The 115343-nt window shown below is 64.9% G+C and carries 77 protein-coding genes and 1 pseudogene (2 of these 78 only partly in view); 28 read left to right on the forward strand and 50 right to left on the reverse strand.

Annotated features, from left to right (window positions below):
- A protein-coding gene (locus AC1L6K_RS16555; protein ID WP_480949930.1) for an endo-alpha-N-acetylgalactosaminidase family protein crosses the window boundary here: on the forward strand, positions 1-4223 show its 3' portion. It extends 388 nt beyond the left edge of the window; only the last 4223 of its 4611 coding nucleotides appear in the window; its start codon lies beyond the left edge, outside the window; the stop codon is at positions 4221-4223.
- A 336-nt stretch (positions 4224-4559) separates the two neighbouring features.
- On the opposite strand, the gene AC1L6K_RS16560 is transcribed toward AC1L6K_RS16555, so the two are convergent.
- Entirely contained in the window at positions 4560-5783 is a 1224-nt protein-coding gene (locus AC1L6K_RS16560; RefSeq protein WP_480949931.1) for an amidohydrolase family protein, read from the reverse strand.
- 242 nt (positions 5784-6025) lie between these two features.
- On the opposite strand from AC1L6K_RS16560, the gene AC1L6K_RS16565 reads away from it, so the two are divergent.
- Positions 6026-6670, forward strand: a complete 645-nt coding sequence (locus tag AC1L6K_RS16565; protein ID WP_480949932.1) for a LysE family translocator — start codon at positions 6026-6028, stop codon at positions 6668-6670.
- Here the strand turns inward: AC1L6K_RS16565 and AC1L6K_RS16570 are convergent.
- Positions 6653-7783: an NAD(P)/FAD-dependent oxidoreductase gene (locus AC1L6K_RS16570; protein ID WP_480949933.1), complete on the reverse strand. Its 1131-nt coding sequence runs from the start codon at positions 7781-7783 to the stop codon at positions 6653-6655. The two genes, AC1L6K_RS16565 and AC1L6K_RS16570, sit on opposite strands and share 18 nt — an antisense overlap.
- Positions 7784-7960: 177 nt before the next feature.
- On the opposite strand from AC1L6K_RS16570, the gene AC1L6K_RS16575 reads away from it, so the two are divergent.
- Positions 7961-8974 carry a formylglycine-generating enzyme family protein gene (locus tag AC1L6K_RS16575; protein WP_480949934.1) on the forward strand — a complete coding sequence of 338 codons (1014 nt, stop codon included), beginning with the start codon at positions 7961-7963 and terminating at the stop codon, positions 8972-8974.
- A gap of 46 nt (positions 8975-9020) precedes the next feature.
- On the opposite strand, the gene AC1L6K_RS16580 is transcribed toward AC1L6K_RS16575, so the two are convergent.
- The 4 genes from AC1L6K_RS16580 to tdh form a co-directional block, all read right to left on the reverse strand.
- A complete protein-coding gene (locus AC1L6K_RS16580) occupies positions 9021-9953 on the reverse strand; it encodes a phosphotransferase family protein (RefSeq protein WP_480949935.1) in 933 nt (310 codons plus the stop codon).
- A gap of 4 nt (positions 9954-9957) precedes the next feature.
- The gene (locus tag AC1L6K_RS16585) at positions 9958-10737 is read right to left on the reverse strand and encodes a hypothetical protein (RefSeq protein ID WP_480949936.1); all 780 of its coding nucleotides are present in this window, start codon (positions 10735-10737) and stop codon (positions 9958-9960) included.
- Positions 10738-10841: 104 nt separating this feature from the next.
- On the reverse strand, positions 10842-12047 hold the full coding sequence (locus AC1L6K_RS16590; RefSeq protein ID WP_480949937.1) for a glycine C-acetyltransferase: 1206 nt from the start codon (positions 12045-12047) through the stop codon (positions 10842-10844).
- Positions 12048-12097: 50 nt separating this feature from the next.
- A complete protein-coding gene (gene tdh / locus AC1L6K_RS16595; protein ID WP_480949938.1) occupies positions 12098-13147 on the reverse strand; it encodes an L-threonine 3-dehydrogenase in 1050 nt (349 codons plus the stop codon).
- A 118-nt stretch (positions 13148-13265) separates the two neighbouring features.
- Between tdh and AC1L6K_RS16600 the strand changes: the two genes are divergently transcribed.
- Positions 13266-14228, forward strand: coding sequence for a LysR family transcriptional regulator (locus AC1L6K_RS16600; RefSeq protein ID WP_480949939.1), 963 nt, complete (start codon positions 13266-13268; stop codon positions 14226-14228).
- Positions 14229-14272: 44 nt separating this feature from the next.
- Here the strand turns inward: AC1L6K_RS16600 and AC1L6K_RS16605 are convergent, their stop codons facing one another.
- The 30 genes and pseudogenes from AC1L6K_RS16605 to AC1L6K_RS16750 all read right to left on the reverse strand — a co-directional run bounded on the left by AC1L6K_RS16605 (position 14273) and on the right by AC1L6K_RS16750 (position 67470).
- Positions 14273-15439, reverse strand: a complete 1167-nt coding sequence (locus AC1L6K_RS16605; RefSeq protein WP_480952804.1) for a Gfo/Idh/MocA family protein — start codon at positions 15437-15439, stop codon at positions 14273-14275.
- A 92-nt stretch (positions 15440-15531) separates the two neighbouring features.
- Positions 15532-16530 carry a LacI family DNA-binding transcriptional regulator gene (locus tag AC1L6K_RS16610; RefSeq protein WP_480949940.1) on the reverse strand — a complete coding sequence of 333 codons (999 nt, stop codon included), beginning with the start codon at positions 16528-16530 and terminating at the stop codon, positions 15532-15534.
- Positions 16531-16669: 139 nt separating this feature from the next.
- Entirely contained in the window at positions 16670-18355 is a 1686-nt protein-coding gene (locus AC1L6K_RS16615) for a type 2 periplasmic-binding domain-containing protein (protein ID WP_480949941.1), read from the reverse strand.
- Positions 18356-18415: 60 nt separating this feature from the next.
- Positions 18416-19354: a carbohydrate ABC transporter permease gene (locus tag AC1L6K_RS16620; RefSeq protein ID WP_480949942.1), complete on the reverse strand. Its 939-nt coding sequence runs from the start codon at positions 19352-19354 to the stop codon at positions 18416-18418.
- A gap of 38 nt (positions 19355-19392) precedes the next feature.
- A complete protein-coding gene (locus tag AC1L6K_RS16625) occupies positions 19393-20274 on the reverse strand; it encodes an ABC transporter permease (RefSeq protein ID WP_480952805.1) in 882 nt (293 codons plus the stop codon).
- Between the two features lie 458 nt (positions 20275-20732).
- Positions 20733-20924, reverse strand: a complete 192-nt coding sequence (locus tag AC1L6K_RS16630) for a hypothetical protein (protein WP_480949943.1) — start codon at positions 20922-20924, stop codon at positions 20733-20735.
- A gap of 212 nt (positions 20925-21136) precedes the next feature.
- Positions 21137-22330 carry a hypothetical protein gene (locus AC1L6K_RS16635; protein WP_480949944.1) on the reverse strand — a complete coding sequence of 398 codons (1194 nt, stop codon included), beginning with the start codon at positions 22328-22330 and terminating at the stop codon, positions 21137-21139.
- Between the two features lie 194 nt (positions 22331-22524).
- Positions 22525-24033 carry an Asp-tRNA(Asn)/Glu-tRNA(Gln) amidotransferase subunit GatB gene (gatB, locus tag AC1L6K_RS16640; protein ID WP_480949945.1) on the reverse strand — a complete coding sequence of 503 codons (1509 nt, stop codon included), beginning with the start codon at positions 24031-24033 and terminating at the stop codon, positions 22525-22527.
- Positions 24033-25577, reverse strand: coding sequence for an Asp-tRNA(Asn)/Glu-tRNA(Gln) amidotransferase subunit GatA (gatA, locus tag AC1L6K_RS16645; protein WP_480949946.1), 1545 nt, complete (start codon positions 25575-25577; stop codon positions 24033-24035). The genes gatB and gatA overlap by 1 nt, the downstream gene beginning before the upstream one ends.
- A gap of 3 nt (positions 25578-25580) precedes the next feature.
- Positions 25581-25877 carry an Asp-tRNA(Asn)/Glu-tRNA(Gln) amidotransferase subunit GatC gene (gene gatC / locus AC1L6K_RS16650; RefSeq protein ID WP_480949947.1) on the reverse strand — a complete coding sequence of 99 codons (297 nt, stop codon included), beginning with the start codon at positions 25875-25877 and terminating at the stop codon, positions 25581-25583.
- A gap of 181 nt (positions 25878-26058) precedes the next feature.
- Positions 26059-27468 carry an LssY C-terminal domain-containing protein gene (locus AC1L6K_RS16655; RefSeq protein ID WP_480949948.1) on the reverse strand — a complete coding sequence of 470 codons (1410 nt, stop codon included), beginning with the start codon at positions 27466-27468 and terminating at the stop codon, positions 26059-26061.
- A gap of 146 nt (positions 27469-27614) precedes the next feature.
- Positions 27615-28112, reverse strand: coding sequence for a GNAT family N-acetyltransferase (locus tag AC1L6K_RS16660; protein ID WP_480949949.1), 498 nt, complete (start codon positions 28110-28112; stop codon positions 27615-27617).
- A 220-nt stretch (positions 28113-28332) separates the two neighbouring features.
- A complete protein-coding gene (locus AC1L6K_RS16665; protein ID WP_480949950.1) occupies positions 28333-29694 on the reverse strand; it encodes a CoA transferase in 1362 nt (453 codons plus the stop codon).
- Between the two features lie 46 nt (positions 29695-29740).
- Positions 29741-30583, reverse strand: coding sequence for an inositol monophosphatase family protein (locus AC1L6K_RS16670; RefSeq protein WP_480949951.1), 843 nt, complete (start codon positions 30581-30583; stop codon positions 29741-29743).
- Positions 30584-30618: 35 nt separating this feature from the next.
- Positions 30619-33027: an NAD-dependent DNA ligase LigA gene (gene ligA, locus AC1L6K_RS16675; RefSeq protein ID WP_480949952.1), complete on the reverse strand. Its 2409-nt coding sequence runs from the start codon at positions 33025-33027 to the stop codon at positions 30619-30621.
- Between the two features lie 88 nt (positions 33028-33115).
- Positions 33116-33382 (reverse strand): hypothetical protein, encoded by a 267-nt coding sequence (locus AC1L6K_RS16680; RefSeq protein WP_480949953.1) that lies wholly within the window; start codon positions 33380-33382, stop codon positions 33116-33118.
- A gap of 194 nt (positions 33383-33576) precedes the next feature.
- Entirely contained in the window at positions 33577-38013 is a 4437-nt protein-coding gene (locus AC1L6K_RS16685; protein WP_480949954.1) for an FtsK/SpoIIIE domain-containing protein, read from the reverse strand.
- The gene (locus AC1L6K_RS16690; protein WP_480949955.1) at positions 38010-38714 is read right to left on the reverse strand and encodes an FHA domain-containing protein; all 705 of its coding nucleotides are present in this window, start codon (positions 38712-38714) and stop codon (positions 38010-38012) included. Before AC1L6K_RS16690 ends, AC1L6K_RS16685 begins: the two co-directional genes overlap by 4 nt.
- A 55-nt stretch (positions 38715-38769) precedes the next feature.
- On the reverse strand, positions 38770-40689 hold the full coding sequence (locus tag AC1L6K_RS16695) for a serine/threonine-protein kinase (RefSeq protein ID WP_480949956.1): 1920 nt from the start codon (positions 40687-40689) through the stop codon (positions 38770-38772).
- On the reverse strand, positions 40686-43211 hold the full coding sequence (locus tag AC1L6K_RS16700; RefSeq protein ID WP_480949957.1) for an FHA domain-containing protein: 2526 nt from the start codon (positions 43209-43211) through the stop codon (positions 40686-40688). Before AC1L6K_RS16700 ends, AC1L6K_RS16695 begins: the two co-directional genes overlap by 4 nt.
- Positions 43204-44223, reverse strand: coding sequence for a PP2C family protein-serine/threonine phosphatase (locus AC1L6K_RS16705; RefSeq protein WP_480949958.1), 1020 nt, complete (start codon positions 44221-44223; stop codon positions 43204-43206). The genes AC1L6K_RS16700 and AC1L6K_RS16705 overlap by 8 nt, the downstream gene beginning before the upstream one ends.
- Positions 44220-46163, reverse strand: a complete 1944-nt coding sequence (locus AC1L6K_RS16710) for an RDD family protein (RefSeq protein WP_480952806.1) — start codon at positions 46161-46163, stop codon at positions 44220-44222. Before AC1L6K_RS16710 ends, AC1L6K_RS16705 begins: the two co-directional genes overlap by 4 nt.
- Positions 46164-46166: 3 nt before the next feature.
- Positions 46167-46250 (reverse strand): annotated as a pseudogene (locus AC1L6K_RS16715) (zinc-ribbon domain-containing protein); the annotation flags it as partial.
- Between the two features lie 16 nt (positions 46251-46266).
- Positions 46267-48828, reverse strand: coding sequence for a transglutaminaseTgpA domain-containing protein (locus tag AC1L6K_RS16720; RefSeq protein WP_480949959.1), 2562 nt, complete (start codon positions 48826-48828; stop codon positions 46267-46269).
- Positions 48825-50156, reverse strand: coding sequence for a DUF58 domain-containing protein (locus tag AC1L6K_RS16725; protein WP_480949960.1), 1332 nt, complete (start codon positions 50154-50156; stop codon positions 48825-48827). The genes AC1L6K_RS16720 and AC1L6K_RS16725 overlap by 4 nt, the downstream gene beginning before the upstream one ends.
- 55 nt (positions 50157-50211) lie before the next feature.
- A complete protein-coding gene (locus AC1L6K_RS16730; protein ID WP_480949961.1) occupies positions 50212-51183 on the reverse strand; it encodes an AAA family ATPase in 972 nt (323 codons plus the stop codon).
- 605 nt (positions 51184-51788) lie between these two features.
- Positions 51789-54518 (reverse strand): HNH endonuclease signature motif containing protein, encoded by a 2730-nt coding sequence (locus AC1L6K_RS16735; RefSeq protein ID WP_480949962.1) that lies wholly within the window; start codon positions 54516-54518, stop codon positions 51789-51791.
- A gap of 20 nt (positions 54519-54538) precedes the next feature.
- Positions 54539-60652, reverse strand: coding sequence for an Ig-like domain-containing protein (locus tag AC1L6K_RS16740; protein WP_480949963.1), 6114 nt, complete (start codon positions 60650-60652; stop codon positions 54539-54541).
- Between the two features lie 149 nt (positions 60653-60801).
- The gene (locus tag AC1L6K_RS16745; protein WP_480949964.1) at positions 60802-67029 is read right to left on the reverse strand and encodes an Ig-like domain-containing protein; all 6228 of its coding nucleotides are present in this window, start codon (positions 67027-67029) and stop codon (positions 60802-60804) included.
- Positions 67030-67233: 204 nt separating this feature from the next.
- The gene (locus AC1L6K_RS16750; RefSeq protein WP_480949965.1) at positions 67234-67470 is read right to left on the reverse strand and encodes a hypothetical protein; all 237 of its coding nucleotides are present in this window, start codon (positions 67468-67470) and stop codon (positions 67234-67236) included.
- Positions 67471-67628: 158 nt separating this feature from the next.
- Here AC1L6K_RS16750 and AC1L6K_RS16755 point away from each other — a divergent pair, with 158 nt between their 5' ends.
- Entirely contained in the window at positions 67629-70535 is a 2907-nt protein-coding gene (locus tag AC1L6K_RS16755; protein ID WP_480949966.1) for a helix-turn-helix transcriptional regulator, read from the forward strand.
- A 58-nt stretch (positions 70536-70593) separates the two neighbouring features.
- Here AC1L6K_RS16755 and AC1L6K_RS16760 read toward each other — a convergent pair whose 3' ends face one another.
- The 4 genes from AC1L6K_RS16760 to AC1L6K_RS16775 form a co-directional block, all read right to left on the reverse strand.
- A complete protein-coding gene (locus AC1L6K_RS16760) occupies positions 70594-71991 on the reverse strand; it encodes a pyridoxal phosphate-dependent decarboxylase family protein (RefSeq protein WP_480949967.1) in 1398 nt (465 codons plus the stop codon).
- A 120-nt stretch (positions 71992-72111) separates the two neighbouring features.
- The gene (locus AC1L6K_RS16765; RefSeq protein ID WP_480952807.1) at positions 72112-73185 is read right to left on the reverse strand and encodes an adenylate/guanylate cyclase domain-containing protein; all 1074 of its coding nucleotides are present in this window, start codon (positions 73183-73185) and stop codon (positions 72112-72114) included.
- 13 nt (positions 73186-73198) lie between these two features.
- Entirely contained in the window at positions 73199-73798 is a 600-nt protein-coding gene (locus AC1L6K_RS16770; RefSeq protein ID WP_480949968.1) for a PH domain-containing protein, read from the reverse strand.
- Positions 73791-74858 carry a biotin--[acetyl-CoA-carboxylase] ligase gene (locus AC1L6K_RS16775; protein ID WP_480949969.1) on the reverse strand — a complete coding sequence of 356 codons (1068 nt, stop codon included), beginning with the start codon at positions 74856-74858 and terminating at the stop codon, positions 73791-73793. Before AC1L6K_RS16775 ends, AC1L6K_RS16770 begins: the two co-directional genes overlap by 8 nt.
- 211 nt (positions 74859-75069) lie before the next feature.
- On the opposite strand from AC1L6K_RS16775, the gene AC1L6K_RS16780 reads away from it, so the two are divergent.
- From AC1L6K_RS16780 to AC1L6K_RS16820, 9 genes are all read left to right on the forward strand, one after another.
- Positions 75070-76653 (forward strand): acyl-CoA carboxylase subunit beta, encoded by a 1584-nt coding sequence (locus AC1L6K_RS16780; protein ID WP_480949970.1) that lies wholly within the window; start codon positions 75070-75072, stop codon positions 76651-76653.
- The gene (locus AC1L6K_RS16785; RefSeq protein WP_480949971.1) at positions 76650-76886 is read left to right on the forward strand and encodes an acyl-CoA carboxylase subunit epsilon; all 237 of its coding nucleotides are present in this window, start codon (positions 76650-76652) and stop codon (positions 76884-76886) included. Before AC1L6K_RS16780 ends, AC1L6K_RS16785 begins: the two co-directional genes overlap by 4 nt.
- 71 nt (positions 76887-76957) lie before the next feature.
- Positions 76958-78685, forward strand: a complete 1728-nt coding sequence (locus tag AC1L6K_RS16790; RefSeq protein ID WP_480949972.1) for a DUF885 domain-containing protein — start codon at positions 76958-76960, stop codon at positions 78683-78685.
- Between the two features lie 127 nt (positions 78686-78812).
- The gene (locus tag AC1L6K_RS16795; RefSeq protein ID WP_480949973.1) at positions 78813-80258 is read left to right on the forward strand and encodes a dicarboxylate/amino acid:cation symporter; all 1446 of its coding nucleotides are present in this window, start codon (positions 78813-78815) and stop codon (positions 80256-80258) included.
- A 210-nt stretch (positions 80259-80468) separates the two neighbouring features.
- The gene (locus AC1L6K_RS16800; RefSeq protein ID WP_480949974.1) at positions 80469-82094 is read left to right on the forward strand and encodes an IS1182 family transposase; all 1626 of its coding nucleotides are present in this window, start codon (positions 80469-80471) and stop codon (positions 82092-82094) included.
- A gap of 257 nt (positions 82095-82351) precedes the next feature.
- On the forward strand, positions 82352-82732 hold the full coding sequence (locus AC1L6K_RS16805) for a YbjQ family protein (RefSeq protein WP_480949975.1): 381 nt from the start codon (positions 82352-82354) through the stop codon (positions 82730-82732).
- Between the two features lie 116 nt (positions 82733-82848).
- The gene (locus AC1L6K_RS16810; RefSeq protein WP_480949976.1) at positions 82849-83538 is read left to right on the forward strand and encodes a TetR/AcrR family transcriptional regulator; all 690 of its coding nucleotides are present in this window, start codon (positions 82849-82851) and stop codon (positions 83536-83538) included.
- A 53-nt stretch (positions 83539-83591) separates the two neighbouring features.
- The gene (locus tag AC1L6K_RS16815) at positions 83592-86258 is read left to right on the forward strand and encodes an MMPL family transporter (RefSeq protein WP_480949977.1); all 2667 of its coding nucleotides are present in this window, start codon (positions 83592-83594) and stop codon (positions 86256-86258) included.
- A 202-nt stretch (positions 86259-86460) separates the two neighbouring features.
- The gene (locus AC1L6K_RS16820) at positions 86461-87684 is read left to right on the forward strand and encodes a helix-turn-helix domain-containing protein (RefSeq protein WP_480949978.1); all 1224 of its coding nucleotides are present in this window, start codon (positions 86461-86463) and stop codon (positions 87682-87684) included.
- Between the two features lie 56 nt (positions 87685-87740).
- On the opposite strand, the gene AC1L6K_RS16825 is transcribed toward AC1L6K_RS16820, so the two are convergent.
- The gene (locus AC1L6K_RS16825; RefSeq protein ID WP_480949979.1) at positions 87741-88373 is read right to left on the reverse strand and encodes a hypothetical protein; all 633 of its coding nucleotides are present in this window, start codon (positions 88371-88373) and stop codon (positions 87741-87743) included.
- A gap of 766 nt (positions 88374-89139) precedes the next feature.
- Here AC1L6K_RS16825 and AC1L6K_RS16830 point away from each other — a divergent pair.
- Positions 89140-90084 carry a phosphotransferase gene (locus AC1L6K_RS16830; RefSeq protein ID WP_480949980.1) on the forward strand — a complete coding sequence of 315 codons (945 nt, stop codon included), beginning with the start codon at positions 89140-89142 and terminating at the stop codon, positions 90082-90084.
- A 71-nt stretch (positions 90085-90155) separates the two neighbouring features.
- Here the strand turns inward: AC1L6K_RS16830 and AC1L6K_RS16835 are convergent, their stop codons facing one another.
- Positions 90156-90524, reverse strand: coding sequence for a hypothetical protein (locus AC1L6K_RS16835; protein WP_480949981.1), 369 nt, complete (start codon positions 90522-90524; stop codon positions 90156-90158).
- A 160-nt stretch (positions 90525-90684) separates the two neighbouring features.
- On the opposite strand from AC1L6K_RS16835, the gene exaC reads away from it, so the two are divergent.
- The 3 genes from exaC (at position 90685) to AC1L6K_RS16850 (ending at position 93971) form a co-directional block, all read left to right on the forward strand.
- On the forward strand, positions 90685-92208 hold the full coding sequence (gene exaC, locus AC1L6K_RS16840) for an acetaldehyde dehydrogenase ExaC (protein WP_480949982.1): 1524 nt from the start codon (positions 90685-90687) through the stop codon (positions 92206-92208).
- 137 nt (positions 92209-92345) lie between these two features.
- Entirely contained in the window at positions 92346-93356 is a 1011-nt protein-coding gene (adhP, locus tag AC1L6K_RS16845; RefSeq protein WP_480952808.1) for an alcohol dehydrogenase AdhP, read from the forward strand.
- 198 nt (positions 93357-93554) lie between these two features.
- The gene (locus AC1L6K_RS16850; protein ID WP_480949983.1) at positions 93555-93971 is read left to right on the forward strand and encodes a DUF779 domain-containing protein; all 417 of its coding nucleotides are present in this window, start codon (positions 93555-93557) and stop codon (positions 93969-93971) included.
- 215 nt (positions 93972-94186) lie between these two features.
- Here AC1L6K_RS16850 and AC1L6K_RS16855 read toward each other — a convergent pair whose 3' ends face one another.
- From AC1L6K_RS16855 to AC1L6K_RS16865, 3 genes are all read right to left on the reverse strand, one after another.
- Entirely contained in the window at positions 94187-94324 is a 138-nt protein-coding gene (locus AC1L6K_RS16855; protein ID WP_480949984.1) for a hypothetical protein, read from the reverse strand.
- A gap of 349 nt (positions 94325-94673) precedes the next feature.
- Complete coding sequence (locus tag AC1L6K_RS16860; protein WP_480949985.1) at positions 94674-95225, reverse strand: TetR/AcrR family transcriptional regulator; 552 nt, start codon at positions 95223-95225, stop codon at positions 94674-94676.
- Positions 95225-97378, reverse strand: coding sequence for an MFS transporter (locus tag AC1L6K_RS16865; protein ID WP_480949986.1), 2154 nt, complete (start codon positions 97376-97378; stop codon positions 95225-95227). Before AC1L6K_RS16865 ends, AC1L6K_RS16860 begins: the two co-directional genes overlap by 1 nt.
- A gap of 137 nt (positions 97379-97515) precedes the next feature.
- Between AC1L6K_RS16865 and AC1L6K_RS16870 the strand changes: the two genes are divergently transcribed.
- From AC1L6K_RS16870 to AC1L6K_RS16885, 4 genes are all read left to right on the forward strand, one after another.
- A complete protein-coding gene (locus AC1L6K_RS16870; protein ID WP_480949987.1) occupies positions 97516-98139 on the forward strand; it encodes a Maf family protein in 624 nt (207 codons plus the stop codon).
- A 276-nt stretch (positions 98140-98415) separates the two neighbouring features.
- The gene (locus tag AC1L6K_RS16875; protein ID WP_480949988.1) at positions 98416-98859 is read left to right on the forward strand and encodes a hypothetical protein; all 444 of its coding nucleotides are present in this window, start codon (positions 98416-98418) and stop codon (positions 98857-98859) included.
- Entirely contained in the window at positions 98856-99215 is a 360-nt protein-coding gene (locus AC1L6K_RS16880; protein WP_480949989.1) for a winged helix-turn-helix domain-containing protein, read from the forward strand. The genes AC1L6K_RS16875 and AC1L6K_RS16880 overlap by 4 nt, the downstream gene beginning before the upstream one ends.
- Before the next feature lie 122 nt (positions 99216-99337).
- On the forward strand, positions 99338-101140 hold the full coding sequence (locus AC1L6K_RS16885; RefSeq protein ID WP_480949990.1) for an acetyl/propionyl/methylcrotonyl-CoA carboxylase subunit alpha: 1803 nt from the start codon (positions 99338-99340) through the stop codon (positions 101138-101140).
- A gap of 99 nt (positions 101141-101239) precedes the next feature.
- On the opposite strand, the gene AC1L6K_RS16890 is transcribed toward AC1L6K_RS16885, so the two are convergent.
- The gene (locus AC1L6K_RS16890) at positions 101240-102649 is read right to left on the reverse strand and encodes an MFS transporter (RefSeq protein ID WP_480949991.1); all 1410 of its coding nucleotides are present in this window, start codon (positions 102647-102649) and stop codon (positions 101240-101242) included.
- Positions 102650-103044: 395 nt separating this feature from the next.
- On the opposite strand from AC1L6K_RS16890, the gene AC1L6K_RS16895 reads away from it, so the two are divergent.
- The 3 genes from AC1L6K_RS16895 to AC1L6K_RS16905 are packed head-to-tail and all read left to right on the forward strand — an operon-like array spanning position 103045 to position 108190.
- The gene (locus tag AC1L6K_RS16895; RefSeq protein WP_480949992.1) at positions 103045-104457 is read left to right on the forward strand and encodes an MFS transporter; all 1413 of its coding nucleotides are present in this window, start codon (positions 103045-103047) and stop codon (positions 104455-104457) included.
- Entirely contained in the window at positions 104457-106655 is a 2199-nt protein-coding gene (locus AC1L6K_RS16900; protein ID WP_480949993.1) for a molybdopterin oxidoreductase family protein, read from the forward strand. The genes AC1L6K_RS16895 and AC1L6K_RS16900 overlap by 1 nt, the downstream gene beginning before the upstream one ends.
- Positions 106652-108190, forward strand: coding sequence for an FAD-dependent oxidoreductase (locus AC1L6K_RS16905; protein ID WP_480949994.1), 1539 nt, complete (start codon positions 106652-106654; stop codon positions 108188-108190). Before AC1L6K_RS16900 ends, AC1L6K_RS16905 begins: the two co-directional genes overlap by 4 nt.
- A gap of 143 nt (positions 108191-108333) precedes the next feature.
- Here the strand turns inward: AC1L6K_RS16905 and AC1L6K_RS16910 are convergent, their stop codons facing one another.
- From AC1L6K_RS16910 to AC1L6K_RS16920, 3 genes are all read right to left on the reverse strand, one after another.
- A complete protein-coding gene (locus AC1L6K_RS16910) occupies positions 108334-108477 on the reverse strand; it encodes a methionine/alanine import family NSS transporter small subunit (RefSeq protein WP_480949995.1) in 144 nt (47 codons plus the stop codon).
- Positions 108474-110078, reverse strand: coding sequence for a sodium-dependent transporter (locus AC1L6K_RS16915; RefSeq protein ID WP_480949996.1), 1605 nt, complete (start codon positions 110076-110078; stop codon positions 108474-108476). The genes AC1L6K_RS16910 and AC1L6K_RS16915 overlap by 4 nt, the downstream gene beginning before the upstream one ends.
- A 297-nt stretch (positions 110079-110375) precedes the next feature.
- The gene (locus AC1L6K_RS16920) at positions 110376-111716 is read right to left on the reverse strand and encodes an NAD(P)H-quinone dehydrogenase (protein WP_480952809.1); all 1341 of its coding nucleotides are present in this window, start codon (positions 111714-111716) and stop codon (positions 110376-110378) included.
- A 207-nt stretch (positions 111717-111923) separates the two neighbouring features.
- Between AC1L6K_RS16920 and AC1L6K_RS16925 the strand changes: the two genes are divergently transcribed.
- Both AC1L6K_RS16925 and AC1L6K_RS16930 read left to right on the forward strand, forming a co-directional pair.
- Positions 111924-112745, forward strand: coding sequence for a purine-nucleoside phosphorylase (locus AC1L6K_RS16925; RefSeq protein ID WP_480949997.1), 822 nt, complete (start codon positions 111924-111926; stop codon positions 112743-112745).
- 44 nt (positions 112746-112789) lie between these two features.
- On the forward strand, positions 112790-114649 hold the full coding sequence (locus AC1L6K_RS16930) for a phospho-sugar mutase (RefSeq protein WP_480949998.1): 1860 nt from the start codon (positions 112790-112792) through the stop codon (positions 114647-114649).
- On the opposite strand, the gene nirD is transcribed toward AC1L6K_RS16930, so the two are convergent.
- Positions 114646-115047 (reverse strand): nitrite reductase small subunit NirD, encoded by a 402-nt coding sequence (nirD, locus tag AC1L6K_RS16935; RefSeq protein ID WP_480949999.1) that lies wholly within the window; start codon positions 115045-115047, stop codon positions 114646-114648. The two genes, AC1L6K_RS16930 and nirD, sit on opposite strands and share 4 nt — an antisense overlap.
- A 290-nt stretch (positions 115048-115337) precedes the next feature.
- On the opposite strand from nirD, the gene nirB reads away from it, so the two are divergent.
- Positions 115338-115343, forward strand: partial view of a nitrite reductase large subunit NirB gene (nirB, locus tag AC1L6K_RS16940; protein ID WP_480950000.1) — the 5' portion only. 2703 nt of this gene lie beyond the right edge of the window; 6 of the gene's 2709 nt are visible here — the first part of the coding sequence; its start codon is at positions 115338-115340; the stop codon falls past the right edge of the window.

Below are 115343 nucleotides of genomic sequence, written 5' to 3' on the forward strand. Positions count from 1 at the left end.
CTGAGATCACGGAAACCGGCGAAGCCCGCGTCAACCGCATCCAGATCATGGACCAGGACCTGGTGACGGTGTCTTCGGCGGAGGCAGGTGCGAGCGTGGCCACGGCAGTGGTTTCCACCGACCGCGCCATCTCCGGGGACACCATCACCCCTGTCACGGCGGACACGGCGCCCGACGACGCGGCGAAGACGTCCATGGTGGCCATCGCCACCACGGACGAGCTGGCTGCGGGCTTTGAAAGCAACTCGCTCTACGACGGCGCCTACGGTGCCCCGGACAACGGCCTTGCCGCCAGCGAGCGCGGCCGCTTCTGGCGCCAGGTCAAGGACGACGGCGCCAACAAGACTGTGGGCATCTCCTCCGGTGCGTGGCTGTACCGGGCCAAGGACGCCAACGAAACGGAGCCGCTCCCCGAGGCCAAGGTCATCATCACCGCGGACGCCAACGCCGATGGCACAGTGAACTGGCAGGACGGCGCCATCGCCTCCCGCGAGGTGCAATACAAGCCCAAGGGCTGGGAAGACGTGAAGAACCGGGTGGTCCAGGACATCCCGTTCAACTTCGCCAGCCAGGCCACCAACCCGTTTCTGCGCACCCTGGACGACGTCAAGCACATCGCCCTGGCCACCGACGGGCTGGGCCAGTTCTCCCTCCTGAAGGGCTTCACCTCCGAGGGGCACGACTCGGCCAACACCGACTTCAGCGGCAACTGGAACGAACGTGCCGGCGGCATCAAGGACATGAACTCACTGCTGTCCCAGGCCAAGGACTACGGCGCGACCTTCAGCGTCCACATGAACAACACCGAGGCCTACCCCGAATCCAAGGCCTTCAGCGATGAGTTCATCAAGCAGCCTCCCGCCAAGGGCTGGAACTGGCTGGAACAGTCCTACTACATCGACCAGCGCCGTGATGTCCTCTCCGGGGACCAAAACACCCGCATCAAGGGCCTGGACGAGGCCGCTGACGACAATCTGACCACCAACTACATCGATGTGTATTACGAGTCCGGCTGGGTCGGCGAGCGCCTGCAGCGCAACATCATGGACAACGGCTTCTCCGTTTCCTCCGAGTTCGCCAACTCCATGGTCCGGAACAACACCTGGTCCCACTGGGCCGTTGACGAAAATTACGGCGGCAGCACACTCAAGGGCTGGAACTCGGAGATCCTCCGCTTCGCCCAAAACTCCCAGCGTGACATCTGGAATCCGGACCCCCGCCTTGGCACCGAGCACATCATTGAGTGGCAGGGCTGGACCGGCCAGAACGACTACAACAAGTTCCTGCAGAACGTGTGGGACAACAATGTAGCCGTGAAATTCCTGCAACAGCAGGAGATCCAGACCTGGACACCCGAGGCCATCACGCTGGAAGACAATCTGCGCGTCACCGGCTCCTCGTTGGAGGACCGCATCATCACCCAGGACGGCGTCAAGGTCCTGGAAGGCCACAACTACCTGCTGCCGTGGGCCGGTGCACCCGTTGAGTTTGGTGAAACCGCAGCAGACAACACGGACAAGCAAAGCAAGCTGTACAACTACAGCCTGGCCGGCGGCGCCCAGACCTGGACCCTGACCCCGGAATTTGCCAACCAGGCCGCGCTGCAGCTGTACGAGCTCACGGCCCAGGGCCGAAGCCTCGTCGGTGACGTGGCCGTCACGGACGGCCAGATCAATCTGAACCCGAAGGCGAACACGGCCTACGTGCTGGTGCCGACAACACCGCTGGCCACCGACCTTCCGCTCTCGGCCGTTGACACTGTGCCCGCCAACGCTGACACCGACTGGGGCCAGGGCACCGGGATCAAGGACCCCGGCTTCAACTCCGGTTCCCTGGCCGCGTGGAACCCCACGGGTGACGCGACAGTGGAAACCTCGGCCAAGGGCCTCACGAGCGCCAAGTTTGGCGAAGCCGCCTCCAGCATCTCCCAGAAACTGGCGCCGCTGGATGCGGGCACCTATTCCGTGAGCGCCTGGGCCGAGATTGACCCCACGGCCGACTCCACGGAGACGTTCCCGCGCGCCAAGCGTGAGACCACACTCTCCGCCACGGTCTCCGGAACCCCCGCGGTCACCAACACCACCAACGCCTCGGCACTGTTCAACACGGTTGCCGCGGACCAAAAGAACCGCACCTTCACCCAGCGCGTGCGCGTGCTGATCGATGTGAAGAACGACGGCGATGCGCCGACGGTGACGTTCTCGGCACCTGCCGGGGCAGCCGCTGTCCTTGTCGACGACTTCCGCGTCGTCAAAACCGAGCGCGTCTCAGCCGCCGATGTCATCGAAGGCGAGCAGTCCGGCGTCGTGCTTGCCGAGGACTTTGAGAATGTGGACCAGGGCTGGGCCCCGTTCGTCAAGGGCGACGCCGGCGGCGTCACCGACCCGCGCACGCATCTGGCCCCCATCCACGCACCGTTCACCCAGAAGGGCTGGAACGGCAAGGTCATGGATGACGTGCTGGACGGCAGCTTCTCGCTGCACGCCCACGAGGAGAACGCCGGCCTGGTCTACCGGACCACCCCGGCCACCATGGCGTTCACGCCGGGCCACGACTACGAGGTTTCCTTCAACTACCAGTCCACCAAGGCCAACGAATACGCCTGGGTGGGCGGCTATGACGGCACCGCGGGCGCGGTCCAGACCCAATCCACACCGTTCCCCGAGATGCATGACACCACGCGCTGGACGCAGAACTTCACGGCCCCGGCCTGCGGCGACAGCTATGTGGGCCTGCTGCGCACCGGTTCGACGGCGGCGGATTTGTCCCTGGACAACCTGTTGGTCCGCGACCTCGGCCCTTCCACGAACACCCCGGCGTGTGCACAGCTCTCGCTGTCGCAGACCGGGCCGATCATTGAGCAGGGCGCAGACAACGAGTTCACCACCACCCTGGTCTCGAACGAACCCGCCCCTGTCACGGACGCGTCGGTCTCTCTTGCCCTGCCCGAGGGCTGGACGGCGACGGCCAAGACTCCGGCAACGGCGGCAACACTGGCACCGGGCGCCAAGCTCGCGACCACCTGGAACGTGGTGGCCCCGGCCTCGGCCGACGGCAACTACAACATCTCGGCCAACTCCGTGTACACCACCACTGTGGACCCGATCGGTGAACGCAAGGCCGAGTCCACGCTGGGCGTCTACACCATGCCGCATCCGCCGGTGAAGGACACCTATGCGTCCGACATGCAGTGGATCGGCACCCCGGCCAATGGCTGGGGGCCCGCCGAGAAGGATCTGTCCAACGGTGAGCAGGGAGAGAAGGACGGCCCGGCCATCATGCTGGACGGCAAGGCCTATGCAAAGGGCCTGGGCGTGCATGCAGCCTCCAGCGTCAAGTACTTTGCCGGAGCACAGTGCACCGCCTTCACGGCCGTGATCGGCATTGACGATTTCCAGGCCACCCGCGGCTCGGTCATCTTCAAGGTGCTGGGCGACGGTGTTGAACTGTTCAACTCCGGCGTGCTGACAGGTTCCTCACCGGCGCTGCCCATCAACGTCGACCTCAAGGGTGCCAAGTACGTTGAACTCGTGGTTGACCCCAACGGCAGCAACGGCAACGACTGGGCAGACTGGGCCGATGCCATGTTCCGGTGCTCCGACGCAACGCCGGCCCTGGTGCTGGCGCCAGTGGTTGAGGGCGGCAACGCCGTTGAACAGGGGTCAACCCACACGGTGACGGTTGCGGACCTGCAGGCTGATTCGCCAGCGACCTTGCAGCTGGCCGACGGCGGGGAACTCACCGCCGCTGCCAACGCGGAAGGCGTGGCAACATTCACACTGGTCGTCCCCGAGGACGCAGTGGTGGGTGCAGCTTCCCTGACCGCCACGGGCACTGACAAGGCCGGCAAGGCCGCCACCGGCACCACCGCCGTCACGGTGACGGCCAAGCCGGTTGCACCTTCCGAGCCGGACTTCACACCCGTTGCACCCGATACCAAGGCGCTGAAGAAGGACACCCGGATAGACCTTGGCCTGGCTTCCGAGAAGTTCCCGCGCGGCCCCTCCGAGGTGACCTTGAAGACTCTTGGTGCCGGGGAGTGGTTCTACGTCTATCTCAACGGGGACGGACTCGGCTGGCACCAGGTCTTCGAGGACGGCACCATCCAGGTGAACACTCCGGAAAGCACCAGCCCCGGCGACAACAAGCTCGTACTGTTCAATGAGGCCGGCAGCCTCCACGGCTGGACAGCACTGAAAGTCACCGGTCCGCCGGTGAAGTAACACCCGCAGTTCCAAGAAGCTGGCCCCACCCTTCACGGGTGGGGCCAGCTTTGTGTGGCACGCCGCCAGGAACACTACCCGGGGCGGGTCTGCCACGCCGGGGAAGGTCCGGCTTCACGCCGGCGTCGTGTTGTCCCGCCTTCACGAATCACCGTCGAGACTGCCCCCAACTCGCGTTGTTCTGCGGCCGTTTTACCGAGAATGACCCCAACCCGCGAAATGCCGTCAAAGTTGCACGCATCTCGCGGGCCGGGTGCATTTTCGCTGAATGACGCTGCCGAACCAGCTCCCGGGAGGAACCCACGCCTCAGGCCAGGCACACTGCCCGGGGTAGCGCTACACCGCCCGCACGCCCGCACGCCACACCGCGGCCGTCAGCGGGATCCCCGGCCGGTACGCCAGATGCGTGGCCGACGGTGCCTTGAGCATGTGCAGATCGGCCCTGTGCCCCACGGCGATGGAGCCAACGGCCCGTTTGCCGTCTGCATCCAGTCCCGATTCGCGGCCCAGCGCCAGTGCTCCCCCAAACGTCGCGGCCCGCACCGCCTGGTCAACGCTGAGACCCATCTGCAGCACGGCCGTCGTCACGCAAAAAGCCATCGAGGACGTGTACGACGTGCCTGGATTACAGTTGGAGGCAATGGCGATCTGCACCCCTGCCTCGAGAAGCTGCTTCGCAGGCGCCAATTGCACCCGGGTCGACAGGTCACAGGCGGGAAGCACAGTGGCGACCGTCCCGCGCTCGCCGGCCCCGCGCCCCGCATTGGCGGTCCCGTCCCAAGCCGACCATGACTGCGCCAGCAGGGACACGTCGTCGTCGGTCAGGAAATTCACGTGGTCAACACTGGCCGCGGCAAACTCAACGGCCAGCCTCACGCCGTCGCCTGTCCCGAGCTGATTTCCATGGACGCGCAGGCCCAGCCCGGCGTCGCGGCAGGCGGTGAGCACCTTGCGGGACTGCTCGGCAGTGAAGGCGCCGCGCTCGCAAAAAACGTCGGCCCACTTCACGTACGGGCGGACGGCGTCGAGCATCTCGGTGCAGACGAGCTCGGTGTACTCGTCGGCGTCCATGCCGGCCGGGACCAGATGGGCGCCCAGATAGGTGACCTCGTCCGCGACAGTGGAGGCGATGCGGGCGCTGCGGGCCTCGTTGTCCACGTCGAGGCCGTAACCAGTTTTGGTCTCCAGGTAGGTGGTCCCCTGCGAAACAGCCTCCGCCACGCGCCCCATGCCCAGGCGCGTGAGCTCGTAGTCGCCGGCCGACCGGGTCGCCTCAACCGACACGGCAATGCCGCCCGCGCTGTAGCTTTCCCCGGCCATGCGCGCCTCAAACTCGGCGGTGCGGTCCCCGGCAAAGATCAGGTGCGTGTGCGAATCCACCCACCCCGGCAGCACCGCCCGGCCCTGCGCGTCGGTGCGGGTGTCCGCGGCCGGGGCCCCGGCGCTCGGGCCGATCCATGCGATCCGCTCCCCCTCGAGCACCACGGCCGCGTCACGCATCGTGCCGTGGTCGCCGTCCTGGGTCATCAATTCGCCAATGTTGCTGATCAGTTCACTCATGCCTTTAGCGTACGACGCCGGACAGCCGGCCTGGGTGCCGCACGGCCGGTCCGCGTCTGGCATGGCAGACGCGTGACGGTGCTGCCGACCAGTCCCTGCCGCGGCTGGCCCCGTCGATGCGCCCCACACTGAATGGTGCAGGGGCCGCCGATGCACCCCCACACAGCAGGCTGTCTGGCATGACGGACACCACCTGCTCTCCTGTGTTGCACAGCCCGTCCCCAGCCCGGACAATTGAGCCCATGACCTTTGTTTCCCTTGTGGGCTTTGCCGGGCTGTGCGTGATGCTGGCACTTATCCCCGGCCCCGACACGTTCCTGGTCCTGCGCATCGCCATGAACAAGGTGACGGCAGGCATTTCCGCTGCCGCCGGCAGCGCGACCGGCGCAGTGATGTGGGGTGCCTTGGTGGGCTTTGGTCTGGCAGCCGTTTTGGAGCAGTCGGCCGAAGTGTTCAGGTGGCTGAAAATTGCCGGCGGCCTGTACCTGATGTATCTGGGGGTTTCGGCACTGCTCAAGGCCCGGAAGGCCCGCAAGGCCGGAGCCGTTGCAGGCGCCGCCAAGCAAACGCCCATCTCCCACAGCCACCGCGGCGCCTATGCTGCCGGGACTGTCTCGACCCTGCTCAACCCCAAGGTCGGCTTGTTTTACCTGGCAGTGGTGCCGCAGTTCATCCCGCATGGCGGAAACACCCTCGGCACGGCGCTGATCCTCGGCCTGATACTGGCCACCATCGGCTTCCTGTATCTGGTCACGATTGCCCTGGTTGCCTACAAGACCATGAAATGGCTCAAGAAGCCCAAGGTCAACACCATCGTCGAACGCGTCAGCAGCTCCATCTTGGCCGTCCTGGGTGCCGGCGTAATCGCCTCAGGCGCCACGAGCTGAACCGGCCCGCAGTTCCCCGGACAGCTGGAGCCCGGCCCGCTGCGGGCTGAGCTCCGCGGCCAGCCCGGCGTCCTCCGCGGGAAGCTCCCGCGCCAGCATCCCGGCGGCAAGAGTTCCGAGTGCGGCCGACGTTTGGATTCCATAGCCGCCCTGCCCTGCCAGCCAAAAGAAGTTCGGCGCCTCCCCGTCAAAGCCCACCACCGGCAGCCCGTCTGCCGTCTGTGTCCGCAGCCCCGTCCAGGACCGTTCGACGCCGGACACCCCCAGTGTTGTCACCGCGTCAATGCGGCGGATGACTGTGGCGATTTCAGCGTCAACCACCTGCGCATCACCTGGTTCCGCCGGAACCGCTTCGCAGGCGGAGATGAGGAGGTGCCCGCCGTCGGGCCGGTAATAAAACGACTCGTCAACCGGTTCCACCATGGGTCCGGCGGGGTCGGCCGGGATCCTGGTGGACACGATCGCCACGCTGCGCCTGTGCGGCACCAGCCCCCGGCCGCGCACACCAAAGATTTCTGCGACAGCGTCAGCCCAGGCGCCGGCGGCGTTCACCACAGTGCCTGCCCTCATCCGGTGCTCCCCCACCACGACCTCAAACCCGCCGCCGCTGAGGGGGACGGCCGAGGTCACCGCCGAGCCGGTCAACACCACGGCACCGGCGGAGACGGCCTGGCTGCGGTAGTACTCCACCAAGGCCGGAACATTGACCTCCATGGCCGAGTCATCAAGGGCGGCAGCCTCGAACACGCCGGGCCACAGGTCAGGGCAGCGGCGCATCGTCTCGGCATGGTCCAGCGGCACAAGGTTTCCGTTCGCGGCCACCAATTGCGCCACCTCGGCTTTTGTCCCCAGCGTGAGCATGGGGCGCGGCTGTAGAATCGGGGCGCCCAGGGCCGAAGCAATTCCCGCCACTGTGGAGATGCTGCGCCGCGTCAACTCCTGAATGGGCCCCGGACCGTAGTTGGGCTGCATCTGCCGGGCCGACCGCGAGGAGGAATGGTAGGCCAACGACTCCTCAGCCTCGACAACCACCACCGGCAGGGACGGCGCCAGCCGCCAGGCCAACGACAGTCCTGCTATCCCGCCACCAATGATCAATACGCGCTCTTCCATTGCGCCATGGTGACACAACAACAGCTTCCCGCGCCAACGCGGGGCTAAAATCCAGGCGCCGTGGCGGCCAGCCGGCCGTGCGGGACCGCCTCGAGTGGAAGTGCATTGTGGGGAACTGCATAGTGTGGGAGTGCATAGACTGGTGGGAATCCGCCGTCCCCGTTTCAAGGTGAGCCCATGTCCAGTTGTTGCAGCCCAAGCGGCCGATCCGGCCACGGCGGCCATGCCCCCGCAGCCCCGCAGGCTTTCACGCTGGGTGTCCCTTCCCGCCGGCCCGCTTCCCCGCATACAGCCACGGAACTGCACCCCGCCGGCCATCAACAACAGGCACTGGTCCCGGCGGGCGAATTTTTCATGGGCGACCCCTTTGGTGAAGGCTATGCCGGTGACGGCGAAACCCCCGTCCACCAGGTGGCACTGTCGGCGTTCAGCATCGACACCCTGGCCGTGGACAACGCCGCCTTTGCCGGGTTCATCGACGCCACCGGCTACCGCACCGAATCGGAGTTGTACGGCACCTCGGCCGTGTTCCACCTCGCCGTGCAGGCTGATGCGCCGGATATTTTGGGCACCGCCGCCGGCACGCCGTGGTGGTTGAATGTGCGCGGCGCCGACTGGGCCCACCCCGCCGGGCCGCTTTCCCGCTGGCAGGACATTCCCGACCATCCCGTCACCCAGGTTTCCCACAGCGATGCCCTGGCGTACTGCGCGTGGGCCGGCCGCGCCCTGCCCACCGAAGCCCAGTGGGAGCATGCCGCGCGCGGTGGCCTGGCACAGTCCCGCTATCCGTGGGGCAACGAGTTGCACGGCGTGGATGCCGACGGCGGGCAGATCCACCGCTGCAACATTTGGCAGGGCACCTTCCCCACCGAAAACACCGTCGACGACGGATTCCTCACCACCGCCCCCGTCGACAGCTTCGAACCGAACGGCTACGGCTTGCATCAAACCAGCGGCAACGTCTGGGAATGGTGCGCCGACTGGTTCCTGCCCAAGTACTACAAAAGCTGCCTCGCCCAGGGAACGGTTGCCGATCCGCCCGGACCCACGATCGGCCGCGGCAGGGTCATGCGCGGCGGCTCGTACCTGTGCCACGATTCCTATTGCAACCGCTACCGGCTGGCCGCCCGCAGCTCCAACTCACCCGAATCGGCCAGCGGCAACCTCGGCTTCAGGACCGTCTCGGCGTAACCAGTCCATAATTGCCTCCCTGACCATAAAGGACGGCGCAAGGGGTTCAGCTGGGCAGCCGCCCCTTCAGCCAGGCGATCAGGACGTCTCCCTGCTTCCGCTGGAATGCGCGCAGCGTTGGGATTCCTGGCGGTGCCGGGCGCCGGGACATGTCAAGGAAGTACCCGGCTAAGCCGGCCAGAACGGCCGACACCGCATCGTGTGTGGCACCGGCGAACGCGGGATGCCTGGCCAGCCACTGCTCCGCATTGGCTGCCGGGTCCAGCGTTTTCACGTTCAACAGCACGCCGAGCGCATCAACCCAGGGCGCACCCCTCGCGGCCCACGGCCAGTCAAGCAAAACCGTCCCGCCCGCTGTCAGCAGGATGTTGTCGGTGCGCAGGTCTCCATGCACCAGCGCACTTCCCGCGAGTGCACCAACCCCGTCGAGGGCCAACTGCGCCAACAGTTCCAACCGCTCCCCCGCCCACGGATCCAAACCGTCCGTCGGCCGTTTTCGCAGCTTCTCCCAGCCCATGAAGGCACCCCGGAGCGAGTCCTCATAGGGAGGCACGTCCAGATCTGCAGGCAGCGGCAACCGACCCACATCCACCAGCGCATCCAGCACCTGCCTCAGCTCGGCATCCACCCACGGCTCCTGCGGATGCCGGCCCGCAACATCGGCGAGGACCAGCGCCACCCAGGTGCCGTCGTCGTACTTCCCCAGAAATTTGGGCGCGGAAACACCTGCCGGCAGGGCTGCGGTGACGGCGGCCTCGCGGCGGTGGAGTTCCACGGACGACGCGTTGACCCCCGCGCTGACGGCCTTCACAAACGCGCGGCGGCCGGAGCTCAGCACGACCCTGTCGGCCGAGCCCGGGGAGAAGCCGCCCTGCTGCGACACCGCTTCCACCACCGCCGCGCCCAGGATTTTCTCGACCCCGGCGCGGACCTCCGGCGGCAGCTGCGCCCACGTGATGCGCTGGTTTGATTGCGGCATCGCGTCACCGAACCCGCGGGGCCAGGGTGAGAATCGTGGCGTCGTCGGCCACCTCCCTAATCTCCGCCTGCTTCAGGCGCAGTTCATGGAGCAACCCCAGCGCGTCGACGGTGGTGGCCGTGCGGGCCAGAAACTCTTCCGGTCCGCTGACTATGCCAAGGTCGACGGCGCGCCAGGCCCCGTCGCTTGCCATCACCATGAGCCCGGGCCGGCCAAGCTGCACGACATGGGCGTGGTCGGCGGCCTCGGGTTCCCGCCGGGCCACCCACAGCCGGCCCGGGGTGTTGCGCAACTCGCGGTCGCGCTTGAGCTGCTCCAACCGTTCGGCAGGGTCCACGGCGGCGACCCTTGCGTCAGCGTCGCCTGCGCGCACGAGGTGGGTGGCGCCGTCGTCCGTCCTGACAACGACTGTGCAGTCGGCCAGGCTGGCGATCTCCACACCCTTGTCGTTGAGGCTGGCCACGGAGATGGCGGCGCTGGGAAACCGGATGCGCTCGGCACCCACGAGGGGCACGGCGGCGTCGTCGACGGCGGCCAGTGCCCCGGCCAGGACCGGCCGGACACCGTCGCGTCCCGGGTCGGCGGGCGCCTGGGCCAGGACCATGTTGAGCTGCTGGGCCAGCCACTGCGGATTCGACGCGGCCGGCAGGTCCAGGGGTGCCAGGAGCGTGGTGGCCCCGTCGATGATCCAGGCGTTGGGCCCGTTGAAGCCGCAGCTGTCCTCCTGGACGTGGGCGTCGCCCTCAAACTGCACGCGTGCACGGATGTCCCAGGCAAAAGTCATGATCTCATCCTGCCACGGGAAATTCGGCGCACAGTTGGTGGTGAACTTGGCGCGGGGTGACACCCGGCGTCAAGTTCACCACCAACTCTGCGTAGAAGGAACCACTAGGCGGCGCGGGCGGCCACAAAGGCGCGCACGCACGCCTCGACGTCGTCCGTGCTGTGCGCGGCGGAGAGCTGGACCCGGATGCGGGCTGCGCCGCGCGGCACAACGGGGAAGCTGAACGCCGTAACGAACACGCCGTGGGCCAGCATCGAATCAGCCACCCGGGCAGCCTCCACGGCGTCGCCGAACATGACCGGAACAATGGCGTGCTCGCCTGGGAGCAGCTCGAAGCCTTCCTCGCCCATGCGGCGGCGGAACAGGGCGGCATTCTCAAACAGGCGGGTGCGCAGTTCGGCCGAGCCGGCCACGAGCTCAAGCGCCTTGAGCGTGGCGGCGACAATGGCGGGGGCGAGCGAGTTGGAGAACAGGTAGGGACGTGCCTTTTGGCGCAGCATCGCCACGATTTCGCTCCGGCCGGAGACGTAGCCGCCCGACGCGCCGCCCAGCGCCTTGCCGAAGGTGCCCGTGTATATGTCAACGCGCTCCGAGACGCCGGCGTGCTCGGGGGTGCCGGCACCCGTGGCTCCCATGAAGCCCACCGCGTGGGAATCGTCCACCATGACGAGGGCACCGTACCGCTCGGCCAGGTCGCAGATGGCCTCAAGCGGGGCAAGGAAGCCGTCCATGGAGAAGACACCGTCGGTGACGATGATGGTCCGCCGGGCGCCCGCGCCGTCGCGCAGCGCGGCGGCGGACTGCAGCTGGAGTTCCAAATCCTTCATGTCCTGGTTGGCGTAGCGGAAGCGCGCGGCCTTGGACAGGCGGATGCCGTCGATGATGGACGCGTGGTTCAGGGAGTCGGAGATGATGGCGTCCTCCGCGCCGAACAGCGACTCAAACACCCCTCCGTTGGCGTCGAAGCAGGAGGAGAACAAGATGGTGTCCCCCGTGCCAAGGAATGTCGAGACGGCCGCTTCCAGTTCCAGGTGCAGGTCCTGGGTGCCGCAGATGAAGCGGACGCTGGCCATGCCGAAGCCGTGGCTGTCCATGGCGGCCTTGGCGGCGCCGATGATGTCCGGGTGGTCGGCCAGTCCCAGGTAGTTGTTGGCGCAGAAGTTCAGCACGGTGGCGGTGGCGCCGTCCAGCGGTCCGGCCGTGACGTGGCTGGACTGCGCGGAGGTGATCTGCCGTTCGGTCTTGAACAGGCCGTCGGCACGGATTTCGGCCAGTTCGGCGGTGAGCTGGTCCTTCATGGTGGTGTACACGGGTGGTTCCTTTGCTGAAGCGGGGCTTGGGCGGGTGAAGCGGGGCTGGCTTAGCCGAAGACGGTCCAGTCAAGGACCACTTTGCCACCCCGGCCGGAGCGGGCGATCTCGAAGGCCTGCTCCCATTCGGTGGCGGGCAGGGTGTCCGTGACCACGGAGGCGACGGCGGCGCGCAGGACGGGGTTGGAGGAGAGCATGGCACTCATGGCGTACCAGGTTTCAAACATTTCACGCCCGTAGATGCCCTTGAGGGTGAGCATGTGGGTGACGACCTTGCCCCAGTTGATGTCGATGGCTTCGCTGGGCAGTCCGAGCATGGCGATGCGGCCGCCGTGGTTCATGTTGTCGATCATTTCCGGCAGGGCTGTGGGGTGGCCCGACATTTCCAGGCCGATGTCGAAGCCCTCGCACAGGCCCAGCTGCAGCTGCGCATCCTTCAGGCGCGTGGTGGCGACGTTGACGGCGAGGTCGGCACCCATCGCGGCGGCCATGGCCAGGCGCGGTTCGGAAACGTCGGTGATGGCGATCTTGCGGGCCCCGGCGTGGCGGGCCACGGCAACCGCCATCAATCCGATGGGTCCGGCGCCTGTGACCAGCACGTCCTCCCCCACCAGTCCGAAGCTCAGTGCCGTGTGGACGGCGTTGCCCAGCGGGTCGAAGATGGCGCCGAGCTCCGGCGTGATGGACGGATCCTTGTGCACCCAGACGTTGGATTCGGGGATGACGACGTATTCGGCAAACGCGCCGTCGCGCTGGACGCCCACGGAGATCGTGTTGATGCACATGTGGCGGCGGCCGGCGCGGCAGTTGCGGCACATGCCGCACACGACGTGCCCCTCGCCGGAGACCTTGTCGCCCACCTTGACGTCGCGGACGTCTGCGCCCACCTCCACCACCTCGCCGTAAAATTCGTGCCCGGCGATGAGCGGGGCGTTGATGGTTTCGGCAGCCCACGCGTCCCAGGCCTGGATGTGCAGGTCGGTGCCGCACAGGCCGGTGGTGTGCACCTTGATCTTGACGTCCCGCACGCCCGTTTCAGGTTCGGGGCGGTCGACGAGTTCGAAGCCCGCGTGCGGACCGGATTTGTACAGTGCTTTCATGGGCGTTGTTCCTCATCGTGGTGGTGTGCTGTGTCCATTACAGCCGCCCAAACCGTTTAGCACAATCGATATTTACTCCATCATCAATTAAGTAAATGCTAAATGGTAGGCTGGCGGCGTGGAACTTCATCAACTTCAGATGCTGCGCGAGCTCGGAGAGCTCGGCAGTGTCAAGGCCGTCGCGGACACGCTCTCCGTCACCCCGTCGGCCGTCTCCCAGCAAATCTCGCTGCTGCAGCGCCAGGTGGACACGCCGTTGACGCGCAAGGATGGCCGGAATCTGGTCCTGACGGAGGCCGGGAAAGTGCTGGCCGACGCCGGCGCCGAGGTCATCAACGCCATGGCGGCGGCAAAGGCAGCCATCGGCGCCTACCAGCACGACGTCGGCGGCACCGTCACGATCAGCGGTTTCCACAGCGCCGGGCAGGCCCTGTTTGCCCCGCTGGTGCGCCGGCTGGCCGTCCTGCGCGCGGCCGCGTCTGAGTCTGCTGCATCCGAGTCGGCTGTGCCGCGGGTCAGGTTCTCGGACGAGGACGTGGCCCAGCACGATTTCCCGGCATTGACAGCCCGGTACGATCTGGTGTTGGCGCACCGCATGGACCACAGCCCGGCGTGGCCGGACGCCCGGGTGCGCGTGATTCCGCTGGCCCACGAGCCGCTGGACATCGCCGTGGCCGCCGACCATCCGCTGGCAGCGCTGGCCGAATTGTCGCCGGAGGATGTGGTGGCCCATCCGTGGGTGGCGAGCCGCAGCGGCTACTCCCCCGCCGATGTGTTGACGGCCATCGGCGCCGTGGCCAGCCGACCCGTGGAGGTGGTGCACCGCATCAACGACTATTCTGCTGCGGCGGCCCTGGTGTCGACCGGCGAGGTCATCGGCCTGCTGCCCCGCTACACCTCAAGCCCCGCGCTCAACCACGGTGCGGCACTGAATCCCGGTGTGGTGCTGCGACCGCTGACAGGCATCAGCACCCGGCGCCGGATCGACCTGCTGGCCCGCCCGGAGAACCTGAAACGCGCCTCGGTCATGCTCGTGGCCCAAGCCCTCCAGGACGTCATGACGGAACTGACCGGGGACTGACACGCCCAACCCCCCAACGCTCGCTCAGCTGCAGGAGCGTTGAGTCAGCGCGGCGGCTGGCCGGCGTTGAAGTACTCGACCCATTCCGGGGGCAGCGCCGGAATGTCCAGTGCCCCACCTCCGCTGCGCAGCGACTGCGCCGCCACAACGCCTGCGGCCACGGCTTCACGCGCAGCAATGGGTGAGGTCTCGGTGACTCCGCCCTCACGGGCAAAGCGGAGGAACTCGGCTATCAGCAGCGGATCGGCGCCGCCGTGGCCGCCGTCGCCGTCGCGAATTTCAATGTCCTGATCCGGCTTCACAAAGCCGTCCTGGGAGCGGCTGGTCCATACCTTGATGGTGTCACCTGGTCCGTCACCAAAGTTTTCCATCCGGCCCTTGGTGCCGATGACCGTGTAGTTGCGCCAATAATCGGGCGTGAAATGGCATTGCTGGTAGGAGGCCAGGGCTCCGTTGTCCAGCACCATCTGCATCATCGAGATGTCTTCGACGTCAATGACGGGGTTGAGGTCCGTCTGCTCCGCGGGCGGCCAGTTCCCCAGCGAAAACCAGTCCCCCATGCGGCGGTCCGAATTGTCGCGCCGGCTGGCTACGTCGCCGTAGACCGCCAAGGCCCCTATGGCGGAAACCTTCTTGGTGTACCCGTCAGCCAGCCAGTGGATCACGTCGATGTCGTGGGCGCCCTTTTGCAACAGCAGGCTCGTGGTGTTGGCCCGCTCGGCGTGCCAATCCTTGAAGTAGTAATCTCCGCCGTTGCCGACAAAGTGACGGCACCAGATGGCCTTGACCTCGCCGATGGTTCCGGCCTGGATCAGCTCGCGCATCTGGACCACCACGGGCATGTGGCGCATGTTGTGTCCAACATAGAGCCTGGTTCCCGTCTCAAACGCCGCACCCAGGATCGAATCGGCTGCTTCAACGGTGACGTCCAGGGGCTTCTCACAGAACGTGGGAATCCCGGCCCGCAACGTCTGCACGGCAATCTCCGCGTGCCGGTTGTCTGGTGTCAGCACCAGTACGGCGTCCAGCCCGGCACCCAACAATTCATCGAGGCTGGAGGTGACAACCGCCGTCGGAATTTTCGCGGCAGCGTCGGCCCGGCCACGCTCGGAGGTGTCACAGACCATCACCACCTCGGAGCCCTCTCCGGGTTTGTGGACGTGACGCCACAACGAGGCCCGCAGGCCAAATCCAACCAGTCCTACGCGCATGTCTTTGGTGTCCGGAGCATTGTCCGGGCGTGCTTCCAATAAATCTGTCACAGTATTTCCTTCCTCTGTATGTTCTCGAAAAATTGCGGAATCTAAGGTGCTGCCGGCGCGGAATCGCGCACGAAAAGCTGCCAGGGAAACTCCAGCACCCGGTGTGGCAGGGAGTCGTCCCTTGCCCGGTCAACCAGGAAGCCGGCCAGGCGATTAAAAAAGTCAACGGGTCCAATGCTGCTCAACGAGGGCATCATCGACTCCCCTTGGAGCGTGTTGCCCACACCCATCACTGCCACGTCGTCAGGAACCGCCATCCGCAGCCGCTGTGCGGCGTTGACCGCGGCTATTGCAACAAAGTCGGAGGTGGCAAAGATGGCCGACGGCGGATCGGGCTGCTCCAGCAGGTTGACGGCGGCTTCGTAGGCGCTCACTTCATCGCCGTCAAACGTGGCCACATAGCTGTCCCGAAACTCGAGACCCGCCCGCCTGAGCCCGCTCAGGTACGCGCCGTACCTGACCGGGTTCGGGGAACGCAGGCTGTTTCGGGAGGTCAGGCAGGCCACTTTTGCATGGGTCTGCGTCAAATGGTCCATGGCGGCATCCATGGTGGTGCCGGCCACGGAGCGGATCACGTCAAAACCGTTGGGTTCCAGTGTTTCGCTGAACACCACGAGGTTGTTGTTCCGGGACAGTTCGGCCAGCAGTTCAGCATCCCCGTCCTGCTCCGCGGCGTCGATGAAGATGACGTCGGCGCCCTGGCGCTTGATCGCCGTGCGCCAATCGGTGTCGGCAAGGATCATGGGGGTGATCCCGGCCGTGGCAACGGCGGCCCCCACGGCCTTGCTGACCGAGAGCGACCACGGGTCCGAAAGCATTGTCAGCGACAGCATCATCAGGTTCGATTTGCCGGTTCGAATGGTTCGGGCCGCCTGGTTGGGCCGGTAACCGATTTTCGTTGCCGCGGCGTGGACGCGTTCGGCGGTGGCCGGCGAAATTCCGGAACCGTTGGCCCGGGTGCGTCCGGCCAGGACATAGGAAACTGTTGCCGTGGAAACTCCCGCTTCAGCTGCCACTGTCTTTATGGTGGGCCGAATCATGCTGCTGCGCTCCTGGTCTGGTGACATCTGCTGCCGACTATTTGTTGTTTCTTCTAACTTATTGCCACAGTTGCGGCGGAGGGCAGTGGCTGCCGGCACGTTACGACGGCGTGTCGGCAACCAGGTGCATGGCTGCCGGCTACTTGGCGACGCTCTGGAGCTTGAACACGGGCGCGTCCGGGTTCAAGCCGGCCTGGTATTCCTCGCGGATCTTGTCGCCGCCTTCGGACTTCCAACGCTTGAGCGCGTCGGCAAAATCCGAGATCTTGGCGCGGCCGGTGACGATGTCCACCACCTTGTCAGCCAGCGGCTTGGCGATTTTCGGCCCGACCTTGGCGCTGGTGTCGGAATAAGTACCATTGGTCGGATTGCGCCAGGCAAATTCAAGCAATTTCTTCTCCGTCTCGTACACGTAGTTCGTCACCTGCGGGTAGCCCGGGTTGAAGTTCACCCGCTCCGGTGCCGTCATGATGTTCAGCGCGCTGACAACACCCGGCAGGTTCTTCAAACCGTCGGCATTCAGGATGGGGTTGCCATCCGGGTCAAGGTCAAAGTCCTTGCCCTCGACACCGTAGTTCTTGAGCAGGTATTCCTCTGTGCCGAAGGGCGCCGAGAGCCAGTTGACCAGGGCCAGCTGTTCCTTGATGCGTTTCTCGTCGGCCTTCTTGAAGGCCGTGTAGCCCACAGTGCCATAGCCCATGTTGTACGTCGGCTTGATGGTCCCGTCGAAGCTGAAGGGGACAAGAATTTCCATGTCCGCGTCGGGGTCCAGGGCACGGAAAGTGCCCACGTCACGGGGCCCGGAGACAACCATGGCGCCCAGGGAGCCGTTCACGATCCGGGCCTTGGTATTGGTCATGTTGACATCCGGATAGAACGCGCCGGCATTGAAAAGCTTGACGACATATTCCAGGCCGGCCAAATATGCGTCGGTTTCATACAGGTGGGTCAGGGTGCGGTCTGCATTCACGGCCCAGCCGTTCGGGGCCCCGAGGCACTGGGTGATGATGTTCAGCACGTTGGCGTAGGCCGGCTCCAGCGCGTATTGCTTCGCGGCGGGGTTGCTGAGCTCCTTGACCTTGTCCAGGAATTCGTCGGCGTCCTTGGCGACCAGCCCGCCCACCTTGGCCCAGGTGGCCTTGTTGCCCAGCATGACCTGGCCAAAGGGGGTGCTGGGGATGGGCGCGCCCCAGATTTTTCCATTGACGACGGCGGTGCGCCAGGAATCGGGCTTGAGTGCGGCAAGGTTGGGGTACTCAAGGACGGCGTCGCCGGAGAGGTACTGGGTCAGGTCCGCAAACTTGGCCTCAAGCATGGGCCCGACATTCGGCAGGCCCTGGTTCGGCGGAATCCACATCAGGTCCGGAAGCGTGTCGCCGGCGAGGATGGTGGCGAATTTGGCCGGGTAGCCATCGCCGGTGTCCTCCACGATCTGCATTTTAAACTCGCCGCCCAGCCCCGAGTTCAACCGCTGCCAGAAGGGGTTGTCGGGCATGGCCGGGGCCATCACCTCAAAGGTCTCGGACAGCACGCTGACAGGTCCGGTGAGGGGCTTGGCCGCGGTGGAGGCGACCGGCTTGGGCATGTTGATGAAGCCCGCTTCCAAGCCCTCGGCGTTTCCGGGAAGGTCCGCAACCACGGCGGTGAATTCCTTGTAGGTCGGCAGGGTGACCGATTTGGAGGCCTGGGCGCCGCCGTCGTTCGCTCCGGCACCGCCCCCGCAGGCCGACAGTGTTCCGCTCAGTGCCACGGCGGCGACTGAAATGCCGGCCAGACCCAGGAAGTTGCGTCGGGAAATCCCTGCAGTATCGATGGAACGCTTCATGCTAGTCCTCTTTCTCTTTCTTGGTGGCGCAAAATTTGTGGTGGAAATCGGTTGATCCGGCTAGCCCTTGATGGCTCCGGTGATGACACCCTTCGTGAAGTGTTTTTGCAGGAACGGATAGACAATCAGGATGGGCAGCAGGGCAACGACCACGATGGCCATTTGCATTGACTGCGGCGGCGGCGTGGATGTCACCCCGATGGCCTCGGCCATGGAGCCGCCCTGGACAACGTAGTTGCGCAGCACGAGCTGGACCGGATACAGGGTTTGGTCGTTGATGTAGAGCATGGCGTTGAAAAATGCGTTCCAGAATCCCACCGCATAAAACAGGCCGACCACTGCAACAACGGCCTTTGACAGCGGCAGGACCACCTTGCGCAGGATCATGAAGTCGCTGGCACCGTCAATGCGGGCAGCCTCAATCAATTCGGCGGGGATGTTCATGAAGAAGGACCGCATCACCACAAAGTTGAAGGCGGCGAAGGTGCCCGGCAGGATCAGCGACCAGATCGTGTTCAGCAGGCCCAGTTGCTTGACCATCAGGAACATCGGGATCAGGCCGGGCGCGAACAGGAGGGTGAACAAGACCAGCAGCAACACGGGGCGGCCAAACAGGACCGGCCTGCTGGTGGCATACGCCATGGTGATGGTGATGAACAACGCCAGGAAGGTGCCCACGGCCGTGATGAATGCGCTGACACCCAGTGCCCGGAACATGAAATCGCCGCTGAAGATCGCCTCATAGGCTGCAAAGGTGGGGTGGGTCGGCCACAGCACGAATCCGCCGGCCGCTATCAATTGCTCATCGCCGGCCAATGAGGTGGAGACCACCAGGAGCAGCGGAATGACGATCGAGAGGCTGATGCCGACGATGACCACAGCCTTGATGGCACTGTAGATCGGCGACGCCGGTTCCTTCCAGGCGGGACGTCCCGGATTGAAGGTCAGCTGCTTGGTGGCGCTTTTGGCGGCGCGCCGGACGCGAAGTGTTGCAGTCATGTTTTTCCCTTTCTGTGGGGTCATCCTTGTCTGGGTGCTCATGAGCCCGCCTTCTTCTGGAAGATGCCGGGTTCACCCATTCGGTGAGCCACCTTGTTGGCCGCGTAGATCAGCAGGGCGCCCACAACACCCTTGGCGAGACCGGCGGCGGCACCCATGCTCCAACCACCACCGACCACTCCGGCAAAGTAGGTGAACGTGTCCAAAACCTCGGACGCCCCGGCACCAACGGCGTCGTGCTGAAGCAGGAATTGCTCAAAGCCGACACTGAGAATGTCGCCAATGCGCAGGATCAGCAGCAGGACAATGATGGAACGGAGCCCCGGCAGCGTGATGTGCCACATGCGGCGCCAACGCCCTGCCCCGTCCGCGGCGGCAGCCTCGTACAGCGACCCGTCGATGCTTGCCAGCGATGCCAGAAAGATGATCATGGCCCAGCCGGCGTCCTTCCATACGAGTTGGACGGTGGCCAGCAGCGGGAAGGTGTCCGGGTTCGTCATGAACGGGACGGTGTCCAGGCCCAGATCCCGCAAGGTGTTGTTGACCAGTCCGGCACCACCGAGAACCTGCTGGAACAAGGCGATGACCAAGACCCAGGACAGGAAGTGCGGCAGGTACACCAGCGACTGGAACCAGCGGCGCAGATTATTGCTGATCAGCGAATCCACAATCAGGGCCAGTCCCAGCGGAACGGGGAAGAACAAGGCCAGCTGCCAGACGGCCAGGACGATTGTGTTGCGCAGTGCCACCCAAAAGTCCGGGTTGAAGTACAGATCGACAAAGTTTTGCAGGCCCACCCAGTCGCTGCCCGAGATGCCAAGGAACGGCTGGTAGTCCTGAAAGGCAATGACGTTGCCAAGGATCGGAATGTAAAAGAACAAGGCCAGGAATGCAACACCCGGAATCATCATCAGGAGCATCTGGCGGTCCCTGCGCAAACGGGTCCGCCACGAGACCTTGCGCAGCGGGACGCCGTCGTGCGGCTGCCGGCCCCGGGCCGGCTTCTTTCCCCGCGTGCCCCTGGGTTCAGGGGCGGCCCCGGGAAGTTCAACGGAGACGGCAAGTTCCTCCGCCGACTCCTGTTGCATCTGGCTCATAGCTACTCCTGATCGTCATTGGACGGCACATTCCCGCATTCAAGGACCGGGTTGGTGGCTCCGGCGGGAATTGGTTAACCGATTAACAACAATAAGTGGGTTGAGTCACATATGCAAGAAGCTGGACAATATTCTTTTCAACGCGTCATAAACGATCATTTGCCGTCATGGGGAAGGCGCACAGCGGCGCTCGTCGGCAGCCAGGTCATGGGCAGCAAGGTCCGGGGCACGACCGATCGCGGCCGGGCAGTCAGCTGCCCGGCAGTTTTATGTCTGTTGTTTTACCTGCCGCTGATTGGCCTGTTGCCGCCGGCAGTGCCCACCTGGCCCGTGGGGCGGCGTGGCAGCGCCAACATCATCAGCACTTCGTCGCGGTCGCCTCCGGCGAACCGCAGGGCCCCGGGCCGGCGCCCGATTTCCTGCCATCCACACGACTGGTAGAAGCCGCCCAGGCCCATGCCTGACCGCAGCATTGACCTGCTCCTCAGACACTGGTGTGAAGGGGAACCCCACGGCACCTCCCGCATTGGCCACTTCCTGCCAGCAGCCAGGAAGTTGCTGACGCAACTGCGGCCCAACCACCGCAGGATCCAGCAGCCACCGCAGCTGAAGGTCATTACTCACTTTCACAGTCTCCCGGAAGACTCCGGCAGCAAGGGGACCCGTGGCGTCCACCGGGACAACGTCAAGGCTTGGGGCACTCGATCTTGGTCGTTGAGTCGACATTGTTTTCCAACCAGTCCCCGCCGGAATTGAGCTCCTTCATGGCTTTGCACATGGCGGCCTCGTCAGCCTTCATGGTGCGGTACACAGCATAAATGGAGTTGCCGAAGCTGTTGGAAGTTGACGGGTTGCGGAAGTTGTCGCAGGAAAGGTCCGTGCGCAGGTATTCCGCGCCTGGATACTTGTCCAGGGCCGCCTGGATGTCGGCAATGTTGTTGGGCGGATCAAAGAAGGTCTGCAGCACAAGCACGCCCGTGCCGTCGCAGGACGGGAAGGAAATGGGTTTCGACAGGCCCAAATCTCCCGGCAACTTCAGCTCCGGCGCGCCCGGAGTCCACCATGAAAGCATCTTCTGTTCGGCAATCACTGTGCTGCCCTCCAGGACGCGGAAGGAATCTGGGTCCAGCGAGTATGTGAACTGGTCCTTGGTGGCCTGAACCGAATTGTCGCCGATGACGGCCGGCAGCCTGGTTGTCAGGCCGGTCTTCTTGTCCATCCCCATATAGGTGCTCTGGCCGTCGATGTCACAAATGGCTGCCCTGAACTGCTCCGATGCGGCCACATAGCGCACTGTCCCGGACCATTTGCAATACGCCTTGTCGGCGTTGGAATAGTTCTTGGGATTTGCGTCGTTCGCCGGCACCCCGAAGGTTGGCGCGGGCTTGGCAGAGGTGGTTGGTTTGGCAGGCTCGGTTGTCCTGTCCGTCCGAGGCGGGCGGGTGGACGGGGTTTTCGCAGTTGGCGTGGATGAGCTGCCTGCAGTGGTTTCGGGAACCGGATTGCCTGCGACGGGTTCGTTGCCGGACTGAAGTTCGTGGTTGCCGGCTTCGGTTGAATCACCCCAGAGCACATTGCCCATCATGGAATTGGCGGCAATCAAGCCGCCCGCCAGCAGCGCGCACAACAAGACACCGCCGGCCACTGACCAGGCCACGACCTTGCGGCGCCCAGCGGATTTTGGGTTCTCCGCCGGCGCGGGCGGATTTGGTGCGGCCAAGGCTGCTGGTGCGGCTGCTGGCGCCGGCGGTGGTGCGCTCGGCGCGGGTGTTGCCGGCGCTGGTGCCAGCCCCGGTGCCGGCCCCGACGGGTCAGACGGCGGTGGTGGCGGTCCGGGAATGTTTTCATCCGGTCCCGGCCATGGCTGTGGTCCACTCATTGATTGGCCCCCTCAAGTCAATAAAAGATCCCGAGCAGGACCAACTCCCAGATTACACCCAGGGACAGACACCGTTGGACCGCAGGCCGCACCGTGGCCAACCCGCCTGAGACGCCAAGAGCCGTGACCTCGAATGGGATCACGGCTCTCGGGGTTCAGGGCGGGCGGCTGGCCCGACCCCGGACAGTCGAGCTCTAGCCTTCGACGCCGAGCGTCTTGAGGATCAGTTCGCGCACGCGGCCGGCGTCGGCCTGTCCGCGGGTGACCTTCATGACGCCGCCGACAATGGCGCCAACGGCCTGCACCTTGCCGCCACGGATCTTCTCGGCAACGTCGGGCTGGGCCGCCAATGCCTCGTCGATCGCGGTCTGGAGGGCGCCGTCGTCGGACACCACGGCGAGACCGCGCTTGGCCACAACCTCGGTGGGCGTCCCTTCGCCCTCAAGGACGCCGTCGAGCACCTTGCGGGCCAACTTGTCATTGATGGCGCCGGACGCGATGAGCTTTTCAATCTCAACCACGACGGCGGGAGTGACACCCAGCGCGGCGGGGTCGACGTCGGCCAGCTTGGCACGGCGTGCGATCTCACCCATCCACCACTTGCGGGCGGCAGCTGCGGAGGCACCGGCTGCAACGGTTTCCTCAATCTCATCCATGAGCCCGGCGTTGACGACGTCACGGAATTCCAAATCCGTGTAGCCCCAGTCGGCCTGCAGGCGCTTGCGGCGCTCGGCCGGCGGCTCGGGCAGGGTTGCACGGAGCTCTTCAACCCACTCCGCGGAGGTGACGATGGGCACCAGGTCCGGTTCCGGGAAGTAGCGGTAATCGTCGGCGTCGGACTTGGGACGGCCCGACGTCGTCGACTTCGTGTCCTCGTGCCAGTGGCGGGTTTCCTGCGTGATCAAAACACCGGAATCGAGCACGGCAGCGTGGCGCTGGATCTCGAACTTCACGGCATTTTCGACGGCGCGAAGGGAGTTCACGTTCTTCGTCTCGGTGCGGGTGCCGAGCTTCTCCTGCCCGTGCGGGCGCAGTGAGACGTTGGCGTCGCAACGGACGTTGCCGTGCTCCATCTTGGCCTCGGAAACGCCAAGGTTCTTCACGATTTCACGGATGGCCGCAACGTAGGCCTTGGCCAGTTCGGGGGCCCGTGAACCGGCGCCCTCAATGGTCTTGGTGACGATTTCCACCAGCGGCACGCCGGAGCGGTTGTAGTCCACCAACGAGTAGTCGGCACCCTGGATGCGGCCCGTGGAGCCACCCATGTGGGTCAGCTTGCCGGCGTCCTCTTCCATGTGGGCGCGCTCGATCTCCACGTGGAAGACCGTGCCGTCGTCGAGCTCGATGTCGATCCAGCCGTCGTAGCAGATCGGGTCATCGTACTGGGAGGTCTGGAAGTTCTTCGGAGTGTCCGGGTAGAAGTACTGCTTGCGCGCAAAGGTGCTGTGCGGGGCAATCTTGCAGTTCAGCGCCAGGCCGATCAGGATCGACGACTCAACAGCCTTCTTGTTCACAACCGGCAGCACGCCGGGCAGTCCCAGGCACACCTCGTTGACGTTCGAGTTGGGCTCGTCGCCAAAGACGTTCGGGGCGGAGGAGAACATCTTGGTCTTGGTGTTCAGCTCAACATGAACCTCGAAGCCGAGGACGGGTTCGTACTTTTCCATGGCTTCTTCGAAGCTGAGAATGGTGTCAACGCTCATTAGTTGGCCTCCTTGGCTGCGATTGCTGTGTTGGCGAGTTCCGGGGCCTGGTTCAGCATGGGGCCGCCCCACTTGGCCTCAAGCAGGGTCTCCAGCACGGCACCCACACGGTAGACGCGGGCGTCCTCGCGCGCCGGGGCCAGCAGCTGAATGCCGACGGGCAGGCCGTCTTCATCAGCGAGGCCGCCAGGCAGTGTCAGGCCGGGGATGCCGGCCAGGTTTGCCGGGATCGTTGCAACGTCCTGCAGGTACATTGACAGCGGATCGTCCAGCTTCTCGCCCAGCTTGAATGCCGTGGTGGGCGTTGTTGGGGAGATCAACACGTCAACCTGGGCAAAAGCTGCCTCAAAGTCGCGCTGCACCAGGGTGCGCACCTTCTGGGCGGAGCCGTAATAAGCGTCGTAGTAGCCGGCGCTCAGGGCGTAGGTGCCCAGGATGATGCGGCGCTTGACCTCCGGGCCAAAACCAGCCGAGCGGGTGGCAGCCATGACGCGCTCAATGGTGAGCGGGCCTTCGGTGGGCAAAGTGCGCATGCCAAACCTGACGCCGTCGAACTTGGCAAGGTTGGAGGACGCCTCGCTGGGCATGATCAGGTAGTAGGCGCCCAGGGCGTAACCGAAGTTGGGGCAGGAGACCTCAACGATCTCGGCACCGGCTTCGCGCAACAGCTCCAGGGATTCGTTGAAACGGTTTTCAACGCCGGCCTGGAATCCTTCGCCGTGCAATTCCCTGATGACGCCGATCTTCATGCCCTTGACGTTGCCCATGCGGGCAGCGGCAACGAGGCCTGTCGAAGGATCCGTCAGGGAGGTGGAGTCCTGGGGGTCGTGGCCGCCGATGACTTCCTGGAGCAGTGCCGAGTCAAGAACCGTGCGTGACACCGGGCCGATCTGATCCAGCGAAGACGCCATGGCGATGGCACCGTAGCGCGAAACAGCGCCGTAGGTGGGCTTGACGCCGACGGTGCCCGTGACGGAACCGGGCTGGCGGATGGAACCACCTGTGTCGGTGCCCAGAGCCAGCGGCGCTTCGAAGGACGCCACGGCAGCAGCCGAGCCGCCGCCTGAGCCGCCGGGGATCCGGTCAAGGTCCCAGGGATTGCGGGTGGGGCCGTAGGCGGAGTGCTCGGTGGAGGATCCCATGGCGAACTCGTCCAGGTTCGTCTTGCCCAGCATCGGCATGCGGGCTGCACGGATCTTCTTGATGACGGTTGCATCGTAGGGGCTCATCCAGCCCTCGAGGATCTTGGAGGCTGCCGTGGTGGGCTGGCCCTTCGTGACGATCAAGTCCTTGACGGCGATCGGCACACCGGCCAGCTCGTGCAGTTCTTCGCCGGCGGCGCGGCGGGCGTCGACGTCCGCAGCGACTGCGAGCGCTTCCTCGGCGTTGACATGCAGGAACGCGTTGATTCCCCGGTCGCCGCCGTCGATCTCGGCAATGCGGTCAAGGTGGGCCTGGACCAGCGCAACGGAGGTAATTTCCCCGGACGCCAGCTTGGCGGCCATTGCGGACGCGCTGGATCGGATCAGTTCATTTGCACTCATGGATTAGCTCTCCTCCAGAATTGCTGGAACCTTGAAGCGTCCATCAGCAGAGTCGGGCGCCCCGGACAGGGCTTCCTCGACGGTCAATACGTGGCCAACCACGTCTTCGCGCATGACATTTGTCAGTGGAATTGGATGCGAGGTGGCGGGAACATCCGCTCCTGCAGCCTCGCTGACGCTTTTCACTGAATCCACAATCACAGCCAATTCCTTGGCCATGCGGTCCAGTTCGTCGTCGCTCATCTCGATGTGAGCCAGTTGCGCCAAATGCGCCACGTCGTCACGGTTGATCGCAGCCATGGATCTCCCCTACAAAAAAGAAAAAGTTATCCCCACCAGCTTATCGCTCCGACACAGGATGATTTCCCCGGTGCTGTGAGATGCCTGTCTCCGTCCGGCCCCACGTCCGCCTGGGCCACTACTTTGGGCGCCTTGCTGGCCTGCCTGCCTAGCTTGCCTGCTTGCCTGCTTGCCTGCACCCCTACTCTGCGTCCGCGCCTGCCAGCTCGCGCGAGCCTGCCGCTCGCTTGCGTGACCCTGCACGCTTGCGTGGATTGGGCCGCCGCGCCCAGAGCCGGGAGCTTCGTGCCGAGAGGGCCAACAGCACCAGGATGTCCAGGGGCAGGCCGAACAGGTTCGTGCCCAGGGTGATGTGCTGCCCGCCAAGAATGGAAACGGCGGAAATCACCACCAGCAGCCCGCTGTAAGCCATGGAAGCAATCCTGGCCCAATTGCTGCCCCTGAAGCCCAGGACGGCCAAGACCGAATACAGGACAACGCCGAATGCGGCAACGATGACAACCACAAGCAGGAAAACATCCAAGAACTGCGCTTCGTCGGCACTCATGCTGGCAACCGCCCTCCTTGAGACCTCCTGCCAGTCCCCCAATATCAGCAAAACACTCACTGCCCCCACCACAACCCGAACCACCATCAACAGCACCCCGAGGGCGGTGGACGCCGGACGCCGCTGGGCGCGGAACTCCCGGCGCGCATCGAGCCCCTCCCCCAGGGCGTTGCCGTCCAGGGGAACGGCCACCGGCCGGACGTCGACAACAGGCAGGTCACCATCTGTCTGGATGCTGTCGCCGCCGCCGTTGCGGGAGTGGTATCCGGTGGCAAAGTCCTCAATCACCCGCACCTGGATTTCCGCACCGCTTTCCACCAGCGTTGAGACGATGTGGTCGCGCTCGATGTCGGTGTCGGCGTCGATCTTGTGTGTGACTTGCAGTGTGAACAGCGAAAAGCCGACGGCCCGGTCGAAGGTGCCGGCGGCGAGCCAATCCGCCCTGTGCCCGCCAGGCAGCAACCAGCCATCCGGGCATCGCCAGAAACGAACATGGTGCCGCTTGGCTGGATTGCCCTGCACTTCCTGCTGGTAGGCAAGATCCTGCTGGTGGCCGAACAGCAGCAGCGGGCTCACGGGGGCCTCGTCGTAACTGCGTTTGAAGATGGTGGAGGTGATGATGCGGCGGCTGGAGGCCAGCGTGATTTCATCAGCCCTGATCCAGCCGGCACGGCTCATCGCTTCGTGGAGCTGGGCCTCGCTGCCCATGACTGCAAGGTTGATCGGGTCCCCCAGCAGCCCGTCGCTGGTTCGGGCGCGTCCGATGAAATAGTCGGGGACGTAAATGGCGGTAAGGATGCTGTGCAGCCGGGGCAGCACCAGATAGGCGAGGACCAGCCAAAACAGGACGAAGAACGGTGCCAGGAACCAGCCCCAGGCGAAGCCCTGCGAGAGCACCAGCCATGCCAGCCACAATGCGGCAAGACCGCTGAAGGCGAATACAAAATTGTCCACCATGGCGTTGATGGACCGCCGCCGGTCACTCCAGCGGCTTCGCCGGGGATTCATCAACGCCTCGTGGACCTTCTGTGGAGTGGGTCGCATGTGGCCATCATAGTCCGACCGCATTTCCAGGGCTCCGGATCCGGCATGGCCCCGACGCTGGTCCCCCGACGCTGGCTCCGGACGCTGACCTGCACCTGGATCAAATACCGAGGCGTTTTCAGAGCAGTCCCGTCAGCAGCCCGCCGTCACAGTTCCAAACGGTAGACGCGCAGCATCTTGCCGTTCTCCGGAATCGGCCAATCGCGTTCGGGCACCCTGACGAACCCCAGCGACAGGTAGAGGGCATGTGCCGCGTGCCAGTCATCGCCGGTGGTGAGGCTGACGGCGCGGATGCCGTCGGCGGCCCGGGCCCTGTCCAGAATCCAGTTCACCATCGCTTTTCCCGCACCACTGCGCTGCACGGCCGGATCCACCACCAGCAGCCGGAACTCCAACTCGTGCGGCAGGGCAATGTCGGCCCACACATCGCCGTGCACCGCCAAGGTGGCCGAGCCGACCACCGCCCCGTCACGTTCGGCAACGATCACCTCCGCAACGGCCGCCCGCTCCCCCACGCGCATAATCTTTTGCATATACGGATACTCAATACTGTCAAAGTACCCCGCACCGAGGTAGGCATCCGCCGTGATGCGGGCGACGGCGTCGTATTCGGTTGCGGTGATGGGACGAACGAGTACGCTCATGTGCTTGGTTTCCCCTGGCTGGTGAAGGTTTTCGGCTGACGTCCGACGACGGATCCTGCCTTCCCATTCTTCCGCACCCGGGTGCGGGTGAAGAAATCCGCCGGTGGCATTCTCTGTTTCTCCGGCCCGCCCTATTTCGAAACTGCAGCTGATGCTGTGATCCCGTACGGTTCACAGCATCAGCTGCAGTTTGGATTCCCGAACCCGACAACAAACAGCATCAGCTGCTGTTTGGATTCCATGCCGGCGGCGCCCACCCATATCCCTGCGCCAGCACGTTCGTTTCAGCAACAAGGCCGGAGATCTGAACGGCCGCCGGCAGCCTGAAGCCCGGACCCCACAGGGTTTGCTCGGGCACCAACAGGGCAGGGTCATGTACAGGCAACCGAGCGCCCGGATCGGACGGCCCCGTCCGCAGCAACTCCACCGCGGTCCGGGCCAGCGACAGCCGGGCATTCCGAACAGTTCCATGCAGCCGCTCGCACCACGCCTCGATCGCGGCGGCAGCACACAGGTACCCCGTGGCGTGATCCAGTGCCTGGACCGGCAGCGGGTGCGGGAGGTCCGCGTCAAAGTGGACCATCCCGGCGTGCGCAATGCCGCAGCTCATCTGCACGAGCGAATCAAAGCCGCGCCGGTTGGCCCACGGCCCGCTCCAGCCATAGGCGTCGAGGGCAACGACAACAAGGGAGGGATGGGCCCGGGCCAGAAAGTCGTCCGACAAACCCAGCCGGTCAAGCGCATCGGGGCGGTAGCCGTGGATAAAGATGTCCGTACCGGCCAGCAGGGCGTTCAGCGCAGCCAGGCCGGCAGCCGTTTTCAGGTCCAGCCGTGCGCAGTGCTTGCCAACTGTCATTTCAGGTTCCAGTGCCGGTTCTTCCCAGTCAGGAGGGTCGATCCGCAGCACCTCCGCCCCGTACATGGCCAGAAAACGCGTAGCGACGGGCCCGGCAATGACGCGGGTCAAATCCAGCACCCGCACCCCTGCCAGCGGCCGCCGCGCATTGGCGGGCCCCGAGCGCGGGGAGGTGCCGCCGTCGTCCGAGGAACGCCGGGCACTCCAGGCAACCAGGGGTTCGGCAGCCACCGCCGCACCCTGGGGATGCGCCAGCCAGGCTTCCTCCGTACGCATGACTGCCGCACATCCATTGGCGGCAACAATGGCGGCTTCCAGCTCCTCCCCGTTCCAATGGTCGACGGCGGAGGCAACAGTTTCGCGGTTGGCGCCGGCGCCCAGCCCGAGCACCTTGAGGGCCGCCGCGCGGTGGTGCGGGGCGTTGGTGTGCAGCCGGATCCAGCCGTCGGAGCTGCGGTAGTCCCCGGCAATGGCATCCCAGGGCGACGGCAGTTCCCACCCGACCGGCGTGAACGACATGCCAAACCAGTGGGAGACAAGGGCCCTGTCGATCGAGATTTCGGGCGGGGCGGCGCCGTGGTGCACGGCCAGGCGGGCCACGGCAGCGGCGGCACGGGCCATGGCTGAAACGGCCAGGCCCGTCACGTCAAAAGCGGAAAGCAGTGTCCCGTGCCCGGTGACTTTCACGCCAGGAGGTGGCTTGAACCTTCCGTTGTTCACGTCCATGGCACCACAGTACGCCTACACCCCGGGGCTGTGTTCGGCGCAGCGGCTACTCCGCCGGGGCGAAACCGCCTTCGAGCCCCGGCACGCTGGCGCCGGTCCAGACGGCGAGGACTTCCTCGCGGGTCGGCAGCCCGTTGACTGCGGGGCTCAGGACGGGGCGGTGCACCCAGGCACCGGCCTCCTCGGCGATCAGTCCGCCGGCCGCAAAGTCGTGCTCAAACAAGCCATATTCCAGGTAGGCGTCAACGGAACCTTCGGCCACCGCGCACAGTTCCAATGCGGCGGATCCCAGCCGGCGGAAGTCACCAAAGTTGTCCATCCGACCGTCCAGTTCCGAGACGAGGCGGCGCCGGATGGCGGGCTCATACGTCAGGGCGGTGGAAAGCAGCGTCCCGCCGCGGGTTTCGGTGGGCCCGTTCAGCCGGCGCACCGACTGGACACCGTCGGCCCTGACCTCGTCCAGCCAGGCGCCGCCGCCGAGGGAGCCAAAGTACACCCTGCGCAGGGCCGGTGCGTTGACGACGCCGGCCAGCCAGTCGCCGTCGGGTCCCATCACGGCCACGGAGGTGCCGTAGTAGGCGATGTTGCGGATGTAGTTCATGGTCCCGTCGAGCGGGTCGATGCTCCATCTGTATCCGGATGGTTCCGCCGGCAGTGCAGGTGCAAGCTCCTCCCCCGTGATGACATCGTGCGGGCGGGCCTCGGTGATGACGGCGCGCACGGCCCGTTCAGCGGCCAGGTCAAAGGCCGTGACCCAGTCGGCGTCGGAAGACTTTTCGGTGGCGCCAAAACCGTCCGGGTCGCGGACGGCAAGCACTGCGGCCCCGGCAGCAGCGGCACGCAGGGCCACTTCGAGCAATTCATCAACTGGTACGGCGTGCGGGGTCATGGTGATCCTTTACTTGTTGGTTGGTCGGTCTGGTGCTACCCGGCGTCTGGTGCCGGCCCGCCAGCGGATTCCGTCCCGCCAGCGGAATCCGCTTCGGTGGGCGTATCCGTCCCGGCGTCTGGTGCCGGCCCATTGGCGAGCAATTCCTTGAAGGCGTCTTCATCCAGCACCGGAATCCCGAGCGCCTCGGCCTTGTCCAGTTTCGTTCCGGCGGCTTCGCCGGCCACCACGTAGGAGGTGTTCTTGGAGACCGAGCCTGATGCCTTGCCGCCACGAATGATGATGGCTTCCTTGGCCTCGTCGCGGCTGAGGGTGGGCAGCGTGCCAGTCACCACAATCGTCAGCCCTTCCAGGGTGCGCGGCGCCGACTCGTCCACGGCGTCGGCCATGAGCACGCCCGCCGCGGCCCAGGCGTCGATGATCTCCTGGTGCCAGTCGACGTCGAACCACTCGATCAACGCCTCGGCGATGATGGCCCCGACGCCGTCGACGTCGGCCAGTTTTTCGCGGGCGTCCGGGGCCAGCAGCGCTTCCCGGATGGCCGCCATGGTGCCGTAGCGGGTGGCCATGGCGCGCGATGCCGTGGGGCCGACGTGCCTGATGGACAGCGCCACAAGCACCCGCCACAACGGTTTCGATTTGGCCTTTTCCAGCTCCTCGCAGAGCTTCCCGGTGGTCTTGGTCGGCACCGAAGGCTTTTTGGCCGTCGCCTTCGTGTAAAAGTACGGCACCTGGTGGAAGCGGCCGGTCCCTTCGCCCTTGGACCGGATTTCCCGCCAAACCACGACGTCGGACAGGTCCAGTTCGGCAATGGAGAAGACCTGCGCTTCACTCACCAGGGGGCCGGGGCCGGCCGGGACAATCTCGCCCCCGTTTTCGGCCGGATCGGGGCCCGGGCCGGTGGTCAGCGCCATGGCGGCCTCGTAGCCCAGCGCCTCAATGTCGAAGCCGCCGCGGCCGGCCAGGTGGGCAACACGTTCTGTCAGCTGGATGGGGCACGACTGTGTGTTGGGGCAGCGGATGTCGATGTCGCCCTCTTTGGCGGGTGCCAGTTCCGTCCCGCAGGAGGGGCAGTGCGTGGGCATGACGAATTCACGCACCGGCGGATCCTGCTTCTCGCGCAGTGCCAAGACGGGGCCAACGATCTCCGGGATCACATCCCCTGCTTTGCGCAGCACCACAACGTCGCCGATCATGACGCCCTTGGCCTTGACCACGTCCTGGTTGTGCAGGGTTGCCCGCTCAACCACGGAACCGGCCACCTTGACCGGCTCCATGATGCCGAACGGCGTCACGCGCCCGGTGCGGCCCACCTGGACCCGGATGTCCAACAGCTTCGTGTGGACTTCTTCCGGCGGGTACTTGTACGCCACCGACCAGCGCGGCACGCGCGAGGTGTGGCCCAGTTCGCGCTGGGTTTCCAGATCGTCAACCTTGACCACGATCCCGTCAATTTCATGGATGAGGTCGTGGCGGTGCTCGCCGTGATGGGAGATGAAGTCCATGACCTCGGGCAGCGTGTCCACCACCTTGTAGTACGGGCTGATGGGCATGCCCCACGACTTCAGCAGTTCATACGTCTCCGACTGGGTGGCGGTGCTGAGCCCGTCGCGCGCGCCGATGCCGTGCACAAACATCCGCAGCGGGCGCTTGGCCGTCTCGGCAGGGTCCTTCTGCCGCAAAGAGCCGGCCGCAGTGTTCCGCGGGTTGGCGTATTCCGGCTTTCCGGCCGCCACCATCTGCTCGTTCAGGGCTGCAAAGTCCTTGGAGGCGATGAACACTTCCCCGCGAATCTCCACCTCGGCGGGAAAGTTGCTGCCTTGGAGTTTCTGCGGAATGTCCTTGATGGTGGCCACGTTGTGGCTGATGTCCTCACCGGTGGTGCCGTCGCCGCGGGTGGCCGCCCGCACCAGCACACCGTCGCGGTACAAAAGGTTCACTGCCAGGCCGTCAATCTTCAGCTCTGTCAGCCATTGTGGCGCCTGTCCGCGGCGCTTTTCAACCGACGCCGCGGCCTTGGCCAGCCACGCCTCAAGCTCCGCAAGGGAAAACACGTCTTCCAGCGAATACATTCGGGCCAGATGTTCGACGGCGGCAAAGGCCTCCGAGACTTCCCCACCCACCAGCTGGGTTGGGGAATCGTTCGTGACCAGTTCCGGGTGCAGCGCCTCAAGCGTTTCAAGTTCGCTGTACAGCACGTCGAATTCGGCGTCGGAGACGATGGGCGCATCGTCGTTGTAGTAGGCCGCGCGATACTTTTGGATCAGGTCCACCAGGACGCCGTAGCGTTCCCTGTCCGCGTCGGCGGGAATGACTTCCGTGCCGGCAGGCGCTTTCTCGCGCACTGCGTCTGCCGGGTTCTGCTCGGCGGGAATTTGCTGGGGTTCTGTTGGCTCGCTGCTCACGCTACTATCTTGCCCCACGAAGTCCCGCTGGCGCACCATCTGCCGGTCGTTCCTTAAATCAGTCCCCAGCGTTAAACAAAAGCGCCGGCCCCGCCCGAAGGCAGAGACCGGCGTTTCTGGATGGGAACTACTTGGAAGCGGCTTCCTGCTGCTGCTTCTGCTTGTTCACAATGACCTTGACGTCGCCGAGGTCGCTGATGACGCGGGCAAGCGACTTCTTGGACGTCGGCCACTGCGTGCCCTTGAAGCGGGTGGCATCGGGACCTTCCCAGCGAACCGACTGGGCCTTGCCATCCAAGGTCGTCATGACCTGGGTGATCTGGTCAATGGCAGTGCCGAGCTTTGTGACCAAATCGGCCATGTCCTGGGGATCGTTACCGAGCATACCGGCCATGATGCACATCCTTATGTTGAAGAAGATACCCTGCTGGCTTGTCCGGCCGGGCGACTAATAGAAATCTAACAAGCTATCCAAATAACGTCGATGGGGACAACTCCCCGTCTGCAAAACCCACCAGAACTGCGAGAGCGTTCCCGAAAAACCCACCAGAACTGCGCGAGGGTCTGAGGGGGCGGGGCACGGGCAGGCTAGCGCTCGTGGTCCATGGTGCTTGCCACCTGCAGCTTGAACGCCTTGCCCCGGCCAACGACATAGCCGCGGCCCGGGATGAACTTGTTGTTGGAGAGCCGCCCGAGCGCCGTGTTCATCAAGGTGTCCCCCTCGACGTCGCCGGGGTTCAGAAGCAGGCCGCGGCGGCCGGCCTTGAACAGCCCGGCCAGGCTCCACGCCCCCGACCAGGTGGACGTTTCAGCCTCGCCCACCACAAAGTAATTCGCCTTGACGGCGGACTTGATCAACGTGACAAGGTCCATTTCGGCCTCGGAGTCGGCAAACTCGGTGACCCCTTCAATGAAGAACGCCACGGGCTCGCTCTCACCCTCAACCAGGTCGATGAAGCGCTGCAGCTCCGGCTCCAGCGCCCCGGCCGTCACGATGGATTCGTCCCACACGGGCAGGTTGGCGATGGCCGAGCGGCGCGAGCCGAAGTACACGCGCCGGGTGCCCGGCGTCGACCGTTTCAAGGCCTCGGCCAGGGTGACAAGGGCTGTGGTGCGCCCGGACGACGGCGGGCCGGTGAGCATGAGCGCGCCCGTGGCCTGCAGTCCGGCCGGTTCCAGGTTGAAGTCGTCGACACCGATGAGGACGTTGCCGGCGGTGGCTGCCGGCAGCACGTCAAGGTCAACCATTTCCGGCAGCGACTCCACGCGCGGGGCCTGCTTGACGCCCTGGCGCCGCAGCGTTTCGGCCAGGCTGGCAACCTGCCGCGCCTGCAGTGCCAGGTTTGAGGTGCCGCCGAAGATGGCCACCTGGATCTCGCCGCCGTCGATCATGCCGCGGCCCGGAGGCGACGCCGGGGTCAGCACGTCACGGGGCAGGCCCAGGTTGGAATAGTCGTCCGCAGTGGCCAGGCGGAACACCAGCAACCGCTGCACCGATGACGCCAACGACGCCGGCAGCGACTTCGGGCTGTCACCGGCCATGACAATGTGGACACCCATGGGACGGCCGTCGGTGGCAATCTGCTGCAGTGTTTCAAACTGGTTCATGCCCGCCCGGAACTCGTACAGTTCACGGAAGGTTGCCAGCCCGTCGACCATGACGATGATGCGCGGCTCGTCAGGTTTGTTCGCCAGGCGGCGGTACTCGGCAATGCTGCCGGCCTTGACCTGGGCGAAACTCTCGGCCCGCTTCTCGATGATTCCGCGGACGTAGCGCAGCAAGCGCCCCACACGTTCGTTGTCCTCGGCATTGATGATGCCGCCCACGTGCGGGAGCACCTCAAGCATTTGCAGGCCGTTGGAGGCGGCGTCGATGCCGTAGACCTGCACGGGGCCGCCGCGCGGGGTGATGGCAGCGGCAATGGCGATCGTGCGCAGCGCGGCCGACTTGCCCGAACCGCTGGCACCCAGGATGGCCATGTTGCCGTCCTTGTCAGGTTCAAAGAACACCGTTGGCTGGGCCTGGTGTTCGGGGTCGTCCATGACGCCGAGCAGCAGCTGCTCGTCGGTGCGCGGCGTTGGCAGCTTGGAGAAGTCATAAATTTCGGGCAGTTCGCCCAGCCACGGCTTGCGGGGAGGCTTCACGCCCAGTTCCACGGCGGCCAGGGAAATGTTGGCCACCACCCGGGAGATGTCGTTGGGGCCCGCCGAATCCTCGACGGGTGCAGCGATCATTTCCTGCTCCCACGGGGCCCCGGCACCAAAGTCCATCTCGACAATGTCGATGCGCGGACGCTGCGGGGTGCGGGACGTCCAGCCGCCGGCGTAACCGGTCTGGAAGCCCTGGATGCGCCCCGGGCCCGTCTTGGCGGCGCCGCGGCCCGGGATCGATGGGCTGAAGTACGCCGCCGTGGATTCGCCCAGGATGTCCTGGGAGTCGTCGACGTCGGCCATGCGCAGGGCGATGCGCATGTTGGTGTTGGCGCGCAGGCTGTCCTTGATGACGCCGGAGGGGCGCTGCGTGGCCAGGATCAGGTGCAACCCCAGGGAGCGGCCGCGGGCGGCAACATCGACGACGCCGTCGACAAACTCGGGAACTTCCTTGGCGAGTGCGGCAAACTCGTCCACCACAATGATCAACGACGGCGGGGCCTCGGGATCTGCTTCCCGCTCCATGGCGAGCAGGTCCTTGGCTTTCTTGCGGTTGAGCAGGTGCTCCCTGAAGTGCAGTTCGGCGCGCAGGGAGGTCAATGCCCGGCGCACGAGGTGCGGGGACAGGTCAGTCACAAGTCCCACCGTGTGCGGCAGCTGCACACAGTCGGCAAAGGCGGCCCCGCCCTTGTAGTCGACAAAGAGGAAGGAGAGCCTGTCGGGGCTGTACGCGGCAGCCATGCCCAACACCCAGGCCTGCAGGAACTCGGATTTTCCGGCACCCGTGGTGCCGCCCACCAGTGCGTGGGGCCCCTCGGTCTTCAGGTCAAGGTACATGGGTTCGATGCCCTTGGAACCCACCAGTGCGCGCAGCGAGCCCTGGTGCTTGCGGTTCTTGACGGCCCGTGAGGAGACCGAGTTGTTTTCCAGCCACCTGTCGGCGATCCCCGAGGTGCCTTCCACCAGGTCGTGCCCGGCAAGTGCCACATAGGAGACGTTGCGGGGAAGGTCGGAGTCGTCGTCGACAGGGGTGCCGGCGTCGACAACGGGTGCCAGCATGCGGGCGAGCTGGGCTGCCAGCTCGGAGCTGACGCTTTCACAGCTGACGGGGTAGGTGAGCTGGCCCAGGCGGACCTGGCCGGTGGTGGCGGTTTCCGCAACATGGATGAAGTCGCGGCAGGACGCGGGCAGTGCCTCAATGGAGCTGGCAACCCACAGGATGTGCACGCCGACATCTGCACCGTATTCGGTCAACCGGGTCAGCCTGGCCCGGTCAACCTTGACGTCGTCCTCGATGATGACAAGCAGCGCGGGCGTGGCGGGCGGGGGAACCTCAATCTTCACCGGGTCAAGGGCGCCCCTGTGGGCCGCCCCGTTGGCCGCCATGTTCATGCCGCGGGTCACCAGCAGGTCTTCCAGGGTGGCCAGCAGCACGCTGGCCGCGCCATGGCCGGAAGCCAAATGCTCGCCGGCAAGCGGGGAATGCACCGAGCCAACATGCGGGAGCCATTGCAGCCACTCCCACCGTTCCTTCGACTCGGCTGAGGTCATGGCAGCCACGGCCAGCTCGGCCGGGGAATGCAGCCCGACAGCCTGGAGCACCAGGGCGCGCGCCACATCGTCAACGACGCCGCGCGGGCCGGCCACACCCAACGCCCCGCTCGTGCGGAACTGGGCGACGACGGGCACGGCGTCAATGTCTGAGAACTCGGCCTTGATGTCCTCGATCTCGGCCATGTATTCGGGCAGGGTGTTGTTGTCGCTGGACGCCTTCACTGGTGTGCGCGATGGCTGGCGGCCAACGCCCATGCGCAGCGACAGGAACGCCTTGTGTTCGGGCCGGTGCGTCCACATCAACGGGCCCAGCTTGTAGATGGCGTCAACGGTTTCGGCCGTGGACGGGCTTTCCGCCAGGCGCACTGCCCGTTCCACCTGCTGGCGCTGGGTCATCTGCCGGCGGAACTCGACAATGGCGCCCCGGAACTGAACGATCGAGTCCTTCAGATCACGCTTGGCGTTGGCTTTTTGGTCCAGCCAGCTGCCAATCATCATCAACGGCATCATGGCCATGAAGATGACGCTGAACAAGCTTTTGGTCACGCCAAACATGACGGCGCCCATGAGGATCGGGGCCACCAGCATCACGACAGGGAACCGTTCCCGGCGGGGGCGTTGCGGGCCGGCAGGGAGTGTTTGTTCCTCGATCTTGAACTGCGGCACAACACGCGGGGACCGGTTGAATTCAACCAGGGGGCTGGTGGGGCCCGACTGTGCACCGCGGCCCAGGTTCACCACGGAGATGGTTGTTTCGCCCAGTGTCACCTCATCGTAGGAGCCCAGAACTGCCCGGGACACCTGGGTGCCCTCCATCATCAGGCCGTTGGCGGATCCGGTGTCGGCGATTTCAATGGTTTCCCCGATGGTGATGCGGGCGTGCCGTTTTGAGGTCATGGGGTCGCTGAGCCTGACATCGGCGTCATAGGCGCGGCCCACATAGCTTGTGCCCGTCGGCAGGGAGAATTCCGTGCCGGCGTCGGGTCCCGCAATCACCCGCAGTGTGGCGGCGGCCGGGCCCCTGTCCTGCTGGGGAACGGCAAAAGCGTCGCTGACCTGGGTCAGCGACACCGTGGCGCCGGGGCGCAGCCCCGATTCCAGCAGGTTGCTGTCCGGCGGCAGTGTTCGTCCCCGAACCCCGCCCACAATGGACTCCTCCACCAGCAGCGACAGATTGTGCGGGGCCTGCGCGCCCTTGCGGGACGGATCGGACAGGTAAAGTTCGGTGGCAATGTCCCCCACCGACGCCAGGCCGTCAACCGTGACGGCCAGGTTTTTGTCTTCCTGCGGTTCACGCTTGAGCGTCAGCCTGATCCTCATTCAGCTTCCGTCCCGCGCTGGGAATCCAACAGGGCCAGGTCGTCCGAGGTGACCAGGTGGGAGGTGACGGAATGTTCCACCAGCCTGGTCCGCCGGTTGGTGGCCAGCTTTCCGCCGCCGCCGCGCAGCCCGACAACCCCAACCCTGTCAAGCTTGTCGCACACATTGTCAAGCTTCCGGTTGAAGCGCGTCAGCGCCCAGCCCAGACGTTTGGCCGCCTCTGCCGAGGAGGGAATGGAGCTGAACCCGGTTCCGCCCCGACGCAGCATGGGCTCGGCCAGGGCAACGATCAACGCCTTTTGCGAGTCCGTGAACACGACCGGGCCAATGGTGGTTGACCCGGCAGAGTCCTCCTCACGGCTTTGCGACATGAACGACGGCGCCGCTATGTGGACGGAGAATTCGTACGTGGTGGGGCCGGCAGTGAAGATCACATTTGTCTGGCTGAACACCAGCGGAATGCGTGCGCCGGGCGCCATCCATGCCTGCATGCCGCCGGCGGCGTCGGCAATGGTTGCCGAGAGCATGGTGCCGGCGTTGGTCAGCCACCAGATGCCGTCGTACTTGCTGACTTCCAGGAATTTCCGGTGCAGGTACGGGTTGTCGTCAACCTCAATGTCGCCCTCACGGCCAATGCTGAAAATGGCTTCCGGCGACGGTTCGTACCATTCGCCGCAGAAATCGATGGTTAGTTCAGCCATGACGGCAGCCCCCTTGGTTGCTTGGAAATCGTTTGCCTGCGCGTGGTTTCGGTGGTCAGGAACACTGTTTGGTCTCCGGTGACGTTTGGCCGTTCTTGCGGACAAGTTTCACGGAAATGCAGGATTCGTCGTTGGAGCCGTTGACGACAAATGCCCTGGCCTCGGCAATGGGCTTGAACTCGCCGGAATCGACGGCGCTGACCGAGGCCCACAGGTACTTGTCACCAGCCTGCGGCTCGGGGTTGGTCCATGTCCACTCGGAGCCGCCATTCTTGGGAGTGGCTGTCAGCTCCGTGACGGCCGGAACGTCGGCGCCAATGACAAGTGCCGTGGGCTTCGGCGACGGCTGCGCGGAATCCTGGTCGTCCTGTTTGGGGGCTCCGGCATTGATGAAGATGACAATTCCAACCACGACGGCGGCCACCAGCACCACCCCGGAACCCAGTCCCAGCCACAAGCGTTTTTTACCCGCAGGTGCCTGTGGGGCAGGCGCATGCTCCTGGCCTTGGTGTGCAGGCGCAAGCAGCTCGCTGCGCTGGACGGTGGAGTCGAGGGCATGTCCGGTGTCAGGGGCAAAGCCGGGTCCGGGCGCGGACTGCCTCAGGTGGGGAACGGAATCGTTCCATTCCGTCGGCGACGCCATGTTGGAAAAGCCCCTGCGAAAAGTCGGACCGTCCACGGTGTCGGATGAAGCCGGCCCGCCCGACGGCTGCTCCACGCCTGCGGTCCGGCCTGCACCTGGGTTCGGGTTCGGGGCAAATTCCGTCCGCTGCGAGGGCATCGTCTGGCCGTTGCGGGTCAACCCCGTGGTGGATCCTGTGTGCGATCCATTGTTGAAACCAGAGTTGGCCCCGGTGTCCCTGGACCCGGTGCCGCCGGGGTTCGTGCCGCCGGGTTGGCCGCCGGGTTGGTTCCGGGCCGGGTTGCCGCCGCCATCGGCTGTGGTTCCCCGGCCCCTGCCCGTGGCACCGGCCCCTTGGCCGGTGCCCTGACGTGAGGGGAAGGTGGGGTTGGAGGTGCCGGCATCCGGATCGATGGAGACGATGCTGCGGACCCTGGTCGCTTCCGCCTGGTCCACCGGGCGTGCATCCTGGGCTGCGACTTCCTCCTGCACCTCAAACGGGGTGACTGACAAGTTCAGGTCCGCCTGCACGCGCATCAATGCGCGGGCAAAATCCTTGGCTGTGCCGTACCGTGAGCTGGGTGATTTGGCCATGGCCGTGGCCAGCACCAATTCCAGCGCCTCGGGAATGTCGGCGCGGCCCAAAGGTGGCAGGGGCGCCGAATTGATGCGGTCCATCAACTGGCGTTGGGAATTGTCGGCCCCGGGGACTACAAAGGGCGAGTGGCCGGCCAACAGCGTGTAGATGGTGGCGCCAAGGGCCCAGATGTCCACCTTGATGCCGTCCGTTGCCCCGGTGCCAAAAGACTCCGGCGGCGACCACGGGATTGACATGCCGCCGCCGTCGGCCTGCACCTGGTCCATGGCGCCTGAGATGCCAAAGTCAGTCAGGGCGGGCCGGTTGTAGTCGGTGACCAGGACGTTGGCGGGCTTGATGTCCCTGTGGGCAATGCCCGCACGGTGCGAGGTCTCCACTGCCGAGGCCAGCTGGATGCCAATTTCGAGTGCCTTGTCGGCGCTGAAGCGGCCCTGCCGGTACTGCACGTCAAGGCTCGGCCGGGAGCAATACTCCATGGCCAGGTACGAATGGCCGGACTCGGTGATCTCGGCCTCGAAGATGGTGACAATGTACGGGTGGGCCGACAGCCTGGCCATGAGGTTGGCCTCGGACTCAAAACTGGCCCTGGCCCCCTTGGTCTTCAGGTCGGCGGTAAGCACCTTGACGGCAACTTTTCGCCGCGGCCTGTCCTGCTCATACAGGTAGACGTCCGAGAACCCGCCCGAGCCCAACACCGAGAGGAAGCTGTAGCCGGGCAGGACGGGTGGCGCTGCCGGTGGACGCCTGGCACTCACAGCAGACCGTCGAAGAGCAGCGAAACACCGTCACCCAATTCGGCAATGTCACCGTTCAGCAAGATTGCCTCTTCACCCTGGCTCAGGCGGCGCGGAGTCTGGCCTTCACGGACGAGCACTGTGCCGTTGGTGGCCTTGAGGTCGACAAGCAGCACCTCCCAGCCGTCGAGGCGGACCTCCACATGCGAGCGGGAAATGTCGTCGTTGCCGCTCTTGACCTGGACCAGGCGCGGCATGGCGCCACCCATCACGCGGGAGACTGAGGGTTGGCGTCCGATGATGAGCGAGTGGTCAAGTTCCACCAGTTCGCCGGTTGAAATGTGCATGGTGCCAAGGCGCGGCCGGCCCACTTCACGAGGTTCCGAGTTGATTGCGGCGCCACAACCGGAACACAGCGACCGGCTTGGCGGGTTGGCGTGGCCGTTGGGGCACATGCGTGCCAAAACCATCGGGCCCGTTGGCGGACGCGATTCCAGGGATTCGGCAGCCGTCGGCTGTCCGTCCCGGCTGAAGTCACCGCGCATAACTGTGTGCCCGTCATGGTCCGGGTCGTAGCCGCCGTTGACGTTGCCGCCATTGTTGACGGACCCGTTCGACGGCGTCGCCGCGTCGCCTGCCGCTGCGCCCGGCGCGGGATCATCCAGCGCTGGATCGTACTGACCGGCTGCGTCCTGGGCGGACTGGGCATTTACGTAGTCTGCCGGTTCGGCTTGGGCAGGCTGGGGGTTGGCAGCTTGTGCCCGGCTGCCGGAGTTGCCCCACGGAACCGAGTCAATCAGCAGGCTTTCAGGCTCCCCTGCCGGCGGCTGGAACGCAGAGGCTTCCGGCGCGGGGGCGCCACCGGCGGCATGTGCCTGGAGGTCGCTGCCGGCAGAATCATCCGAAGTGGCGGGCTGGCCGCCATCGGCGGGCACGTCAGAATCTGCCGTCGTGTCGGTGCCGGAGGGCGCGGCTTCGCCATTGCCGGCCATGGGCGGCTGCGGCGGCAGCGGGGGCAGCGGGGGCAGGACGGGTTCGGCGTTTTCCGGCCTGACGGGTTGGCCGTTTTCATCCAGCCTGACGGCAGCAGCTTCCACGCTTTGGGCCATTGTTGTGGCACCAAACAAGTAGTCGTAGTTGATCGTGAACCCGTCGTCAGCAGGCTCCTCAGGCGTTGTGCCCGATTCGACGTCCGCCGGTGTTGCGGAGCTGTCTGCGGCTTCCGGCTCCCCCGCTGCTTCTTCCGGTTCTTGTTCCGGATCTTGCTCAGGTTCTTGGTCCGCTTCGTCGTTCTCAGCCGCATCGTCCGACTGGCCCACGTCGTCGCCCATGTCCGGGCGGATGGTGAGGCTTAAGTCGTCCTCCGCGCTATGGAGGGCTGCAACGTCCATGGGTGCCAGCTGGGCATTCCATTCGGCGTCGGCAGCCTCGGCGGCCTTGGCGAAACTTGCCAGCGTCTCGTCATCGTCATGGTCTGCCTCATCCAAACCGGCTCCGGCCAAGTCACCTGCATCTGCATCTGGGACATGTGCGTCAGGATGCTCTGCTTCCGGGATGCCCAGGTCCGAATTGTCTGCGTCCGGGTGCACCTCATCCGGTTCGTCGTGGCCGGAAACGCTTGCGGCGTCGGGCAACTCGTCGGCAGACTCAAAGTCGGGTGCTGGTTCATCGGAGGACCCGAATAGTGCCGGCTCGGATTCGGCAGGGTTCTCGGCAAGGCCGTCGAAGATGCCGAAGCTGTCAGGCAGTGAGTCATCATCCAGGGGGATGTCAGAGTCTGGTTCTTCATCCACGGGACTCTCAGACTCTGTGTCATCATCCTCTGCGATCTCAGGCACCGAGTTGCCTGCTTCGTCGCGGGGCGCCTCGCCGGCATTCTCCGGTTCGGCTTCCCACTCTGGGTCTGATTTCAGCTCCGGGGCATCGTCAGCGGACGATTCCGCTTCGGCTGCCACCTCGTTGACGGGGGCCGCGGCAAACGGTGTGGCGTCAGCGACGAAAAGCTGTGCGTCTGCGGCCGGGGGCACAGCTTCGGCACCGCTTGGCACGGTTGCCGACTCGTCGCCGTCGTACGTGTTGGAAATCTGGGGCCCGGCAGACCCGCTGAGGATGGTCAGCGATTGCAGGAGCACAACGCCTTCGCCCAAGGGCAGGACGAGCGTCCCGTCACCGGCACCGGGTTCGGCCAGTGTCAGTTCGATGGAGTCGGCCGACGGCAGCGAGCGTTCGCTCCAGGTGGTGACGTCGCGGCCCGAAACCATCTCGGTGCCGGCTCCTGAGTGGGCGAGCAGGGTGATGTCGCCGCGCAGGATGGCATGCAGCCTGTCGCTTTGGACGACGACGGCGAAGTCGGGCATGCCTGTCAGGCCCGTGCCAAATCTCTCCGTCACCTCATTGAGGACGCCGTGAATTGTGGGCTCCTGGCCGAGGTAGTCCCAAAGGTGGTTGACGATGTCCGGATCGGTCTGTCCGTCCAAGACGATGACCGATCCCGAGCGCACAATTCCAAGCCAGGATCCAGTACTGTACGTGGTGCTAACCATGATTCTCCTCGTGCAAGGGGGCTGCAGCATGCTCTTGCACTGCAGCGGATGGGACTGGTTGGACTGGTTTTTCGGGGGTCCGCACGGATTCCGGGATGGATTCCAACACGTGCTCGGGGATGGTTTCCAGGACTGCCTGCGGAACGATCTCCTCCGGCGGAAGTATCCTCGGCAGGGTGTCATCGTCTGCGGTCAGGACTGCCATCTGGGCCGTTCGGGGCTTGTTCAGGGTGTCCTCCGCACCAGCACTGTTGAGATGGCTGGCGTCGACCACGATGACTGTAATGTTGTCGCGGCCCCCCGAGCGCAGGGCAGCCTGGATGAGCGAGTCGACCGCGTCCTGGGGGTGGCTCAGGGTGCTGAGCGCCCTGTGGATCTGGCTGTCGCTGAGTTCGCCCGACAGCCCGTCCGAGCAGACGAGAATCCTGTCCCCCTCCTCAACGGGCACCAGCCAGAAGTCTGCTTCCGTGTCCGAGCCGGCGCCAAGTGCGCGTGTCACCACATGGCGGCGTGGATGGACCAGTGCCTGCTCCGGGGTGATGAACCCGCTGTCGACAAGTTCCTGGACTTCTGAGTGGTCCACGCTGATCTGGCGGAAAACGCCTTGGCTCAGGAGGTAGGTCCGGGAGTCGCCGACGTTGAAGACGAGCCAGTACGGGACCCCGCGTTCCTCCACCAGGACCACGCCGGTGACGGTGGTGCCCGCCTTGGAGTTGGTGAGATCGCGGATCCGTGCGTCGGCCTGGCGCAAGGCCTGCTGCAGGTCCGCCGCCGTCGCCGTTCTAGAGGCTGCCGTGAGGAAGCCTTGCTTACTCAGTGTTGCGATGCATTCACGGCTGGCCACTTCGCCCGCTTCGTGCCCGCCCATGCCGTCGGCGACCGTAAACAAGGGATCCGCGGCCAAGAAAGAGTCCTCATTTAGTTCCCTGCGCAAACCGCGGTCGGTGCCGAAACCAAAGCTGAGCCGCAGGCTCGATGGGGTGTCTTCGGCATTGCTGTCAACCGGGTTCACGCGCGCCCCACCACGAAGGACCTGTCACCAAAGTGAACCTTGGAGCCAACTTCTGCCAGTGCGGGGCTGCCGCCTGCCAGTGCGGTCGTCGCGCCGGAGGTGTTGGTGACGGTGCTGCCGTTGGTCGAATTTCTGTCGGTCACCCAGAGCCCCTCCCCGCCCACACGAAGGTGCAGGTGTGTCTTGGACACGGATCTGCTGGAGTCTTGAATGGAGATAAGGCGCGAAATCATCTCTCCATCGTAACCGGCGGGGTTGCGGCCAATCAGGGCAACAGTGCTGACGTCCTCGGAACGGCCGTCATCAAACGTCAGCCGCAACGCTGGATTCTGGGCCACCGGGCGGACCCGGGTCTCCCCTGCGTCCTCACCAGGGTCAGTGGCCGGCGAATGGATGTTTGCGGGCAGTGCTGTCGGCTGCCCGCCTGCCGGAGGAGCCGGAGGAGCGGAAAAGGCAGGATGTCCGGTCTGGGCCGGCGGCCTAGCGTGAGCTGTGTTGGGCCCGGAGGCAAAGTTTTGCTGGTGGTGCGGTTGGCCGAACTGCTGGGGCTGGTGTGCCTGGCCTAACTGCTGCCCTCCGGGCTCCGGCTGAGTATTGCGGATAGCACCCGGCACGGACGTGATGGGGCCCTGGTCCACAGGATTCCGGGGGTCCGCGGCCGACGGCGAAGCGAAGGGATTGTCCTGCTGTGCCGCCTGGCCCGGAGGCTGCCAGCCTTGTTGTGGCTGGCCCTGCTGGTTCTGGAACTGCTGGTTCTGCTGGTTTGGCTGGTTTTGGAACTGCACCACCGGAGGCGCAAAGGGGTCGACGACGGCGTCTTTCTTCCTCCTGCGCCACCCGCCCCGTGTGGGCGCGTCGGCCAGCCCAGCTGCCTGACCTGCCGGGGATGGCGCAGCATTGGCCATGCCGGGCGGTGAAGCTCCGGGCGCTGGGTTGGTCTGCCCTGAGGCTCCCTGCATAAAAGCGCCCTGAGTGAAGGCACCCTGTCCCGATGCACCCTGGCCCACAGCTGAAGGGTTTGCCGCCGGGCGGGCCAACGGGGACCTCACCTCAGAAATGGTTGGCACGGCTGCCGGGACAAAGTTCTCCCGCTCGGCGATCCCGCCTGTTTCCAGGGGGTCCCGCCCATTCTTCACGTTGAACACCAGTGTGTGGGCGACCTTGTCGTGCCAACCCTGCTTTTTGTCGTTCGAGTCCCACGCGTTGGAGATGATGACCAGCAGCGGACCGATGGTGGGAATGATGCCGCTCACCCCGATGATCAGGTACCGCAGGAAAATGGCCAGCAGTCCTGCGGGTCGCCCCTCCATGTTTGTGGTGCGCAGTCCCAGCATGAGGTTGCCGGGGGTCTTGCCCGACCTTGCTTCCCACAGCCACAACCAAATGCCGTAGCCAACGGAGAGCAGGCTGGCGATGCCTGTCAGGATCAGAAGCCACGTCAGGTCGAGTTCGACGAATTCGCCGACGTTCTTTGTCTTGATCATGAGGGCGCCAACGCCGGCAGCCACGCCCAGCAGAATGCTTGGCAGAACCCCGTCGATGATTTTGGCGGACAGCCGGCGGCCGGCCCCGCCAACTGCCAGGGCGGTCGCGGCAGCAATGCGGGGATCGACGCCGACTTGTTGCGGCGCCACCAACGGTCCCGTTGTTCCCATCCCCACGGGAATGATGCCCGGGACCGCGGGCTGCTGGGAGTTCGGCGTTTGTCCGCCCCACTCGTTTGAACCCCTGCCATCACGGGACGTGCCGCCAGGAGCCAATCCGGGTGTGATTGTTGGTGCCAGCGCGGCGTTGGCGTTGCCTTGGGCACCGCCGTGTCCGCCAGCAAACGGGCTCCTTCCGGCGCCGCTTCCGGCACCACCCGGGGCGGCAAACGGATTGTTCGACGGACCGCCCAAGGGCACAGAGGAAGGCGCCGGCGTGGCAGCCCGGTTCGTCACGGTCGCTCCGCACAAGGTGCAGAAGGCCGCGCCGGGTGGGATGGCTGCCCCGCAGTTCCGGCAGGGATCCGCCACTTTATGCGCCATTTGCTTAGTACCCTTCTTAGGACTTCTTCAGAAACCGTGCCAGCTTGGAGCGTGTATCCGCCCCGCCCTGGCCATGTGCCACGCCACTGCTGTTTACTGCGTCGCTGGTCCGAAGACTGCGCTCACGTGTTTTGTTGCCGGCCCGTGCTTTCGCATCAGCCAGCAGCGACCGTGGAGAGAACTTTGCCCGTTGCCGCTTCCAGAAGCCTACCGACCCTGTCATGCCCTTGACGGAGTGGTCCACGTTTTGCCAATACGTGGCGACATCCTCTTCGCTGGGCTGCCCCGGACCGAAAATGGCCGCGTCAGCCCGTTCGGCCAACAACGCGGTGCTTGACTGGCTTGCCGGGAAGGCACTGTAAAGCGACACAGCCGTCTCCCGGCGAGTGCCGTTGTTGTCCACGCCGGCACCGAGATCTGTTGCCAGGCTCAGCACTTCCGACCAGCCGCCCCCGACCCGGTCTGTGGGCAGTCCGGTGGTGTGGCGCTTCTTTCGACGTCTGGTCTTGAGTGCAACAATCAAAATCAGGGGCAGAGCAATGATCGCAATCGGGATGGCGGCCACCCCCACGATCATGAGGATCGTGCCCCAAATGCCGGCCTGATTGTCCTTTTTGCCGTCGGTGTCAAGCGCGTCGGGTGCACTGTCAGGGGGCAGATCGGCCGGCTCCTGCGGCGGGGGCGGAGGCTGCAGCACCTGCGGCTTCGGCTTCGACGCGTTTTGCGGCTCGGGCGGGTTGGGCACGTGGTCCTTGTCCGGCGTCGGATTGAATGGCACCCAACCCTGTCCGGCAAAGTTCACCTCAACCCAGGCGTGAACGTCCGATCCCTTGACCTTGACGGTATCGGCACCGTTGTTGGGGTCCTTCCCGTCGAGGTAGAAACCCATGACCACGCGGGCGGGTATGCCCAAGTGCCGGGCCATCAGCACCATGGCCGTCGCGTATTGTTCGTCGTCGCCGACCATTTCCTTGCCGCTGAGCATCTTGGTGATGCGTGCAGCGCTGTGGCCGGAGTTGGAGGTCGTTTGGCCTTCCAGCCCGTTGCTGAACTTGCCTTCACTCTGCAGTGCGCCCTCGAGTGCCTGGACTTTCTTCAGGGGCGTATCGGCCTCGCCCACGATGTCGTTGGCCTTGGTGCCCACTACCGGCGGCACGTTTTCGAGCTTGGGCAGCCGGACGGAACCAAAATCAGCGCCAGCAAGTTTGTCGCGACCTGTATTGGGAAACTGCACATCCATGCTGTACTCATCCCCCTTGGCAACGCCGGCCAGATTGAGCGCAGTGCCCGACTCCTTGTTCAGGTACAACGTCGGAGAGTCGTCTTGGGCGCTTTGGTAACTGAGGCTCTGCGCCTCCGAAACACTGGGGATCCAGACTTCACCGTAACCGTCAATGACAACGTCGACGGCGGTCCCGTTGCCGTCGACGTTGTTGGCAGGCGACTTGGCGTCGCCGATCGGGGCAAAGGAGGCTGAGCTGTTGGGGTCCACGTTGAACACGACGCCGTCGTAGTTGTCCATGGCGGCGATCCGGACCCGGCCGTTCTTGGGCAGGCCCTCAACGTCGAACAGGACGGTGTCTTTTTCATTCTTGACATAGTCACGGAACTTGGTCAGCGGTGACGGCAGTTCGTGGAGGTCAGGCGGCGGGATGACTGCGTCGCGCAGCACTTCGCGGCTGGCATTTCCGGTCAGGGCCGGGGCTGCTGTCATGGTGACGGCGCCGGCGACGAGGATGACACCGGCAGCCATGCCTATCCGGCGCAGCAGTGAGCTGCGCGCACCCGCCTTGTCCTGAACCTGCTGATTGGCTGAAATTGAACCCGCGGTTTCACGGCGGAGCAGTTCATGCCTGTACGCGAACCAGGCGATGGCACCCACCGTCAACAATGATCCACGCAAGACCGGCAGGAAGACCTCGGCCGTGCCAAACACGATGGCGGTGAGGAACAAAACAACGACGGGGACCATGGTCCAGTAGGCGTTGCGCAGCCGCCAGGCGAGGGTGCCCGCAACAATGGCTGCCACAAAGGCCGAAAGGTACGGAACGACCATGACGTCCACGCTCGTCCCCACGGGCGCGGCAAGTGTCAGCAGTTGTTTCCAGGAGAGCATGATGCCCAGCAGGAGCCCGCGCAATGAGGCAAGGCTGGGGATGAAGCCAAGAATGGCCTCGTCCGGTGCGGCCAGGGCACTGCCGAAAAGCATGTAGACCACAAAGCCGAGCCCGACCATGGTGATCAGGCCCAGGCGCCAGTGGGAGCCAATGGCGGCGACGCCCAGGCCCAGCACAATGGCGCCAAAGCCTGCAATCAAATACTGGGAATCATGGCCAAACGTCGGGCCAAAACCAAGGACGGCAACGCCGAGCAGGACTGCCAGCACGACTCCGTCGATGAGGAAATGCCACCGGAGCCGTCCCCCGGCAAAAGCCGAAGGACTGCGGGTGGGTGCGGCTGGACTCCGGCGTTCCTGCGGCTGGGTCCGGCGTCGGGTTCGGCTTTGCTCACGGGACTCCCGCTGGGATGCTGCCTGGTTTTCCTGCGGCTGTGCTGCCGCGTTTCTGCGGGCGCTCACGCGACGGCCTTTCTGAGCACTATGGAAAGATCGGCCAGATCGCCGAGAGTCAGGACGGTGAGATCTGCAATGTTTGCGCGGGCTGGCTGCGCCCCTGAATAGCAGCGCACGGCAAAGGCGCGAACTCCCGGCGGCACCGAGGCGGCGGCGCTGCGCAACTGCGCGGGAGTGACCTTGGAACCAACCACGAAGAACACCACCGATGCGTTGGGCACGGCATCGGAAAGCGCGCGGGCCAGGTCCACGGAGGTGCCCCGGCGGTTGTGGCCCTGCAACCGGGTCATGTCGTCGAGGAGATTCCTGCCCGTTTCACAGCGAATGGGTCCACGCTGGGTGATCACACTCAGCTCCCGGTTTTCCTTGATCGCCTGGCGGCCCAGCGAGGCCGCAGCCGAAATCGCCAACTCCAGGTCGTCGTCGTGCACGTACTCATCCGTATTCACCGACAGGGCAACTGCCATGTGCGAACGGCGGGTTTCCTCAAACTGGCGGACCATCAGCTTGCCTGTGCGGGCCGTGGTTTTCCAGTGGATGTGGCGCCGGTCGTCGCCGGGGACATAGTCGCGCAGCGCATGGAAGGCAATGTCGGAACTTGAGAGGTCCTTGGTGGTCAGTCCCTCAAGGTCCTTCAGGAATCCGGCTGCGGGACCGTCAAGGGAAGTGGTGCGCGGGTGCACATAAAGATCGGAGGGTTCGGTCCACAACACCTGGCGGCGCAGGAGCTGCAGGGGGTCGGTGCGCACGGAACGCACGGGTCCCACCGTGATCACCGCGCGGCGCGTGGTGGGAATGGTAAAGAGGTCCTCATGGACCTGCCCCGCCTGCATTCGTGGCAGGTGGAACAGCGCAGTTGCCTGGCCCACCGGAAGTTCCAGGGCTGCGGGCAGCACAGTGCGCGGGGATGTGTTTGCGACGGTGATGCTGCCCACGGCGTTGTCCCCGACGGCGACGCGGGTGCGCGCCAGGTCGAGCTTGACCGCATACATTGACTTACCGAGGATGAAGGCGATCGCAATCAACAACAGGAGGACCGCAAACAGGGCCGCGATCTCCGCCTCCTGCCAGCCAAAGATTGCGCCAAGAATCCACAAAACCAAGGCCGCACCCATGACCACAAATCCGAGGGTGCTGATGGTTGCGAGCACGGGAGCGACGTAGCGCTTGCACCATGCAGTGACTTTGGACCACACCGGGGCCACGTAGATGTTGGCGACCTTGCCCGCTTCGCGCCACAAGGATGTGGGATGCAGGCGTGTGGGTGTGCCTTCGCGGTGGAAGGGCCGGGAAAGAAACTTCCCCACCTTTCCTGCGTTGGACTTCATGCTCATCTTTAACCTTTAACTGGATGTGCTGTCGCTGGGCATGCTGCGTGCCGCCTCGGTGTCAGACCGAGGCCCGTTGCTGGGGGGCCGCTACTTCTGCCAGGATCCGGCTCAGGATAACTTCAGGCGTGGCACCGGCAAATTCAGCTTCGGGATCCATGACGAAACGGTGCGTCCACACGTAAGGTGCAAGTTCCTTCACGTCGTCAGGCAGGACGTAGCTGCGGCCACGCCCGGCGGCCCAAACCTTGGCGATGCGAACCATGGCGATTGCACCACGAACCGAGACGCCCAATCGCGTCTCAGGAGCGTTGCGAGTCTCCTCGCAGAGGCGCGAAATGTATTCCAGCACAGCGGCATCGGCGTGGGCTGTTGACGCCAGGTCGGCCATTTCGGCGACAGCCTGCGGGGTGATGATCGCCTGCAGCGTTGACGTCCTGTCTCGCTGGCCGGAGCCGGAGAGCAGCTGCACCGTGGAGGCGTGGTCCGGGTAGCCGATGGAGGTTTTTATCAGGAAGCGGTCAAGCTGGGCTTCCGGCAGGCGGTAGGTGCCCGCCTGCTCGATTGGGTTCTGGGTCGCCAGCACCATGAAGGGACGGCCCGTCTCATACGTGGTGCCGTCCATTGTCACGCGGGATTCTTCCATGACTTCCAACAGAGCCGACTGCGTCTTTGGCGACGCGCGGTTGATCTCATCGGCAAGGACGATGGTGGCGAAGATGGGTCCCTTGTGGAATTCGAATTCCTGCGACTTCTGGTCGTAGATCATGACGCCGGTGACGTCGGAGGGCAGCAGGTCGGGCGTGAACTGGATGCGCGAATTCGTACCCTTCACGGTTGCCGAGATCGCCCGCGCCAGCATGGTCTTGCCTGTACCAGGAGCGTCCTCCAGCAGTACGTGGCCTTCGGCAAGCATCGCAGCAAGTGTCAGGCTGATGACGTGAGACTTGCCGAGGATTGCCTGACCAACGTTGGACACCAACTTTTCAAACGTTCCTGCAAACCACGTGGCCTGTTCCGGCGTCATGGACATAGTTCATCCTCTTTCAATCTTGATAATTCGTGCGTTGCCTGCAGCAAAACCTGCACCAGTTTATCCACTAATTGGCCTTATTGGCGATCGGAGGCGAAGCAGGGACATTGACAATGGAATTCGTGGCCCGATCAACGTTTCGACGACTGGTGGGCAGCCCTGGATTTTTTACCTTCCGGGAGCCCAATCCACCGGCGCGCCCCTGTGGGTGCTGCCACCCGGCAGCCTGTGTTTCAGATTGTCTCCGTCCCACCTTGCACCCGAGGAACCGACACATGTCCGAGAGCGTTCCGACTGCATTTTCGCCAAGGAGAGTGCAGACATTGTCCGCCAATGGCATTGTCCTTTTACACTTTGCCAGCATTTTGGATGACATCAAAGTTCCCTGTAATAACTCCGCGGCCACAGCGCCTGGCTTGAATCCCAAAGCTAAAGCCGGTGGAAATTGCTCATGCATTGATCGCCAATGCAGCACCTTCGATGTGCGCTTCGCCAACCGTCCCTCCCCCACAGCGAGCAAAAGCCTGATGCCCAAGGAACTGACAAGGGCAATCAGGCTGTTTTCACCGTCAAAGTCGAGGTTTCCTTCGAGCTACGCGAATTCTTCACGCTGTGTCTGGGTTGCTGGTGAGGTAGTCGTTGATGGTTTCTTCGTCGAGGGCGGCTTGTTCTTCGTCGTTGGCGAAGATTCCTGGTGGTGGTTCCGGGAGGGCTTGGGCGTAGGGGTTGTAGTCCTGGTCGGAGCCTGGGATGTCGGACTCGTCCAGGAACTCAAAGTCCAGGAAGTCCAGGGGATCCTGGGGGTCCTGGGGGTCATGCAGCTCGGCGGCGTTGTCGGGGTTGGCGGTGGGTTGGGGCTCGGGGGTGTCGTGGAGGGCTTGCGCCCTGAGGTTCTTGTTGATGTGTTGCATTAACCATTCCGGGTAGACCGGTGGTTGCGTGTCACCGATCTTCGGCGGGTAGTACCGCCCGGTTGGTGAGGTCCACCCGACGCCTCCGTTGACCATGATCGGTGTCCAGCCACGCAGACGCACCGCTTCTCGTTCCGGGCTTTGATCTGTCCGGCACTCACCGGTACGGGTCCTGTCGTCCTTGAAATGCTTCAGGACGTGGTGGCGATGACACAACGTCTGAAGGTTGTCGTAAATGGACCGGCCGCCGTGTTCGAACTTCTTGATGTGGTCGACCTCGCAGTTCGTGGCCTTCACCAAACACCCCGGAAACTGGCAGTACTCATCCCTGATCTGCAGCATCGTACGCATCGCTTGACCAATCCGATACCGCTCCGGGGCCACATCAAGGGGCTCATTGCTGATCGGATCAACCAACACCCGCAACAACGACGGGGCCCCTGCCGCCAAGTGCCGGGCGACTTCCATACTGATCGGCCCCGACCCCTCCAACCACGCCGGCTCATTCGTCGCCCCCAGCAACGACAACACAGGAATCAACACCACCGGGGTGACCTGCGGCATCGGCGGCCACACCGGCCCCACCGGACTGTTGCCGGTACTGCTGCTGCTGGTGGCGGCACCGGTGCCGGTGGCTCCGGTGACCGTACTGGTATTGGTGTTGCTCGCAGTTGTCCCCTCACCACCGGTACTGGAGCCCAGGTCCGCACTGCTACCGCTACCGGAGCCGGTGCTGGTGCTGGCGTTGGTGGGGGTTGGGGTGAGGGTCGGTGGTATCGCTGTCGGGTCCCAGTCGGGACCGTTACGGATATCGGGGTCCCTGAAGCCGGGATTGGAATAGTCTGGGTCGTCAAAGACAGGTATCAGCCCGGCAGGGATCTCCACAGCACCAAGATCCGGGTCCGGGCCAGGGTCCGGGGGCATCCCGCCGGCTGCCGGGTCTGTGGGTGCGAACCACGGCCCCTGGCCATCACCAGGCACCACCACGACAGTGCCCGCAGTGCCCGCAGCGCCGCCAGTGGCGGTATTTGTACCGCGGGTGGCAGTAGCACCGTTCGCAGTGCCGGTAGCGCCCTCAGTAGCACTGGTGCCGGTGTCGGTGTCTGTGTTGGTTTGTGCGGGGGCGTGGATCTGGTTTTCGGCCATGGTCTGGTGCAGCAGCAGGGATGCGGCGATATCGGCGCGGAGCTGGGTCAGGGTGCGGTCTTCGTGGGGGCCCTGGGCTGCTTGGGCGGTTTGGGTGCATTGATCCCAGATACCCTCAATGGTCGGGGCCGGTGCGTACAGGCTCAGCCATGACATCCCGTCCCGTGAATGCCTTATCCCCAGGCGCCGCTGACCATATTCACGCCGGGTCCGCGGGGTGATCGTTTCCGGGTAAAACCGTTCACGCCGGCGCCGGGCCTTCTCCCTGAAGCTCGGCACAGTGCAATCGACGGCCTTGCCCAGCAAGAACTCCTCAAACCCATCAATCGTTTCCTGTGGTGATCCAGTCTCTCGCAGCAAGCTGGTTTCCTCCGCGATGATCACCGCGTAGTCCCAACCCAACCCGCCACCGCTCAAACACGCCATCGTGGCCGGTAAATACTTCACGAGCGTGCCCGCGTGCAAGATCAACTGCCCCGCGACACTCTCGGACACCGAGAGGATCCCGGCCAGATCGGCCCGCATCGACATCTGCGCCAGATCGCCCTGCCACGCATCAACACCAAGAATCCCGCCCTCGAGCACGGCCGTGGACTCAAGACGGGCAATCAACACCGCCGCCAACGCTGCGCACTGATTCTGATGCTTATGCAACGCCGCGATCGCGTCCGTGCAACCATCCATCAACGCCCGCACACCCTCCAAACGCGACCCCACACCACCAGCACCAGCGGAGTCAACAGATCCAGCAGTGTCAGGAGAGTCAGAAGGGTCAGAAGGGTCAGAAGGGCCGGAAGAGCTGTCAGTCCGGTGGCCGGTGCCAGCACCGGCGGACCCGGCAGTGTCGGGAACCTCGGCAGTGCCGGCAGAGGGGCCACCAGCAGTGCGGTCGCGGCGGCTACCACGGCGGGGCTCGGGAAGCGGCAAATCAGGCAACCCGGCCATGGCAGCATTGTCAGAGGCAAGAGGTTCAATAGTAGGAAGAGCAAGCCCGGCAATCAGGTCCGCCACACTCACTGTGGTGGATGAATCATCCCAGCCGACCGGGAAATTCTCTGAACTGCCCATACCACTATTATAGCGTTTATGTCTGGGAAGCAACACGGTTATCCACAACTTCCCAAATATATTTCTGAGGTCGTCACCACGGGCGTTTGGACGCCAGCGGACTCGCTCCAACCTCCCCGCGACACAACTACGCGACACAACAAACCGCCCCATGCGCCCATGAAGAAGCCCCCGTAGCTGTTGAGAATTTTCAACAGCTACGGGGGGCATTCACATCAGGCGTGTCAGTCCTAGCACTCAGGCATGCCGGCCGGGGTTGGCTGGTTGGTGGACAAGGCCTTCACAAAGCCCCATTCGCTGTAGCCGGGCGTGGTGATGTGGTACCACTTGTGGTCATCGTCCCTGGCACCCCAATACTTGTAGCAGTTGACCTGTACCGGCGTGTTTCTCTCGAGCCACTGCGACGAGCAGTTGGCTGGGTTGCCGTCGGTGAAGTGATCGCCGCTTCCCGATGCCTTCTCCAAGCAACTTTGTGGGTTGACCGAAATTGTCCAAGACGTGGGCTTTGGAGGCGTCTTGGCCCCGCTCTTGGGCTTTACGGTTTGGACGGGCCCGTCTTGGCCAATGGAGTTCACAGACCGGGCGTCAATGGTGGCCTCTTTGCTGTACCCGCCAGTATCAAACGTCGCACTGCCGCCGCTCGTCTTGGCAGACCAGGCACCACCGTTGACCCGAATCTCCACGGCCTTGGCGTCCACGGCACCGCCGGGCATGCTCCACGAGTAGGAAACAGTCGTTTTGTCCTTGGCCCCGTTGGCACCCTTAAGTCCGGCCGTTCCCGGGGTGCCATACGGTGTCACAGAGTTCGACGGCGGCGATGCACTGCCGGCGCTGGCGAACACTGCGGACTTGGCCCGCACCGTGACGGTGGTGGCGGCGCCGTTGGTGGCAGCCACCACATCCCCCGGTTTCACCGGAATATCACTGGCGCCGGGCGTGACGTTGGCCAGGTAGGTCAGCTCACCCGCGGTGGCCCCGCCCAAGGCAGCCCCGGTGAGGGGCTGGAAGTCAACTGTCACTTGTCCCCCGGAACCTCCCGTATTGGCCAAAGCTATCGTGGGAGCACCCACCTGCCCCGGCTGGCTCACCGACCGCCAGCCAGGCGAAGCCGGACTCAAGTCCGAGGATGCCACCTCGGTGGCCGCTTGCACCTTGAAGGTGTAATTGGCGGCCGAATTGGGCAACGACACCGTCTGGCTCGTCTGTGTGGTGGTGACGGAGTCGGTTTGTGCTCCGTCCAAATAGGTGAAGAGCGTGTACTGCTTCAGCTCCCCGCCATTGAGGTTTGGCTGGGTCCAATTCACCCGCATCTGGTTTTGGTTGCCCACCTGGTCCACCAGGGCGGTCGTCGGCGCAGCCGGCGTAAACGGCTTGCCCGCAGGCTTCACAGCCCTGCCGGCATATTCGCTCCAGTCCGACGGCTTCTTGGACTTGTTCACTGCCTGCACGCGGAAGGTGTATTCGGTTCCGTTCTTCAGGCCCTTCCAGACGTACTTATTGCCCTTGAGCCCGGTCTTCTGGGGATTCTGCCCGGCAGGCGCCGGGGAGATCTCCACATTGAAGGACGTCACCGCCGAGTACTCACCCACCGGCGTCACCCAGCTGACATCAAGCTGCGTGTCGCCCCGCACAATAGTGGGCGGGGCAGGCTTGTCAGGCTTCTGGTCCGGCGTCACCGAGACCGAGGCCTTCGAAAAGTCGGACTCCCCCACAGCATTTTTGGCACTCACACTGAAGGTGTAGGGCTGGGCATTCCTCAGGCCCGTGATCAAACAGGTGTTGGTGGCGCATTGCTGGGTAACGCCGTCGCTCCGCTTGACTGTGTACCCGGTCAAGGGTGAACCGTTGTCTACAGGCGCGGTCCACTTCAGCATCACTGCTTTGCTCTGGACCTCCTCCACAAGCGGCGTGGCAGGAGTCGCAGGCTTGCCCTTGACGTTCAAGGTGATGCGGCCGTCAACCCAGCGGTCGTGGTCCTCCGTCTTGTCGGACACGGTATAGCTGACAACCACGTTGCCGGTGAAGTCGTCGGGGGCCTGCACGGTGACATTGTCCCCGGCAACGGCGACCTGGGTGCCTGGTGCACCTGTCGTCATTTTGGCGTCAACAATTTTCAGGGAACTGTCGGGGAACGGGTTCACGTCGTTCGCCAGCGCCGGGATGGTTTCCAAGCGGCCTGCGTGGGCGTCGGGAACCGAATCCGCATTGGCGACGGCCTTGGGCTTGGTCGACGACGTCACGCCCACCTTCACCTCGGCGGTGACAGGCGGGTTGTGGCCGTCGTCCACTGATATCCCCAGCTCCTGCTCGGAGCCAAGCCCGGCGTCCTTTTCCGCTTCAACGGTGAGCGTGCCGCCGTCGAGCTTGCTCTTCAGGCCTGCCTGCGCGTCACCCGTCAAGGCGAACTTCAGCGTGTCCTTCTCGGGATCGCTGGCCAGCCGCGCGAGGTCCACGGTGCCGGATTCCAACTGGGCGACAGTAAGCGTGGTGCCTTGGAGCTTCGGCGGCAGGTTTTTCGCGGGCGCCGGAGCCACCTCGGTCATGATCGTCAACGTCGATTTCAGGCCTGAGGGGTCGTCCGGACCGGTGCCGTCAGTGACCTCAAAGGTGATGGATCCGGGGCCAAAGAAGTCAAGGTTGGACTTGTAGTTCAGCCCGGCCCCGTCGGAGGTGACGGCATCGGTGCTGTCGGCGCCGATCATGCTGATCTTGTCCGATTGGGTGATCCGCGGCGTGCGGCCGTCACGCACCTTGACGTACTCCCCCAGCTTGGCGACGGCGGATTCCCCGGCCTTGACCTTGATGACGTCATTGCTCGCCAGCACCGGGTACTGGGCGTCCAGGCCCGGCACCCAAACGATGGCCGTTGAGGACAGCTTGTCCTGGTCCGTCACCGTGTAGGGCACCATCTGCGGTTCAGCCGTCAAGGCGATCTGCAGCGTGCCGTCGGAGTTCACCGAGGCATTCGGGGTGGGTTCCGTCAGTGTCAGGGCGAGTTCGTCTGCCACCCCGTCGGGGTCCTCGTCGTTCTTCAGCACCGGCACCTTGACGGTGTTTTTGCCCAGTGCCTCATCGACGGTGACCTCATCATCCCGGGCAATCGGTGCACGCAGCGGCGCGTCGGGTGTGACGTCCATGCGGATGTTGGCCGTGGCAGTGGCCCCCGAGGGGTCGCTGACCGTGTAACCCATCGTCGCGATGCCCGTGGCGGCCGGGCTCGTCAGCAGCACCCGGCCAAGGTCCGTGACCGATGGCGCCATCTCTTCGGGCCCGCTGAAGCCGTTCTTGGCCACAAACAACTTGTCGGCGTCGGGATCGCTGTCATTGAGCGCCACGTCGAGGGCGACCTTGCGGCCGGGCCGCATGGAAATGAAGTCATCGGAGGCCGCGGGCGGGCGGTTGCTTGAGTCCTCCGGGGCAATACCCACCTCAACCGTGCCAACAGCTTCGGCACCCAACCGGTCCCTGACCTTGTACGTGAATTTATCCGTTCCGGCGGCACTTCCTGCCGCCGTGTACAGGATGAATCCCTTGTCGGCCACCGCCGTCCCCAGCGTCGGGGGGATGTCCACACCCGCCAACTGCACCGAGTCGCCGTCGGGGTCAATGCCGTCAAGGGGGATCTGAATCTTGGCCTGACCGCCGGCGATCACCCGGCCCTTAACATTCTTTGGCGCCGGGGGCAGGTTCCGTTCGGGATCCGGGGCAACGATGTTGATCGTCACCGGGGCGGAGTCCGACTGGCCGGAGTCGTTGGTGACCTTGTAAATGGCGCTCACTGTTCCCGGGGTGTCCCCGGCCAGGAAACGCAGCGAGTCCTGGTCAACCCAGAGCCTGCCTGCCGCTTCATCGGGTGCCTCCACAATTTCGGGATGCTTCAGCGTGTCCCCGTTGGGGTCCACATCATTGGCGAGCACGGGAATGCGGACCACGTCCCCGGCACGGACGTCAACCACGTCGTCGCGGGCCACTGGCCGTTGCAGCGTGGACGCGGCCGGAATGCTGACGACGGCGATGGCACCTGTGGAGGTGCCCTGGCCGTTGGAGACGGTGTAGTGGATGGTGACAGGGAAACCCGGGTCCCTGATGTCGGTGATTTTGACAACGTCGTGGTCAAGCACAGTCACCGAGACACCCGCGTCGTCAGGCACGTCAACACCGCGGACCACCAGGACCCCGCCGGCCGGATCGCTGTCGTTGCCCAGCACATCAACCAGGGTGGTGCCGCCCTGTGGCAGCAGCGCCATGTCCTTCACGGCAATGGGGGCAAGCTCCTTCTGCGCCCCAACCACGTCAACACGGATCAGCCCCGTCGCACTTTGCGGCCCATTGGTGACCTGGTACGTCAGGTACACGGGGCCCACATTTTCAGAGGTAAAGGTGAAGGTGCCGTTGTCTGCAATCGCGGAGACGCTGCCGGTGGCAGGTTTGTCCACACTGGCCAGCCGCAATTCCCCGCCCAGGGGGTCCTGATCGTTCTTCAACGGTGCAACGGTGGCGTCATGGCCCACAACTACCCGCACATAGTCGGCATTGGCAACCGGAGGCACACCCCCTTCAGGCTTGACGCTGATCTGGATCTTCTTCTCCACAATGGAGCGCGTGTCCGAAACCTTGATCGTCACGGTGCGCAGTCCGATTGAGGACCCGTCGTCGGTGTAGCTCAGCTCCCCGTCCGGGGTGAACTTCACCTGTCCGGTGTCCTCTTCGGCGGTGGCGCCGACCAGGAAGATGCTGTCGCCGTCGGGGTCGATCATGTCGGCCAGGACGTTTTGGCTGATGGTCTGGCCCTGGGCCACGACCATCGTGGTGGGCCGCATCGACACGGGATCTGCGTTCTCGGCTTCAGGCACGACCCGCACGCTCACGGTGCCCTGGTCCGTGCCGCCGCGGCCGTCGTCGTTGGTGTAGCTGAATGATTCGGTGCCGGCAGGGGCATCGGGCGGAACCACCAGCTGCAGCCCTGTCCCCCCGTACACGGTCTGCAGGCTCCCCGCCTTGATGTCGGTGGCGCTGTCGCGCACTGTAAGGACGTCGCCGTCGGGGTCGGAGTCGTTGTACAGCACGGGCAGCAGGGTGGTGCTGCCGGCGCGGACGCCGAACTCGTCGGGCTCGGCCAGTGGCGGCCGGTTGGGCTTGGTCCTGTCCGGCAGCGTGTTCACAACATTGGGATCGGCGGAGTCCTTGTCGGCGTCGTCGGCGTTCTTTTGGTCCACGCTGAGGTCGTCCCAGTTGTTGACAAGCCGCATGTTGTTATTGACAAGCCACACGTCGCCGCCGGCCATGTCGTTGAGCACCACAACGTCGCGGTTCTCCCTGAAGACCAAGTCCGAGGCCGCCGTCGCCTTGGGAATGCTGATCGGCTTGGACCCGCCACCGTCACTTCCGGGGCAGTGGAACAGGTATTTGTTCGAACCGTTCCAGGCACCGTGGACACAGCCGTCCTGCTGCACCGGGGCAATGGGCCGTCCCAGCGAACCAACATCAACGCTCGTTGCCTCGCCGCCGTTGACCGGTTGCAGCACCAGCGCGTTGCCGGTTTCCAGGGCAACAAAGTCGCTGTCCTTGCTGCGCTGTTGCAGGCTAGCGCCCTTCGCCGCGGGAATCACCACGTGCTTGTTGCCTGGCAGGAACACGGTCCCGGTCTCGGGATCCAGCACGACGGGCTTGTCCCCCACCAGGCTCAGCGTCAGCTTGCCCGACGCCGGCAGCCCCTCGATCTTTTCGTCCTTGGTCTCAATGACCTTGCCGTCCGGGCCAACACTCACCTGGGTGAGCACCGCGGCACCCGGGTTGAGCACGAAAACTTCACTCACGCCGTCGTGTGTTTCAAGGGCGACGGCGGCACGTGCGTTGGTTATTTTCGTCCGGATGGGCTTGGTGGTTTTCTCATCGAACGAACCGGCGGCGGTGGTGGGCACGGCCCAGACCTTGCCGGCGGCCGGGTCGGTGATGACGGTGGTGTCGGTGCCGAGGGAGATGGTTTTGCTGCCGCCCAGCGCGGTGTCCTCGGTGAGTGTCATGGCGGGCACGTCGACCTGGTTCAGGAGGGTGCCGGAGTCGTTGTCCATGAAGACGGTGCCGGCATCCTGCAGCACGTCGAAGCCTTCGGTGGTGGCCGTGAACCCGCCGTCGAGCACCTCCGAGGGCACGTTGAGGTGGCCCACCATGTTGATGCTGCGGTTGGTCACCCAGACGCTGCCGTCGTTGAGTTCCACGTCGGCCGTGCTGAATCCGGGGTAGATCAGTGCCCCGGCAACGACGGCCGCGGAGACGACTGCTGCGGCGGAAACGGAGAAGAACCGCTTGCGCGTGTGCTTTCCGGCGAAAACGTTCAAAGCCATGAAAAACCCTTAGCTCAGCCGGCTGGTTGGAGCCGGCTGGATGAGACCGCTGAGACCTGTGGTGCTGGTGGTGCTGGTGGTGGCTGTTGCAGTTGCCGTTCCCGGGGCGAAACCACCGTTGCCAAGGCTAACAGGTGGTCCGCTCCGGGTTAATTGCAGCGGAGGCTCCCGCCGTTTTCGTCGCGCACTTCCACGTCCGGGCCGTTGACCGCGCGGCCCGCATTGGGGCCGGTGGACATGACGTACCAGTCGCTGTACCAGGAGTAGAAAATGTCGCCACAGCCGGTCACCTCGACCCAGCCATCGGCGTAATCCTGCCATTTGCTGTTGTCATCGATATCGTAATCGCCGCCGTTCGAGACCACGCCGCCGCACCTCTTGGGATTGGTCTGGTAGTTGCTCGTATTCTCACCAGCGCCCTGGGTGCAGGAGTGGTAAGTGCCCGCTATGACGCGGACGAATGTCTTGGGCGGGGCCGGCGGAGGTTTCGTCCCGCTCGTCAGTGTCTTTGAGGCGGTGGGTCCGTAGCTGCCAACGGAGTTCATGGTGCGTGCGTCAATCGTCACGCTTTTGCTGTAGGCGCCCGTGTTGTGGACGGCACTGCCGTTGCCGGTCTTGACTGTCCAGGCACCGCCATCGACGCGAACCTCAAATTTGGCGACGTCCACCGCTCCGGCAGGGAACGACCAGTTGTAGTTGACGGTTTGGGTTTCCGCCGCGCCATTGCTGCCGCCCACCCCGGCCGAGCCCGGATTGCCGTACGGCTTCACCGTGTTGGACGGCGGTGATGCGTCACCCGTGGAACCGATGCCTCCCGTGGAGGCAACCGCCCAGGCAGTGGCATACACATCCGCACCATTGGGTGAGGACAACACCACCCCTGACGGGACACCGCATTGTTGGGCCCCGGTGGAGAGCTTGACACAGTAGCTGACCTCGCTGGCCGCATAGCCGCTGAGCTGCCCTTCATTCAAGGGGGTGTAGCTGACCTGCACTTGGCCGCCTGCCGCCGTCTCGTTGACGACGGCCAGGCTGGGCGGTGACATCATCGCCACCTTGCCCACGGCCCGCTGCGGCGTGGAGGCCGGGCTGGATTCGCTGTTTCCGGCCTTGTTGATCGCCACAACACTGAAGGTGTAGGGCTCAGTGGAGTTGCTCACGGCCACAGTCTGGCTGTTCGTCGTCGGCCGATATGTGGTGGCCGGGACTCCGCCGCCGGACTGGGTCAGGATGTATGAGGTGACCTGGGCGCCATTGGCAAATGGAATGCCCCAGTTGACACCGATCTGGTTCTGGTTGCCAACGCGTTCCAACACCTGCACAGTGGGTGCCGGCGGCGCAGCCGGTTTGCCGGCCGGGATCTCCGACGCCGAATACGGGCTCCAATCGGAAGGCTGGGCCGCCTTGTTCACGGCCTGGACACGGAATTGGTATTCGGTGCCGTTGCTCAGGCCGGACCAGGTCAGCGAGTTGCCAGTCAATCCCGTCTGCTGGGCGTTTTGGCCGGCAGGTGCGGGCGAAATTTCCACATTGAATTTCGTCACGGGTGAGTACTTCCCCACGGGGGTTTTCCACGTCATCGATACAGCCCGGTCCCCAAATTTGGTGGCGGGGGCGGCAGGCGGGTCAGGCTTGCTGTCCGGCATTGCCGCCACGGAGAGCGGTGAAGGGTCCGATTCGCCGACAGCATTGGTGGCCGTGACCTTGAACTTGTACTCCACGGCATTTTCCAGGCCCGTGATGGTGCAGGTGTTGGTGGCACACTTCTGCGAGCCACCTGTCCAGCTCACGGTGTAGCCGGTGAGCGGCGAGCCATTGTCGGCAGGCGGATTCCAGGTCAGCAGGACTGCCTCGTTCTTTTCCTCCAGGACCTGAGGTTTGCTGGGGGCGTCCGGCTTGCCCTTGACGGTGATGCGGATCTTGCCGTTTGCATGGCGGTCCGCGTCCTTCGTCTTGTCCTCGACGACATATCTGACCACCACTGTGCCCTTGTAGTCACCGTCGGTTTTTACCGTCACGGAATCGTTGGTGTTGGTGACAACGATGCCCTTGGGATCCGTCTCGATGGAGGTGTTCACCACCTCCAATGGAGTGCCCGGGAACGGGTTGACATCGTTGGCCAGCACCTTGATGACTTCTGCGCGGCCTGCGTGGGCGTCCTTGACGATGTCCTGGTTGGCGACGGGCAGCGGCTCGGAAGATGAGGTGGCGGACAGTGCCACGTCGGCCACGACGGGGTCGTTGCTGCCGTCGCTGACGCTCACCTGGACGGTGGCCTTCGTGCCCACCTTTGTGCCGGTGCTCTGTGTGACTGTCAGCACCGAGCCCTCAAAGGCGACCTTGAAGTTTGCCGGCTGGTTGCCAACCATCGCAAACTTGAACTTTTCCTTGTCGCCGGGATCGACGTCGAATGCCATCGGGCCAACATCCAGCGTTACTGTTTCCTGCTGCGGCACCTCCAGCATGGAGCCGGTGAAGGTGGGAGGAGTGTTCTTTTTTTCCTCCTCCTTCTTGGGTTCTTCCTTCTTTTCCTTGGGCGGAACCGTCGGCTCGGGCTCTTTCTTGACGGGGGCCGGGTCCACGAGGGTCATGACTGTCAGCGTTGACTTCAGTCCGTCGGGATCGTCGGGGCCCTTGCCGTCGGTGACTTCAAAGGTGATAGAGCCGGGACCGTAGTACTTGATGTCGGCGGCATATTTGATGCCGGCCCCGTCGCCTTCAATGACGTTGGCGCTGGGTGCCCCCACAAGTGAGATCTTTGCGGCCTCGGTCAGCCGCGGCGTCCTGCCCTCCCTGACCTGCACGTAGTCGGAGAGCTTCATTACGGCGGATTCCCCGGCGGTGAGCCGGATGACGTCATGTTTTTTCAACACCGGGTACTGCTTGTCCAGGCCCGGCACCCAAATGACGGCTGTCGAGGTGAGCCCGTCCTGGTCTGTCACTGTGTAGGGAACCAGCTGCTCGCCGGCTTCCAGCACCACACGGACGGCTCCTGTGGACGTGACGGTGGCGGTGGCGTTTCCCGCTCCCGGGAGTGCCTGGACGGCGACGTTGAGTTCCTCGGTGACGCCGTCGGGGTCTGCATCATTTTCAAGCACCGGCACGTCCACGGTGTTCTTGCCCAACATCTGCTTCACCGTGACCCTGTCGTCCCGGCCGATGGGTGCCTTTAGCGGCGCGTCCGGAGACACTGTCATGCGGATGTTTCCGGTGGCCGTGGCCCCAAATTTGTCGGCCGCGGTGTACAACATGGTGGCGATTCCCGGCTCCACGGGTGAAGTGACGAGCGCCTTGCCCTTGTCGGTCACCGAGGGGGCCATCTCCTCCGGCCCCTGGAAGCCGTCCTTCACCAGGCCGAGCTGGCCGCCGTCGGGATCTGAGTCATTGAGCAGCACCTCCAGGGCAACCTTTCGCCCGGGCCGCATGGTGATGTAGTCGTCCTCGGTCACGGGAGGGTGGTTCATGGTCAGTGGCTGTGCAACGCCCACATCCACGCGGGCGATGGATTCGGCGCCCAGCCTGTCCCGCACCCTGTAGGTGAAACTGTCAGTGCCGGACGAACTGCCGCCGGCGGTGTAGAAGATGAAGCCGTTGCCGGATTCGGCCGTGCCAAGCGAGGGGCCCTTGTCAATGCCCACCAGCTCCACCGAGTCACCTTCGGGGTCGATCCCGTTCAAGGGAACCGGGATGCGCACGTTTTCCCCGGCAATGACACGGCCGGTCAGGTTTTTGGCGGCGGGCGGCTGGTTGTGTTCGGGGTCTTCGGGCACGACGGTGATGGTGACAGGGGCCGAGTTGTACTGCCCGCTGCTGTTGGCCACCAGGTACACGCCCTGCACGGTTTTAGGCGTGGGGCCGGCGATGAAACGCAACTCGTTTTGGTCGGTGAACAGCTGGCCGAGGGCCGGATCAGGCGTTTCCACGACCTCCGGAGCCTTTAGCACCTCACCGTTGGGGTCGCTGTCATTGAGCAGCACCGGGATGGTCACAACGTCGCCCACCCTGACCCGGGCCGTGTCCGGTTCCACCCTGGGCGGCTGCACCTTGTCTGCTGCGGGAATGCGGACGACGGCGATTTCCCCCACGGCGCTGCCCGCCCCGTTGGAGATGGTGTATTTGATGCTGAGCGTGTCCTTGAGGCCGCGCAAGTCCGTCAACTTGACGATGTTGCGTTCAATGATCGTCGCCGAAACTGGTGATCCCCCGGGAAGTTCAACCGACTGAACCACCAGCACCCCGCCTGCCGGGTCGGTGTCATTGCCCAACACGTCCACCAGCACCGAACCGCCGGAGGGCAGCATGGCCAGGTCCTTGACGGCCACGGGAAGTCCCTGTTTGTCTGCTTCCTGCACGTCCACACGGATCAGCCCCGTGGCGCTCATGGGTCCGTTGGTCACCTGATATTCCAGGTAGACCGGACCCGCCGTGCTGGAGGTGAAGGTGACGGTGCCCTTGTCCGTAATCTTTGACATCTGGGCGTTGGGCACGGCGGACACACTGGCCAACCGCAGGGTCCCGCCGGCCGGGTCCTGGTCATTTTTCAGCGGCGAAAGGACCACGGGCTCGCCAACGATGGCGCGGAAGAAGTCAGCGTTGGCCGCCGGCGGCACGGCTCCAGACGGCTTGACGTTGACCTTGACTTTCGCATCCTTGGTGGCGAGCCCGTCGGAGACGGTGACGGTCATGGTTTTCATCCCGATTTCCTCCCCGTCGTCCGTGTAGCTGAGCTGGCCGTCAGGGGTGGTCTTGATGACGGCGGACTTGTCCCCGGACACGGCGTCGCGCAGGAAGATGTCGTCGCCGTCGGGGTCGATCCAGTCGAGCAGGACGTTTTGACTCATGGTGCGGCCTTGTTCAACCACAAGGATCTGGTCGCGCAGGGTGCGCGGTGCCGTGTTTTCAGCGGGCGGGACGACCCTGACGCTGACATTGGCGCGGTCAGTCCCGCCGCGGCCGTCATTGGCGACATAGTTGAATTGTGCAGAACCGGCCTGCTCGGCGGGAACCGTGACCTGCAGTCCGGTGCCGTCATAAATTGACGAGACGGCGCCGACGGACGGATCCACGGCCGGTTTTTCAACGCTCAGCACATCGCCGTCGGGGTCCGAGTCATTGAACAGCACGGGCAGGATAGTGGTTTTTCCTGCCCGGACGCCAAACTCGTCGGCGGTGGCCAGCGGCGGCCTGTTGGGCTTGGTGCGGTCAGGCAATGCGCTGACCACATTGGGGTCTGCCGAGTCCTGCTCGGCGTCGTCAGCCTTTTTCACTTCCGACTTCAGGTCGTCCCAATTGTTGACGAGCAGCATGTTTTGGTTGACCAGCCAGACGTTGCCGGTGTTGATGTCGTTCAGGACCACAACGTCGCGGTTCTTCCTGAACACAAACTCGGAGGTGCCGCCGGCCTTGGGGATGTCAACAAGCGTGCCGCTGCCGTCGCAGGCCAGCACGTACTTGTTGGCGCCCGACCAGGCCGCGTGGACGCAGCCGTTTTGCACCACGGGGGCGACGGCTTTTCCGGTGCCGCCCAGTTCCAGCACCTTGGCGGCCGAGCCGTCCAGCGGCTGGGTGACCAGCGCCGTCGCCGTCCCCAGGGCAACAAAGTCGCCGTCGCTGCTCGCCTGGGCGAGCAATCCGCCGTCGGACTTCTCCAGCTCAACCACCTTGTCCCCCGGCAGGAACATTTTCCCGGCCTCGGCGGAGAAGGTGACAGGCTTGCCGCCGGCAACCGTGATCTGCAGGTCCTCCAGGCCGGCCATGCCGGCCACGGTGGTCCGTTCCTGCGAACTGACAGTCCCATTGCCGTTCACCACTGTGGTGATGAGTTGGCCGGTCTTGACGTCCGCGGTGTAAATGGTGTCATCGGGGGCCGTGACGGAAACTGCGGTGCCCAGACCGGTGAGAATGGGGACGGTGGCCTGATCGGTAAAACCCTGGACGGCCGCATTCTCCAGGGCCCAGACCTTGCCCTGGTTGGGATCCGTCAGCGAGACCATGTTGGTGCCCTGCGAGGCGTATTTGCCGCCGCCCAGGTTGGTCTCGGATTCCATGGCCATGAGCGGGACGCTGACAGTGTTGAGCAGGGAGCCCGAATCGGAGCTCATGAAGACATTGTTGGCATTCTGGATGACGTCGAAATTGGTGGTCGTGGCGGTGAAGCCGCCGTCGAGGACCTTGGATTGGTCGTTGAGGTGGCCCACGAGCCCGTCCGCGCGGTTTGTCACCCACACGCTGCCGTCGTTGAGTTCAACGTCGGCCGTGCTGAAGCCGGGGTAGACGACCGCGCCTGTCACAACCGCAGCGGACACCACCACAGCCGCGGAGGCCGTAAACAGCTGTTTCTTGTTCGAAGATGTGCCAAAGAAACCGCTCAGTGCCATGACTAGCCCTTGCTTCCCCACCAGCCAGGAGAATCGCATACGAAAAATAACGGGACTTTCAAAAAAGTCACCATTGGCATCCTACCGGATTGCTCCAGTTGATGGTCAAACTATTTCTTGAGGGAGGGCTGGATGTGGGCAGGCCAGTGGCCCGGGTCCGGCCCTCCGTTTCGGTGGAGGTTCCGGCCCGGGCAAGCTGATGCGTCAGCCCTCTGGCACCCAGGATGGTGCGGCCGACCCTGCGCCCGTGAGGGTGTCGCAACGGACAAATTGCGTTCCGATCCGGGTCAACGGACACTGCTGCCCCGTTGACTGCTGCACGCTTCTGCCCAACGTGCCCGGATCCTGCACCGCAACGGCGGGGGACGGGACGGCAACGACGAAGAACAGCGCGACGGCGGCCAGGGCCGCCCACCGTGATGCATGATGTGAGGTGTACATTGTCTTGCCTTTCGATCACCGCTGGACTGATATCTCCACAGTCCTCCGGGGCCTCCCCAGCCGGCATCGGGATCGGCACCTGAGATGGACGCCCGGGACCCTGAGATTTATAGTCCCCTTTCGGCCCGTTCCGGCGGCAGCGGTGCGAAAATTGTAGGATGGCCGAGAACGCAGGCACCCATGGCGCTGACATCGTCGGGCGGGCACGGGAACTGGACTTCCTGGGCTCGTTGTTGGCCGGTGCCGTTGCTGGCACGGCCGGCACCATTGTGGTCTCCGGGGACGCCGGCGTCGGGAAGACTGCCCTGGTTCAGCACGCCTGTGCATCCGCCGCCTTCACGGGCTGGATCTTCGCCGGTGCCGCCCTGCCCCTGGCTTCGACCACCGTCCCGTTTCTGGCGCTGCGTTCGGCCTTCCGTTCGGCGCCAAGCTTCGACGGCGACGCGCGCCCGACGCTGCCAAAGGCCGGTGAGCCGCCGAATGACGTCCCCGTTGCGATCGACGACTGGTTGGACGAACTCTCCCGGCGCCGCCCGTTGGTCCTGGTCATCGACGATCTGCAGTGGGCCGACCAAAGCACCTTGGACGTCCTGATGTACCTCATCGCCGGTCCGGCCGACAGGCGCATGGCCATCATCGCCACGCTGCGCGCCGGCGAGGTGGGCAAAGTGCACCCGCTCCAAAGCTGGCTTGCCGACGTCAGGCGCATGCCCCGGACCGGCTGGCTGGGGCTGGGGCCCTTGGACCGGTTCGACACCGAGGCCCAACTGGCCCACCTTTTGGGTGCTCCCCCGCACCAGTCGCTGCTGCAGGAAGTCTTCCACCACACCGCCGGGAATGCCTACCTCAACAGGCTGGTCGTTGCGGGGCTGGAACCCGCGGCCCGCCACTTGCCGGCTGAACTGCCCGCCGACTTGAAGGGCGCGGTCCTGCGCTCCTGGCACAGCCTTTCCGACCGGGCGCGGCGGCTGACCCAAATCATGGCCGTGGCCGGACGGCCGCTGTCCTCTGTGGACCTCGGCGCCGTCGTGCGGCTCGACGGCAGTCCGGACGGCGTCCCGGCGCTGCTGCATGAGGCCTCCGAAGCCGGAATTGTTGAGTGCAGCACCGACGGGAACCGCTGGTGGTTCCACCATCCATTGATCGCCGAGGTCCTGCAGCAGGGTTTGGACGGCGACGAACGGACACGCTGGCATGCGCTTTTTGCCGCCCATGCGCAGACCCTGCTGGACGGCCGGGAAGACCCGGATTTTGAGTTGCTTGCGGCGTTGGCCCACCACCATGACACATCCGGCCACGCGGCCGAGGCCTACCGCTGGTCCCTGCGGGCATCCGCCGCTGCCGGACACGCGGGCGGGGGTGCCGAGATGCTGCGCCTGCTGCGGCGTGCCGTGGCCCTGCGCCGTGGACTTCCGCACGTGCCGGAGAGCGTGCAGGAGTTGTGGTCCAGGTTGCGGATCGCTGCTGAGGAAACGGGCGCCCCGGAAGTTGAGCTGGAGGCCGTGGAGGCACTGCTGGCGGGGACGGACCGCTCGAAACAGCCGTTGGATGCCGCCGAACTGTTGGTGCGGCGCGCCCTGCTGCGCTTTTCCATGGGCCGGGAATTCCTCGCCCAAGACCAAATGCGCAGGGCCGTGCAGCTGGCAGGTGCAAACCCGGACAGCTGGCAATACGCCTATGCCCTGGCCGAACTGGCCCACATCGGGCTGTGGAAGGACGACCCCGAGGCGCCGGCCAGGGCCGCAGAGGCCCTGGCAATTGCCCGGAAGGCAGGAAATCCCAGAGCCCTTTCCTATGCATTGACGGCCAACTCCATGGCGGCGCTGTTTGGCGGGCAACCGGAGGAGGCCCGGATCCTGGCCGCCGAGGGCGCAACGGCAGCTGCACAGGCACGCGATTTCTGGGCGCTGGTGCATGCAACGCTCTGGCAGGCCAACGCAACGGCGGCGTGGACCAGCCAGACCTTCGCCGAACTGATGCGTGCCGGAAGGCAGCGGCTGACTGATTTGGGCGCACCGCATTTGTATCTGGCCAAGATGGCCGCCGACGAGGCCGGCAGTTATCTGGCCATCGGCCGCTGGCAGGAGTGCGGTCAGGCGCTTCGCGTGGCGCTGGGTTCGGATCCCGGCGCCATGGGGGATGTCGCGGCCCGGCTGACTGCTGCCAGGCTGTCAGCTTGGCAGGGCCGGCAGGGGGAAGCGGAGGCGCACCTTGCCCGCGCCGATGAAATATTCTCCCAGTCGTCGGTATTTCACAATCTTGACTTCGATGCCGTCCGCGCAGAGGTTCTCCTGGCTGCGGGCCATCCGGACGCCGCCTGCGCAGCCGCCATGGCCGGGGTCAACACGGAGGGGCAGCCGCCCACCATGTGCGAATGGCTCCTTCCCCTGGCTGCCCGCTCCTTGGCGGATCTGGTCCAGATGGCCAGGGACGACGGCCGGCCGGTCGCCGCGCTGCTCGCCCGCACCAACGCCCTGCTGCGGGAGTTCCCATCCGTTCTGCAGGAAACGGGCAATGAAACCCAGCTGTACGCCACACAGGTGGCAGCCTTCAACCTGCTGTACCAGGCCGAGGCGGGCCGGGCCCGAGGGAGTGCGGACAATGCAACGGAATGGATCCTGACAGCCGACGCCTGCCAGGCGGCAACCCTGAGGTGGGAGGAGGCCTACTCCTGTTGGCGGGCTGCGGAATCCCTGCTGCTGCACGGACACTCCCTGCGTCCGCTGGCAGCCACAGTGCTCCGCCGCGGGCTCGCCCTCGCCGACGAGCTGCAGGCCGGCCCCATCCAGGGACACTTGCGCAAACTCGCCACGGACGCCCGCATCAAGACGACGGCCCCCTTGGCAGGCGCTGCACGAACGGACCTTGTGCGGTTGCCCGGGCTCACGCCGCGTGAGCGGGAGATTCTGGAATTTGTCGTCGCCGGCCGCAGCTACGCCGAGATTGCCGCGTCATTGGTGATCAGCGAGAAAACAGTCAGCACCCACATCTCAAACCTGCTGCACAAAACCGGCGCGTCCAACCGCATCGACCTGTCCCGGCTCGCCACCCGGTTCCGGCGGTGAGCCGGCGCACCACAGCCGCCTGCGGATCCCCGCCCAGGCGGCCAGGCTGCAGCTGTGTTCAGCCGTCACCTTCGGCAGCCACCGCCCGCTGGACGGCGGCCAGGGACGCCGCCACGTCGCCGTCGTCCGTGGCCCAATTGCTCACGGAGATGCGCAGGATGTCCCGCCCGGCCCAGTGCGAACCGGACATCCAGGTGGTGCCGTCTGCCAGGACGCGGGCGGTGATGCTGCGCGTGCGCTCGTCGGAACCAAAGCTCACGCACACCTGGGTGAAAACGACGTCGTTGAGCACCTCGACACCGTCCATGCGGGAGAGCGCTTCCGCAAACGCCTGCGCATGGGCCACCAAACCGTCAATGAGAGCCACGACGCCGGAGGTGCCCAGGGAGCGCAACGCCGCCCACACCGGAATGCCCCGGGCCCGGCGGGAAAATTCAGGCACCTTTTCGAAGGGATCGCCGGGGCCGTGGTCATCGGTCACGAGGTAGCTGGTGTGCGCGCCGAAAACCGGGCGGAGCACCTCCGGCCGCGAAACGATGGCCACCCCGCAGTCGTAGGGAACATTGAGCGTCTTGTGCGCATCGGTGGCCCACGAGTCACATTCCGCCAGGCCCGCGAGCTGGTGGCGGTGCGTCGGGCTCGCCGCAGCCCAAAGCCCAAACGCGCCGTCAACATGCACCCAGGCGCCGTGCCTGTGGGCAATCGCGGCTGCCTCGCCCATCGGATCGGAGGCACCGGAATGCAGGTTTCCGGCCTGCAGGCAGACGATGGCCGGCCCAGTTCCGGCCTCCAGCGCCGCTGCGAGCCGGGCGGGCAGCATGCGGCCCTGCGTGTCGACAGCGACCTCGGCCGGATTGCCGAGACCCAAATATTTCAGTGCCATGTCAATGGAGGCATGGCGCTCGGCACCCACAAGGACCCGCACCCTGGGGGCGCCCGACATGCCGTCCGTGTCCAGGTCCCAGCCGGCCACGTCAAGGACATGCGCCCGGGCGGCGGCCAGGCCGGTGAAATTGGCCCCGGTTGCCCCGGTGGTGAAGCCGACGTCGGCCCCGGCGGGCAGCCCCAGCAGTTCCAACAGCCAAGCACCGGCAGCCTCTTCCGCTGCCGCGGTGGCCGGCGTGGCATAGCGCATGGCCGCGTTTTGGTCCCAGGCGCTGACCAGCCAGTCGGCCGCCATGGCTGCCGGGAGCGTGCCGCCAATGACCCAGCCGAAGAACCGGCCCGAGGGCATCGCCATCAGCCCGGGTTCGGCCAGGAGCGCCAGCTCGTCGACGACGGCGGCCGCGTCCATGGGTTCCTCCTGCAGTGGTTTGGAGAACTGGGCCAGCAGCTGGTCGGCATTCAGCCGGGGCCCCACGGGACGTTCCGGCAGCGACTCGAGCCAGCCGCTTGCGTGGGCATGCGCACGGTCCAGGGCGGCCTTGTAATCCCCTGCTTGGCTATGGTTTTTCATGGCGTGACTGCCTCCAAGATGCCGTACCGGCCAATGCAGCTGCCCGGCAGTTTCGCCGCTGGATTCCTACGGTACGCCGGCAGCACCGCCGAGGACAGGGCCGCCGCAGGCTGGGAGCCGTTAGTCGATGACCAGGCCCGTGCCCGTGCCGCGTTCGAGCAGCACCGGGGCGACCTCGCCGAAGCCGCGGACATTTTCAACTGGCAGCTGGGTCAGGATGAACCTGTCGTCATTTCTCAGCGCGGAGGCCGTGACCGAGTCGATGAGAACCGTGCCCGGTTCCGCCAGCGATGTCAGCCGTGCGGCCAGGTTCACCGTGGGCCCGTAAATGTCGCCGAGGCGTGAGAGCACCCGGCCCCACACCATGGCCACCCTGGCCTCGGGCAGGAAATCGTCGGCCGCCATGGCCTCGGCCAGGGACAGGGAAATCTGGGCGCCGGCCACGGGGGTTTCACAGTTGTAGAGGACTTCATCGCCAATGGTTTTAACAAGGCGGCCGCCACCGACGCTGATGATCTCGGCACAAATGTTTTCAAAACGCTGCACGAGGCGGGCCAGGGTTTTTTCGTTCATGCGCCGGGAAAGGGAGGTGTAACTGACAAGGTCGGCAAAGCCCACGGCGCGTGCGAGCGGAAGCGGGGCGTCGTCCTCGCCGCCGACGCGCCCCAGTTCACTGGAGGCGAGGCCTTCTTCGGCCCGCACGGCCAGCCGCTGAATGCCGGCGTTGAGCTGGCGCCGGTAGGAGTACACCAAAAGTTCTTCCAGCGGGGCAATGAGGTTGGGCAGTTCCGACACCACTGCGCGGCGGGCCTCGGCGTCGCTGACACCGTGCTCCACCACCAGGTCTTCAACGAGCGCCTCGATCTGCCAGACAGCCATCCTGTCGGTCATTTGGCCGATGGAACGGGTAACCGAGATGGCTGTTTCCTCGGTCAGGAGGCCTTCACGGACCATGGTGACGACGGTCTGCAGGGCTTCCTTGTCGCGCTCGGTGAAGGCGACGTCGTCGTCCCCCAGGTTGGGGAAGCCCATGGCGCGCCAAATTTTGCGTGCCGACAACAGCGAAACGCCAACACCGGCGGCGACGTCACGGCGCTTGAGCGTCCGTTCCCCGCCAAGAAGCTGTGTTTCCAGGTCCCGGGTTTGGTTGCGTGAGGCAGGCGGGAGGGGGTTGCGTGCAGCAGGAGGCGACAACGGCTCGGGTGGGTCAGTTGTTTCTTCCAAGCTTGCGCCGCTCCTTCTCTGTCATGCCAACTTCACCAGCGTAGTCCCCCTGATGGGGTGTTTGCTGAATGGACGCCCGGAACACCTTGGTCCAGGCATGTTGCATTTCACCATTAAAGCGGTTCAGCACGGGAACTTCCGCCACCGTGCGCATGGTCCCCTTGTACATGTGCAGCTGCAGGTCCCCTGATCCGACCATTCGCTGGCGCCAATTCTGCACCGGACGCACCTCCTGGACCTGCTCCAGGACATGGACCTCCGCGATGCGCCCCCACGGCCCGCGGCGGACCAGCAGCCGCTGGTTGGTCAGGATGTAGCGGGTCCAGGCCCAGCGCAGCACGCGCCGCACCGGGTAGGCCAGTTCAAGCAGGACCACCACCGCGACAAGCAGCGCCACGGCCGGCTCCCGCCAGGCCCAGGCATCCGGCGCCCACCCGGCAAAAGGGCCCGGCTGCAATTTGGCCAGGCCCGCCGATCCGCCAAGCACCAGCAGCAGCCCGACCGTGATGGGCCAGACCAGGATCCGGGAATGCGGCCGACAGCGGACGACAACCTGTTCGTCGTCCAGCAGCCAGTTACGCATAATTCACCGTGCCGCCGGGCCCGGTGCGCCGCAGGTGGATCACGTCCCCGGCGCTGACGGCATGGATGGTTCCGGCCGCGTCACGCAGCAGCAATCCGCCGTCGGGCCCCAAGGCCGTCGCGGTGCCGTGCAGCATGGCTCCGCCGGGCAGTTCGGCGCGCACTTCCTGGCCCAAGGTGCTCATGCATTCCTGCGCGAGCTCCAGGACGCTGTGCCCCTGCCCCCGTCCGCCGGGCAGCGGGCGCAGCGCATCCCCGCCAACAGCCACAAAGTCCCGGTACAGCTCGGCAAAATGGTTCAGGTACGCGGGGAGCAGCAGGTTCCGGTCCAGGGTTGTGGCGTTCTCAAGCAACAGTGAGGTGGCGCGGTCGGTCGGCAGCTCACCGGCCTGCAGGCTGACATTGACACCCGCCCCAACCACGACGCCGGGACCAGCCTGGACGCGGAGCCCGCCGTGGGTGCCGGCCGCACCGAGGGCGCCCTTTGCACCGCTGGCTCCCGGGCCCGCCGCGGCGGCAGTCACGACTTTGGCCGGCACGAGCTGGGCCAGGATGCCGGCCAGCTTGCGCCCCCTGACCACGACGTCGTTGGGCCACTTCAGTTCGGCCGGCACGCCCGTCAGCGAGCGCACGGTTCCGCACAGTGCCACGCCGGCCAGAATCGACAGCCAGCCGTATCCGGTTGGCGCGAACGGCTGCCCCGGGCTGGTGTCGGGGTTGGCGCCGGTGCCCGGGCTGGGGTTGGTGCCGGGGCCTGCCGACGCTGCGGCCTGCTCCGCCGGGCGCAGGAACACGCTTGAAATCATGGCCGCCCCCGCCGGCACTTCCCAGCTTCTGCCCATGCGGCCTTTTCCGGACGGTTGGGCGTCGGCGATCAACACGCTCAGGTCCGGCCAGTATTCATCGACATTGGCTGCCCCGGTGGCCAGCTCAGTGTTGGTGGAACCGCTTGAAGCAACCACCTCCACCCGGCCAAAGCAGCCCTGCGGATGCATCAGGGCAGACTTGAGGACGGGGCCTTCGAGGCCGGTGCGGTTCAGATCAGGAGAGGCGCCGTTCATGGATTCAATCCTATCCGGCGCAACAGCACGCTCCGCCGGTGCGCAGCCGTCACCGCGGCGGTGGAGGAACCTCAGACAGTTATCTGCCGACTTTGTAGGTTTCCTACACACGCAAGGGCTATTTTCGTTATTAGACTGTGAGGAGAGTTTGCCCTTTTGTGCGGTTCCTATGAAGGGTCGCCAGCTTCCACACTACTGAGCCGGAGTATCAATGAGCCACGACCTATCAACGACAGCAGGCAAAATTGCCGATTTCCGCGACCGTTCGGCTCAATCGAAAATGCCGTCAGGTGAGGCTGCCATCGAGAAGCAGCATGCCAAGGGCCGCAACACCGCCCGCGAACGCATTGACATGCTCCTGGATCCCGATTCCTTTGTTGAGTTCGACGCCCTTGCCGTGCACCGTTCACACGCGTTCGGCATGGAAAAGAAGCAGCCGCTCGGCGACGGTGTCGTCTCCGGCTACGGCACCGTGGATGGGCGCCTCATCGGCATCTACAGCCAGGACTTCAGCGTGTACGGCGGTTCCCTGAGCCAGGTCAATGGCGAGAAGATCGTCAAGGTCCAGGAATTCGCCCTGCGCAACGGCTGCCCCGTCGTCGGCATCAACGATGGCGGCGGCGCACGCATCCAGGAAGGCGTGGCCTCGCTGGCCATGTTCGCCGACATCTTCCGCAACAACGTCCACGCATCCGGAGTGGTCCCGCAGATCTCCCTCATCATGGGCCCCTGCGCCGGCGGCGCCGCCTACTCCCCCGCACTGACCGACTATGTCGTCATGGTCGACAAGACCAGCCACATGTTCATCACCGGCCCCGACGTCATCAAGACAGTCACGGGCGAGGACGTGGACATGGAAACCCTTGGCGGCGCCCGACAGCACAACAGCACCACGGGAACCTCCACCTATTTGGCCACGGATGAGGGCGACGCGATTGAGTTTGTCCGCGAACTCCTTGACTTCCTGCCCTCAAACAACCTTGCCGAACCCCCCGTCACCGAGCATGAACAGGACTTGATGCTCGACGACGCCGACCTCGCCCTGGACACGCTGATCCCGGACTCGGCCAACCAGCCGTACACCATGCGCGCCGTGATTGAGCAGATCCTCGACGACGGACACTTCCTCGAGATGCAGGCCCTCTACGCGCCCAACGTCATGATCGGCTACGGCCGCATTGAAGGCCACACCGTGGGCATCGTGGCCAACCAGCCGATGCAGTTCGCCGGCACCCTGGACATCAACGCCTCCGAAAAGGCCGCCCGCTTTGTGCGCAACTGCGACGCCTTCAACATCCCCATCATCACCCTGGTTGACGTGCCCGGGTTCCTGCCCGGCAAGGACCAGGAATTCCAGGGCATCATCCGCCGCGGCGCCAAGCTGCTGTACGCCTACGCCGAGGCGACAGTGCCGAAGCTGACAGTCATCACCCGCAAGGCGTACGGCGGAGCGTACATCGTCATGGGCTCCAAGAAGCTCGGCGCCGACTTGAACCTGGCCTGGCCCACAGCCCAGATCGGTGTCATGGGCGCTCAGGGAGCCGTCAACATTTTGTACCGCCGCGACCTCGCCGCGGTGGCGGCAGAAGGCGGCGACGTTGAAGCCCGCCGCGCAGAGATCGTCCGCAATTACGAAGATGAGCTGCTGAACCCGTACCAGGCGGCCGAGCTTGGCTACATCGACGCCGTCATCGCACCGTCCGACACCCGCATCCAGCTGATCAAGGGCCTGCGGGCCCTGCGCGACAAGCGCGCCAGCCTGCCCGCCAAAAAGCATGGGAACATCCCGCTGTGATCCCCCCCGACTTCCAGCCCGGTGCGGCGGGCACCCAAGAACCGTTGCTCAACGTGACCCGGGGCAATCCCAGCGCCGAGGAACTTGCCGCCGTGACCGCCGTCGTGCTTGCCCTGCAGTCAGGGGCCGGCGGCGAAATCCTCCGGGCACCGTCACGGCATTGGGCCCGGCGGGCGCAGCTGAACCTGCCGCCGAAACCCGGTGCCGGATCCTGGCGGCGCTCGGGGCACTAGCCTTCGCAGGTCCCGCACGATGACCCCGGCCCTTGGACACGGGGCCGGGCGGGCCGAGTAGGCTCTTGACCATGACTTTGCCTGCGCAGCCCATTCGGGCCACCACTGCCATCGACCGGGTTGCCAACGACTACACCGAGACGTTGCTGGCGCTTGATCCCGCATTTGCCACCGAGCTGGGCCGGACCGGGCACGAGGGCGAGTACCGCGACCACTCCCCCGCGGGCTTGGAAGCCATGGCCCAGGCGGCCGCCGACACCCTCGCCGCCCTGGACGCGCTCGAGCCTGCCGACGACGTCGACAAGGTCACGCGGCATGCCATGAACGAGCGCCTGGGCCTGGACCTTGAGCTGCACGCGAGCGGCTGGCCGCTGGCTGATTTGAACAACATCGCCTCGCCCGCCCAGGAAATTCGGGCCATTTTCGATCTCATGCCCACCGCCACGGTCCAGGACTGGGAGCATGTCGCCACCCGGCTGGCCAACGTGCCGGGCGCCGTCGATGGTTACCTCGCCTCGCTCCGGGCAGGTGCAGCGCGCGGGCTCGTCGCGGCACGCCGCCAGGTCCTGACCGTCATCGAGCAGTGCGAGCGGCACGCCGCCCCCGGCGGATTCTTTGTTTCCCTGGCCCGCGATGCCGCCCTTGACGTACCTGGGACGACTGACGCGACTGACGCGCACGACGTCGACACGTCACTGCCAGCCGAACTCACCACTGCGCTGCTCGCCAATGCCGAGCTGGCGCGGGCGGCCTATGGCTCGCTGGTGGACTTTTTGCGCACGGAGCTGCTGCCTGTGGCGCCCACCGCCGATGCCGTGGGCCGGGAACGCTATGTGCTTGCGTCGAGGCTGTTCCTGGGCGCAGCAGTTGACCTGGAGGAAACGTACGCCTGGGGCGTGGCCGAGCTTGACCGCGTCATCGCCGAGCAGGAAGCCGTGGCCTCGGCCATCAAGCCCGGCGCCTCAGTTATGGACGCAAAGGCCCTGCTGAACGCAGATCCGGCCCGCCAATTGCAGGGCACGGATGCCTTGAAAGCGTGGATGCAGAAACTCTCGGATGCAGCCATGGCCGAACTGGCGGGCGACCAGTTCGACATCCCGGAGATCATGCGCCGGCTTGAGTGCCGCATCGCACCCACCCAGGACGGCGGTATCTACTACACCGGCCCGTCGGAGGATTTCTCCCGGCCGGGCCGCATGTGGTGGTCTGTCCCTGAGGGCGAAGACTCGTTCACCACGTGGGCCGAAACCACCACTGTTTACCACGAGGGCGTGCCGGGCCACCATTTGCAGGTTGCCACCGCGACCTACCAATCGGGGCTGCTGAACGACTGGCGGCGCAATGTCTGCTGGGTGTCGGGCCACGGCGAGGGTTGGGCCCTGTACGCTGAGCGGCTCATGGACGAGTTGGGCTATTTGTCCGATCCAGGCGACAAGATGGGCATGCTCGATGGGCAGCGCATCCGGGCAGCCCGTGTGGTCTTTGACATTGGCGTGCACCTGGAGCTGCCGATTCCGGCCCGCTGGGGAACCGGGGCCTGGACCGCCGAGAAGGGCCGCGACTTCCTGGCCCAAAATCTGGACCTTTCCGCCGGACAGCTGGACTTTGAGTTCCACCGCTACCTGGGCTGGCCGGGCCAGGCGCCGTCGTACAAGATTGGCCAGCGGCTCTGGGAAGAGATCAGGGACGCACTGGCAACGCGGGACGGATCCGCGTTTTCCCTGCGCGACTTTCACACCCGGGCACTCAATGTCGGTTCCGTGGGACTCGATTCCCTGAAGGTGGCCCTGTTGGACTGACCGGCCCGACCTTGGCATTTGAAACGGTCCGGCTTTGCGCCGGAACCCGTAACAATTGAATTTATTCAGCGTAATACAAGGAAATCTAAATTTCCGGGTGCTATTGTCCCCCGCCTAACGTTGACCCATGACTTCCACAGCAAACACTGCCAAAGTGTCGAAGCTGCCCAAATGGGCAAGCTCCTTTGGCGTTCAAATCATTGTCGCCCTCATCGCCGGGCTTGTTCTCGGCCTGATCGCCCGCCAGCTCGGCGGCGATCCCGAAACCGACCCCAACGGCCTGGTCACCACCCTGGACACCATTGGCTCCAGCTATGTCTCGATCTTGAAGGCGGCCGTGGTGCCGTTGATTTTCACCGCAGTGGTCTCCTCGATCGCCAACCTCCGTGAGGTCACCAACGCGGCACGATTGGCGTGGAACACACTGCTCTGGTTCGCCATCACCTCGCTGATCGCCGTGACCATTGGCATCGTGCTGGGCTCCGTGTTCCAGCCCGGAGCCGGCACAGGAACGGCAACACCGAAGGAATACACAGGCAAGTCGGGTGACTGGTGGTCATTCCTGATCGGCTTGTTCCCTTCCAACTTCCTGGGCCTGAGCGCCTCGACGAAGACCGACGATTCGGGTGCACTGTCCACGAGCGTCAGCTTCAACGTGTTGCAGATCCTGGTCATCGCCATTGTGGTTGGCATTGCGGCGCTGAAGGTCGGCAAGGCGGCCGATCCGTTCCTCAAGCTCAACGGTTCAGCCCTGGCCGTCATCCAAAAAGTCCTGTGGTGGATCATCCGCCTCGCCCCGATCGGCACTGTCGGTTTGATCGGCAACGCCGTGGCCAGCTACGGCTGGACCACGATTGGTTCGCTGGGCAAGTTCACTGTGGCCATCTATGTTGGGCTGGCCCTGGTCATGTTCATCGTGTACCCGGTGCTCGTCAAGAGCCACGGACTGTCCATCAAGCAGTACTTCTCAGGTGTCTGGCCGGCAGTTCAGCTGGGCTTCGTCTCCCGCTCCTCCATCGGCACCCTGCCGCTGACCCAGCGCGTCACCGAACGCAACCTGGGCGTGCCCCGCGCCTACGCATCCTTTGCCGTGCCGTTGGGTGCAACCACCAAGATGGACGGTTGCGCCGCCATCTACCCGGCCATCGCAGCCATCTTCGTGGCACAGTTCTTCGGCATCCAGTTGGACCTGGGCCAGTACCTGCTCATTGTCCTGGTCTCGGTTTTGGGTTCCGCCGCCACCGCCGGAACAACTGGCGCCGTCGTCATGCTCACACTGACGTTGTCCACGCTGGGACTGCCGCTGGCCGGCGTCGGGCTCCTGCTCGCCGTTGACCCGATCGTCGACATGGGCCGCACCGCCCTGAACGTGGCAGGCCAGGCACTGGTGCCCACCATTGTGGCCAAGCGCCAGGGCATCCTGGACGAGGAGCTGTACAACGCTCCCCGCAACGGCAATCCGTTCGCGGACGACGCCGACGACCTCCTCGCCGGCTTGAACACAGCCGACGACGCAAGTGGCGTGGACGGCACCAACGCAGTGGACCCGAACCGGGAACCCGCCACCGCCTGACCGCCGGGCCTGCCCAACCCGGCAGGCCCCAGCCTGTGGAAACTCATGACAAGTCCCGTCCCGGGGCGGCCAACAAGCCGCCGGGGCGGGACTTTGTGTTCTCTCCCGCCCCGGCTTCTGCACCGTATGATGCCTAGGACGCTGCTGATTAATTTGGGTGGTTAAGGCGCGCCTCCGTGGTTTTTGGTGGGAGTCGTTAAGACTTGATACATGCAGGGTATTGAGGTCGCGCAGCGCGGATTTTTGGATGTGGAGGCATTGGCTGGGGAGTTGCTGGCCCCGGGCAGTGCCTTCGCGTTTTTGGCGGAGCATCGGGGCCGGTTGTTTCCGGATTCAATGATGGAGGACTTGTTTCCCTCCCGCCGCGGACGCCCCTCGGTGCCGGCGTCGGTGATTGGTTCGGTCTTGGTGCTGCAGGCGTTGGAAGGCCTCTCGGACCGGGGCACGGCCGAGGCATTGACGTACGATCTGCGGTGGAAGGCAGCCTGTGGGTACGGGTTGAACGAGACCGCGTTCCACCACACCACGTTGACGTATTGGCGCAAACGCCTGGCGACAAGTGAGCGTCCGCACCGGATCACCGAGGCCGTTTTCGAGATCATTCAGGAAACTGGTGTGTTGGCTGGTAAACGCCGCCGCGCCCTGGATTCCACCGTGTTGGATGATGCGGTGGCCAGGCAAGACACCATCACGCAGTTGATAGCCGGCATCCGCCGCTTCGGCCGTGACGTCCCTGATGGGGCCACGTTGCTGGCAACCCATGCCACCGGCTATGACTACACCCGTGCGGGAAAGCCGGATATCGCCTGGGATGACCGGGACGCGAAAGACGCTTTGGTTTCGGCCCTGGTCACCGACGCCCTGGCGCTACTCGGCGCGGTTGATCCGGAAGCCTTGGAGGGCAAGGCCCATGAGCGCTATGCGTTATTGGCCTTGATCGCTGGCCAGGATGTGGAACCGGGCGAGGGCTCCGATGGTACAGACGGGCGGTGGCGGATTGCCCGGCGCGTGGCTAAGGACCGGATCATTTCCATTGTTGACCCCGAAGCCAGGCACGCCCACAAGTCCCGGGCGGCCTTGCGGGACGGGTACAAGGCCCACATCGTGGCCGAGCCTGAAACGGGCCTGTTCACTAACGCTGCCATCACCAAGGCCGGCGGGGCTGGCTCCGGCGACGCCGAGGCCGGGATCACCTTGCTCGCTACAGATCCTTCCCTTCCCGCCACCGCTGATGACAACACCACTGGTGGCGGCCAACCCCGTGCTGTTGGGGATGGTGGGGGTGAGGATATTCAGGTTCTTGGGGATTCTGCCTACGGTTCCGGAGACATGCTTGAGGCCTTGGAAACGGCCGGGCACCAAGCCGTGGTGAAGCCCAAGCCGTTGCGCCCGGCCGTGCCCGGGGGTTACCTCCTGGATGACTTCGCCTACGACCCGGAGAACGGGACGCTGACCTGCCCGAACCAGGTCGTGCGGCGGATCAGTCCGAAGGGAAACGTGAACTTTGGGGCAGCCTGCAAGGAGTGTCCTTTGCGGGATATCTGCACGACAGCGAAGAAGGGCCGCAAGGTTGTCATTACCGAACATCACGGACGCCAACGCGCCCACCGGGCCGCCGCGAAGGACCCGGACTTCCAGCATGACTACCGGAAATACCGGCCCATGATCGAGCGCGGCGTCGCCTGGCTCGTCGCGGGAAACAGCCGGCGCCTGCGCTACATCGGCGTTGTGAAGAACCATGCCTGGATCCAGGCCCGCATTGCCGGATTGAACCTGAAACGACTCCTGAACTTAGGCCTGACCGCCAATAATGAGGGCTGGTCCCTGGCCCAATAAGGAGTCAGGGGAGCCAGCCCCAGACACCGCCTGCAGTGGCGATCAGATCCCGCCTCAGCGGCCATGAAGGCACCACGAAACCAAGAAACCTGTCCCGAGAAAACCCGCCACCAACGCAGAAATGGCCGGCCCGGATGCCAAAACATCCGAACCAGCCACCCAAATAGCGCTTAGTTCAGCAACGTCCTAGGACAGAAGCAAAAGCATCGGGCCGCGGCCATTGATCCCGCTCGAGCCGCCATGAGAAAAGGACAGCAATGATCATCGTTACCACCAACGACCTCCCCGGCTACAAGATTGATGCCATATTTGGCGAGGTCATGGGCCTGACCGTCCGCTCGCGGCACATTGGCGCCCAGTTCACCGCCAGCTTTCGCTCGCTTGGCGGCGGTGAACTGCCGGAAATGACCAAGGCGCTTTACGAGAGCCGGCAGGAAGTGGTGGCCCGCATGGTCACCGAAGCCCAGTCCAAGGGCGCCAACGCCATTGTTGCCGCCCGCTTCGACACCTCGGAAATGGGCGGCAACTGGACAGAAGTCTGCGCCTACGGCACCGCAGTCTTCGCGATCCCGCTGGGCGAGGGACAGCCCGGAGCCACGGGCCAGTCCATCTACCTGTCCCAAAACCCGCAGGGCTGACCCCCGCCGCGCAGTGTCCCGCCCACAGGACACTGCGCGGCGGGCATCCGCCGGGCCTCCCCGAACCACCACGGACTAGTTTGCACTAAGTGCAAACTTGCACTTAGTGTAGTCATGTGAGTATTTCTGCAAATCCCCCCTCTGTGCATCGCCCCTCGTCGGAACAGGTGCCAACAGCTCCGGCCCCGGAAGCGCCGGCTCCGGCAACACAGCCTTCCCGCCGCGAGCTGAACAAGGCTGCCACCCGCGAGGCCATCGCCTCAGCCGCCTTGGATTACCTGCGCACCGGAGACCTGAACTCCTTCACTGTCGACGACGTTGCCGCCGCCGCGGGCATCTCCCGGCGCACCTTTTTCAACTACTTTTCCTCCGTCGAAGCGGCAGTGGCCAGCTTCACCCAGAACTACCTTGACCAGGTCATCATCGAGCTGGAAGCCCGGCCGGCCGACGAGCCGGTGCTCGTATCCGCCCAGATCGCCCTCTCTGCCGTTGGCAGCGCCCGCGACCTGGCCATACTGGCCGAAACGTTTGCCCTGACCCAGGACCCCCAGCTGGGCCGCTTCCAGCTCCAGGCCTGGGAAGAGTGCAGCCTTAAGATCACCGAGGTTGCCAGGCAGCGCCTCCCCCCGGGCACCGACGAGCTTTATCTGTTTGCGCTGGTGGGCGCCGTGACAGGCAGCTGCCGCGCCGCATTCCAGGTCTGGTTCCAGACACACGGAACGACCATCACGCCAGAGACGTTGGCTGACTTGCGCAACTTTCTCGAACGCACCATCTCCCACATCCGCAACGGTTTCAACAGCTAGATTTTTTCCTGCCTGGGCCCGCCCGCTCAGGCTTCATACAGAATGGATTCATCATGGCCCTTTGGCTCTATAAACTGGGACGGTTCTCCGCCCGACGCGCATGGCTGGTGATTGCCGCCTGGGCCGTCATCATGGGCCTGGTGGGCGGCGCGGCAGCATTGTTCATGGGCCCCATGTCCAACAACTTCCAGATCCCCGGCACCGAAACCCAGCAGATGGCGGACAAGCTCCAGGCCGATCTGCCTGAAGCGTCCGGCGGCACTGGCTCCGTCGTGTTCACCAGCACCAACGATGAACCGTTCACGGCCAGCCAGAAGCAGGACATCACAGCCGCTCTGGAAACCGTGACAACGGTTCCCACCGTCAAGGGCGTCATCGACCCCTTCCTGACCACTGCACAAAAGGAAGCCGGCGCTGCCCAGCTGGCCGACGGTGCCAAGCAGTTGGCTGCCGGCGAGGCACAGGCCGCCGAGGGACAGCCGGCCCTGGACGCCGCAGCCAAGGAATTGGCCGATGGGAAGGCCCAGCTGGACGCCGGCCAGGCCCAGATCGACACCCAAAAAGCCCAGATCGCAGGCCTGCCGGCAACTTCACCGCAGGCCGCGGCGGCCACCGCCCAGATCACGGCGGCGCAGGAACAGCTGGATGCCCAGAAGGCCCAGTGGCAGGCCGGCCAAGACCAGTATGAGGCAGGCAAGGCGGAGTTCGACGCCGGGCAGGCCACCTTGGCTGCGAAGAAGGCCGAGCTCGTGGCCGGCCAGCGCGCCTCCGACGCCGCTGCCGCGGTGCTCTTTGTCTCTGAAAACAACAAGGCAGCCATCGGCCAGATCCAGTTCACCGAGTCGATGAATGCTGTGACCCCGGAGAACCGGCAGCTGGTCCAGGACAAGCTGAACACCCTGGATTCCAGCGGCGTGACTGTCTCCTACAGCAAGGAAATCGTCGAGGACGTCTCCTCCTTGTTCGGAGTGTCCGAGGTGGTTGGCATCGCCGTGGCAGCCGCAGTGCTGTTGATCATGTTGGGGACCTTTGTCGCCGCCGGCCTGCCCCTGCTGATGGCCATTGTCGGCGTTGGTATCGGCGTGGGCGGCACCATGGCGTTGACAACAGTCATTGAAATGTCCTCCATTTCACCCATGCTGGCCTTGATGCTGGGCCTGGCCGTGGGCATCGACTACTCCCTGTTCATCGTCAACAGGCACCGGCAGCAGCTGCTGGCGGGCATGGACATGCGCGAATCCATTGCCAAGGCCACGGGCACCTCCGGAAACGCCGTCACCTTTGCCGGGCTGACAGTTGTCATCGCACTCGCGGCCCTCTCGGTCACCGGGCTGCCGTTCCTTGCCATCCTCGGCCTGGCCGCAGCCGCGACTGTCGCCATCTCGGTGTTGATTGCCCTGACCCTGACCCCGGCCCTGCTGTCGCTGATCGGCACTAAGATCATCGCCAAAAAGGCATGGGCCAAGAATGCCCTCGCAACCGCGAAACACCATGCCACCCTTGTGGGCATGAACGACGGCGAGCGGGCCGCCGCGGACGACGCCGCCGACATTGCCCGCAGTGCGCGTGGCTGGGGCGGGCTTGTCACCAGGCACCCGGTCGTTTCCCTCATCACAGCGGTTCTGGCCCTGGTCGTCATTGCCATTCCGGCCACCGGCCTGCGGCTCGCCCTGCCCGACGGCGGTTCCGAACCTGTCGATTCCAGCGCCTACCAGGCGTACTCCATCACCGGAGAGAACTTCGGCGAGGGCATGAACGGGCCCATCATTGTCGTCGGTTCACTGCCCGCCGGGCTGGACGAGGCTGGCGCCACGGCGTTGAACCTGGATGTGGCCGACCAGCTGCGCGGGGTCCCCAACGTCAAGGCCGCCATCCCCGTCATGGTCAGCAAAGACCTTCGCACCGCCGTGTACCAGGTCATCCCCACCGAGGGCCCGGCCAGTGAAAGCACCGTCCAGGTAATCCACGACCTGCGCTCGGAAGGCTCCACCATCGAGGCTGGGCACAACGTCACCATCGGGCTGACCGGCCAAACAGCCGCGAACGTCGATGTCTCGGAAAAGCTTGGAGCCGCGCTGCCCCCGTACCTGGCCATCGTCGTCGGACTTTCATTGCTGCTGCTGATCCTGGTGTTCCGCTCCATCCTGGTGCCATTGCTGGCCACCGCGGGCTTCCTGCTCTCACTGGTTGCTGCGTTTGGCGGCGTGGTTGCCGTGTACCAGTGGGGCTGGCTCGGCGGGATCTTCGATGTCGCGAATCCGGCGGCCGTGCTGAGTTTCCTGCCCATCATTTTGATCGGCGTGCTGTTCGGCCTGGCCATGGATTACCAGGTGTTCATTGCGTCGGGCATGCGTGAGGCCTACGCCCACGGGCAGGAGGCCAAGCAGGCGGTGCGGACCGGGTTCAAGCATGCCGCACCGGTTGTCACGGCGGCCGCGATCATCATGATCAGCGTGTTCTCCGGCTTCATTTTCTCGCACCTGACAATGGTCCGCCCGCTCGGCTTTGCGCTGGCATTCGGAGTGCTTGTCGACGCGTTCGTTGTGCGCATGACCATCGTGCCGGCAGCCATGCACCTGCTCGGCAAGTCGGCCTGGTGGATTCCAAAATGGTTGGACAAGATCCTGCCGGATGTCGACGTGGAAGGCGCCAAGCTGGAAACCTTGTCAACACCCGCTGGTGCGGCAACCCCGGTCAGGGAGCCGGAACCCGCCATCTAGCCGGGAGGCGGGCAGACGGAAACGCCGGGAGGCGGGCAGCGCTTCGGCATTGCCCGCCTTCCGGCGTTTGAGGATGCCCCGGCGGGGTGCACTATGCTGGTGAGCCACGGCACACAGTTGGGATCTGCGCCGCCAGCACCCGCGCCGAGGTTAAGGAGAAGCCATCACGCCGACACATCCGCTTCTTGACAATCTCCCGGCGATGCGCCCCCTGGTGCGTGACTCGTGGCAGCGGTCCCTGCAGTCGTTGGCTACCCCGGCCGGCCTCACGTCCGCCAGCATTGAACCGCCGGTCGTGTGGGAAAGCCGTGAGTTGGCTCAATTGCGCCGCGACCACCCGCTGGCCGCCATCATGCCTGTCATCACGAAACTGCTTGTCCAGCCCAGCCACGACACCGGCCTGCTGGTTGCCGTCGGCGACGAGCACGGCCGGCTGCTGTGGGTCGAGGGCGACTCCGCTGCCCGCCGCAACGGTGAGAACATCAACTTCGCCACGGGCGCCGACTGGTCCGAAGCCGCGGCGGGCACCAGCGCACCGGGCACGGCACTGGTCCTGGGCAAGAGCGTGCAAATTGTGGGACAGGAACACTTCAATCCGGCGGTCCACTCGTGGAGTTGCACGGCAGTTCCGGTGCACGACCCCGACTCCGGGTCGGTCCTGGGCATCGTGGACATCACCGGCGGCCCCGAAGCCGTTGGCGCCAACACGCTCTCGCTGGTACAGGCCTCGGTGGCCGCCGCGGAGGCCCATCTGCGCATCCAGCGCCTGGAGCGCCGCGCGGACCTTCGGAGTGTTTCCGGCACGACCGGCCGGGTTCCGGGGACTGCAGGCAAGCCGCTGTACCGCGACAGCCTGCAGATCCTTGGCCGCGACCAGGGCCTGCTGCACGTTGCCGGAGAGGCCGTGACGCTCAGCGAACGGCACACCGAAATCCTTGCCGTGCTGGCCCTGCATCCCGACGGCCTCAACGCCGGGGAGCTCACCGACAAGGTCTACCCGGAAGGCACCTCGCTGACGAGCATCCGGGCCGAGATGGTGCGGCTGCGCAAGTTGCTTCTGTCCGTCGCGCCGACGCTTGTCCCCGATTCCCGCCCGTACAGGCTCCCCCGCACGCTCGTGGTGGATGCCGAGCAGGTGCGCAACTACCTTGACCGTGGAGCGCACCGCCTGGCCCTGAACATCTACCGGGGCGAGGTCATGCCCCGCTCCCTGGCCCCTGCCATCGAGGGCCTCCGCAACCGGGTCGCGGTCCAGCTCCGCGAAGCCATCCTCAACGACGCCAGTCCCGAGGTGCTGCTGGCCTACCTGCGCCTTCCCGAGGCCGCGGACGACGTCGAAGCCTGGCGCACAGCCCTGCGCCTCCTGCCGCCGCGCTCACCCAAGCGGTCCGCCGTGGTAGCCCACGTGGAGGCGCTGGAGGGATAGACCGCCGGGTGGGCGGCAAGCCTTGGCCAATTCCTCCCGCCAGCTGGCGTTTCCAATTAGTTGGAGTTTCCGACGATGAATTCCAGGACCTGATCCGCAATTTTCCGGTCCACTCCGATTTCCTTGGCCAGCAGTTCGACTGCTTCGTCCCTTTTCCCTGCCGATGCCAAGGCGCCGACCCGCTCCGTCAATTCCACTGAGATTGTCGAGGAGCTTTCCGAGTAGGTGGTACCAACGGGGACTGGCGGCTCCTCCGATTGGATTGTCCCCACGGGGCCGGGGTGGACGGTTCCGGCAGGACCGTAATCGGAAGTTCCGGCAGGACCGCCGGTGCGTGTGGTCGCTGACCAAAGGGGCGTGGTCGTCACTTCCTCGAAGGTCTGCGAAACGCTCAGCTGTCCGTGGGTGTGCGCGTTCACCAGAGTGGACATGTCCCGCGCCAGGCGTTCGGCTGCTTCGCTGCCGCCCGGGATGGTGCCGGTGAACGTGACGGAGGATGGCGCCGTCGGGCCTCCACCATCCCCGCGGGGAGTGTCAAAGGTGGGCTGGTAGGTCGACTTGGCGGCCGCCTGGTACACCTTGGCCTGCCCGTCCTGACTCTTGGTCTTGCCACCCTTTGGCCGGAGCCACTGCGCCCAGATCAGGGAAACGGCGGCCACAATGAGCAAAGAAATAACTACAAATTCCATGCCTTCATCCTAACCATGCCCGTTTTTTAGGGTGGAGCGCAGGCCGGGCCACAACCATGCGGCGTCAGGCACCTTGGCGCCGTCTTTTACTGCCTGGCCGGCACAGGCCACGCCGAGTCAACAGCCATCAGCTTCGTGGAACATGATGGAGCCATGGCCAGTCAACAGAACAAGAGACCAGTTCAGTTCCCCACCAAAGGGGCAATTCTCACCGTATTACTCGTCCTCGGTTCGTCTCTCACCGGGTCCGCTCAAAATTCCGGGTACCAAGGCTCCCCGACAGCTACTGCTGGAGAAGCGCAGGACTCTTTCCCGCTTGCGGGAGGCGAGGGCACCGGCGCCCCATTCCCGGATGGGAATCGGTCCTGATTGTCTGTCCTTACACTGACACGGATCTGATCCAAGAACCGTTCACCAAGCATGTCCGGAATCTTGACACTGGGTCGGCGGATTCGCTGCAGTGGCTGTTCTTTTCCGGCAAAGACAGTGTCGGTCGTATTTCAGTGGAAAGGTAGGCTGTCGATTTTTGCCAAGGCGAGACTCACCCTGCGGCGTCCGAAAACGACCACACCTGGACAGCAGAAAAGGGTCACGGAGCATGGGTAATGACTCCGGCCACGGATTGGGCTTCCGTCGTCAAGGCCAGCCTCCCGCTCAAGGACCTGCCTGCGGAGCAGTAGAAAATGCCGCATCAGAGAGTCATGGCCAACCTTGGAACCAGCCGCAGCGTCCCTGTTTGTAGAATCAAATGATGGTGTCGAGATCAATGTCCGTTGAAGTTGAGGCGTGGTGTTTTCGCGTGCTCGGCCGCGGCAGCCTCACATCGTTGCGTGCCGAAGTTGGTGGTCAAATGTCTCATCAGTTCCGCTACGACTCCGACGAGCGGGGCACTATTGCCGTCAAAGTCCGGTCTGATTCCACCGACAGGATCAGCCGATGCCTTCAACTTCAGCGCATTGCGGAGGATGCTGGCTTCCCCTGCGCCCGGCCGCTGACCGGTGCCGAGCTACTCGGACCGGATTTGGTAGTGAGTGCTGAGATGTGGCTTCCCGGCGGTGAAATGCACTCTGGTGGAGATGTTTCCTTTGCCGACCGGTCCGCCAAACTCTTGGCGAACCTGATGGGAATTCTTGAAACACAGCCTCCCACCGGACTTGGCGCACCGCCTCCATGGATGCACTGGAATCCTCCAACGGGTGGCTTGTGGCCAACAAATCCAGCGGTTGACGACATGGACGAAAACCTTGTCCCTGAGCACGTGAACACTATTGCCCGTGCCGTTTCGAAACGACTGGCACAAGGAGTTTTACCCCTGGTTGTCGGGCACGGTGACTGGGAAAGCCAAAATCTTCGCTGGCAAGGGGCTCACCCATGGGCGGTCCACGATTGGGACAGCCTCGTCACCCTTCCGGAGGCGGCTATTGTCGGAGCAGCATCCGGCGCCTTTGCCAGTACCGCCATCCCAACGCTGGCAACCATCGAAAGCTCGGAAAAATTCATCGCCTCCTACCAGCAGGCGCGCGATAGAGCGTTTACCCCGGAGGAGCGAGAGGTTGCCTGGGCCGCGAGCCTGTGGCCAGCGCTGCATAACGCCCGCGGTGAAAGTCTCTTCCAATCCCCGCCCGTCGCGCTGGGTGCGCTCACCTGGCAGGCACCGGAACGACTTCAACGCGCCGGCGTCTTGGAAAGCCTCCCTTGTGAGAGGCGCTAAACATCCAGCGGACTGTGATTCTTAGCTGGAATGACTGACGAGCAAGTTTGTTTGGCCCACGCCTACAGGGATTACGGCCGGGGCGCTGGCGCACATTGCTTGGCTGCCGTCCGTCCGAGCAGCCCCAGGAGCAGGCCACCTACGAACACCACCAAGAGGCACAGCACCGGGACATTGGCTTGGAAGGAAGCGGCGAATTCAATTTCATCGGACCGGACCCCGCCGTCATTCCACGGCTCGCGGGTCAAGTCCCACAGGGACCAGAGCTTCACACTCACCCACGTCAGGGCGAGGCTGACTGCACCGACGGCACCCAAGTAGACATTCCACGCCCGCACGCTCGCCATCGCGCGCAGGAGGAGGCAGCCGGCCAGCAGAATTCCCGCAGTTACGGCAACCGCCAGCACCATCAGGACCTTGATCCATGTTTCATTTTCCATGCCTCGAGCCTAGCGCCCACCCCAGGCACCAACCCGCCTGAGCAGCCAGGCTTCCGCCCGGGATAGTGTGATCCAGCTCATGCAACGTGGTTGCAACGTTGCTGCCCGTACGCTTCGAGGCAAGGACGCAGATGTCCCCCACCGCAAAGGAGTTCAAACAATGGCTGTTTATGCACAACCCGGTACCGACGGTTCAAAGGTCACCTTCAAGGACCGCTACGAAAACTGGATCGGCGGCGAATGGGTGGCTCCCGTCAAGGGCGAATACTTTGAGAACATCACGCCCGTCACCGGCAAGGTTTTCTGCGAGGTGGCCCGCGGCACGGCAGAGGACATCGAGTTGGCACTCGACGCCGCACACAAGGTGGCACCGAGCTGGGGTGCGACCTCAGCCACCGAACGCGCAGCCGTCCTGAACAAGATCGCCGACAGGATTGATGAAAACGTCGAACTGCTCGCCGTCGCCGAAACCTGGGACAACGGCAAGGCCATCCGCGAGACGCTCAACGCCGACATCCCCCTCGCGGCAGACCACTTCCGCTACTTCGCCTCGGTCGTCCGCGCCCAGGAAGGCAGCCTGACCCAGATCGACGAGAACACCACGGCCTACCACTTCCACGAGCCGCTCGGCGTGGTCGGGCAGATCATCCCGTGGAACTTCCCCATCCTGATGGCCGTCTGGAAGTTGGCGCCGGCACTTGCTGCAGGCAACGCCGTCGTGCTTAAACCGGCCGAACAGACACCTGCCTCCATCCTGGTGCTCATGGAACTGCTCTCCGACATCCTGCCGGCAGGCGTCATCAACGTCGTGAACGGCTTCGGCGTGGAAGCCGGCAAGCCGCTCGCCTCCAGCAAGCGCATCCGCAAGATTGCGTTCACCGGCGAGACCACCACGGGCCGACTCATCAGCCAGTACGCGTCCCAGAACCTGATCCCGGTCACGCTGGAGCTCGGCGGCAAGAGCCCCAACATCTTCTTTGACGACGTCATCGACAAGGATGACGCCTTCTACGACAAGGCACTCGAGGGCTTCACCCTCTACGCCTTCAACCAGGGCGAGGTCTGCACGTGCCCGTCGCGCGCACTCGTGCAGGAATCCATGTACGAGAAGTTCATGGCCGACGCAATTGCCCGCACCGAGGCGATCATCCAGGGCAACCCGCTCGACACCGACACCCAGATTGGGGCACAGGCGTCCAACGACCAGCTCGAGAAGATCCTGTCCTACATGGACATTGGCAAGCAGGAAGGCGCCAAGCTGCTCACCGGCGGCGAGCGCAACATCCTGCCCGGGGACCTGGCCGGCGGCTACTACGTCAAGCCCACCATTTTCGAGGGCACCAATGACATGCGCATCTTCCAGGAGGAGATCTTCGGCCCCGTCCTGGCGGTGACGAAGTTTGACGACTACGCCGACGCCCTCCACATCGCGAACGACACACTCTACGGCCTCGGTGCCGGCGTGTGGTCGCGCAACGGCAACGTGGCGTACCGGGCGGGCCGGGAGATCCAGGCCGGGCGTGTGTGGGTCAACAACTACCACGCCTACCCCGCCGGAGCTGCGTTTGGCGGCTACAAGTCCTCGGGCATCGGCCGCGAAAACCACGCCATGATGCTGGACCACTACCAGCAGACCAAGAACCTGCTTGTCAGCTACAGCGAGGACAAGCTGGGCTTCTTCTAAACCAACGGGAAACGCACTCTCATTAGCGGGTCGTTTTTGGCCAACGCTCGCTCATTAGTTCCACCCGCGACGCCGGGCACCCGCCCCGGGTGCCCGGCGCACATTCATCACGTTCAAAGGAGAACCACATGTCTACGATGCAAGCAGTAGTTGTTAAGGAATTTGGCGCCACCCTTGTTGTCGAGGAATACCCGCTGCCCACCCCCGGCCCCGGACAGGCGCTGGTCAAATTGATTTCCAGCGGCGTCTGCCACACCGACCTGCACGCCGTCGAGGGCGACTGGCCCGTCAAGCCGAGCCCGCCGTTCGTGCCCGGCCACGAAGGCGTGGGCGATGTCGTGGCCTTGGGCGAGGGCGTCACCTCCCTCGCCGTGGGCGACCGTGTGGGCAATGCCTGGCTGTGGACCGCGTGTGGCGACTGTGAATACTGCCGCACTGGCTGGGAGACCTTGTGCGAGTCCCAGCAAAACGGCGGCTACAGCGTTGACGGCTCCTTCGGCGAATACATGCTCGTTGACGCCGAGTTTGCCCCGCGCATCCCGGACGGCGCAGACCCCGTGGAGATCGCCCCGGTGCTGTGTGCCGGTGTCACGGTATATAAGGGACTGAAGATGACTGAGGCCCGCCCGGGCCAATGGGTTGTCATCTCCGGCATCGGCGGGCTCGGCCACATCGCCGTCCAGTACGCCGTGGCCATGGGCCTGCGCGTCGCAGCCGTCGACATTGCTGAGGACAAACTGGCACTGGCCCGCAAGCACGGCGCCGAAATCACTGTCAACGCCCGCGACGAGGATCCGGTGGCGGCCGTCCAGCGCGAGACCGGCGGCGTCCACGGCGTGCTCGTCACAGCCGTCCACCCGGCAGCGTTCGGCCAGGCGATCGGCATGACCCGCCGCGGCGGCACCATCGTGTTCAACGGACTGCCCCCGGGCGACTTCCCGGCACCCATCTTTGAGGTGGTGCTCAAGGGCCTGACCATCCGCGGCTCAATCGTGGGCACCCGCCAGGACATGGAGGAAGCCATCGACTTCTACGCCCGCGGCCTGATCCACCCCACGGTCTCCACCCGTTCGCTTGGCGAAATCAATGAAGTGCTCGACGAAATGCGCGCCGGCAAAATCGACGGACGCGTCGTCATCAAGTACTAGCCCTTGCCGTAAATGGTCGCAGGCCTGCGAGTGCCCCGCGGCGGGGCCCTCGGGCGTGTGGGCCCCATTCACCGGCTCCCAACTTTCCCGGGAACGACGGCGGCAGCTCACCTGCCCAGCGCCAACAACTCCCCGGTTCCGGGCCGTACTCCCTTTCGGCCCGGAACCGGGATCCACCCTTAACTAAGGAGCAGTTCCATGGACGCTATTCCCGATGCCTTGGACGCGGCCATCACCATCGAGGGCGAGACACAGTCCCGGGTGGCGTTGTCCGCCATGGCCGTGGAACTGCTGCAAAAAATGTGGGTCAGGCACGGTCCGTTGATGTTCCACCAGTCGGGCGGCTGCTGCGACGGGTCCTCCCCCATGTGCTACCCGGCGGGCGATTTCATCACCGCAGAGGCCGACATCCTGCTGGGGCGTTTTGAGTTGCCGGAATGCGGTCCGCTGGATTTTTGGATGTCCAGGGAACAGTTCAACTATTGGTCACACACCCACCTGACAGTGGATGTGGTTGACGGACGCGGCAGCGGCTTCTCCGTTGAGGCCCCGGAAGGAAAGCGGTTTTTGATCCGTTCCCGGCTGGTGGAGGGTTTCGTTCCTGCTGCCGGCTAGGGCTCCTTCGAAAATCCCGACACTTGGGCTGCTGAAGGGGAGTTACTTACGGTTGCGCTTTGACTGCTGCCGCTTCTGCACAATGACAGCCACTACGGCCACAACGATGGCCCCGGCCATGGCGATTTCCATATCGCATCCTTTCCTTGATTCCAACGGTAAGCCAGCCCCCAGCATAGGCGAGACGGGCCGGCGTCGTGCTTGGCACGCAGAAGTCAGGGTTTGCGGGCCTCGATCAGGAAGCGTGTGGTGGTGGCGGAGAACTTGCCGTCGGGCTCGATGATTGCGTGCAGTTCCCGCAATTTGCCCTGGTGCGCCTCCACGGTGAAGCCCGGCACCATCCAGATGACCATGCGTAAGAGGTAGGTGACGGCGCCATGTCGTAAAAATCGGTGCGCAGTGAGGCCGTCTGCACACTGGTAATTTCCAGTCCGGCGTCAGGGGCTGCCATGACGGCGTCGGCCCAGTGCCGGCTGGTGACCAGGTCGAAGGAGTGGTCGGCAGGCCTCGGTGGCCCTGCCCGCCGACATTTTGGCGAACAGGACCGCTTGGTATCCCCACGGCGGGCGCTCCTCGGCGGCCCTGCCCGCGAGCCAGGAAAAGTCCCAACCGTCCACCGACACCGACGTTGCCTCGGCCACAAGTTCTTCGAACCATCGACGCGTCAGTCCAGCCTATGCAGGTGCGGAGCGACGCGGCCCTTCACGCTCCGCCCGGGTCGTCGATGATGCCCTGAACCAGCGCGCCGTATTGCTGGATGAGCTGCTCGTCGGGCATTTCATCCGGTTCCAGCAGGCCCAGCACCCGTGTGCCAGCACCCAGGCCCAGGATCACGCACACCACAAGCTGGGACTTCAGCTTGCCCGAAGAGTCGTCGCCGATCTGCCCGGCCACCCAGCGCACGTACCGGCCGCGCAATTCAGTGCGGGCCGCCTCCTGGTCGGGGGCGTCCTGGACGAGCAGCGACACCATGGACCAGGGCTCGGGCTCGCCCTCGCGGCGGCGGCGCAGGATCCTGCGGACCACGGAGAATCCCAGCGGTTCCTCCCGCTCCTGGACCAGGTCAAAACTGGGCACTTCCGGGGCGGCCGCGGCGTAGAGCTTGGCTTTGCTGCCCATCACCTTCATGACCATGGCAGGGGAATATCCGGCCAGCGCGGCAACATCCTTGACGGTCACGGCGGTGTAGCCCCGCTCGCCAAAAAGTTTGCGGGCTGCGTCAATGACGGCCTCACGGGTGCTGGGCCGGGCCATCAGGCAAGCACCGGCACGGGCGGGTCGGCCGCTTCATGGCGGTGCGGGAGCACGATGTCGATGACGGCTGACCGCGCCGAGAGGACCAGGGGCAGGGATTCAGCACTGCGCCCCTCCGGATCGAGGCCGGTCAGGATGTAGCGCCCAACAGCCGGCAGCGGCACCTCGTACCGGCCGTCGCTGCCACTGAAGGTCGACATGACAAACTCCCCTGTCGTTTTGGTCAAAGTCACGAGGGCGCCGTCCATGGCATGGGCGCCATCACCGACCTTACCCGAGAGTGTCAGCCGCTGGGTGAGCCGGACGTCGTGCGTGCTGGCAGGGTCAGCGAACTCGAGGACCTGGGATGCGGGTGCCCAGCCGTCTGCGCTGGAAACCAGCAGGTACCGGCCCGCATCCGGCAGGATCAGCGAGTAGCGCCCGTCATTGTCGGCCCGGCTCCAATCGGCAGGCTCCCCGTTGGTGTGCAGGGCGTTGACCACGGCCTGCCGGATCGGCTTCCGTCCGGCGCCGGTGACGGTGCCGCTGACGACGATCTCACTTTCGGTGCCATTGCTGCGCCCGGAGCCGAGGGTTCCACGGTTGCCGAGGGCTGCACGGGTGGGGACGGGGACCGCACCCGCCGCACCTGCCGTCACGGGATCGGCGGCCGGCCCGGCCTGGCTGGTCTTGTTTGCGGGCACGGACGGGGTGGCCGGCACACCGTTGACGGCGCCGGCAGCATTCCCGGGGGCCGTCCGGATGCGCGGGATGAACACGGCAATCCCGATCGAGAGCAGGGCCGCAATCGCCGCGCACCAGAAGACTGTTTGGAAGGCGTCCTCCGTGGGCAGCGCAAGGCCTCCGACGTGGACCACCTTGGAGGTCAGGACGACGGCGACAACCGCCGACATGGTCGAGGTGCCCACGGCCCGCAACAGCGAGTTCAGTCCATTGGCCGACGCCGTTTCGGTGATCGGCACAGAGCGCATGATCAACGTAGGCATCGCAGCATAGGCAATCGCTGTGCCGACACTGACCAGCGTCGCCCCCAGGATCACCATCCAGACCTCACCTGTCAGGAAGACGCGCGCCACATAGGACACGGCCAGAATCAACGAACCGGCGATCAACGTCATCTTGGCGCCATACCGCTTGGTGATCCCGGCGGATATCGGTGCAAAGGCCACCATGGCGAGCCCGGACGGCACCATGCACAGCCCGGCAATCACAATGCTGAGACCAAAGCCGTAACCGCCAACGTTGGGCAGTTGCAGCTGCTGGGTGGTGCTGAGCATGTTGGCGTACATGGAGAAGCCCACCAGGATGGAGGCGATGTTGGTCAGAAGCACCGGCTTGCGGGCGGAGGTGCGCAGGTCCACCATCGGCTGGCTGACCCGCAGCTCCCACGGGAACCACACGGCGAGGAACACCACCGTGCCAATGAAAAGCAGGATCACAGGCTCGCTGGTCCAGCCCCATTCGCCGCCCTTCGAAATGGCGAGCAGCAGCGCTGTGAGTGCCGCTGTCAGCAGGACTGCCCCGACGCCGTCGAACTTTCCCTTGGTGCGCAGTGCGGATTCCGGCACGACCAGCAGCACGGCGATGATCAGCAGCACCCCAATCCCGGCGGAAATCCAGAAGATCGCCTGCCAGCCCATGGTTTCGTAGATGATGCCGGCCGTCGGCAGTCCAAGCGCGCTGCCGATGCCCAGGGTGGCGCTCATCAGGGCGACGGCGGAGGCAACTTTTTCGCGCGGCAGTTCATCGCGCATGATGCTGATGCCCACCGGAATGAGTGACGCGGCCAAACCCTGGAACGCGCGGCCGATAAGCAGCGTGACCAGGTTTCCGCCCACCGCGGCGATGAGCGAACCGATGACCATCGCGACCATGGCCACCACCATCATCCGGCGCTTGCCGAACATGTCCGCGAGCCGCGAAATGATCGGCGTCGCGATGGCACTGGTCAGCAGCGTCACTGTCACCAGCCAGGAGCTGTTGCCGGGCGAGGTGTTGAGGATTTGCGGGAAGTCCGGCAGCAGCGGCACCACCATGGTTTGCTGCAGCGCCACCACGGTTCCGGCCAGGCAGAGGATGGTGATGACCAACGACGTCCGTTTGGGTTTGTTGGCGCTCTGGGTGGCTTGGTGGACACGGGATTGCAACGACACTGGCTTCTCTCTGCACGAAAAAAATAATGCGGTGAACACTCGTTCACCTTTTCTAGTGAACCACCGTTCACCGCTCTCCGTCAAGGCCGCCGGCGCCGCTGGCGACGGAAGAGAGCAACGACACTTAGGCTTGAACCATGACCCAATCCTTGATCTTGGCCTCGGCCTCCCCGGCCCGCACGAAGCTGCTCGCCGATGCCGGCATCGCCCACACAATCCAGGTCTCCGACGTCGATGAGGACGCCCTCACCGCCGCCGCCGGCCCACTCACCCCGGCCGAGACGGCGCTGCTGCTGGCCCGGGCGAAGGCCGAATCCGTCGCGTCCGGCGTTTCCGGCACCCTGGTGATCGGCTGCGATTCCGTCTTCGAGCTGGACGGTGTCCCCTACGGCAAACCATGGGAGCCGGCCGTGGCGCGCGAACGCTGGCAGCTGATGCGTGGCCGGTCCGGTGTGCTGCACACCGGCCACTGGCTCATTTCAACTGCCAATGCCACGCCCGACGGCGGCTCCCCCGCCGGGTACGGCGAGGTTACCAGTGCCGTCGTCACCTTTGAGGACGTGTCCGACGCCGAGATCGACGCATATGTGGCCACCGGCGAACCCCTGCAGGTTGCCGGGGCCTTCACGATCGACGGCCTCGCCGGCGCGTTCATCACGGCCGTCGAGGGAGATCCGCACACGGTGGTCGGACTGTCCATTTCCACGCTGCGCCGCCTCCTGGCCAAGCACTCAGTGACCATTACCGATTTGTGGGCGTAATCCGGGCCACGCCTCCCCGGACTTGCAATTTCACGCGCCCTTCCGGTGTCGGCGGAAATTCGGCGCAGAGTTCGTGCTGAACTTGGCGCCCGGTGACACTGCGCGTCAAGTTCAGCACGAACTCTGCGCCGAATTTTCCGCCCGCCCGGCACTTCCATGCATCATGCGCCTGACTGACGCCACCACCGCACCCAGTAAAAGAAAGTACTTGACGCAATGGAAAGTAGTTTCGTATAGTTGAGCATCAGGAAGCATCACTCAACTGAAAGGCCCACCATGAGCCAGCACGGCACCCCACCCTCCGCCGAAGAGGCGCGCCAACTCCTGGCCCGGGCCGAAGGCATCGGCACCTCGGCCACCAGCGCCGCCGGCTGGCCAACGGCCATGGTGTTCAACTCCCTGGCCATCATCGGATCCATGATGATGATCGGTTTTCACATCGTCGCGCACACCGGCTACGGCGCCCCTCTGATGGCCATGAGCGTGGCCGCCTGGGCCATGATCACTGCCTTCACCTGGACGTTCATGATGCGCACCACCAAAGCGGGCTTCTCCAAGCGGTTCGCCACATCGCTCATCGCCTACTTTGTGCTGTACGGCGCAGCACTCGCCACCGGCGCCCTGGCCTTCCCCAACGGCAGCCTCGTGTTCTACATCAGCGCAGCCGTCGTGCTGGCAGCCGTTGGTGTGGCCGCCGCCTTCAGGGAGCTGCGCGCATGAGCAAGCAGCAAGCCCCGGACAAGCAGCCAGCCCCGCAGGAACCGCAGGAAGCTGGGGAACAGCCCCTGCATCCCCGCCACGAACTCAGCGAGGTGCTGCACCAGCCCGTCAGGTTTTCCATTGCCGCAGCGTTGGCCAAGACGGAAACCATGGACTTCAAGGACCTGCGCAACACCATCCAGGTGAGCGACTCGGTGCTCAGCAAGCAGCTCTCGCTATTGGAAAAGGCCGGCTTCATTGACATCAAGAAGGCCTTTGTGGGGAAGTTCCCGCGCACCTCGGTGAAGCTGACCGCCGTCGGACATCAGGCATGGGAACACCACATGGCGACACTGCGGCTCATCGCCGGGCAATAAAAAACGAGAATGTTGTAGGAACCCCACAAAAGAATCGTCATGCACACGCATAAACGCCATGATGTGTGAGGAAAATCCACATATTCACGCTAGGCTCTCTTGAGAATAGAAGGAGTCCGTCAGTGAGCATTTCACCATCTGCCCCGGCACAAAAGCTGAGCAAAGTCCTGATCGCCAACCGCGGCGAAATTGCCGTCCGCATCATCCGGGCGGCCCGCGACGAGGGCATCACCTCCGTCGCCGTCTACGCTGAGCCGGACAGGGAAGCACTGCACGTCCGCATGGCCGACGAAGCGTTCGCGCTCGGCGGCGCCACGGCTGCGGACTCCTACCTCGTCATGGAAAAGATCCTTGACGCCGCCAAGGCGTCAGGTGCCGATTCGGTGCACCCCGGCTACGGCTTCCTGGCCGAGAACGCCGAGTTCGCCCAGCAGGTCATCGACGCCGGCTTGATCTGGATCGGCCCTTCCCCCGCGGCCATCGCCGCCCTGGGCGACAAGGTCCAGGCCCGCCACATCGCCGAAAAGGTTGGTGCCCCGCTCGTTCCGGGCACGAAGAACCCGGTTGAATCCACCGAGGAAGTCCTCGCTTTTGCCGACGAATTTGGCCTCCCGCTGGCCATCAAGGCAGCGTACGGCGGCGGTGGCCGCGGCATCAAGGTGGTCCGCACCCGCGAGGAAATCCCCGAACTCTATGAGTCGGCAGTGCGCGAAGCCGTCGCAGCCTTCGGCCGCGGCGAATGCTTCGTGGAGCGCTTCCTGGACGCACCCCGCCACGTGGAAACGCAGTGCCTGGCCGACGCCGCGGGCAACGTCGTCGTCGTTTCCACCCGTGACTGCTCCCTGCAGCGGCGCAACCAGAAACTTGTCGAGGAAGCCCCCGCCCCGTTCCTGAGCGATGACCAGAACAAGCGGCTGTACGAGGCCTCCAAGGCCATCATGAAGGAAGCCAACTACGTGGGCGCCGGCACCTGCGAATTCCTCGTGGGCACCGACGGCACCATCTCCTTCCTCGAGGTCAACACGCGCCTGCAGGTGGAGCACACCATCTCCGAGGAAGTGACCGGGATCGACCTGGTCCGTGAGCAGTTCCGCATCGCCCGCGGCGAGGAACTTGGCTATGGGGACCCCGAGGTCCGCGGCCACTCCTTCGAATTCCGCATCAACGGCGAAGATCCGGGCCGCGGCTTCATGCCGGCCCCCGGCACCGTCACCACCCTGACACTGCCCACCGGCCCCGGCGTCCGCGTCGATTCCGGGATCACGGCGGGCGAGGTCATCGGCGGCAACTTCGACTCCATGCTGGCCAAGCTCATCGTCACCGGCGCCACCCGCGAGCAGGCACTCCAGCGCTCCAGCCGGGCCCTGGAGGAAATGCAGATCGGCGGCCTGCCCACCGTGCTGCCCTTCCACCGCGCAGTGGTCGTGGACCCGGCCTTCGCACCCGCCGACGGCGCCGCGTTCACCACGCACACGCGCTGGATCGAGACGGAATTCAACAACACCATCCCGGCCTTTGACCTCGCCTCCGCAGGTGGCGCCACGGACGACGCCGGAACCCGCCAGAGCGTGACCGTCGAGGTGGGCGGCAAACGGCTTGAGGTGACGCTGCCGGCGTCGTTCTCGGTTGGCAATGGGGCAGGCAACGGCGGTGCGAAGAAGACCAAGAAGGCCGGGCGCAACCGCAGCGCAGGTCCCGCCGCCGCCAACGGCAACGCACTGACCTCGCCCATGCAGGGCACCATCGTCAAGGTGGCAGTGGCCGACGGCGATGTGGTGTCAGAGGGCGACCTGATCGTGGTCCTGGAGGCCATGAAGATGGAACAACCACTGACAGCTCACCGCGCAGGCACCGTCACGGGCCTGAGCGCAGCAGCCGGGGACACCGTTTCCGCGGGCGCCGTGCTGGCCACCATCGAAGACTGACGCTCCTGCACATACGGGGCATAAACGCCAAACGCTCCCTCATTTCCAATGAGGGAGCGTTTGGCGTTACCCATGAATTCCAGGGGGCGCTTGAAGGTGTCAGCTGACGTTGGAGGTGTACTCCAGGTCGCGGGTTTCCTTCATGATGACCAGTGCGACCAAGGTCAGCACCGCCATCGCTGAGAGGTAGACGCCCACCAGAACCGGGCTGCCGTCGGCGGCCTGCCAGAGCGCCACGGCAATGAACGGGGCAACAGCGGCACCCAGGATGCTGGACATGTTGTAGCTGATGGCAGATCCGGTGTAGCGGACGTTGGTCGGGAACAGTTCAGGCAGCAACGCGCCCATGGGACCAAACGTCAGTCCCATCAGGCTGAAGCCCAGGATGAGCAGCGTCATGACGCCGGCCAGGCCGGCACCAAACAGCGGCACGAACGTCAGGCCGAACACGACAATGCCACCGGTGACCCACAGCAGCGTCTTGCGTCGGCCGTACTTTTCAGCCAGCGGCCCGGAGACGAGCGTGAAGATGCCGAAGAACACGACGCCGATGATGAGCATGATCAGGAATTCGTTGCGGGTGTAGCCCAGACCCGGAACCCAGGTTGCGATGGCATCGGCTGTCATGGGCTTGCCGCCGGCTTCCGCCTTGGCCTTGGCCGCCTCCAGGGACGATGCCGCAGTGCCATAGGACAATGTGAACGTCGTCATCAGGTAGAACAACACGTAGGTGGCGAGCATGACGAACGTGCCCAGAATCAAGGGGCGCCAGCTGGTCTTAAACACACGGCCGACCGGCAGCTTGGACACTTCGCCCTGGTCCACAACCTTCTGGAACGCGGGGGTTTCAACCAGCTTCAAGCGTACGTACAGGCCCACAATGACCATGACGGCGCTGAGCAGGAACGGGATGCGCCAGCCCCAGGCCTGGAACTGTTCGGTTGACAGGCCAAAGCTCATGGCCAGGAAGATGCCGTTGGCCAGGATGAACCCGATGGGTGCACCCAGCTGCGGGAAGGTTCCCCAGATGGCCCGCTTGCCCTCGGGAGCGTTTTCGGTGGCAAGCAGCGCCGCGCCGCTCCATTCCCCGCCCAGGGCAAGTCCCTGCAGGAAACGCATGACAACCAGCAGCGCCGGTGCCCAGAACACCCAGCCGGGAACAAGCGCCGTCGGCAGGCAGCCGATCAGGAACGTGGCAATGCCCATGGTCAGCAGGGACGCCACCAGTGTTCCCTTGCGGCCCACCCTGTCACCAAAGTGGCCAAACACGATCGAACCCAGCGGGCGGGCAACAAATGCCACACCGAAGATCGCGAACGAGCTCAGCAGGGCCGTGGCGGCGTCGGCGTTCGGGAAGAACAATGCCGGGAACACAAGCACGGCCGCGGTTGCGTAAACATAGAAATCGTAAAACTCGATGGTGGTGCCAATGAGGCTGGCGACAATGACGCGGCCCTTGGTGTTGGCCTTGGCTGCTGGCGCCGGCTCCGCTATTTGGGAGGTGCTCATGGGGTGGCTTTCTCTTGGGGCCCTGCCGCTCTTTGTCGAACGGTCCATTCGCGCGTGATCTGTGTCTCACGCACAAACAGCCAACGTAACAGACAAATGTCTGCCACACGGCTGCGACAAGGCGTTTCTTCTTCACTCTGCGGTTTTCAAGATTACCCCAATGTCCACCCACTGGACAATCGTCTTGGGATGCGGACGCTCGGAGCGGCCCACCTAACAGCGCTCCCAAGGGGCGGTTAGGGAAACGTCACAACGATTTCACACCTCAGGACCTGCCCCGAAACGCCGTGTCCCTACCGTGGAAGGTGCAACTGATAAACACGGCGGAGACACCACAGAGTGGCTCCACAAAGTGGCGCCGGACGGTGACCACTGCAAAGCACCGGGAGGTATTCATGACTGCGGACAGCATGGGCAGAACGGTTGACACCACACCGGAACCCGCAACTACCGGCACAACCATAACGAGCACGCACGGGCGCTGGCTCCATCACTGGGATGCAGAGGATCCGGCACAGTGGGCAAGCACCGGCCGGGCCATCGCCAAGCGGAACCTGGCCTGGTCCATCGCCTGCGAATTCCTGGGCTTCGTGGTGTGGCAGCTGTGGTCGATCGTTGTGGTGTTCCTGCCGGGCGCGGGTTTCACGTTCACCTCGGGTGAACTGTTTTGGCTCATCTCGATCCCCTCCCTCGTGGGTGCCACGCTGCGAATCCCCTACACCTTCATGGTGGCCAGGTTCGGCGGACGCAACTGGACGATCATCTCCGCGCTGCTGCTGCTCATCCCCACCGTCGGGCTGGCGCTGTGCGTTGGCAACCCGGACACGCCGTTTGGCGCGATGCTCGCCGTGGCCGCACTTGCCGGCTTGGGCGGCGGCAACTTCGCGTCCTCGATGGCCAACATCACCTACTTCTACCCGGCCCGCGAGAAAGGCTGGGCGCTGGGACTGAACGCCGCGGGCGGAAACCTGGGCGCCGCCGTCGCACAGTTCATGGTGCCCCTGGCCGTAACCCTTCTGGCAGCGGGCACACTGGGCCTGCCACTGGCCGGACTCATGTGGGTGCCGCTCATCTTGATCGCCGCCTGGGGCGCCTGGAAATACATGGACAACCTGGCCAGCGCGAAGTCCGACATCGCCGGCTCACTGGCATCCCTGCGTGAACCGCACCTGTGGATCCTTGCACTGCTCTACATTGGCACCTTTGGCTCGTTCATCGGCTTCTCCGCCGTCTTCCCGAAACTGATCATGGATTCATTCGGCGCCGGCGTGGGCATCCCCATTGGTCCGGCCATCATCTCGCTGGCGTTCCTGGGTGCCCTGATCGGCTCGCTGGCCCGGCCCTACGGCGGAAAACTGGCCGACCGCTGGGGCGGCGCCCGAGTCACCGTTGCCTGCTTCGGGGTCCTGTCCTTGACCGCCCTGGTCCAGCTGCTCACCCTCCCGCTGGGCAGCTTCCCGCTCTTTTTGCTCTTGTTCCTGGTGCTGTTTGCAGCAGCCGGCGCCGGAAACGGCTCCACGTACCGGATGATCCCCATGGTGTTTGCGCTGCGGGCCAGTTCCTCCGATTCAGCTGATGGCGGCAAAATTGGCGCGGCCCGCAAGGCTTCTGCGGCGCTGGGCATCATCTCGGCCATTGGCGCCTATGGCGGATTCGTGGTCCCCCAGGTCCTCAACGCCTCGCGCCAGGCCACGGGCGGCTACCAGGGAGCATTCATCGGATTCGTCGCCGCCTACCTCATCCTCATGGCCCTGACCTGGGCCGTGTACCTGCGGCCGTCGTCCGCCGCCTCGCTGAGCCACGTCTGATGACGAGCCCTTCACCCACCCCACCCGCGGGCACCGCCACGCACTGCCCCTACTGCGCGCTGCAGTGCGCCATGACGGTGACGCCGGCTGCTGCGCCTGCTCCGGGTGCACCTGCGGCTGCCACGCCGGCGCCACCCACCATCGAGGGACGGGACTTCCCCACGAACCGGGGCGGCCTGTGCCGGAAAGGTTGGACCTCGGCGACCTTGCTGGGACACCCGGGTCGGGTGACCACTCCCCTGCTCCGCGGACCGGACGGCATCCACCGCCCCGTGGAGTGGTCGCAGGCGCTGGACATGATCGCGGACCAGGTGAAGCGGACGCGCACCGCGCACGGCCCCGACGCCGTTGGTGTTTTTGGCGGTGGCGGGCTGACGAACGAAAAGGCTTATCAGCTGGGCAAGTTCACCCGGCTGGCCCTGGGCACGTCCCGCATCGATTACAACGGCAGGTTTTGCATGTCCTCTGCCGCGGCCGCCGGCAACCGCGCGTTCGGCCTGGACCGGGGGCTGCCCTTCCCCGTCTCGGATCTGGACACCGCCCACACGGTCCTGTTGCTTGGTTCCAACGTTGCCGAGACCATGCCACCGTTTGTCCAGCACCTCGGTGGTGCCCGCGCCGCGGGCGGCCTGATCGTGGTTGACCCCCGCCGCACAGCCACCGCGGATTTCACGGCCGACGGCGCAGGCCTGCACCTGCAGCCCGTCCCGGCAACGGACCTGGTCCTGCTCCTTGGCCTGAGCCACATCGTCATTCACGAGGGATTGGTCGATGAAAGCTTCATCGCCGGCCGCACCCACGGCTATCAGGCACTGGCCCGCAGCGTCTCCTCCTGGTGGCCCGAACGGGTGCAGGCCGTCACAGGCGTCCCGGTGCACCTGCTGCGGGAGACGGCCCGCCTCCTGGCGGAAGGCGTTGCTCGCGGCGGCAGCTACATCCTCACCGGCCGCGGCGTGGAACAACATGTCGATGGCACCGATACCGCCACGGCCGCCATCAACCTGGCCCTCCTTCTTGGCCTGCCGGGCTCTGCCACGAGCGGGTACGGCACACTGACGGGCCAAGGCAACGGCCAGGGCGGCCGGGAGCACGGCCAGAAGGCCGACCAGCTTCCCGGCTACCGCAAGATCACCGATCCCGCCGCCCGCGCGCACGTCGCCAAGGTGTGGGGTGTGGAACCGGACGCCATCCCCGGGCCGGGGCTCCCCGCCGTCGAACTTCTTGCCTCGCTGGGGATGCCCGACGGCGTCCGCACCTTCTTCATCCACGGCGCCAATGTGGCGGTGTCGGCGCCCAACGCCGGCGAGGTGCTCAAGGGCCTGCGGCGCCTGGACTTTTTGGTGGTGTGCGATTTCGTGATGTCCGAGACGGCGAGGGAGGCCGATCTCGTGCTGCCGGTGCTGCAGTGGGCCGAGGAGGAGGGCACCATGACAAATCTCGAGGGGCGGGTGCTGCGCCGCCGTGCAGCCGTGACGCCGCCGCCCGGGGCCAGGAGCGAGTTGTGGATTTTCTCCGAGCTTGCCCGCCGGCTGGATGCCCCGTCCACCTTCAGCCCCGATCCGGAGACCGTTTTCACCGAACTGCGTGCGGCCTCGGCCGGCGGTTTGGCGGACTACTCGGGCATTGATTACGCGCTGCTGGATTCGGGCGCCGAGGTCCATTGGCCCTGCCCGGCCGGCAGCCAGGGCACGCCGCGGCTGTTCCTGGAGAGCTTTGCCCATGCTGACGGCCGGGCCGTGCTGACAACCGTCTTGCCCGCGGCGCCGCCGGCCCGGGATGCACTGTTTACCGGCTCCACCCTGGCGCTCGTCACCGGCCGGTTGCTGGAGCATTACCAATCGGGCGCCCAGACCCGGCGTGTGCCGGAGCTCGCCGGAGCTGTGCCCCATGCCGAGTTGCTCATCCACCCGTTGGCCGCCGCCTCCCGTGGCATAGCCGACGGCGGACAGGTCACCATCGCCAATGCCCGCGGCACTGTTCATTGCACTGCAAGGCTCAGTACGGGCATCCGCAGTGACACCGTGTTTCTGCCGTTCCATTTCGCGCAGGAGGAGAACGCCAACCTGCTCACCAGTGCTGCGGTGGATCCGATCTCCGGCATGCCCGAGTTCAAGGCCAGCTCCGTCACCGTGACGGCTGACCGCAGCACCCCGAGCATCGCCAATGCTGCCCCGGCAGAGCTTCAGGAGGCGTCATGACCATTTCAGCGAACCACGTGGTTGTCGTCGGTTACGGCCCCGTCGCCGCCCGCCTTGCCGACGAGCTGCTGCCCAGCATACGCCGGGGCGAGGTGTCACTGACCATCATTGGTGAGGAAAGCTCCGCCGCCTACAACCGCGTTTTGGTGGCCGACCTGGGTGTGGGCAGGACAACTGAGCAAGCCATTTCGGTGTCCGATCCGGCCGAACTGGAGGCTGCCGGCGTTGCGGTCCACCTGGACGCGCGCGTCCGGCGGGTGGACCGTGCCCGCCAGGGCGTGCTGCTGGCCGACGGCAGGTGGATCAACTACGGCAGGCTGGTCTTCGCCACCGGCGCCCGCCCCGTGGTGCCCCCGCTTCACGGGCTCAATCCGGATCCTGCGGCCCGGGTGCCGCTGCCCCGCGGCGTGATTGCCCTGCGCGATCTTGCCGACGCCGCCGCGCTCCGGGACGCCGTCGAACGCCGACAGCGGGTGGTGGTGTTGGGTGGCGGCATCTTGGGGCTCGAGGCTGCCCTGGCCGCCCGCGATGAAGGCGCCGAGGTCACGGTGGTCCACCACGGGTCTCATGCTCTGGGGCGCAGCATCGACGCCGGGGCCGGGCACACGGTGGCCGCAGCCCTGCGTGCCCGCGGCATCACTGTGGTCTCCCAGGCCCGCGCCGTGGGGGTCGAGATGGCTCCGGGAGCCGATGGCACCGCCACGTTTTCCGGCCTGCTGCAGGAGAACGGTTCGGCCGTCCCGGGCGGGCTGTTGGTGCTTTCATGCGGCGTGCGGCCCCGTGTGGAGGTGGCGGCAGGTGCCGGCCTGGCCACGGACCGCGGCATCCTGGTCGACCACACCATGGCGGCACACCACGATCCCATCGTCTTCGCCATTGGTGACTGTGCCGAGGTCCGTTGCCTGGATGCTGGCTGCCCCGACTGCGCCGACAGCACCGGGCCGCTGGGCTTGATCGGCCCGGGCTGGCGGCAGGCCGAGTGGCTGGCTGCGTTCCTGGCCGTACGCCTGGCCGGAGGCACGACGGCGGCGGCACCCCTGCCGCGCGAACGGGCACCTGTCATGATGCTCAAGGCACGGGGCGTGGACGTGGCGGCCGCCGGGGATGTTGCGGCCGGTCCGTTCGACGACGTGCCGGGCCTGGCGGTCAGCCTGTGGGCCGATCCCGGGCACGGGAAATACGTGAAGATGAGCACCCGCGGGGGTGTTCTGGCTGGTTTCATCAGTGTCGGCATGCCACGCACGGGCGCCGAATTGACGCTGTTGTTTGAGCGCGGGGCGGAACTTCCTGCGGACAGGTCGGCACTGCTGCGGCTGGACGGCCCGGACCGGCCGGTGGCGGCACAGCCGGACCCGGCCAGGACTGTGTGCCGCTGTGCCGGCGTCACTGAGGAATCCATCTCGACGGCCGTGGCCGGAGGCTGCTCCACCGTGCCTGAGCTGTCGGCCGCAACGCGCGCGGGCACCGGTTGCGGCGGCTGCCATGGGGACCTCAAGGCGCTGATCGAGTCCCATTTCGCCCCGGCAGCGGTCTAGGGCCTGCCCCACCCACCCCGCCAGTAATGGAAGTGACCCGCAGAAGTGGTTGCTGAATCAGCCAATTTCAGTTGATTTAGCAACCACTTCTGCGGGTCAGCTGGTGGGCGGCTTCGTCGCGTCAGCTGAAAAGGTGCAGCGGGCTACAGCTCGTGCGGCATCTCGTCGGGGCCGGGAAGCTCGTCCTCGTCTTCGGGGTGGCGGGCAAGGTTCCACAAGGCCAGGCCCAGGCCGCCCCAAACCGTCACCATGGCGATGATCATCATTGTGATTGCCACCGGGGTCATGACTTCACCTCTTCACGGTTGTTGTCCACGTCGCCGTCGAGTTCTTCGGCTGCGTTGAATTCGTCGTACTCGGGGTCCTTGAGCTTGGATTTATCACTCCAGGGAATCAGGGACAGCAGCAGTGCGCCCACAATCAGCGCACCGGCCATGCCCCAGCCGAAGACCCCGTTGAACCAGGCCGGATAGCCGGAGTATTGTTCGGTGCTCTTCGTCTGGATCTCGTTGATGAGCATGTAGCCCAAGGCCACCGGCGCAATGCCGCCGACCAGGATGCGCCACCCAACACCCATCTTCACTGTCGAGGTCCGGTTCAGGTGTTTCTGCAGACGCGGCAGGCTGCTAAGCCCGGCTGAGACCACAATGACGGTGACCAAGGCGCAGGCGAGGATGCCGAACTGGTTCACGAACGCATCCGAGGTGTCCAGCAGGTGGATGCCCGTGGTGGTCGGGAACAGGATCATGGAGATCAGGGCGATGGGGATGGTGACCACCAGGGTGGCCCCCTTGCGGCTCCACCCCAGCTTGTCCTGGAACGCGGCCACGATGACTTCCAGGATGGAGATCAAGGAGGTCAGGCCGGCAAAGACCAGCGACCCGAAGAACATGACGCCGAGCAACGCACCAAAGGGAGCCTCGGAGACGATGGTCGGAAAGGCCACGAAAGCCAGCCCGATGCCGCCGGAGGCGACCTCGTCCACAGCGGTTCCGGAGGCCACGGACATGAAGCCAAGGGCCGCGAAGACCCCAATGCCGGCGAGGATCTCAAACCCCGAGTTCGCGAAGGCGACAACCATGCCGGATCCGGTCAGGTCGGTCTTGCGCTTGAGGTAGGAGGAGTAGGTGACCATGATGCCAAAGGCCACGGAAAGGGAGAAGAAGATATGGCCGAAGGCGGCAGCCCAAACACTTGGATTTTGCAGGGCCGCCCAATCCGGGGTGAAGAACGCGTTCAGGCCCACCATGGCGCCGTCAAGGAACAGCGACTGCACCACCAGGATCACGAACATGACCACCAACAGCGGCAGGAACACGGCGTTGGCACGCGAGATGCCCTTGTTCACGCCGGCCACCATGATCACGATGGCCACGATCCACACCGCCAGCATGGGGAAGAAGACGCTGGAGACGAAGTCGAAGGACAGGCCTGCCTGGTCGGCCGACTGCAGGTAGTTGTTAAAGAAGAAGCCCTCAGCATCGTCGCCCCAGGCCTTCGTGATCGAGAACCACGTGTACATCGCCGCCCAGGCGATGATCGCGGCGTAGTAGATGGCGATGATGAAGCAGATCAGGACCTGCCACCAGCCAATCGGTTCGGCCGCACGGTGCAGCCGCCGGTAGGACAGCGGGGCCGAGCCACGGAAGCGGTGGCCGATCGAGTAGTCAAGGAACAGCAGCGGGATGCCGGCACACAGCAGTGCAACCAAATAGGGAATCAAGAAGGCGCCGCCGCCATTTTCGTAGGCGACATACGGGAACCGCCAGATGTTGCCCAGGCCGACGGCGGAGCCGATCGCTGAGAGTATGAAAAGTTTTCGCGAGGAGAATGTCTCTCGACGGGCCGGGGCGGCTGTTCCGCCACGGCCTGCAGGTGAAATGGTCATACAGCCAACGCTAACCTACTTGTGATACGCATCTCCCCATTTGCTGCCCAAGTACGACGGCGGGACCACACCAAGCAGCTCGGGCGCGAATCATTCGGCGCACAGTTCACGGTGAACTTGGCGCCGGGTGACACCCCGCGCCAAGTTGACGCCGAACCTTGCGCCGGGTGAACCGGCAACCTCCCACCGGCGCCCGCCACGGCGCAACCTGGTGCCCCACGGGAAAAGCCGCCGCCCCGGCCCTGAACCTCAGCGGTGTGCAGGGCGGGATCGGCGGCTTTGGGCCACGGGACCGGGTTACATGTGGACGTGGAGGCGCCGGGCAGCCTCGGAAATGGAGCCCGACAGGGACGGGTACACCGTGAAGGTGTTGGCGACGTCGTCCACGTGCAGTTTCTGGGTCACGGCCAGCGCGATCGGGAAGATCAGCTCACAGGCGCCGGCACCCACGACCACGCCGCCAATGACCGTCCCCGAACCCTTGCGGGCGATGATCTTGATGAAGCCGTCGTTGACGTTTCGCATCTTGGCCCGGGCATTGGTTTGCAGCGAGAGCTTGATGACGTCGCCCTGGTATTTTCCGGAGGCCAGGTCGGCTTCGGAGACACCCACCGAGGCAATCTCCGGGGAGGTGAAGATGTTGGAGGAGACGTGCTTGAGCTTCAACGGGCTCACGCCGTCGCCGCCCAGGTGGGCCACGGCGATGCGGCCCTGCATGGCGGCCACGGAGGCGAGGGCAAACACGCCGGTGCAGTCGCCGGCGGCGTAAACGTTGGGCGCACTGGTGCGGGAAACGCCGTCGACCTTGATGTGGCCGCTGGAGGTGACCTCAACGCCTGCCGCTTCCAGGCCAATGTCAGTGGTGTTGGGAATGGAGCCCACACAGACCAGGCAGTGCGTGCCCGTGACCTTGGACCCGTCGCCCAGGGTGACGATGACGCCGTCGTCCGTGCGCTCGACAGACTCGGCGCGGGATCGGGACAGCACGCGCAGGCCGCGGCGGGCGAACACGTCCTCGAGCACGGCGGCCGCGTCCGAGTCTTCGCCGGGCAGCACCTGGTCGCGGCTGGAAATCAAGGTGACCTTCGAGCCCAGGCCGTTGAAGGCGGAGGCGAACTCGGCGCCGGTGACGCCCGAGCCGACCACGATGAGTTCCTTGGGAAGCTCGTCGAGGTCGTAGATCTGGGTCCAGTTCAGGATGCGTTCGCCGTCGGGCCGGGCCGTGGCAAGCTCACGCGGGTGGGCGCCAACGGAGACAAGGATGGCGTCGGCCTTGATGATTTCCTTGGATTCCCCGCGGTCCACCTCGATGGTCCGGTTGTCCAGCAGCCGGCCGGTGCCGATCACAATTGTCACGCCCACGGCCTCGAGTCCGCGGCGGATGTCGGTTGACTGCTCCTTGGCCAGCAGCAGCACGCGCTCGTTGATGTGCTTGAGGTCCGCCTGCATGACTGTCTTGGGGTTGCCGTCCTGGGCGTTGAAGCTCACACCCATGGCGGTGGAATCGACGCTGCGGTTCATGGCTTCGGCGACGGCGATGAGCGTCTTGGAAGGAACGACGTCGGTCAGCACAGCCGCGCCGCCCACTCCGGCACGCTCCACGATGGTCACCTTGGCCCCCATCGAGGCAGCCACCATGGCGGCTTCATAACCGCCGGGTCCGCCACCGAGGATGGCAAGGCTGGGAAGGGCAAAGGGGCTGGAAGATTCTTGTTGGCTCGTCACAATCATTCATTCTTCCCTAGCCCGCACTTTGCACCAACTTGCCCGGCCGAAGCACCAGGGACGTCCCGCCGCTGCGCGTGGCCGCTGGGCCATCGCAGCCGGTGCCGGTATGTTGGTTTCGTGACTAACTTTCAAGCCCTGCCAGAGACCGATCCGACCGAGCTTGCCCGCGCGGCGGCAGCCCACATTGCCCGGCACACCGGAGTGCCCAGCCACGACCTGGCCGTGGTGCTGGGCTCGGGATGGGGCGAAGCAGCCGGCCTCATCGGTGAGGTCACGGCAGTGCTCGACGCCGCCGACGTGCCCGGTTTCTCCGCCCCCGCAGTCGTGGGACACACCGGCTCCCTGACCTCCATCCGCACCCCGGCAGGCAAAAACGTGCTGGTGCTCGGTGCCAGAACCCACTTTTATGAGGGTCGCGGCGTGCGTGCAGTTGTCCACGGCGTGCGCACGGCAGCCGCCGCCGGGGCACGCACCATTGTGCTGACCAACGGTTGCGGCGGACTCAACGAGGCGTGGGCGCCGGGCACTCCCGTGCTGATCAGCGACCACCTCAACCTCACAGCCGTGTCCCCCCTGGAAGGCGCCACGTTCGTGGACCTGACAGACCTGTATTCTGCCCGGCTCCGGGCGGTGGCCCGGGAGGTCGACCCGACCCTGGATGAAGGCGTCTACGCCCAGTTCACCGGTCCGCACTACGAAACTCCCGCAGAGGTGCAGTACGCCAAGCGCATCGGCGCGGACCTGGTGGGCATGTCCACGGCGCTGGAGGCCATCGCCGCCCGCGCGGCCGGCATGGAGGTCTTCGGCATCTCCCTCGTCACAAACCTCGCCGCCGGCATCAGCCCCACCCCGCTCAGCCACGAGGAAGTCATTGCCGCAGGACAGGCCGCGGGCCCCCGAATTTCGTCCCTGCTGGCGGACGTCATCGCGAAACTTTAAGGCAGGACCGGCTTCCGGGCCACCCGTGCGGCTACATTGGTCTGGTGAAACATCTTCAAGAGAGCCATTCCGAGTCCAGTGCCGCACTCGAGGCCGAAGCGCTGAAGGGGGCGGCCGGGCAATGGGCGGCCAATGACCCCGACCCGGCCACTGCCGCGCAGCTGCAGGCCCTGATCACCGGCACCGACCCGGCGGATGCGGCAGAGCTGGCCGACAGTTTTGCCGGCGACCTGCAATTTGGCACCGCCGGGCTTCGCGCCACCATGGGCCCGGGCCCGAACCGGATGAACCGCGTCGTGGTGCGGCGGGCGGCGGCGGGCGTGGCAGCCCACCTGCTGGCCCTGGCAGCGGGAGGCCTGCAGGAAACGGGCGACGCCGGAACCTCCCCCGTGCCCACCCCCGCCTACCAGCCCAGGGCAGTCGTGGGCTACGACGCCCGCCACAACTCCCAGGACTTCGCCCGGGAAACGGCCGCCATCTTCGCCGCCGCAGGAATCGAGACGTTCCTGCTGCCAGCCCCCCTGCCAACACCCGTGCTCGCCTTTGCCGTGCGGTCCCTTGGCTGTGAGGCCGGCGTAATGGTCACGGCCAGCCACAATCCTGCGCGGGACAACGGCTACAAGGTGTACCTGGGCGGCCGGGCCGTGGCTGCAGAAGCCCGGGGCGTGCAGATTGTCGCCCCGCACGACTCGCTCATCGCCGGACACATTGCCGCCGTGGCCAACACGGCCGAGCTGGGCGACACGGCCGCCATCGCGTTGGCGGCCGACGGCTGGACGGTGCTCGGCGGCGAACTTCTGGACGGCTACAAGCTCGCGGTGACAGCCCTTGCCGACCCTGCCGCCTTCCCCGACAGGGAGCTGCGCATCGTGCACACCTCCCTGCACGGCGTCGGGCATGAGACGGCATTGGCAGTGCTTCGCGACGCGGGCTTCACCGACATCCACGCCGTGGCGGAGCAGTCCGCCCCCGACCCTGAATTTCCCACTGTCACCTTCCCGAATCCGGAAGAACCAGGCGCCATGGATCTGGCATTCGCCTTGGCGCAGCAGGTGGGGGCCGACGTCGTCCTGGCCAACGATCCCGACGCCGACAGGGCCGCAGTGGGGGCCCTGGATCCCGCGACAGGGCAGTGGCGCCAGCTGCACGGCGACGAAGTGGGTGCCCTGATCGGCGCCCACGTCGTGGCCAGGGGCCGAAGCACCGCCGGCGGCGACCGGGCCGGCACGCGCGAAGGCGACACGAACACGAGCACACCCGTGTTCGCCAACTCAATCGTCTCGTCCCGGCTGCTGGCCAGGATTGCCGCCGCCGCCGGATACAACCATGTCCAGACGCTGACGGGCTTCAAATGGATTTCACGCGTGCCGCAGCTGACCTACGGCTACGAAGAGGCGCTGGGATACTGCGTGGCACCGGAGCTCGTCAGGGACAAGGACGGCATCTCGGCGGGACTGCTCATTGCCGAGCTGGCCGCCGGACTCAAGGCTGCCGGGCGGACACTCTTTGACATGCTTGACGACCTGGCACTGGCCCACGGCCTGCACACCAGCACCCAGGTCAGCATCCGGGTGGAGGATCCCCACGGCATTGCGGCCATGATGGCAGGGCTCCGGGCCCAGCCCCCTGCCGGCTTTGACGGATCCGCCGTGGCGGCGTTCACCGACCTGTCGGTGGGCTCAGCCGAGCTGCCGGCCACCGACGGGGTGGCGTTCCTGACCGAAAACGGCACCCGGGTCATCGTCCGGCCCAGCGGCACCGAACCCAAGCTCAAGTGCTACCTCGAGGTCATTGTGCCCGTGGGCGGGCCGGAGCAGCTGACAGCTGCCCGCGCCGAAGCGCAACGGGCGCTGGCCGCCGTCGTGCTTGACGTGAAGGCCGCGCTGGGGCTGGAAAGCCGCTAGAGCGAAACCTCGATGGCACCATCCACCACGCGCACCGGGAAGGTGCCCAGGCGCAGCTCGGGGTTGCCGAAGCACTCCCCCGTGGCCAGCGAGTAGACCTCCTTGTGCAGTGGCGAGGCGATCGTGTGGGTGGTTCCGCGCGAGCCCACCATGCCGCGGGCCATGACGTGGGAGCGGGTGGCGGGGTCGGCCTGGGCGACGGCAAAAACGTCGCTGTCCCCCACCCGGAACAACGCGAGCTGGTGTCCGTTGACCAGCGCCGCCTCGCCCCAGGAGTCCTCCAGGTCCCGGAGTTCACACACCCTGAACCATTCGGCACCGGCATGCCTGGCGGCGCGGGGCGTGTGGGCCGTCCCTGACTGGTGGGCTGTGCGGGGCTTTTCCAGAAGCTTTTCCATGGGCGTTCCTTAGCTCTTGTGTGCGGCGATTTGTGTGCGGCTCTAATTTCCGGGCCAATACCTTTGCGTGCCTGTTGGCGTGAATCCCACACTAGGGGCGCCATGTTTCCCGCACCGGCAGCCCATGTGACCGCTGGGTTAATCCCGGCTCACCGCCGTGGCAACGGCGCCGGTGAGGTGAAAGTTAACACGCCGAAACATAAGCGAAACAGCGGGGCAATGCAGTTTTCCTAGCATGGGAGCATACGTTGGTGCCGGCACCAGGCCCACTCAGTGAAAGGCCCCCCGCCATGAAC

Source organism: Specibacter sp. BI4 (genome assembly GCF_056680095.1).

Bases quoted from the DNA above. Each gene is read 5' to 3' on its own strand.
- AC1L6K_RS16870 (WP_480949987.1), top strand. From the start codon at position 97,516: ATGACCCAATCCTTGATCTTGGCCTCGGCCTCCCCGGCCCGCACGAAG.
- AC1L6K_RS16670 (WP_480949951.1), bottom strand. From the start codon at position 30,583: ATGACCCCGCACGCCGTACCAGTTGATGAATTGCTCGAAGTGGCCCTG.
- AC1L6K_RS16625 (WP_480952805.1), bottom strand. From the start codon at position 20,274: ATGCTCCTGATGATGATTCCGGGTGTTGCATTCCTGGCCTTGTTCTTT.
- AC1L6K_RS16660 (WP_480949949.1), bottom strand. From the start codon at position 28,112: ATGAGCGTACTCGTTCGTCCCATCACCGCAACCGAATACGACGCCGTC.
- AC1L6K_RS16575 (WP_480949934.1), top strand. From the start codon at position 7,961: ATGTCCAGTTGTTGCAGCCCAAGCGGCCGATCCGGCCACGGCGGCCAT.
- AC1L6K_RS16860 (WP_480949985.1), bottom strand. From the start codon at position 95,225: ATGGCCCGGCCCAGCACCCGTGAGGCCGTCATTGACGCAGCCCGCAAA.
- AC1L6K_RS16895 (WP_480949992.1), top strand. From the start codon at position 103,045: ATGACTGCGGACAGCATGGGCAGAACGGTTGACACCACACCGGAACCC.
- gatA (WP_480949946.1), bottom strand. From the start codon at position 25,577: ATGAGTGCAAATGAACTGATCCGATCCAGCGCGTCCGCAATGGCCGCC.
- AC1L6K_RS16875 (WP_480949988.1), top strand. From the start codon at position 98,416: ATGAGCCAGCACGGCACCCCACCCTCCGCCGAAGAGGCGCGCCAACTC.
- AC1L6K_RS16565 (WP_480949932.1), top strand. From the start codon at position 6,026: ATGACCTTTGTTTCCCTTGTGGGCTTTGCCGGGCTGTGCGTGATGCTG.
- AC1L6K_RS16585 (WP_480949936.1), bottom strand. From the start codon at position 10,737: ATGACTTTTGCCTGGGACATCCGTGCACGCGTGCAGTTTGAGGGCGAC.
- AC1L6K_RS16685 (WP_480949954.1), bottom strand. From the start codon at position 38,013: ATGAGGATCAGGCTGACGCTCAAGCGTGAACCGCAGGAAGACAAAAAC.
- AC1L6K_RS16820 (WP_480949978.1), top strand. From the start codon at position 86,461: ATGCGCCCCCTGGTGCGTGACTCGTGGCAGCGGTCCCTGCAGTCGTTG.
- AC1L6K_RS16605 (WP_480952804.1), bottom strand. From the start codon at position 15,439: ATGCGCGTAGGACTGGTTGGATTTGGCCTGCGGGCCTCGTTGTGGCGT.
- AC1L6K_RS16745 (WP_480949964.1), bottom strand. From the start codon at position 67,029: ATGGCACTGAGCGGTTTCTTTGGCACATCTTCGAACAAGAAACAGCTG.
- AC1L6K_RS16620 (WP_480949942.1), bottom strand. From the start codon at position 19,354: ATGACTGCAACACTTCGCGTCCGGCGCGCCGCCAAAAGCGCCACCAAG.
- AC1L6K_RS16760 (WP_480949967.1), bottom strand. From the start codon at position 71,991: ATGAAAAACCATAGCCAAGCAGGGGATTACAAGGCCGCCCTGGACCGT.
- ligA (WP_480949952.1), bottom strand. From the start codon at position 33,027: ATGGTGCGCCAGCGGGACTTCGTGGGGCAAGATAGTAGCGTGAGCAGC.
- exaC (WP_480949982.1), top strand. From the start codon at position 90,685: ATGGCTGTTTATGCACAACCCGGTACCGACGGTTCAAAGGTCACCTTC.
- AC1L6K_RS16920 (WP_480952809.1), bottom strand. From the start codon at position 111,716: ATGGTGGCTGCCTCGATGGGGGCCAAGGTGACCATCGTGGAGCGTGCC.
- AC1L6K_RS16615 (WP_480949941.1), bottom strand. From the start codon at position 18,355: ATGAAGCGTTCCATCGATACTGCAGGGATTTCCCGACGCAACTTCCTG.
- AC1L6K_RS16855 (WP_480949984.1), bottom strand. From the start codon at position 94,324: ATGGTCATCTGGATGGTGCCGGGCTTCACCGTGGAGGCGCACCAGGGC.
- AC1L6K_RS16725 (WP_480949960.1), bottom strand. From the start codon at position 50,156: ATGAGCATGAAGTCCAACGCAGGAAAGGTGGGGAAGTTTCTTTCCCGG.
- AC1L6K_RS16790 (WP_480949972.1), top strand. From the start codon at position 76,958: ATGACTTTGCCTGCGCAGCCCATTCGGGCCACCACTGCCATCGACCGG.
- AC1L6K_RS16635 (WP_480949944.1), bottom strand. From the start codon at position 22,330: ATGAGTGGACCACAGCCATGGCCGGGACCGGATGAAAACATTCCCGGA.
- AC1L6K_RS16570 (WP_480949933.1), bottom strand. From the start codon at position 7,783: ATGGAAGAGCGCGTATTGATCATTGGTGGCGGGATAGCAGGACTGTCG.
- AC1L6K_RS16825 (WP_480949979.1), bottom strand. From the start codon at position 88,373: ATGGAATTTGTAGTTATTTCTTTGCTCATTGTGGCCGCCGTTTCCCTG.
- AC1L6K_RS16735 (WP_480949962.1), bottom strand. From the start codon at position 54,518: ATGCCCCCCGTAGCTGTTGAAAATTCTCAACAGCTACGGGGGCTTCTT.
- AC1L6K_RS16805 (WP_480949975.1), top strand. From the start codon at position 82,352: ATGATCATCGTTACCACCAACGACCTCCCCGGCTACAAGATTGATGCC.
- AC1L6K_RS16630 (WP_480949943.1), bottom strand. From the start codon at position 20,924: ATGCTGCGGTCAGGCATGGGCCTGGGCGGCTTCTACCAGTCGTGTGGA.
- AC1L6K_RS16915 (WP_480949996.1), bottom strand. From the start codon at position 110,078: ATGACCATTTCACCTGCAGGCCGTGGCGGAACAGCCGCCCCGGCCCGT.
- AC1L6K_RS16580 (WP_480949935.1), bottom strand. From the start codon at position 9,953: ATGCCGCAATCAAACCAGCGCATCACGTGGGCGCAGCTGCCGCCGGAG.
- AC1L6K_RS16880 (WP_480949989.1), top strand. From the start codon at position 98,856: ATGAGCAAGCAGCAAGCCCCGGACAAGCAGCCAGCCCCGCAGGAACCG.
- AC1L6K_RS16680 (WP_480949953.1), bottom strand. From the start codon at position 33,382: ATGGCCGGTATGCTCGGTAACGATCCCCAGGACATGGCCGATTTGGTC.
- AC1L6K_RS16560 (WP_480949931.1), bottom strand. From the start codon at position 5,783: ATGAGTGAACTGATCAGCAACATTGGCGAATTGATGACCCAGGACGGC.
- AC1L6K_RS16830 (WP_480949980.1), top strand. From the start codon at position 89,140: ATGTCCGTTGAAGTTGAGGCGTGGTGTTTTCGCGTGCTCGGCCGCGGC.
- AC1L6K_RS16755 (WP_480949966.1), top strand. From the start codon at position 67,629: ATGGCCGAGAACGCAGGCACCCATGGCGCTGACATCGTCGGGCGGGCA.
- AC1L6K_RS16815 (WP_480949977.1), top strand. From the start codon at position 83,592: ATGGCCCTTTGGCTCTATAAACTGGGACGGTTCTCCGCCCGACGCGCA.
- gatC (WP_480949947.1), bottom strand. From the start codon at position 25,877: ATGGCTGCGATCAACCGTGACGACGTGGCGCATTTGGCGCAACTGGCT.
- AC1L6K_RS16795 (WP_480949973.1), top strand. From the start codon at position 78,813: ATGACTTCCACAGCAAACACTGCCAAAGTGTCGAAGCTGCCCAAATGG.
- AC1L6K_RS16780 (WP_480949970.1), top strand. From the start codon at position 75,070: ATGAGCCACGACCTATCAACGACAGCAGGCAAAATTGCCGATTTCCGC.
- AC1L6K_RS16690 (WP_480949955.1), bottom strand. From the start codon at position 38,714: ATGGCTGAACTAACCATCGATTTCTGCGGCGAATGGTACGAACCGTCG.
- nirD (WP_480949999.1), bottom strand. From the start codon at position 115,047: ATGGAAAAGCTTCTGGAAAAGCCCCGCACAGCCCACCAGTCAGGGACG.
- AC1L6K_RS16700 (WP_480949957.1), bottom strand. From the start codon at position 43,211: ATGGTTAGCACCACGTACAGTACTGGATCCTGGCTTGGAATTGTGCGC.
- AC1L6K_RS16800 (WP_480949974.1), top strand. From the start codon at position 80,469: ATGCAGGGTATTGAGGTCGCGCAGCGCGGATTTTTGGATGTGGAGGCA.
- tdh (WP_480949938.1), bottom strand. From the start codon at position 13,147: ATGAAAGCACTGTACAAATCCGGTCCGCACGCGGGCTTCGAACTCGTC.
- adhP (WP_480952808.1), top strand. From the start codon at position 92,346: ATGCAAGCAGTAGTTGTTAAGGAATTTGGCGCCACCCTTGTTGTCGAG.
- AC1L6K_RS16770 (WP_480949968.1), bottom strand. From the start codon at position 73,798: ATGCGTAACTGGCTGCTGGACGACGAACAGGTTGTCGTCCGCTGTCGG.
- AC1L6K_RS16850 (WP_480949983.1), top strand. From the start codon at position 93,555: ATGGACGCTATTCCCGATGCCTTGGACGCGGCCATCACCATCGAGGGC.
- AC1L6K_RS16835 (WP_480949981.1), bottom strand. From the start codon at position 90,524: ATGGAAAATGAAACATGGATCAAGGTCCTGATGGTGCTGGCGGTTGCC.
- AC1L6K_RS16730 (WP_480949961.1), bottom strand. From the start codon at position 51,183: ATGTCCATGACGCCGGAACAGGCCACGTGGTTTGCAGGAACGTTTGAA.
- AC1L6K_RS16655 (WP_480949948.1), bottom strand. From the start codon at position 27,468: ATGCGACCCACTCCACAGAAGGTCCACGAGGCGTTGATGAATCCCCGG.
- AC1L6K_RS16665 (WP_480949950.1), bottom strand. From the start codon at position 29,694: ATGGACGTGAACAACGGAAGGTTCAAGCCACCTCCTGGCGTGAAAGTC.
- AC1L6K_RS16890 (WP_480949991.1), bottom strand. From the start codon at position 102,649: ATGAGCACCTCCCAAATAGCGGAGCCGGCGCCAGCAGCCAAGGCCAAC.
- AC1L6K_RS16610 (WP_480949940.1), bottom strand. From the start codon at position 16,530: ATGATTCGGCCCACCATAAAGACAGTGGCAGCTGAAGCGGGAGTTTCC.
- AC1L6K_RS16775 (WP_480949969.1), bottom strand. From the start codon at position 74,858: ATGAACGGCGCCTCTCCTGATCTGAACCGCACCGGCCTCGAAGGCCCC.
- AC1L6K_RS16905 (WP_480949994.1), top strand. From the start codon at position 106,652: ATGACCATTTCAGCGAACCACGTGGTTGTCGTCGGTTACGGCCCCGTC.
- AC1L6K_RS16750 (WP_480949965.1), bottom strand. From the start codon at position 67,470: ATGTACACCTCACATCATGCATCACGGTGGGCGGCCCTGGCCGCCGTC.
- gatB (WP_480949945.1), bottom strand. From the start codon at position 24,033: ATGAGCGTTGACACCATTCTCAGCTTCGAAGAAGCCATGGAAAAGTAC.
- AC1L6K_RS16900 (WP_480949993.1), top strand. From the start codon at position 104,457: ATGACGAGCCCTTCACCCACCCCACCCGCGGGCACCGCCACGCACTGC.
- AC1L6K_RS16740 (WP_480949963.1), bottom strand. From the start codon at position 60,652: ATGGCTTTGAACGTTTTCGCCGGAAAGCACACGCGCAAGCGGTTCTTC.
- AC1L6K_RS16910 (WP_480949995.1), bottom strand. From the start codon at position 108,477: ATGACCCCGGTGGCAATCACAATGATGATCATCGCCATGGTGACGGTT.